Origin of the sequence: Geobacillus sp. FSL W8-0026 (genome assembly GCF_037966255.1) — a bacterium.
GTDB classification, from domain to species: Bacteria; Bacillota; Bacilli; order Bacillales; family Anoxybacillaceae; genus Geobacillus; species Geobacillus icigianus.
In genome coordinates, this window is sequence record NZ_CP150194.1 from 1971374 (window position 1) to 2086716 (window position 115343).

At 53.9% G+C, this 115343-nt stretch carries 107 protein-coding genes, 1 other RNA gene, 9 pseudogenes and 1 riboswitch (1 of these 118 cut by a window edge); of the genes and pseudogenes, 26 read left to right on the forward strand and 91 right to left on the reverse strand.

The features are described from left to right. Nucleotides 1–407, forward strand: a pseudogene (locus tag NST29_RS09925) (IS701 family transposase) (it extends 779 nt beyond the left edge of the window). Nucleotides 408–567: 160 nt separating this feature from the next. On the opposite strand, the pseudogene NST29_RS09930 reads toward NST29_RS09925, so the two are convergent. After that, nucleotides 568–1929 (reverse strand): annotated as a pseudogene (locus NST29_RS09930) (IS4 family transposase). A 108-nt stretch (nucleotides 1930–2037) separates the two neighbouring features. Continuing rightward, nucleotides 2038–3477, reverse strand: a complete 1440-nt coding sequence (locus NST29_RS09935) for an NAD(P)/FAD-dependent oxidoreductase (protein ID WP_339232101.1) — start codon at nucleotides 3475–3477, stop codon at nucleotides 2038–2040. Between the two features lie 174 nt (nucleotides 3478–3651). On the opposite strand from NST29_RS09935, the gene NST29_RS09940 reads away from it, so the two are divergent. After that, complete coding sequence (locus NST29_RS09940; protein WP_033843952.1) at nucleotides 3652–4245, forward strand: DUF502 domain-containing protein; 594 nt, start codon at nucleotides 3652–3654, stop codon at nucleotides 4243–4245. Between the two features lie 175 nt (nucleotides 4246–4420). On the opposite strand, the gene NST29_RS09945 is transcribed toward NST29_RS09940, so the two are convergent. Then, entirely contained in the window at nucleotides 4421–5359 is a 939-nt protein-coding gene (locus NST29_RS09945; protein WP_033021416.1) for a magnesium transporter CorA family protein, read from the reverse strand. A gap of 358 nt (nucleotides 5360–5717) precedes the next feature. Beyond that, nucleotides 5718–5864 (reverse strand): hypothetical protein, encoded by a 147-nt coding sequence (locus NST29_RS09950; protein ID WP_165570942.1) that lies wholly within the window; start codon nucleotides 5862–5864, stop codon nucleotides 5718–5720. Nucleotides 5865–6036: 172 nt separating this feature from the next. Between NST29_RS09950 and NST29_RS09955 the strand changes: the two genes are divergently transcribed. Beyond that, complete coding sequence (locus NST29_RS09955) at nucleotides 6037–6327, forward strand: HesB/YadR/YfhF family protein (protein ID WP_033021414.1); 291 nt, start codon at nucleotides 6037–6039, stop codon at nucleotides 6325–6327. Nucleotides 6328–6351: 24 nt separating this feature from the next. Here the strand turns inward: NST29_RS09955 and NST29_RS09960 are convergent, their stop codons facing one another. From NST29_RS09960 to NST29_RS10040, 17 genes are all read right to left on the reverse strand, one after another. Further along, the gene (locus tag NST29_RS09960; protein WP_339232103.1) at nucleotides 6352–6759 is read right to left on the reverse strand and encodes a hotdog fold thioesterase; all 408 of its coding nucleotides are present in this window, start codon (nucleotides 6757–6759) and stop codon (nucleotides 6352–6354) included. After that, complete coding sequence (locus tag NST29_RS09965; protein WP_033021411.1) at nucleotides 6756–7070, reverse strand: hypothetical protein; 315 nt, start codon at nucleotides 7068–7070, stop codon at nucleotides 6756–6758. Before NST29_RS09965 ends, NST29_RS09960 begins: the two co-directional genes overlap by 4 nt. Before the next feature lie 14 nt (nucleotides 7071–7084). After that, entirely contained in the window at nucleotides 7085–7501 is a 417-nt protein-coding gene (locus tag NST29_RS09970) for a thioesterase family protein (protein ID WP_033021409.1), read from the reverse strand. A 119-nt stretch (nucleotides 7502–7620) separates the two neighbouring features. After that, nucleotides 7621–7848, reverse strand: a complete 228-nt coding sequence (gene tlp / locus NST29_RS09975) for a small acid-soluble spore protein Tlp (RefSeq protein WP_033021407.1) — start codon at nucleotides 7846–7848, stop codon at nucleotides 7621–7623. Between the two features lie 29 nt (nucleotides 7849–7877). Continuing rightward, nucleotides 7878–8021 carry an acid-soluble spore protein N gene (locus NST29_RS09980; protein WP_011231056.1) on the reverse strand — a complete coding sequence of 48 codons (144 nt, stop codon included), beginning with the start codon at nucleotides 8019–8021 and terminating at the stop codon, nucleotides 7878–7880. 55 nt (nucleotides 8022–8076) lie between these two features. Beyond that, entirely contained in the window at nucleotides 8077–8208 is a 132-nt protein-coding gene (locus tag NST29_RS09985) for an FbpB family small basic protein (protein ID WP_081897221.1), read from the reverse strand. Nucleotides 8209–8330: 122 nt separating this feature from the next. Next, the gene (locus NST29_RS09990; protein WP_339232111.1) at nucleotides 8331–8852 is read right to left on the reverse strand and encodes a TlpA disulfide reductase family protein; all 522 of its coding nucleotides are present in this window, start codon (nucleotides 8850–8852) and stop codon (nucleotides 8331–8333) included. A gap of 112 nt (nucleotides 8853–8964) precedes the next feature. Next, on the reverse strand, nucleotides 8965–9114 hold the full coding sequence (locus NST29_RS09995; protein ID WP_165570941.1) for a hypothetical protein: 150 nt from the start codon (nucleotides 9112–9114) through the stop codon (nucleotides 8965–8967). 218 nt (nucleotides 9115–9332) lie between these two features. After that, complete coding sequence (locus tag NST29_RS10000; RefSeq protein WP_033021403.1) at nucleotides 9333–10181, reverse strand: sulfurtransferase; 849 nt, start codon at nucleotides 10179–10181, stop codon at nucleotides 9333–9335. Nucleotides 10182–10655: 474 nt separating this feature from the next. Then, entirely contained in the window at nucleotides 10656–10961 is a 306-nt protein-coding gene (locus tag NST29_RS10005) for a YpbS family protein (RefSeq protein WP_051985097.1), read from the reverse strand. Next, nucleotides 10961–11146 (reverse strand): hypothetical protein, encoded by a 186-nt coding sequence (locus NST29_RS10010; RefSeq protein ID WP_033021401.1) that lies wholly within the window; start codon nucleotides 11144–11146, stop codon nucleotides 10961–10963. Before NST29_RS10010 ends, NST29_RS10005 begins: the two co-directional genes overlap by 1 nt. Then, nucleotides 11143–14898, reverse strand: coding sequence for a dynamin family protein (locus tag NST29_RS10015; RefSeq protein ID WP_033021400.1), 3756 nt, complete (start codon nucleotides 14896–14898; stop codon nucleotides 11143–11145). Before NST29_RS10015 ends, NST29_RS10010 begins: the two co-directional genes overlap by 4 nt. Nucleotides 14899–15198: 300 nt before the next feature. Next, the gene (locus NST29_RS10020; protein WP_033021427.1) at nucleotides 15199–15777 is read right to left on the reverse strand and encodes an isoprenylcysteine carboxylmethyltransferase family protein; all 579 of its coding nucleotides are present in this window, start codon (nucleotides 15775–15777) and stop codon (nucleotides 15199–15201) included. Further along, nucleotides 15774–16841: a 3-oxoacyl-[acyl-carrier-protein] synthase III C-terminal domain-containing protein gene (locus NST29_RS10025; protein WP_033021399.1), complete on the reverse strand. Its 1068-nt coding sequence runs from the start codon at nucleotides 16839–16841 to the stop codon at nucleotides 15774–15776. Before NST29_RS10025 ends, NST29_RS10020 begins: the two co-directional genes overlap by 4 nt. A 209-nt stretch (nucleotides 16842–17050) precedes the next feature. Continuing rightward, the gene (locus NST29_RS10030) at nucleotides 17051–17749 is read right to left on the reverse strand and encodes a hypothetical protein (protein ID WP_033021397.1); all 699 of its coding nucleotides are present in this window, start codon (nucleotides 17747–17749) and stop codon (nucleotides 17051–17053) included. Between the two features lie 155 nt (nucleotides 17750–17904). Next, a complete protein-coding gene (locus NST29_RS10035) occupies nucleotides 17905–19212 on the reverse strand; it encodes a nucleobase:cation symporter-2 family protein (protein ID WP_033021395.1) in 1308 nt (435 codons plus the stop codon). Next, nucleotides 19209–19796 (reverse strand): xanthine phosphoribosyltransferase, encoded by a 588-nt coding sequence (locus NST29_RS10040; RefSeq protein WP_033021393.1) that lies wholly within the window; start codon nucleotides 19794–19796, stop codon nucleotides 19209–19211. The genes NST29_RS10035 and NST29_RS10040 overlap by 4 nt, the downstream gene beginning before the upstream one ends. A 119-nt stretch (nucleotides 19797–19915) precedes the next feature. Further along, nucleotides 19916–20017: riboswitch (purine riboswitch) on the reverse strand. Between the two features lie 383 nt (nucleotides 20018–20400). On the opposite strand from NST29_RS10040, the gene NST29_RS10045 reads away from it, so the two are divergent. Genes NST29_RS10045 through NST29_RS10055 form a run of 3 tightly spaced genes read left to right on the forward strand, consistent with a single transcriptional unit; the run spans nucleotide 20401 to nucleotide 22699 of the window. Continuing rightward, a complete protein-coding gene (locus NST29_RS10045) occupies nucleotides 20401–20556 on the forward strand; it encodes a cytochrome c oxidase subunit 2A (protein ID WP_033021390.1) in 156 nt (51 codons plus the stop codon). A gap of 21 nt (nucleotides 20557–20577) precedes the next feature. Next, nucleotides 20578–21048: a cytochrome c oxidase subunit II gene (locus tag NST29_RS10050; protein ID WP_033021388.1), complete on the forward strand. Its 471-nt coding sequence runs from the start codon at nucleotides 20578–20580 to the stop codon at nucleotides 21046–21048. Between the two features lies 1 nt (nucleotide 21049). Further along, entirely contained in the window at nucleotides 21050–22699 is a 1650-nt protein-coding gene (locus NST29_RS10055; protein ID WP_033021386.1) for a b(o/a)3-type cytochrome-c oxidase subunit 1, read from the forward strand. A gap of 274 nt (nucleotides 22700–22973) precedes the next feature. Here the strand turns inward: NST29_RS10055 and NST29_RS10060 are convergent, their stop codons facing one another. The 3 genes from NST29_RS10060 to NST29_RS10070 all read right to left on the reverse strand — a co-directional run bounded on the left by NST29_RS10060 (nucleotide 22974) and on the right by NST29_RS10070 (nucleotide 27463). Next, nucleotides 22974–24476: a carboxypeptidase M32 gene (locus tag NST29_RS10060; RefSeq protein ID WP_033021384.1), complete on the reverse strand. Its 1503-nt coding sequence runs from the start codon at nucleotides 24474–24476 to the stop codon at nucleotides 22974–22976. A 117-nt stretch (nucleotides 24477–24593) separates the two neighbouring features. Continuing rightward, the gene (locus NST29_RS10065; RefSeq protein WP_033021382.1) at nucleotides 24594–26531 is read right to left on the reverse strand and encodes an ATP-dependent DNA helicase; all 1938 of its coding nucleotides are present in this window, start codon (nucleotides 26529–26531) and stop codon (nucleotides 24594–24596) included. Nucleotides 26532–27034: 503 nt separating this feature from the next. After that, nucleotides 27035–27463 carry a carboxymuconolactone decarboxylase family protein gene (locus tag NST29_RS10070; RefSeq protein WP_033021380.1) on the reverse strand — a complete coding sequence of 143 codons (429 nt, stop codon included), beginning with the start codon at nucleotides 27461–27463 and terminating at the stop codon, nucleotides 27035–27037. Nucleotides 27464–27586: 123 nt separating this feature from the next. On the opposite strand from NST29_RS10070, the gene NST29_RS10075 reads away from it, so the two are divergent. After that, entirely contained in the window at nucleotides 27587–28042 is a 456-nt protein-coding gene (locus tag NST29_RS10075; protein ID WP_033021378.1) for an Lrp/AsnC family transcriptional regulator, read from the forward strand. Between the two features lie 220 nt (nucleotides 28043–28262). On the opposite strand, the pseudogene NST29_RS10080 reads toward NST29_RS10075, so the two are convergent. Beyond that, nucleotides 28263–29406: pseudogene (locus tag NST29_RS10080) on the reverse strand (IS701 family transposase). A 264-nt stretch (nucleotides 29407–29670) separates the two neighbouring features. On the opposite strand from NST29_RS10080, the gene NST29_RS10085 reads away from it, so the two are divergent. The 6 genes and pseudogenes from NST29_RS10085 to NST29_RS10110 all read left to right on the forward strand — a co-directional run bounded on the left by NST29_RS10085 (nucleotide 29671) and on the right by NST29_RS10110 (nucleotide 33803). After that, nucleotides 29671–30111, forward strand: coding sequence for a DUF4879 domain-containing protein (locus NST29_RS10085; protein WP_324697596.1), 441 nt, complete (start codon nucleotides 29671–29673; stop codon nucleotides 30109–30111). Nucleotides 30112–30244: 133 nt separating this feature from the next. Then, on the forward strand, nucleotides 30245–31123 hold the full coding sequence (locus NST29_RS10090; protein ID WP_011232378.1) for an IS982-like element ISGsp1 family transposase: 879 nt from the start codon (nucleotides 30245–30247) through the stop codon (nucleotides 31121–31123). Between the two features lie 22 nt (nucleotides 31124–31145). After that, the gene (locus NST29_RS10095; protein WP_033843973.1) at nucleotides 31146–31490 is read left to right on the forward strand and encodes a hypothetical protein; all 345 of its coding nucleotides are present in this window, start codon (nucleotides 31146–31148) and stop codon (nucleotides 31488–31490) included. Nucleotides 31491–31639: 149 nt separating this feature from the next. After that, nucleotides 31640–32190 (forward strand): annotated as a pseudogene (locus tag NST29_RS10100) (DUF6431 domain-containing protein). A 91-nt stretch (nucleotides 32191–32281) separates the two neighbouring features. Then, nucleotides 32282–33011 (forward strand): annotated as a pseudogene (locus NST29_RS10105) (integrase core domain-containing protein); the annotation flags it as partial. Then, nucleotides 33004–33803: pseudogene (locus tag NST29_RS10110) on the forward strand (AAA family ATPase). The pseudogenes NST29_RS10105 and NST29_RS10110, both read left to right, overlap by 8 nt. Before the next feature lie 378 nt (nucleotides 33804–34181). On the opposite strand, the gene NST29_RS10115 reads toward NST29_RS10110, so the two are convergent. From NST29_RS10115 to NST29_RS10195, 17 genes and pseudogenes are all read right to left on the reverse strand, one after another. After that, nucleotides 34182–35318 carry a class I SAM-dependent RNA methyltransferase gene (locus NST29_RS10115; RefSeq protein ID WP_144974211.1) on the reverse strand — a complete coding sequence of 379 codons (1137 nt, stop codon included), beginning with the start codon at nucleotides 35316–35318 and terminating at the stop codon, nucleotides 34182–34184. 151 nt (nucleotides 35319–35469) lie between these two features. Continuing rightward, nucleotides 35470–35867, reverse strand: an RNA gene (rnpB, locus tag NST29_RS10120) — RNase P RNA component class B. 95 nt (nucleotides 35868–35962) lie between these two features. Continuing rightward, a complete protein-coding gene (gpsB, locus tag NST29_RS10125) occupies nucleotides 35963–36259 on the reverse strand; it encodes a cell division regulator GpsB (RefSeq protein WP_033017746.1) in 297 nt (98 codons plus the stop codon). A 588-nt stretch (nucleotides 36260–36847) separates the two neighbouring features. Continuing rightward, the gene (locus tag NST29_RS10130; RefSeq protein ID WP_081897222.1) at nucleotides 36848–37099 is read right to left on the reverse strand and encodes a CotD family spore coat protein; all 252 of its coding nucleotides are present in this window, start codon (nucleotides 37097–37099) and stop codon (nucleotides 36848–36850) included. Nucleotides 37100–37255: 156 nt separating this feature from the next. After that, complete coding sequence (locus tag NST29_RS10135) at nucleotides 37256–37390, reverse strand: hypothetical protein (protein WP_255358705.1); 135 nt, start codon at nucleotides 37388–37390, stop codon at nucleotides 37256–37258. A gap of 57 nt (nucleotides 37391–37447) precedes the next feature. Further along, on the reverse strand, nucleotides 37448–38743 hold the full coding sequence (locus NST29_RS10140; protein WP_051962701.1) for a ribonuclease H-like domain-containing protein: 1296 nt from the start codon (nucleotides 38741–38743) through the stop codon (nucleotides 37448–37450). 378 nt (nucleotides 38744–39121) lie between these two features. Continuing rightward, nucleotides 39122–41398 carry a DEAD/DEAH box helicase gene (locus tag NST29_RS10145; RefSeq protein WP_033843977.1) on the reverse strand — a complete coding sequence of 759 codons (2277 nt, stop codon included), beginning with the start codon at nucleotides 41396–41398 and terminating at the stop codon, nucleotides 39122–39124. Nucleotides 41399–41619: 221 nt separating this feature from the next. Next, the gene (locus NST29_RS10150) at nucleotides 41620–43188 is read right to left on the reverse strand and encodes an IS1182 family transposase (RefSeq protein ID WP_033018017.1); all 1569 of its coding nucleotides are present in this window, start codon (nucleotides 43186–43188) and stop codon (nucleotides 41620–41622) included. A gap of 110 nt (nucleotides 43189–43298) precedes the next feature. Continuing rightward, nucleotides 43299–44099 carry an IclR family transcriptional regulator gene (locus NST29_RS10155; RefSeq protein ID WP_339232990.1) on the reverse strand — a complete coding sequence of 267 codons (801 nt, stop codon included), beginning with the start codon at nucleotides 44097–44099 and terminating at the stop codon, nucleotides 43299–43301. Between the two features lie 117 nt (nucleotides 44100–44216). Then, nucleotides 44217–45434 (reverse strand): annotated as a pseudogene (locus tag NST29_RS10160) (malic enzyme-like NAD(P)-binding protein). Between the two features lie 172 nt (nucleotides 45435–45606). Next, complete coding sequence (locus NST29_RS10165) at nucleotides 45607–47790, reverse strand: malate synthase G (protein ID WP_033017743.1); 2184 nt, start codon at nucleotides 47788–47790, stop codon at nucleotides 45607–45609. Nucleotides 47791–47898: 108 nt separating this feature from the next. Continuing rightward, nucleotides 47899–49347, reverse strand: a complete 1449-nt coding sequence (locus tag NST29_RS10170) for an FAD-linked oxidase C-terminal domain-containing protein (protein WP_033017741.1) — start codon at nucleotides 49345–49347, stop codon at nucleotides 47899–47901. Further along, on the reverse strand, nucleotides 49344–50705 hold the full coding sequence (locus tag NST29_RS10175) for a (Fe-S)-binding protein (protein ID WP_108209726.1): 1362 nt from the start codon (nucleotides 50703–50705) through the stop codon (nucleotides 49344–49346). Before NST29_RS10175 ends, NST29_RS10170 begins: the two co-directional genes overlap by 4 nt. Then, the gene (locus NST29_RS10180; protein ID WP_033017738.1) at nucleotides 50705–52027 is read right to left on the reverse strand and encodes an FAD-binding oxidoreductase; all 1323 of its coding nucleotides are present in this window, start codon (nucleotides 52025–52027) and stop codon (nucleotides 50705–50707) included. Before NST29_RS10180 ends, NST29_RS10175 begins: the two co-directional genes overlap by 1 nt. Nucleotides 52028–52268: 241 nt before the next feature. Then, a complete protein-coding gene (locus tag NST29_RS10185) occupies nucleotides 52269–53165 on the reverse strand; it encodes an NAD(P)-dependent oxidoreductase (protein WP_033017736.1) in 897 nt (298 codons plus the stop codon). Continuing rightward, the gene (locus NST29_RS10190) at nucleotides 53162–53956 is read right to left on the reverse strand and encodes a hydroxypyruvate isomerase family protein (protein ID WP_033017735.1); all 795 of its coding nucleotides are present in this window, start codon (nucleotides 53954–53956) and stop codon (nucleotides 53162–53164) included. Before NST29_RS10190 ends, NST29_RS10185 begins: the two co-directional genes overlap by 4 nt. A gap of 63 nt (nucleotides 53957–54019) precedes the next feature. Then, on the reverse strand, nucleotides 54020–54193 hold the full coding sequence (locus NST29_RS10195) for a hypothetical protein (protein WP_200878260.1): 174 nt from the start codon (nucleotides 54191–54193) through the stop codon (nucleotides 54020–54022). 16 nt (nucleotides 54194–54209) lie between these two features. Here NST29_RS10195 and NST29_RS10200 point away from each other — a divergent pair, with 16 nt between their 5' ends. Continuing rightward, nucleotides 54210–54404 (forward strand): hypothetical protein, encoded by a 195-nt coding sequence (locus NST29_RS10200; RefSeq protein ID WP_033017734.1) that lies wholly within the window; start codon nucleotides 54210–54212, stop codon nucleotides 54402–54404. A 57-nt stretch (nucleotides 54405–54461) separates the two neighbouring features. Here NST29_RS10200 and NST29_RS10205 read toward each other — a convergent pair whose 3' ends face one another. From NST29_RS10205 to cysK, 3 genes are all read right to left on the reverse strand, one after another. Continuing rightward, entirely contained in the window at nucleotides 54462–55100 is a 639-nt protein-coding gene (locus NST29_RS10205) for a Bax inhibitor-1/YccA family protein (protein WP_031409863.1), read from the reverse strand. Nucleotides 55101–55148: 48 nt separating this feature from the next. Beyond that, nucleotides 55149–56309: an AbrB family transcriptional regulator gene (locus NST29_RS10210; RefSeq protein WP_033017752.1), complete on the reverse strand. Its 1161-nt coding sequence runs from the start codon at nucleotides 56307–56309 to the stop codon at nucleotides 55149–55151. A 209-nt stretch (nucleotides 56310–56518) separates the two neighbouring features. After that, a complete protein-coding gene (cysK, locus tag NST29_RS10215) occupies nucleotides 56519–57442 on the reverse strand; it encodes a cysteine synthase A (RefSeq protein WP_033017751.1) in 924 nt (307 codons plus the stop codon). Between the two features lie 363 nt (nucleotides 57443–57805). Between cysK and NST29_RS10220 the strand changes: the two genes are divergently transcribed. After that, nucleotides 57806–58954 carry a histidine kinase N-terminal domain-containing protein gene (locus tag NST29_RS10220; RefSeq protein ID WP_051985032.1) on the forward strand — a complete coding sequence of 383 codons (1149 nt, stop codon included), beginning with the start codon at nucleotides 57806–57808 and terminating at the stop codon, nucleotides 58952–58954. Between the two features lie 206 nt (nucleotides 58955–59160). Next, nucleotides 59161–60534 carry a S8 family peptidase gene (locus NST29_RS10225; RefSeq protein WP_033017749.1) on the forward strand — a complete coding sequence of 458 codons (1374 nt, stop codon included), beginning with the start codon at nucleotides 59161–59163 and terminating at the stop codon, nucleotides 60532–60534. Nucleotides 60535–60726: 192 nt separating this feature from the next. On the opposite strand, the gene NST29_RS10230 is transcribed toward NST29_RS10225, so the two are convergent. The 3 genes from NST29_RS10230 to NST29_RS10240 all read right to left on the reverse strand — a co-directional run bounded on the left by NST29_RS10230 (nucleotide 60727) and on the right by NST29_RS10240 (nucleotide 61848). Continuing rightward, nucleotides 60727–61302: a YitT family protein gene (locus tag NST29_RS10230; protein ID WP_033017748.1), complete on the reverse strand. Its 576-nt coding sequence runs from the start codon at nucleotides 61300–61302 to the stop codon at nucleotides 60727–60729. Between the two features lie 187 nt (nucleotides 61303–61489). Then, nucleotides 61490–61660, reverse strand: coding sequence for a twin-arginine translocase TatA/TatE family subunit (locus NST29_RS10235; RefSeq protein WP_033017733.1), 171 nt, complete (start codon nucleotides 61658–61660; stop codon nucleotides 61490–61492). A gap of 38 nt (nucleotides 61661–61698) precedes the next feature. Continuing rightward, nucleotides 61699–61848 (reverse strand): hypothetical protein, encoded by a 150-nt coding sequence (locus tag NST29_RS10240; protein ID WP_156102726.1) that lies wholly within the window; start codon nucleotides 61846–61848, stop codon nucleotides 61699–61701. Between the two features lie 69 nt (nucleotides 61849–61917). Here NST29_RS10240 and NST29_RS10245 point away from each other — a divergent pair, with 69 nt between their 5' ends. Further along, nucleotides 61918–62913, forward strand: a complete 996-nt coding sequence (locus tag NST29_RS10245; RefSeq protein ID WP_033017732.1) for an acyltransferase family protein — start codon at nucleotides 61918–61920, stop codon at nucleotides 62911–62913. Between the two features lie 210 nt (nucleotides 62914–63123). On the opposite strand, the gene thiE is transcribed toward NST29_RS10245, so the two are convergent. From thiE to NST29_RS10365, 24 genes and pseudogenes are all read right to left on the reverse strand, one after another. Then, nucleotides 63124–63789 (reverse strand): thiamine phosphate synthase, encoded by a 666-nt coding sequence (thiE, locus tag NST29_RS10250; RefSeq protein ID WP_033017730.1) that lies wholly within the window; start codon nucleotides 63787–63789, stop codon nucleotides 63124–63126. Nucleotides 63790–63794: 5 nt separating this feature from the next. After that, complete coding sequence (gene thiD, locus NST29_RS10255; protein WP_033017729.1) at nucleotides 63795–64598, reverse strand: bifunctional hydroxymethylpyrimidine kinase/phosphomethylpyrimidine kinase; 804 nt, start codon at nucleotides 64596–64598, stop codon at nucleotides 63795–63797. A gap of 21 nt (nucleotides 64599–64619) precedes the next feature. Beyond that, nucleotides 64620–65429, reverse strand: a complete 810-nt coding sequence (gene thiM, locus NST29_RS10260) for a hydroxyethylthiazole kinase (protein ID WP_339232991.1) — start codon at nucleotides 65427–65429, stop codon at nucleotides 64620–64622. Nucleotides 65430–65609: 180 nt separating this feature from the next. Next, nucleotides 65610–66638, reverse strand: coding sequence for a glycosyltransferase family 2 protein (locus tag NST29_RS10265; protein ID WP_172418538.1), 1029 nt, complete (start codon nucleotides 66636–66638; stop codon nucleotides 65610–65612). 1 nt (nucleotide 66639) lies between these two features. Further along, nucleotides 66640–68319, reverse strand: a complete 1680-nt coding sequence (locus NST29_RS10270; protein ID WP_172418537.1) for a DUF6044 family protein — start codon at nucleotides 68317–68319, stop codon at nucleotides 66640–66642. Nucleotides 68320–68718: 399 nt separating this feature from the next. Further along, nucleotides 68719–69699 carry a phosphotriesterase-related protein gene (locus NST29_RS10275; protein WP_172418536.1) on the reverse strand — a complete coding sequence of 327 codons (981 nt, stop codon included), beginning with the start codon at nucleotides 69697–69699 and terminating at the stop codon, nucleotides 68719–68721. Next, on the reverse strand, nucleotides 69699–71381 hold the full coding sequence (locus NST29_RS10280; RefSeq protein ID WP_033018152.1) for a long-chain fatty acid--CoA ligase: 1683 nt from the start codon (nucleotides 71379–71381) through the stop codon (nucleotides 69699–69701). Before NST29_RS10280 ends, NST29_RS10275 begins: the two co-directional genes overlap by 1 nt. Nucleotides 71382–71836: 455 nt before the next feature. Continuing rightward, nucleotides 71837–72808 carry a DUF523 and DUF1722 domain-containing protein gene (locus NST29_RS10285; protein WP_082799272.1) on the reverse strand — a complete coding sequence of 324 codons (972 nt, stop codon included), beginning with the start codon at nucleotides 72806–72808 and terminating at the stop codon, nucleotides 71837–71839. A 100-nt stretch (nucleotides 72809–72908) separates the two neighbouring features. After that, on the reverse strand, nucleotides 72909–73691 hold the full coding sequence (locus NST29_RS10290; protein ID WP_061912052.1) for a 5-oxoprolinase subunit PxpA: 783 nt from the start codon (nucleotides 73689–73691) through the stop codon (nucleotides 72909–72911). Beyond that, nucleotides 73688–74659 carry a biotin-dependent carboxyltransferase family protein gene (locus tag NST29_RS10295; RefSeq protein ID WP_339232125.1) on the reverse strand — a complete coding sequence of 324 codons (972 nt, stop codon included), beginning with the start codon at nucleotides 74657–74659 and terminating at the stop codon, nucleotides 73688–73690. The genes NST29_RS10290 and NST29_RS10295 overlap by 4 nt, the downstream gene beginning before the upstream one ends. Next, entirely contained in the window at nucleotides 74656–75348 is a 693-nt protein-coding gene (gene pxpB / locus NST29_RS10300) for a 5-oxoprolinase subunit PxpB (protein WP_172418534.1), read from the reverse strand. The genes NST29_RS10295 and pxpB overlap by 4 nt, the downstream gene beginning before the upstream one ends. Then, nucleotides 75345–76094 carry an IclR family transcriptional regulator gene (locus NST29_RS10305; RefSeq protein WP_033843992.1) on the reverse strand — a complete coding sequence of 250 codons (750 nt, stop codon included), beginning with the start codon at nucleotides 76092–76094 and terminating at the stop codon, nucleotides 75345–75347. The genes pxpB and NST29_RS10305 overlap by 4 nt, the downstream gene beginning before the upstream one ends. A gap of 759 nt (nucleotides 76095–76853) precedes the next feature. Then, a complete protein-coding gene (locus NST29_RS10310) occupies nucleotides 76854–77291 on the reverse strand; it encodes a GNAT family N-acetyltransferase (protein ID WP_033022856.1) in 438 nt (145 codons plus the stop codon). A gap of 102 nt (nucleotides 77292–77393) precedes the next feature. Further along, nucleotides 77394–78950 carry a bifunctional ADP-dependent NAD(P)H-hydrate dehydratase/NAD(P)H-hydrate epimerase gene (locus NST29_RS10315; RefSeq protein ID WP_051962706.1) on the reverse strand — a complete coding sequence of 519 codons (1557 nt, stop codon included), beginning with the start codon at nucleotides 78948–78950 and terminating at the stop codon, nucleotides 77394–77396. A 605-nt stretch (nucleotides 78951–79555) separates the two neighbouring features. After that, on the reverse strand, nucleotides 79556–79951 hold the full coding sequence (locus tag NST29_RS10320) for a hypothetical protein (protein ID WP_033844933.1): 396 nt from the start codon (nucleotides 79949–79951) through the stop codon (nucleotides 79556–79558). 58 nt (nucleotides 79952–80009) lie between these two features. Continuing rightward, complete coding sequence (locus NST29_RS10325; protein WP_339232129.1) at nucleotides 80010–80414, reverse strand: DCC1-like thiol-disulfide oxidoreductase family protein; 405 nt, start codon at nucleotides 80412–80414, stop codon at nucleotides 80010–80012. A 15-nt stretch (nucleotides 80415–80429) separates the two neighbouring features. Next, nucleotides 80430–81098, reverse strand: a complete 669-nt coding sequence (locus NST29_RS10330) for an SOS response-associated peptidase (RefSeq protein ID WP_033022851.1) — start codon at nucleotides 81096–81098, stop codon at nucleotides 80430–80432. Beyond that, nucleotides 81070–82128, reverse strand: coding sequence for an alpha/beta fold hydrolase (locus NST29_RS10335; protein ID WP_244319359.1), 1059 nt, complete (start codon nucleotides 82126–82128; stop codon nucleotides 81070–81072). Before NST29_RS10335 ends, NST29_RS10330 begins: the two co-directional genes overlap by 29 nt. 110 nt (nucleotides 82129–82238) lie before the next feature. After that, nucleotides 82239–83921 (reverse strand): acyl-CoA dehydrogenase family protein, encoded by a 1683-nt coding sequence (locus tag NST29_RS10340; protein ID WP_172418533.1) that lies wholly within the window; start codon nucleotides 83919–83921, stop codon nucleotides 82239–82241. Nucleotides 83922–83948: 27 nt separating this feature from the next. Beyond that, nucleotides 83949–84514 (reverse strand): annotated as a pseudogene (locus NST29_RS10345) (AMP-binding protein). Continuing rightward, entirely contained in the window at nucleotides 84511–84900 is a 390-nt protein-coding gene (locus NST29_RS10350) for a MerR family DNA-binding transcriptional regulator (protein ID WP_033022843.1), read from the reverse strand. The pseudogene NST29_RS10345 and the gene NST29_RS10350 overlap by 4 nt, the downstream one beginning before the upstream one ends. Before the next feature lie 145 nt (nucleotides 84901–85045). Further along, nucleotides 85046–85834, reverse strand: a complete 789-nt coding sequence (locus tag NST29_RS10355) for an ABC-2 family transporter protein (protein WP_172418803.1) — start codon at nucleotides 85832–85834, stop codon at nucleotides 85046–85048. Between the two features lie 2 nt (nucleotides 85835–85836). Next, complete coding sequence (locus NST29_RS10360) at nucleotides 85837–86610, reverse strand: ABC-2 family transporter protein (RefSeq protein ID WP_172418532.1); 774 nt, start codon at nucleotides 86608–86610, stop codon at nucleotides 85837–85839. After that, on the reverse strand, nucleotides 86607–87578 hold the full coding sequence (locus tag NST29_RS10365; protein ID WP_172418804.1) for an ABC transporter ATP-binding protein: 972 nt from the start codon (nucleotides 87576–87578) through the stop codon (nucleotides 86607–86609). Before NST29_RS10365 ends, NST29_RS10360 begins: the two co-directional genes overlap by 4 nt. 163 nt (nucleotides 87579–87741) lie before the next feature. On the opposite strand from NST29_RS10365, the gene NST29_RS10370 reads away from it, so the two are divergent. Then, nucleotides 87742–88170, forward strand: a complete 429-nt coding sequence (locus NST29_RS10370; protein WP_172418531.1) for a DUF5798 family protein — start codon at nucleotides 87742–87744, stop codon at nucleotides 88168–88170. Between the two features lie 132 nt (nucleotides 88171–88302). On the opposite strand, the gene NST29_RS10375 is transcribed toward NST29_RS10370, so the two are convergent. Further along, entirely contained in the window at nucleotides 88303–90303 is a 2001-nt protein-coding gene (locus tag NST29_RS10375; protein ID WP_172418802.1) for an acetoacetate--CoA ligase, read from the reverse strand. 233 nt (nucleotides 90304–90536) lie between these two features. Between NST29_RS10375 and NST29_RS10380 the strand changes: the two genes are divergently transcribed. The 3 genes from NST29_RS10380 to NST29_RS10390 are packed head-to-tail and all read left to right on the forward strand — an operon-like array spanning nucleotide 90537 to nucleotide 92881. After that, nucleotides 90537–90791, forward strand: a complete 255-nt coding sequence (locus tag NST29_RS10380; protein WP_339232133.1) for a FeoA family protein — start codon at nucleotides 90537–90539, stop codon at nucleotides 90789–90791. Continuing rightward, complete coding sequence (locus NST29_RS10385) at nucleotides 90784–91518, forward strand: FeoB small GTPase domain-containing protein (protein WP_172418530.1); 735 nt, start codon at nucleotides 90784–90786, stop codon at nucleotides 91516–91518. Before NST29_RS10380 ends, NST29_RS10385 begins: the two co-directional genes overlap by 8 nt. Then, nucleotides 91481–92881 carry a ferrous iron transporter B gene (locus NST29_RS10390; protein WP_172418529.1) on the forward strand — a complete coding sequence of 467 codons (1401 nt, stop codon included), beginning with the start codon at nucleotides 91481–91483 and terminating at the stop codon, nucleotides 92879–92881. The genes NST29_RS10385 and NST29_RS10390 overlap by 38 nt, the downstream gene beginning before the upstream one ends. A gap of 640 nt (nucleotides 92882–93521) precedes the next feature. Here NST29_RS10390 and NST29_RS10395 read toward each other — a convergent pair. The 5 genes and pseudogenes from NST29_RS10395 to NST29_RS10415 all read right to left on the reverse strand — a co-directional run. Beyond that, nucleotides 93522–94148 (reverse strand): histidine phosphatase family protein, encoded by a 627-nt coding sequence (locus NST29_RS10395; RefSeq protein WP_061912048.1) that lies wholly within the window; start codon nucleotides 94146–94148, stop codon nucleotides 93522–93524. 21 nt (nucleotides 94149–94169) lie between these two features. After that, nucleotides 94170–96134, reverse strand: a complete 1965-nt coding sequence (locus NST29_RS10400; protein WP_339232135.1) for an EAL domain-containing protein — start codon at nucleotides 96132–96134, stop codon at nucleotides 94170–94172. A 135-nt stretch (nucleotides 96135–96269) separates the two neighbouring features. Next, nucleotides 96270–97007 carry an IucA/IucC family C-terminal-domain containing protein gene (locus tag NST29_RS10405; protein ID WP_033844935.1) on the reverse strand — a complete coding sequence of 246 codons (738 nt, stop codon included), beginning with the start codon at nucleotides 97005–97007 and terminating at the stop codon, nucleotides 96270–96272. Next, a complete protein-coding gene (locus tag NST29_RS10410; RefSeq protein WP_033844000.1) occupies nucleotides 97007–97819 on the reverse strand; it encodes an ABC transporter ATP-binding protein in 813 nt (270 codons plus the stop codon). Before NST29_RS10410 ends, NST29_RS10405 begins: the two co-directional genes overlap by 1 nt. A 14-nt stretch (nucleotides 97820–97833) precedes the next feature. Then, nucleotides 97834–98556, reverse strand: a pseudogene (locus tag NST29_RS10415) (iron ABC transporter permease); the annotation flags it as partial. 381 nt (nucleotides 98557–98937) lie between these two features. On the opposite strand from NST29_RS10415, the gene NST29_RS10420 reads away from it, so the two are divergent. After that, nucleotides 98938–99900 (forward strand): iron-siderophore ABC transporter substrate-binding protein, encoded by a 963-nt coding sequence (locus NST29_RS10420; RefSeq protein WP_033022863.1) that lies wholly within the window; start codon nucleotides 98938–98940, stop codon nucleotides 99898–99900. Nucleotides 99901–100145: 245 nt separating this feature from the next. Beyond that, nucleotides 100146–100634 carry a PCYCGC motif-containing (lipo)protein gene (locus NST29_RS10425; RefSeq protein ID WP_033022826.1) on the forward strand — a complete coding sequence of 163 codons (489 nt, stop codon included), beginning with the start codon at nucleotides 100146–100148 and terminating at the stop codon, nucleotides 100632–100634. Nucleotides 100635–101302: 668 nt separating this feature from the next. Here the strand turns inward: NST29_RS10425 and NST29_RS10430 are convergent. From NST29_RS10430 to NST29_RS10450, 5 genes are all read right to left on the reverse strand, one after another. After that, nucleotides 101303–102031 (reverse strand): 3'-5' exonuclease, encoded by a 729-nt coding sequence (locus NST29_RS10430; protein WP_033022824.1) that lies wholly within the window; start codon nucleotides 102029–102031, stop codon nucleotides 101303–101305. Beyond that, nucleotides 102024–103076, reverse strand: coding sequence for a DUF294 nucleotidyltransferase-like domain-containing protein (locus tag NST29_RS10435; RefSeq protein ID WP_033022820.1), 1053 nt, complete (start codon nucleotides 103074–103076; stop codon nucleotides 102024–102026). The genes NST29_RS10430 and NST29_RS10435 overlap by 8 nt, the downstream gene beginning before the upstream one ends. Nucleotides 103077–103094: 18 nt before the next feature. After that, on the reverse strand, nucleotides 103095–104396 hold the full coding sequence (locus NST29_RS10440; RefSeq protein ID WP_061912046.1) for an ammonium transporter: 1302 nt from the start codon (nucleotides 104394–104396) through the stop codon (nucleotides 103095–103097). 174 nt (nucleotides 104397–104570) lie between these two features. Further along, on the reverse strand, nucleotides 104571–104978 hold the full coding sequence (locus tag NST29_RS10445; RefSeq protein WP_033022695.1) for a VWA-like domain-containing protein: 408 nt from the start codon (nucleotides 104976–104978) through the stop codon (nucleotides 104571–104573). Between the two features lie 155 nt (nucleotides 104979–105133). Beyond that, a complete protein-coding gene (locus tag NST29_RS10450; RefSeq protein WP_033022637.1) occupies nucleotides 105134–105322 on the reverse strand; it encodes a YozQ family protein in 189 nt (62 codons plus the stop codon). Between the two features lie 150 nt (nucleotides 105323–105472). Between NST29_RS10450 and NST29_RS10455 the strand changes: the two genes are divergently transcribed. Together NST29_RS10455 and NST29_RS10460 are read left to right on the forward strand one after the other, a co-directional pair. After that, nucleotides 105473–105598: a hypothetical protein gene (locus NST29_RS10455; RefSeq protein ID WP_268746101.1), complete on the forward strand. Its 126-nt coding sequence runs from the start codon at nucleotides 105473–105475 to the stop codon at nucleotides 105596–105598. Between the two features lie 15 nt (nucleotides 105599–105613). Next, a complete protein-coding gene (locus tag NST29_RS10460; protein ID WP_033022640.1) occupies nucleotides 105614–106129 on the forward strand; it encodes a YndM family protein in 516 nt (171 codons plus the stop codon). A 229-nt stretch (nucleotides 106130–106358) separates the two neighbouring features. On the opposite strand, the gene NST29_RS10465 is transcribed toward NST29_RS10460, so the two are convergent. Next, on the reverse strand, nucleotides 106359–107549 hold the full coding sequence (locus NST29_RS10465) for a toxic anion resistance protein (protein WP_051985113.1): 1191 nt from the start codon (nucleotides 107547–107549) through the stop codon (nucleotides 106359–106361). Nucleotides 107550–107650: 101 nt separating this feature from the next. Further along, on the reverse strand, nucleotides 107651–108304 hold the full coding sequence (locus tag NST29_RS10470; RefSeq protein WP_033022697.1) for a 5-bromo-4-chloroindolyl phosphate hydrolysis family protein: 654 nt from the start codon (nucleotides 108302–108304) through the stop codon (nucleotides 107651–107653). 33 nt (nucleotides 108305–108337) lie between these two features. Between NST29_RS10470 and NST29_RS10475 the strand changes: the two genes are divergently transcribed. Further along, entirely contained in the window at nucleotides 108338–108790 is a 453-nt protein-coding gene (locus NST29_RS10475) for an SIMPL domain-containing protein (RefSeq protein ID WP_268746102.1), read from the forward strand. On the opposite strand, the gene NST29_RS10480 is transcribed toward NST29_RS10475, so the two are convergent. The 6 genes from NST29_RS10480 to NST29_RS10505 all read right to left on the reverse strand — a co-directional run bounded on the left by NST29_RS10480 (nucleotide 108780) and on the right by NST29_RS10505 (nucleotide 115223). Next, nucleotides 108780–109514: a hypothetical protein gene (locus NST29_RS10480; protein WP_033022645.1), complete on the reverse strand. Its 735-nt coding sequence runs from the start codon at nucleotides 109512–109514 to the stop codon at nucleotides 108780–108782. The two genes, NST29_RS10475 and NST29_RS10480, sit on opposite strands and share 11 nt — an antisense overlap. A gap of 147 nt (nucleotides 109515–109661) precedes the next feature. Further along, entirely contained in the window at nucleotides 109662–110915 is a 1254-nt protein-coding gene (locus NST29_RS10485) for an MFS transporter (protein ID WP_033022646.1), read from the reverse strand. Between the two features lie 197 nt (nucleotides 110916–111112). Then, complete coding sequence (locus tag NST29_RS10490) at nucleotides 111113–111868, reverse strand: CAP domain-containing protein (RefSeq protein WP_339232137.1); 756 nt, start codon at nucleotides 111866–111868, stop codon at nucleotides 111113–111115. 451 nt (nucleotides 111869–112319) lie between these two features. Beyond that, nucleotides 112320–112670, reverse strand: coding sequence for a hypothetical protein (locus NST29_RS10495; RefSeq protein WP_339232992.1), 351 nt, complete (start codon nucleotides 112668–112670; stop codon nucleotides 112320–112322). Between the two features lie 336 nt (nucleotides 112671–113006). Continuing rightward, nucleotides 113007–114443 (reverse strand): NAD-dependent malic enzyme, encoded by a 1437-nt coding sequence (locus NST29_RS10500; protein ID WP_033022649.1) that lies wholly within the window; start codon nucleotides 114441–114443, stop codon nucleotides 113007–113009. 228 nt (nucleotides 114444–114671) lie between these two features. Continuing rightward, nucleotides 114672–115223, reverse strand: a complete 552-nt coding sequence (locus NST29_RS10505; protein ID WP_033022650.1) for a DJ-1/PfpI family protein — start codon at nucleotides 115221–115223, stop codon at nucleotides 114672–114674. Nucleotides 115224–115343 lie beyond the last annotated feature (120 nt).

The window sequence follows — 115343 nt, forward strand, 5'->3', positions numbered from 1 at the left end:
AGCGATCCATGGCCTCGATGACGCGGTGGTGCTGCTGGCTTGGAAGGCGGATGAACCGATGACGCCAGATCATCTCCATGTCGTCTTGAGCACCGACCGGGAGCTAGGCGATGAAGAGATCTTGCGTTATTATGCCCAGCGCTGGACGATCGAATGCTTTTTCCGGCAGGCCAAAGACCAGCTGAAGTCAGGTGGACCGTGTTCGTCACATTCGGGCGGTGAAACGGTATTGGGCCGTGGTGCTGTTCGCCTGCGTATACAGCATCGCCGAATCTCAGCAAGACCTCTCTTCCGGCCTGGAGCTTCTTCGGTCTCGGAAAGGGCACAGCGTCGTCGAGTTCATCTACGATGCCGCGAAGCAAGATATTCCCATTGATGTGATCAAAAAACAGCTCCATGTCGCCTAAGGGGTCCCCTGCATAGCCATCAAGTGAAGCCTTGGAGCGAGTAGCTCCAAGGCTTCACTCTATATCTTTGGAGGCTGTGACCGTGGGAATATGGAAAGATAGGCATGCCAAATACCCCTTCCCTATAGAAGGTTTTTTTATGGTATAAGATGGGAATTTCTTACGGCAACGGCATGATGACCAAACTCTCGATCATGTCTAAAGCGCTCTTTTTTGTATAACGCCTTGATTTTTTTCCGTGTTGAGCGATTATGTTACAGAGTTTAGAAAGGAGCTGGGCAGCTAGCGCCTCAGAACACCATAAGGCTTGAAATCAATCCATCCCCCACTCCTTGATCATACTCATCGCCTTCTATTCGCTCAATTCCTTTTTCTGTTTTCGATAGAGCCATTCCCGCATGGCAAACATGACCGTAGAGATGATCAATAAGGCAATCAACGTTCCATACAAGTGGCACTGAAAGCCAGTCCCTTTCATCCGTTTGAATCGATGAATGTGAAACAGGGATTTCCATGTTTTAACTATCACCTCAATTTGCCAGCGAAGAGAATACAGCGTATGAATGTCATGCAAGGAGGTATCAATCGCTGGAATATTGGTGATATATACATATATTGGGTGGGGACGTCGCGTCACGTACGCGGCCCCTTTTTGTTTGGCCTTCTGTTTCCATTGTCCTTCCTTCTGTTGTTCCTGTTTTTCGGTCAGTCGATACACAATGAGTCGCGGTTGATGAACGTTCTTTCCACTGACATACACATCTTCCAGTTCTATGGTTTCTCCGGGTTGCAGCATCGCAAGGAAATCCTCTGGTTCCCATTTTCGAAATGGATCCCCTTCTTTTTGGTAAATCCCTACATTGTGTTTGAGCCGCGAAATGTAAAAGGCTCCGGCATCATGAATCGCTTGCAATCCCTCAAGAGAAAAATAGCCCAAGTCTTTCAAACAAAGGTCTCCTTCTTGAATGGTCGATCGAAGGGACGCTCCGTAGGCGGCGTCATGATGACGAGCATCCCCAACGTCCACATGGAGAAACTTCCCTTCTAGCCATTCATATTCTAACTGAATTTTCACCCCAGCCCCCGCACATCCCTCGTAAATCCCTTGGATCTCAGGAGGCAGTTGAAACGACGTGGAATCGAGAATGCGAATCCGGCGAAACAGCGAATGTCTTTGACACACGTGACGGGCCTCCTGCGTCTGATGAATCAGCAGTTTTTCGAACACCGCTTTGAGGAAACTCACTGCTTTTTCGTTAAACCGTTGATTGAGCCCTTCCGCACTCAGAGAGGTGTTTTGCTTAAGAGCTAGAGCACTGCAGAGCTGCACCAATGATTTTTGACCACCTTCTTCCTGGAGAAATGTGCAAAGTGCCACGAAGTCATGGGCGCGCAACTTCCCCTTTCGTTGAATAAATCGATGATCTCGGGCCATCTGTTCCAGCTCTTCGCACGATAACACGCTTCGTAATCCCTCTAAAAAACAATGCCATTCCTCTTGGAGAGATAAGGACGTCTTCAAAAAAAACCACCCTTTCTAAGACATGATGAAGTCTTCAAAAGGATGGTCAAATGAGGCATAGATTTATTCCTGTTTTCTTAACTTGATGGCTATGGGGTCAGCCCCTTTTCATTCCCCTAATTTTTCCACGATGTCACGGGCGATCCAGACGCCGCAGGCGCTCGCCTGTGCCAAACCGCGCGTAATCCCCGCGCCGTCGCCGCCGACATACAGCCCGGCGATCTCGGTTTCAAAACGGTCGTTCAGCTTCGGGCGCGCCGAGTAAAATTTCGCTTCGACTCCATAGAATAACGTATGCTCTGAGGCAAGCCCCGGAGTGACGTGGTTGAGCGCCTCCGTCATTTCGATCAAGCTTTTCATCGTGTTGTACGGCAAAACGAGGCCTAAATCGCCCGGCACCGCTTCTTTGAGCGTCGGTTCGATAAACCCTTCTTTGATGCGCTTTTCCGTCGAGCGCCTTCCTTTGAGGATGTCGCCGTATTTTTGCACGATGATGCCGCCGTTGGACAAAGCGTTCGCCAGCCGAGAAATTTCATGGGCGTACTCGTTCGGCTTGTCAAACGGGTCGGAAAATTTGTGCGACACGAGCAGCGCAAAGTTCGTATTGTTGCTGCCGAGCTTCGGGTCTTTGTAGGCGTGGCCGTTGGCGAGCATAATGCCGGAGTGATTTTCCACCACGACGTGTCCGGACGGGTTGCTGCAAAACGTGCGCACTTGCGTTCCGACCGATGTGTTGAAAATGAACTTTCCTTCATACAGATGTTCGTTAATTTCTTGCATGACGATGTTCGATGTTTCCACGCGCACGCCGATGTCCACCTGATTGTTGATCATCCGCAAACGGCGCTTGCGCAAGATTTTGCTCAACCAAACCGAACCGTCGCGCCCCGGAGCGATGACGACCTTTTCCGCCGTCAGCGTTTCCCCGTTTTTCAACATGACTCCCTTGACCCGGTGGCCGCTCTCTGTCCGCTCGGTCACGATATCGTCCACTTCCGTTTGAAAGCGCATCGCGATCCGCTCGCGCAAATATTCAAAAATGCTTTTTAAAATTTCCAAGTTTTGTTCGGTGCCTAAATGACGGACATAGGCGCGCAATAGCTTCAATCCGGCCGCGTAGGCGCGCCGCTCGATCTCTTTCACTTTGTCCGTCATCGGGTCGGTGATCGATGTCGTCGCTCCGTGCTTCAAGTTGATCTCATCGACATAGCGGATGAGCTCAAGTACAGTCGAAGCTGGCAAATAGTCGGTCATCCAGCCGCCGAATTCGCTCGTGATGTTGAACTTGCCGTCCGAATACGCCCCCGCTCCGCCGAAGCCGTTCGTGATCGAACAGGCCGGCACACAGCCGGCGTAATCTTTTTTTCCGGCCGGCGGCGGGCATTTCTCAATTTTTTTCTGTAAAATCGGACAGTTGCGCTTATAGATATCATGCCCTTTATCAATCAAGAGCACGTTCGCTCTAGGCAGTTTGCGCGTCAGTTCGTAGCAAGTGAAAATGCCGGCCGGCCCGGCGCCGACCACGATGACATCATAATGATTGTTCATGATCCATCCCCCATTTTTCAAGTTCCATTCGAAAGTATACGGAACATTTGGGGATTCGTCAATAAAAAAACGAACTTTTTTTATTTAAATGAAATTAATGTTCGTCTTTTGTTGGTTGTGCAACTTTAAAAAAACTGGTATGGTGAGAGAAAGAAAGGGAAAGGGAGGAGAACGATGCGTTTTTTCATGAAAAATTTTGTAAACGGCATGCTGACGATCGTGCCGATTTTGTTGGCCGTCTATGTATGCTACAAAGTGTTTGCGATGTTGGACGGGCTGCTCGGCCAGTATGTGCGGCCGTATTTGGACGGCCGTTATATCCCCGGACTCGGCCTGCTCGCCACGGTGGCGCTCATCACGGTGTGCGGCTGGCTGTCGACGCAATATGTAAGCGGCCGCCTCATCCGATTGGCCGGCCGCCTGCTCGAAAGCATCCCTTTGATGAAAACCGTTTATTCGGTCGCCAAAGATACGATCGCTTCGTTCGTCGGGGAAAAACGATCGTTTTCGCAAGTCGTGCTTATTACCGTGCCCGAAAGCGGCTGGAAATGCCTTGGCTTTATTACGATGGACGATGTCGGCGCCTGGCACGACCCGCTTGCCGATTATGTGGCGGTCTATATTCCACAGACATTTCAAGTCGCCGGGCTTACCCTTCTCGTTCCGAAAGAGCAGGTCGAAGTCATCGACATCGCACCGGAAGAGGCGATGAAATTTATCCTCTCTGGCGGCGTCGCGGCCCGCAAACAAAAACGGCTGCCCGAATGACAGGGCAGCCGTTTTTGCTTCCATAGCGGCCAATGCTTGGCCATGCCGCTCGACCGTTTTGTTTCGTTGAAAAATTTGTCTGAAAAGCGGCTTCTCGCTTTATGTTTCCCGATGTCGGTAAAAGGCTCGCGCCGCTTTTTCGCCCTCTCTGCACCAACGAAAAGCCGCTCGTTCGTCAAAAATACCGCTTTTTCCAAAAGACGTACGCCGTTGCTGCCGACAGCGAACCAGCGAGCGCCATCGCGATCAAAAAGGCGTACGGAGAGTGTTGATACGGAATCGGCACGTTCATGCCGTAAAAACTCGCCACCATCGTCGGCAACGAAATGACGATCGTAATGGCAGTCAAAAACTTCATCACGATGTTTAAGTTGTTCGAGATGACGGAGGCGAACGCATCCATCATGCCGCTTAAAATGCTGCTGTACACTTCCGCCATTTCGATCGCCTGCTTGTTTTCGATAATGACATCTTGCAGCAAATCTTGATCATCTTCGTACATGCGCAAATAGTTGAGGCGCAAAAGCCGCTCCATGACGATGTTGTTTGCTTTGAGCGATGTCATGAAATACACCAAGCTTTTTTCCATGCTGAGAAGCGAAAACAGCTCTTTGTTTTTCATCGATTGGTGCAGCTCTTTTTCGATTTCGCTCGTGCGCCGGTTGATTTGCTTCAAATAGCGCAAATAATACGTCGAAATCATGTAGAGCATTTGCAAGGCGAACCGCGTTTTCATAAACGTGTAAAAGTTTTTGATTTTGTTTTTTGAAAACTCTTCGAAAATTGGATTCTCCTGCAAACAAACGGTGATAAAGCACGTATTGGTAATAATCATACCGATTGGAATCGTTTCATACATCGGGCCGTCGACTTCATCGTGAGCAACAATCGGGATGTCAACGATAATCAATACATGGTTATCCTCTTTTTCGATGCGCGACCGCTCTTCATCGTCCAACGCGTCTTTGATCGAATCGATCGGAATGTCCAAATGGTGGGCGATGTAACGAATTTCTTCCTCCGTCGGGGCGACGAGATTGATCCAGCAGCCGTTTTCAATCCGGTCGATTTCCCGCATTTTGCCGCTGGCATCGGATAAATACATTTTCATCATCTGGCATCCTTCCTCCTTTTCCCGCGAGGAAGGCGGCGCCTCTTCCTTTCCGTCCGGAGCTCGTTTTCGTATGATGAGCAGCGGGCGGGAAAAGGAACAGGCCGCGTTCCCCGCTATATTCCGGTTCTGGTTCGTTCAGACTCGAACTACTCATATACGAAAACGTCACTCCTTTCAAAACATGTTCCTCAAATAATGATAACGCGGACCGGCCTATTTGTATAGTAGCTGCCATGAAAAAAAGCAGCCTACTGGCTACTTTATTCATCAAAAACGAAACTGTGAAACCAATCGATTCCGACAAAGCTAAGCCTACTAGCTACTTTATTCATCAAAAACAGCGGTTGTTCCCGCTTCGTTATTCGCTCGATGGCGTTGTGTTGAAAAAATCGGGCGCTTGTTTGCCGGTTGGTTGTCGTTCCGAGCGGTGCGGATGTGTTTTGCTGTTTTTCCCCATCACCCCGTCGGATTCGTAGCTTGGCGCAAATGGTCGTTTTTTATTCATCCCGCTCACCTCCCTCGCTTTTACTGTTTGCCTTCATCGCCCTTTTTACTCGCGCGCCTGAGGGCAAAAGGCCGCCACTTTGTGGAAAGGGGCCGCTGACATTGTCAGCCAATGTTCATCGTTTTACCGGCTGGTGTTTATTCGCTTATAATAAACGTGAGGAGGGGAAGCTATGAACATTGTGATCACGAAAAAGGCGTTTGACTGGTACAAGCGGGAGCTCGGATTGAAGCCGGGCGATGCGATTCGCTTTTTCGCCCGCTACGGAGGATGCGGCACCGTGCAAAAAGGCTTTTCGCTCGGCATGGCGAAAGATGAGCCAGCCGGAGAGCCAGCCGCACAGACGACGATTGATGGCGTGACCTTTTTTGTCGATGACAGCGACCAATGGTATTTTGACGGGCGCGATTTGACGGTCGATTTGGACGAAACAGGCGATGAGCCGGTATTTCTGCTCCAATAAACGAGGAAAAAGCTAGCCTTGGCGCTAGCTTTTTCGAATGATGGCGATCGTGCAGCGGGAGACGCAGACGAGCTGCCCTTGTTCGTCGGTGATGCGTATATCCCACATCATCGTCGTCCGGCCGCGGTGCAGCACTGTTCCCGTCGCCGTCACCGTTCCGCTGCGGACGGCGCGAACGTGGTTGGCATTAATTTCCAACCCAACGACGTTTTCTGTTTGCGGATCGACAAGCGCATACGCACCGATGCTCGCCACCGTTTCAGCGAGCGCGACCGAGGCGCCGCCATGCAACAGCCCGGCCGGCTGGTGCGTGCGCTGGTCGACCGGCATCGTCGCAACGACGCGGCCTTCGCCAAGCTCGACCAGTTCGATGCCGAGCGTATCGATCAACGTATGTTTCGCCATTTCCTTCACAGCGGTCAAATCGATCATCTCTTTTTCCCCCGTTTCGTGAATCGTTCGAGTTCAAACAGCCGTCCTTCTTGCCGCAACACGCGCCTTTGCGTCTCGCCGAGCAAGTCGAAATGCGGAAACTCGCCGCGCCGGTCGATCCACTCTTCTTTCAGCCCGTATTGCCGCCCCCAAGCGGTCAGCTGAGCGATATCGGCGCAGCCGACTTTCGTCACCGTCGTACAATCGGGAAACCGCTCGTCATACCAATAATGGGTCAAAAAGGCGATCTCGCCGCGCTTCACTTTCTCTTTCCACGCCTCAAGCTCATGACGGCGGATGCCAAACGCCATCGCACCGCACCCCTTTACCGCTTCGCCCGCTCGTACGCTTCGTGCCAAGCGGGAAAATATTTGCGGATCACAATCGGTCGAAACGTCTCGCGCTTGACGCAAACGTGTTGCGACTTGCCGGTGACGGCCACTTCGCCGTCCGGAGCGAGAATTTCGTAGCCGTACGTGACGCGGATGCCGTCATAAGCGTCGATCCACGTGCGGACGGTCGCCGTCTCCCCGTAGTGAAGCGGTTTTTTGTACGACACTTGCAAATCGATGACCGGCGAAATAATTCCTTCTTTCTCCATCTCCGCGTAATGGAAGCCAAGCTGTTTGATCAGTTCTGTGCGCCCGACTTCCATCCAAACTAAGTAGTTCGCATGGTAAACGACGCCCATTTGATCCGTTTCCGCATAGCGCACTTCGATTTGTTTTTCTACCACCTTCACGTTTGTTCTCCCTCCATTTTTTGCCGGGCTCTTCTTTCATGTTACCACTCATCCGTTCGTTGGCTCAAGCCGGCAAATGAAAAAACAAAGCCGCCCAAATCAAGGCGGCTTCATTTCGTTTATTGGTAGCCGTGTTCCCGCGCAGCAGCTTCGTCCTTAATTTCCGCGCGCATCGCCGCGATCGCTTCCTCGCGGCGGCGGTTTTTCTCCGCAATCTTCTTCCGTTCCTCCGGCGAAGCAAACTGCATCGTTTCCTCGGCTTTTTCCATATTCTCGATCGTATGTTGCACCATTTCTTGCAGCTTTTCCACATTATCGCTGCGGTCATCCGGTTTCGGACGTGGCATGGACGCTTCCTCCTTCACGCGAGTTTGCCCTATTCACCCTTCGTCTGAATCACTTGGGCGTGCTGGCCGGATTGGTCCTGCATTTGTTTGCCTTTGTTTCCCCCAGCGGCGCGAGGCTGTGTGCCGATATGGTTCGGCACGAAATGTTTTCGGCTTCCTTTCGGATTGCTCATCTTGTTCGCCTCCTCGCCATCTAGTCTGTCCGCCCGGAGAACCGCTATGCATGGGTTATTCTGCTTTTTTGAGCATCCGCTCTTCCAGCCTTTTCTCGATTTTTTCGAGCGCTTCCCGATCGTTCAATAACTGCCGTTTGTTCTCGCTGATCAATTCTTGGAGAGTCATTTTGCGGGATCGTCTCATCGCTTCAACCTCCCCTCACTTTTATTGTAATCTTATTCATGCCCAAAAAAGATAAAAATTATGACAACTTTTTGAAAAATAGTTACGCATGAAAAAAAGCGCTGTCCGTCGCCGTTGATTGGTCAACGAAAGAGCGCTGTCGCCTTCTCGAGCCGAGCTGCCGTCACCGGGCCGACGATTTTTTTCCGGATGATGCCGTTCGGGTCGATGATATACGTTGTCGGAATGGTCTGGACTCGATAGTGATAAAACGCCTCGCCGCGGACATCCAAGGCGACTGGCAACGTCAAGTTCCTGCTTTTCGCAAATCGCTCGGCGTTATCGAGCGTATCTCGCGTAGTCAAATGGACCGCCAGCACCGCGACTTCGTGGCCATGCTGTTTGTAAAACTTTTCGAGTTCCGGCATTTCTTCTTTGCATGGCGGACACCATGACGTCCAAAAGTTAAGAACGACCGCTTTGCCGCGCCAAGCGGAAAGTTTGACCGGCTCGCCGCCAAGCGTCGGCAGCGCCAAGTCGGGGGCCGGGTGGCCTACCCTCGGGCCGGCAGCAACCGCTTCGTTCGTTTTGCCGGCGGCCATCGCGTTCCAAAGGCCGTAGCCGGCAACCGCCAAAAATAGCAATAGGACGAACCACTTTCGCACGCTTTTCCCTCCCGGCCGGCGTCTTCGCCATTCTGGCCTTCATTATAGCACATACGTTTGTCTTTGCCAACGTTGCTGCCTACGACAAAAAACGAGGGGTGCGCCCTCGTCGTTACCGGATGTTTTGATGATCATTTTTCATTTTTTCCGCTTCCACTTCGGCGTAGGAAGCGAATTCGCTCGTCCATTCATTAAAGCCGTTTTTCTTTTTCGCGTTGTTATTCCGTTGGGCATTCGCATTGCCAAGCTTTGTCCGGCCCATGCGCTCTCCTCCTCTTGTTCCGTCGGTTCACACATAGTATCGCCCGCCGGAGAAAAACGATGCACGAGACCACGGCGCCCCTAGCTCGACGCTTGAAAAACACGTATTGATTCCGATCCTTCGCCTTCAAGATGTCCTGCCCGTTTCAACGGCTCTTTGACGACGACCTATTGACCATACTTTTCCTTCAAGACCATTGGCATCCGCTTGAAAAACGTCTATGCTGAAAAGGAAGGATCACCCGTTTCGACCGGGTGGTCCGGATAGGAAATCCAATCGCTGAAACTGCCGACATACAGCCGGACGTTGCGGTAACCGGCTTCCTTTAAAGCGAGCACGTTCGGACAGGCGGTGACACCAGAACCGCAGTAGACGATCAGCGGTGTCTCGCGGTCAAGATCAGCGAATCGCGCCGCTTGCTCATCTGGGCGTTTCCAGTAGCCGCCTTCTGCCACCCCATCTTTCCAAAACCGATGCACCGCCCTAGGAATGCGGCCAGCCACCCGGTCGATCGGCTCTTCCAAACCGATGTACCGCTTCCACTCGCGCGAATCGATCAGCACAGCCGAGCGATCGCGCACAGCGGCGCGCACATCCTCAACCGTCGCCAGCCATGACCGGTCAGGCCGCGGTTGAAACCGCCGCGGCGCTACGACAGGAATGCGGTCCGTCACCGGATGGCCTTTCTTTTTCCACTCGCTGTAATTGCCGTCCAACACGTAAACGCGCTCATGGCCGAAATAGCGAAGCAGCCACCAACAGCGCGCGGCCATCGCTCCATCTTGGTCATCGTAGGCAACGACCGTCATCGTTTCATCGATGCCGGCGCGGCCAAACACAGCCGCCGCTTGCTCGGCCGATGGCAGCGGATGGCGGCCGCCGTGCTCCGCCACCGGACCGGACAAATCGCGCTCCAAATCGATATACACTGCACCGGGAATATGATCGTCCCGGTAAGCCGAGGCGCCTTTGGACGGGGCGCCGAGCCAAAATCGACAATCAAGAATCCGAATGGTTTCTTCGGACAAATGGGCATGCAGCCATTCGTGGGAAACGAGCGACGCCATTGTTCTTCTCCCCCTTTTCGTTTTGCCTGCCGATCCACTTGCTTACGCGCTTTGGGCGCGTCAGTCGGTCGCTGATGGAAGGGAACGGGTAGCTTCCCATTCTCGTTTTTCAAATCGAACCATTTGGCGGCATCGATCCTTTGTTTCGCCCGTTCCCTCACCGATGAGAGGGAAACGGCCGTTGTTCAACGACTTTCTAGAAGGCTGGTGATTTAGTGCAAAATACTACTGATTCCATCCGTTTCTCAATTAGAGAAGCCTTGCAAAATCAAGTTTCTTTTCTGAATGAAAATGCCGCCGATTCGTGTGTGACAGCGATTTTTCACCGGCCTTCTAGGAGGCCGGTGATTGAAGGGAGCAAGCCGCTTATCGAGCTCATTTCTCAAATCGAAAAGCCTTGTCGCATCAGGGGCGCCTTTCAAACGATCCCCCATTGCTCAAAAGAAGCAACCGTTTTTCACCGATCTTCTAGGCTCAAGCGTGCTGGCCGTCTTCTCTGTTCCCTTGTGGCGGCCGTTTCCCTTCCAGCCGGCTCACATAGTCGCGCACCATTTCCGGCGTCACGTACCGGCGCGCCGGCACGAGGCCGCCTTTAGCCAGCTCGTTCATTTGTTTCGTCACTTCGTTGATCAGCTCGACCGTAAACGGCTCGCCGCGGCGGCAGCGCTCGACCGCTTCTTCGATATGCCGCTCGCGCTCCGCATCGAGCATGGCAAACTTTTTCAAGACGGCATGCTGTTTTTGTACGTGGGCGGTAATCGCCTGATGCACTTCGCTCACTAGCTCTCGTCCTTTCCTGCTTCTTTTTCCATCAACCGCTTGACGTTCGGTTTCGGTGTCCAACAGTTGAACCGATAGTTCGGTTTCGTCGCATAGCCAAGCCGGCGGCAATACGTGTAGAGCCCGTCGGCCCGTTTTTCGATGCCATAGTGGATGCATGTCGCACAAGCGTGAAACCGGTTCATGGCTGCGCCTCCTCGCCTTGAACGGGAAGAAGGCGGCGAAGCGCCGCTTCGATGCGGCGGAGCGTCTCACCGTCCCCCCTGTTGGCGAGCGCCGCCATCAAACCGTCCATATAGCTATCAACTTGGTCGGCGAGCGCGGCGGCCAACGCGGCGACGGCCGTCTCGTATTGCTCACCATAAGCGGAGACGATCCGCTCTTTTTGCTCGGCCAAATACTGATCGACCGGCTCCATGAGCGCGGTTTCGATTTCCTCTTTCATCCGCCGCTTTTCATCGCGTTCAAAAAACGATTTGGCGTTTTTATAGAGCGAAAGCGCCTTGGCAAACCGCGCCCGATCCACATCGCTAAGGGCGGTGGCGAACTCCGGCGCCGCAAAAACAGCCGTTTCCGGCGGCGTAAGAGCCACTGACGGATCGAGGCTTCGAAGCTCACGGCCAAGACGGGCAAACTGCTCATCCAGCCGCTTGCGCAAAAAGGCCTCTACCCGCAAGCTGGTCGCCCTCATCTCCTGCGCCAAATCAAAGCCGACCGCCGCAAGCAGCTCGTCAAGACAGCGCGCAAGCACTTGGCGCATCGGCCCTTGGCCGTCGCGGAGCACCGATGGATGGAACGCTTCCTTAAACAGATCGTTCAAGCGCAGGAACACGCGCTGTTTCACGTAATAGAGCAGCTCCTCCACCTCTTGGCGGAGCGCTTGCCGGCCGTGGGCGTCATCGGCGCTGGCGAGCAGCGCCTGCATCTCTTCGCGAAGGCGCCCGAGCATTTGTTGTTTGGCCGCTTTTTCCGCCTCGCTCTGCCCCGCAGCCCGAGCGTACTCTGCGGCTGCCTGATGCGCCCGCGCAAGCTCAGCGCAGGCGCTCTCGACCGCCACTTCGGCCAGCTCTTCGGTCAAGAAGCGGAAAAAATCGGCCTCAAAAGCGGGCAGCCCTGAATCCGCCAAAACATCGTGCGACACGGGCCCCGCCCCGGTTTTCTCCGCCAGCGCCATGCGGCTCGAGAGCGCATAAAGGCGCGGAAAACGGATGCCGAAGCGGGCGAGTTCGCTGTTCATATAGGAGACGACCGCATCGAGCTCCTCCCGCGACTGAGCCAAATCAGCGGCGTTGATGACAAAAAACATTTTGTCAAGGGAAAACGCATCCTTAACGCGCCCGAGCTGAAGCAAAAATTCGCGATCCGCTTTCGAAAAGGCGTGGTTGTAGTACGTCACAAACAGCAGCGCATCGGCATTCTTCATATAATGGAACGCCACTCCGGTATGCCGGGCGTTGAGCGAATCGACCCCCGGCGTATCGACAAGCGTCACCCCTTGGCGGGTGAGCGGGCAATCGGCATACAGGACGACCTCGTCTAAGAAACACGACACCGCCTCATCCGCGACATACCGCTCTAATTCGTCAAAGCCGACCGACAGCGCCGCGCCGAGCTGGCCGCCCATCCGCTCATAACCGGCCGCAACGGCCGCCAAAAAGGCGAGGTGCGGCTTTTGCGCTGGATGCATGGCTCCGGATTCGGCGAGGCGGGCACACAGGCGAAGCGCCTCCTCCCATGTATCGGCCTTTAGTCCAAACTGGCGGAGCGAGGCTTGAACATCGTCCCACATTTGCCGCTCGCTTTTGACGTTGACCACCGCCATTCCGTGCGGATGCTCTTGGTCAGGCGGCGCGATTTTGCTGATGGCAGCGGTGGTCGGATTGGGCGATGACGGCAAGAGCGGCGCGCCGAGCAAGGCGTTGGCGAGCGATGACTTGCCGGCGCTGAAAGCACCAAACAAAGCGACCGTAAACGCACGCTCACGGAGCCGCCGCGCTTTGACGCGCAGCGGGCCGGCAAAACGAGCAAGCAGTTCGGACTGCTCGAGCCAAGCGGCCGCCGCCTCCAGCCGCTCGGCCGCTTCTTCGCTTCGCAGTTTTTGTCCGCTAGGCCGCGCCCGCGAGAAATCGTCCCGTTCTCCCGCCGCCCGGCTGCCGGCCGCTCTTTTCTGACTGAGCGCTTGCTCTTCGGAAACACGATTCATGGTCTCCCGCGGCTCATGCGACCGCACCGCCGCCTCGGCATGGCGCGCCCTCTGGAATGAAGGAGCGGCGGTCAACACAGCCAGCTGTTTTTCATCGAGCGTTTGGCCATCGTTCGGGGTGGGGGCGGCGAGCAGCTGTTCGAGCATGCGCCGCCGCTCTTCCCGCTCCGCTTCAAGGCGGGCCAAATGGGCGGCGAGCTCCGCTTTTTCGCGCGCTGCCGACAGCTTGACGCGCAATGCCGCGATTTGCTCGGCCGCCCGGTTGGCCGCTTGTTCCCCAAGCTCCGCCACCAAAGCGAGCGCTGAGTCGCGATACCGTGTTTTGAGCGCCGCCGCGACATCATCGGTATAATTCAACAGCGCCGCACCGCGCGAATCCGTTCCGTGTTTGACGAGGCCTGCAAGCAGCGATTCATCCCACTCCACCGTCCACTGTTGACACTTGCCAAGCCAGGCGGCATCGGCATCCCACTCATGTCCAAACCGCAGCAGTAGTTGGCGGACATGCCATTCGATCTGCGCGGTCGCCTGTGCTTTCACGCTCTCATAAAACGCCGCCAACCGCTGTTTGCGCTCCTCTTCCGTTTTCGTCTTGGAAAACAGCCACCCGACCTTAAAGCCAGGCTGCATGGCTTCCAAGTACGCCCCGGCCCGCTCTCTCGTTTCAAACGGCATTAAATAAGCATTGTGCAGCACGCGCTCCAGCTCCGTGCGAACCGACTCTTCCAGCCGCGCCGCCGCCGTTTGCGTCTCGGCAAGTTCGGCTTCCAAGCGATGGAGCTCTTCGGCGGCCGCCTCACCCGCAATGCCGCCAAGCGCGGCAAGCCGCTCCTGCATCTCTTGCGCCAACTTCTCATGCTGAGCACACAACTGCTCAAGATGGCGGGCGGCGATCCATTTCAACGATGATTCAGCGCCGCGAACGAGCCATTCATCCTTGTCGGCAAACAGCCGGCGCAAGCAACTTGACAACGCCTGCCACTCGCTGTGCGGATGGGACGGCGCTTTCAACGAGAGGAAAAACAGTCCGGCCGCCTCGATCCCCCAACGTTGGAACGCCTCGACCACCGAAGCGCGAAACGTCGCGAATGGCAGCTCCTCTTCGCGATGTTTATCAATTTGATTGATGACCAAATACACCGTTTTTCCTTCATCGGTCAACTGTTTCGTAAATTGAACGTTTAATTCCGCCTGGACATGGTTATAATCCATCACATAAAAGATGACATCCGCAAGATGGAGGGCCGACTCCGTCGCCAGCCGATGGGCGTCGTCCGTCGAGTCGATGCCCGGCGTGTCCAAGATGGCGACGCCTAGCGGAATGGCACCCGTTTCACGGCTGATTTCAATCCACTCGATCGTCTCCCCGTCCCGGCATTGCGCGCGGATGAGGTCCGGATCATACGGCGGTTCGTACTCGACCGGCGCTTCACGGCGATAAAAGACGCGCACAGAATCCCGGCCGGCCTTCACTTTCACAAGATTGGCGCTCGTCGGAATCGGGCTCGACGGCAATAGCGGCTCACCGAGCAGCGCATTAATCAAGCTCGATTTGCCGGCGGAAAAATGGCCGCAAAAGGCGACAACGAGCTCCCCGGCCGCCGTTTTTTCAATAAGCTGCTTCACTTTACTGGCATTATCTGAATCCCCCGTTTGATGGAGCAGCTCATGCATCTTTATCATTTTCGCCAGCCACGGCCGCAATGACGGCGGTCTAACAGCAACATTCCCCATGATTCAAACCCCTTTGTTTCCGTCAATGTCATTTACATTCATTTTACTGCATTTTGTTCCGTTTCCCAATAGGAAAAACGAAAAATCCCGCCCATCAACAAGGCGGGAGCGCATGGAAATATCGATCAACAGGGACATGAGGGCTTTTCTCCATCTTTTTTAGAAGGTTGGTGATTTCGTGCAAAATACTGCGGATTCCATCCGTTTCTCAACGAGAGAAACCTTGCAAAATCTGCTTTCTTTTCTGAATGAAAATGCCGCCGATTCGTGTGTGTGTGACAGCGATTTTTCACCGGCCTTTTAGAAAGGCGTCAACCTTCGGGAGATGCTTAGCCAAAAGCGTGGCCGGGCGCGAAACGCTTCCTGATAGTCTGTCAACGCCGCCAACGCCCGCTCCTCTGTTTTGATGCGAACGAACAGCAGCAACGCATTAAGAAATGAAAAGACAACGGCCGTCAATCGCGCCTGAAACAAAAGCGGCAGCAACACGATCTCCAAAACGACGACCGCATAGTTCGGATGACGAATCCACCGGTATGGCCCTTTTTTCACGACCGGACGGTTGGGCACAATCAAAATTTTCGTATTCCAAAAGCGGCCGAGCGACAAAATCGTCCATACGCGCAGCCCTTCGACGGCGAGAAAGAGTGGAAACAAAAGCGGCCAGCGCCGCGACGGGCGGGCGCCTTTTCGAAGCGCCTCGATAGCCAGCGACAAAAGAAAAAGCACATGCATTAACACGATCCACGGATAATGGCGGGCGCCCACCTCTTTCGCTCCGAGCGCTTTCACATACCGTTCGTTCCGTTTTGCAAGCCAAAGCTCAACCAAACGCATCCCGACCACCGTAAAAAACACGAAGGCAAACCGCATCATCATTCCTCCCATTTGAGCAGCACCATCTCGGCGCTAAAGCCGGGACCGAGGGCAACGAGCAGCCCATACCCGGGCGCAAGCGGCTGCCGCATCACTTCCTCGAGCACAAAATAAACGGTAGCTGACGACATATTGCCATATCGGGCCAACACCTCTCTGGAAGTCTTTGTCTGTTCCATGCCGAATCCGAACGCTTCCTCATACGCCTCCATCACCTTTTTTCCGCCCGGGTGGGCGATAAAATAGCGAAGGTCGCGAAGCCCTAGTCCGTTCTCCTGCAAAAACGACTCCACTTGCGGGCGCAGCCATGCGCGGACGATCGACGGAATGTCTTTTGAAAAGATGACAAACAGCCCTTCATCGCGAATCTCCCACCCCATCACATCTTCCGAGCGAGGCATCAGCGCCGATCGGGCAGCGATGATGCGCGGCGCGCCGCCATTTGGCGCTGCTTCATCGCCGGCGACAAGCACGCAGGCCACGCCGTCGGAAAAAAGCGATGTGCCGATCACATTGCTTTTAGATACGTCATCCGCCTGAAATGTCAAACTGCAAAACTCAGCGGCAATCACAAGCGCCTTCGCCTTCGGAAACGCCCGGCAATAATCGGCCGCCCGCGCAAGGCCCGCTGCTCCTCCCGCACAGCCGAGCCCCCAAACCGGCACCCGCACGGCGGAAGGAGAAAACGGCAGCACGTTCATCAGCCGCGCCTCGATGCTCGGCGTAGACAGTCCGGTCGTTGAGATGTAAAACAGCGCATCGACCGCCTCATGGGGAATCGGGCCGTCAGGGGTGTTCTGCAAGCAGTTGTTGGCTGCCTCGCCGCTGTAGCGGACAGCGCAATCCATATACACGGCATTTTTCTCGCCGAAACCGCGCGGTGTGCTGTACCAGGCAAGCGGCTGCACAAACGCGCGCGTCCGAATGCCGCCGTTGTCAAAGGCCCGAAGCAGCCGCTCGGCGCGCGCGAGGCGTCCGGCAAACAGACCGGCGACATGCTGCTTCACTTCTTCTTGGGAAACGATATATGGCATCGTTGCCGTGCCGATCGATAAAAGGGTCGGCATACCAACACCTCGGTTTGTTCCTCTTTTCGTTTAGGATGCGCAAACAAGCAAACTGTATGCAGACGAACAGGCATCCCGTGCGTCTTATCATTTGGAAACCGTTGATCATCCAAAAGAAGGACACATGAAGAAACAGGCGCGGACAAAGCCGGCCTGTTTTTGGGAAGGAAAACCGTCTCAAGTGAGGATATGAACTGAGATGCTTAGCGTTATTTCGCTTTCAAAGCGCGGATTTCACTCTCATGCTCAAGCAGATGCAACGCGAGGGATTGAAGAACGAGCTCTTGCCTAGCTTGTCCGGTGATGATTTCATCGATTTTCTGCTGCATTTGGGCAACGGTTTGCTTGATCGTTGAAACGTCTCGCAGCGTCTCCAATGTCTCCATAACAGCTTGCCGAATAAACGGCAATTCGGCGACATCTTCCTTTGTCGCCATCGTCTGCTCGACGCGCTCAACGCGTTCTTCCATGCGTCCCATGCGGACATCCATGTGCTCGAAGCGCTCTTCCATGCGTCCCATACGGGCATCCATATGCTCGACGCGCTCTTCCACACGCCCGACGCGCGCATCCATGTGCTCGAAGCGCTCTTCCATGCGTCCCATACGGGCATCCATGCGCTCGACGCGCTCTTCCATGCGTCCCATACGGGCATCCATATGCTCGACGCGCTCTTCCACACGCCCGACGCGCGCATCCAACGCCGCCACATCCTCCCGCATGGCCACCACCGTTTGTTCCAACTGCCCGAGGCGTTCGTTCGTCTGCGCCACGTCTTCTTTCACCGCGGTCATCGTCTGTTCAAGCCGCTCGATGCGCTCATTCGCTTGGGCGATGTCGGCCTTCGTTGCCATCTCCGCCCGCATTTGCCGCAGCTCGTCAAACAGGCGCACCACCCATTCGTCCACGGTTTCACCTCCTTTCCCTTTCCATTATATCACCGCACTTCCACCGTCTTCTACTCTTTTCTTTAAAAATCGACACGCAACAAAAAAGCCTTTTTTGCTTCCCAAGCTGATCGCGGGAAGCAAAGAAGGCGATGAAACCGATGACCTTGACACGTTTACGAGATTTTTTGTTCCTGCAGCGGCAGAGCGGCTGATTTTCTCGCCCTGCCGAGATGGAAAACGGCGTTTAAGAGAATGGCGGTCATGCTGCCGGCGACGATGCCGCTGTCGGTCAAAATGCGGAGGCCGGCCGGGAGCTCGGCAAACAAGTTCGGCACCGCCGTCACCCCGAGCCCGACGCCGATCGAGCAGGCGATAATGAGCAAGTTTTCTTGCACCGCCAAGTCAACGTGGCTTAGCATTTTCACGCCGTAGGCGATGACCATGCCAAACATGGCGAGCATCGCTCCGCCGAGCACTGGGGCTGGAATGATCGTCGCGACAGCCGCGATTTTCGGCACAAATCCAAGCAAGATGAGAAACAGAGCGGCGGCGTAAATGACGTTTCGCGTTTTCACGCCCGACAACTGCACAAGGCCGACGTTTTGCGAGTATGTCGTATACGGGAACGCATTGAGCAGCCCACCGATCATGATCGCCAGCCCTTCGGCGCGGTAACCGCCCGCCAAATCCTCTTCCGTCAGCCGGCGGCGGCAAATGTCAGACAAAGCGAAGTAGACGCCAGTCGATTCAACGAGGCTGACAATGGCGACCAACACCATCGTCAACACGGCCGGGCCATGGAATGATGGAACGCCGAAATAAAACGGCTTCGGCAGGTGAACCCACGACGCTGCGGCGACGGCCGTCCAGTCCACTTTTCCCATCGCGGCCGCGACAGCAGTGCCGACGGCCATCCCAAGCAAAATAGCAATCGAACGGACAAAGCCTTTGAAGCAGCGATAGAGCACAACAATAAGCGCGAGCACGCCAAACGATAACGCCAAGTTGGCCGGGTCGCCGAAATCTTTCGCCCCTTGCCCGCCCGCCATATTGTTCACGGCTGCCGGGATGAGCGTCAAGCCGATCACCGTGACGACGGAACCGGTGACAACCGGCGGAAACAGCGCCCGCAGCTTGCCGAAATACGGGCTGATCAACACGACGACAAGCCCGGCACAAAGAATCGACCCATACACGGCCGGCATTCCGTATTGTCCGCCGATGGCGATCATCGGCCCGACCGCCGTAAACGTACAGCCAAGCATGACCGGCAAACCGATGCCAACCCATCGATTTTTCCATACTTGCAGCAATGTCGCGATGCCGCATGTCAATAGGTCAACGGCCACTAAATACGTCAGCTGCTCCCCCGACAGCCGAAGCGCACCGCCGACGACAAGGGGGACGACGATCGCCCCGGCGTACATCGCCAACACGTGCTGGATGCCTAATGACCCGATTTGCCACCATTTCATGTTCATCCGTTCATCACCTCTTCGTGAAATCGAATGACGCCATCCGCAAGCGAAGCGATGCGGGCGAGCGAAACGACACGAAATCCGCGCGAACGAAGCAGCCGGCCGCCGTCTTGAAACGCTTTTTCAATGACAATGCCGATGCCAACGACAGCCGCTCCCGCTTGACGAACGACCTCCACCATCCCAAGCGCCGCCTGGCCGTTGGCTAAAAAGTCATCGATAATGAGCACCCGGTCAAAGCCATCAAGCAGTGAACGGGAAACGACGATCTCGTTGGCCTCCTGCTTCGTAAACGAATACACTTCCGCGCGATACACCTCACCGGTCATCGTCAGCGGCCGCCGCTTGCGGGCAACGACAAGCGGAACACCGAGCTCATAGGCCGTCATAAGCGCCGGGCTGATGCCTGACGACTCGAGCGTCAACACTTTTGTCGGCCGCTCGCCGCGAAACTGATCGGCGAACTCCTCACCGATCCGCTTCATCAAATGCGGGTCGACTTGGTGGTTTAAGAAGCGGTCGACTTTGAGCACCCCGCCGGCGACAACCTCCCCTTCAGCGGCAATTTTCTCGAGCAATGCGCGCATACCGATTCCCTCCCAATAAAAAAAGCTTAAAAAACACCGGCCTCACTCAATTCCATGAGTCAGGCAATGTCTTTTAAGCCAACAGCAAACCGAAGGCACAAAGCGGCCATGGCCGCCTTCCTTCCGACATTGCCACTCATAGTCAGCCGATTTACGGTCGGCTGGTAGAGACTCGCAAGCCGTATTCTTGCGATTATATGAGTGAGTCAGCGTGATTCAGTTATCAGCAGTATACCATGACCAGCGGCGGTTGAGAAGCGTTTTTTGCTAAAAAAGACGAACGTTAAAGGACAAAAAATACAGATTATTCGCTCTTATCCCTTTGTTGGCACGAAGCTACGCTTCGGTTTTTGATTTCAAACTGTTTCGAGTTGCGCCCGACCGAAGGACCATCATCGGTGGTGGCTTTTCTGTCCATCGGTTTCATACATTGTTCACAATCGTCACCATTTGTTCAAACTTCCCGCATCGTTTTTGTGAGAAAAGTCACTGTTGCCTTTGTTTTCTACAGTTATGATAGTGTCAAAGCAGGGAAATCCGCGGTTGACGCGCCTGCCTCACCGATGTGATGGAGGATGAATTCAAAAAAGAGGAGGGATGCAACATGAAACTAGAATCGACCAAACCGACGACAATCCGGCAACCAAAAAACGAGAAAGAGCCAGCGCTCGGCGGTACGTTGGCGTCTGTGTTTTTGCTCGGCTTTTTCATCATTTTCGCTTGGGTCAGCGTCTACTTTTTATTTTTGCACCGCCTGTAAGCGGCAAAGGAGGGACTGGAGATGCACATTCACAAGTACGAAAAAATTTGGCTGACGTTTGGCATCGGCTGTCTCGTTGTTTTCTTAACCGTCGTCGGCGTGAGCGCTTTCGCCTCCGGACAGCAGCCGCCAAGCTGTCTGACGACAATCGATCCAGAGAAAGTGGACACGACCCCGCCATTCAATCAGCCGGGGCTTGTCAAAAAAGGGAACAACGAGTACGAACTGAACATCGTCGTCGCGGCGTTTTCCTTTACGCCAAATGCCATCGAAATTCCGAAAGGAGCGAAAGTGACGATCAACGTCACCTCGAAGGATGTGATCCACGGGTTTGAAATCCCGGGAACCAACATCAACATGATGGTTGAACCCGGCTATATCAACAGCTTGACGACGACGTTTGATCAGCCCGGCGAATATACGATTCTTTGCAATGAATATTGCGGCGCCGGCCACCATATGATGACGGCGCGCATGAAGGTGGTGGAGTAACATGGTACAACCGTTGGAAAAAGTTGATCGACGCGACGCCAAACTAGCCTTAGCACATATGGTTGTTGCTTTTACCGCCCTTGCGCTCGGAGGACTGGCCGGTTTATTGCAGACACTTGTCCGTTCCGGCAAGTTTGAACTGCCAGCCGGCATCAGCTATTATACGATTTTAACGACGCACGGCGTCTTGCTCGGGCTTGTGCTGACAACGTTTTTCATTATCGGCTTTCAGTTTGCCGCCGTCAGCCGCACGACCGGAGCGCTTTCGAGCGGTTCGCGCCGGTTTGCCTGGATCGGCTTTTGGATGATGACAATCGGCACAGGCATGAGCGCCTTCTTCATCTTGACGGGAAAAGCGTCCGTCTTATATACCTTTTACGCGCCGCTGCAAGCGCATGCCGGCTTTTATATCGGTTTGGCGCTTGTCGTTGTCGGCAGCTGGGTGAGCGGATTTGCGATGTTTGCCCATTATGCGCGCTGGCGGAAAGCGCACCGCGGCGAGGCGAGCCCGTTGCTGGCGTTTATGTCGGTGACGAACATGGTGCTATGGCTCGTCTGCACGCTCGGCGTCGCTGCGACCGTCGTCTTTCAGCTTATTCCGTGGTCGCTCGGGCTCACCGACCGGGTGAACGTGCTGTTAAGCCGGACGCTGTTTTGGTATTTCGGGCATCCGCTCGTTTACTTCTGGCTGCTGCCGGCGTATATGGTTTGGTACGCCGTCATTCCGAAAGTGATCGGCGGCAAAATTTTCTCTGATTCGCTCGCGCGGCTGGCGTTTATCTTGTTTTTGCTGTTTTCGATTCCGGTCGGCTTCCACCATCAGTTGCTCGAGCCGGGGATCTCGCCGTTTTGGAAATACGTGCAAGTCGTCTTGACGTTTATGGTCGTCATTCCGTCGCTCATGACCGCCTTTGCCATGTTTGCGACGTTTGAATCATACGGCCGTTCGCAAGGAGCCAAAGGCTTGTTTGGCTGGCTGCGGAAATTGCCGTGGGGCGATGCGCGCTTTTTCGCACCGTTTGTCGGGATGCTGTTTTTCATTCCGGCTGGCACCGGCGGGATCATCAATGCTTCGCATCAGCTGAACCAAGTCGTTCATAACACGATTTGGGTGACTGGCCATTTTCATTTAACGATTGCAACAACAGTCGTCTTAACGTTTTTTGGTGCGTCGTACTGGCTCATCCCGCATTTGACCGGCCGGGTGATGACGAAAGCGATGAACCGGCTCGCCATCATACAAACGGTCGTTTGGGCCGTTGGAATGACGTTTATGTCCGGTTCGATGCATTTGGCCGGCTTGCTTGGAGCACCGAGACGTTCCGCCTTCTCAACGTACGGCAATTCGCCGCAGGCGCTCGAATGGATTCCGTATCAAATCGCACAAGCGGTTGGTGGAACGATCTTATTCATCGGCATCATTCTCATTCTCGTCATCGTCATCAACTTGGCGTTTTTCGCCCCGAAAGGCGAAACGGAATTTCCCGTCGCCGAAGCGGCCGCCCCACAGGAACGAGCCGCGCTGGCGCTTGAAAACTGGAAACTTTGGCTCGGCCTTGTCGTTGCATTGATTTTGATCGCCTATACGGTGCCGTTGATCGACATTATTCAAAACGCCCCGCCGGGGTCGAAAGGATACAAACTATGGTAAAAAAAGAGGGCGTCTCCCAGTGGCAGCGGGACGCCCTCTTTGATCGTTGCGCCGATCTGCACTTCGTTCATCAGTCCGACCTTTCGTTCTTCACCCAAATGGGGACTGACCCAAAAGGTCGCCTTCTTTCAAGATAAGCACAACATATAGTGCGGCGGAAACAGTCAGTACGTATATATAGCGACGAAAGAGGGCGTCCCGATCCTTTTGGGACACCCTCGATGCGCTCAAGGCCCTCGTGTGAAGAGCCGGCCGTTTGCCGCCGCGCTCCACTTTATAACCGATACAGCGCTTGATATTTTTCTTCTAAATATTGAATCAAGCCATCGGCTTTGAGCGGTTCGCCCGTCGCGTCGCGCACAAGGTCGAGCGGCTTCTTCGTTTTGCCGAATCGGTGGATGCGGTCCGTCAGCCATTCACGAATCGGCGCAATCGTCCCTTCCTCAAGCAGCTGCGCGAAATCGAGCTCCTTCTCCATCGCCCGCTTCAACTGCGCTGCATACATATAGCCGAGCGCATAGGACGGGAAATAGCCGAAGCTGCCGCCCGACCAATGAACATCCTGCAGCACGCCGACCGCATCATTGTGCGGACGGATGCCAAGATACTGTTCGTACTTCGTATTCCAGACATCCGGCAAGTCCGCCGCTTCCAGCTCACCCGCAAACAGCTGTTTTTCGATTTCATAGCGAATGATGATATGAAGCGGATACGTCAATTCGTCGGCTTCAATGCGGATGAGCGACGGCTTCGCTTCATTGATCGCCCGGTAAAACGCGTCCAAAGACACGCCGGCAAACTGGGCGGGCGCGTATTGCTGAAGACGCGGATAATTGCGCTTCCAAAACGCGTAGTGGCGCCCGATCATATTTTCAAAAAAGAGCGACTGCGATTCATGAATGCCCATCGACGCCCCGCTCGCCAGCGGCGTGCCGGTGAGCGCCTCGGAAATGTGCTGCTCATACAGCGCATGGCCACACTCATGGATCGTGCCAAAAATCGCGGTGCGGAAGTCGCGCTCGTCGTAACGCGTCGTAATCCGAACATCGTTCGGATTCAGCCCGATCGCAAACGGGTGGACCGTCTCATCAAGCCGCCCTTTGCCAAAATCGTAACCGAGCTCCACAAGCAGCTCCAGCAAAAAGGCGCGCTGTTTTTCTTTCGGAAACGGAGCGAACAAAAACGACGTGTCCGGCTTGTCCGGCGCTGAGGAAACCGCCTGCACAAGCGGAACGATGCGTTCGCGCAACTGGCCAAACAATCCGTCAAGCAGCTCGACCGTCATGCCCGGCTCATACTGATCGAGCAGCGTGTTGTATGGATGCCCTTCATATCCCAAATAGCTGATAAAGCGGCGCTGAAACTCGACGATGCGCTCCAAATACGGCCGAAACAGCGCGAAGTCAGCGGTTGCCTTCGCCTCCTCCCAAACGCTTTCCGCTTTGGAACAAAGAATGACGTATTCCTTATACTCATCGGCCGGGATTTTTTTATTGCGCTCATATTTCTTTTTGCACTCATCGAGAGTGCGCTGCGTCACTTCATCAAGCTGTTCGTAAACGCCCTGCGGCGACAGCTTGGCGATAAACGCCGCCATTTCTTCCGATGTCGACATGCGAAACACTTCTTCCGAAAGCATGCCGATCACTTCGGACCGCTGCTCCACCCCTTTTTTCGGAGCGCCCGTCCGCAAATCCCAGTACATGAGGCCAATCGCTTCGCGGTAGCTCATCATTTTTTTCACATATCGCAAAAACTGCTCTTCGATTTGCTTCATGTCGTTCAAGTCCCCCTGTTGATTTGATGGCCAGCTATTTACTTCCATAAGACAAGTCGTTTTTCCTGCCGCAAGCGAAAAAATCTTTCGCTAAACGAAAAAGAAAAAGGAGGAACTTCATTCCTCCCTCACCGTTGTCGGCAACACGTCTTTGATCGATGCAACAACCCGTCCATCTTCCCGATCGGTGATGAAAATGGAAACGAGGCCGCGGTCGTCGCGCGTGCGGATGAGCCGTCCGACCCCTTGGCGAAGTCGAAGCAACATATACGGCACATCGACGTCCCAAAATGGATTGTGATACGCTTTTCGCTTCGCCTGAAACACCGGATCGTTCGGCGGATACGGCAGCGACCAAATGATGACGTTTGAAAGCGACGGTCCCGGGATGTCCAGCCCTTCCCATAAATGTTCCGAACAAAGCACCGTCTCTTCGTTGCGCTGAAACTCAGCGACCAAATCGCTAATTTCGCGGTCGCCTTCAAACAAAAACGAAAACGGTTCGCCGGCAGCCGCTTCTTTGAACTCGAGCAGCTCCTCGCGCGTCGGGAACAAAAGGAGCGCCCGCCCCCCGGTTTCGCGCAGCTTGTTGAGCGCATACTCGCACTTTTTGGCAAACAGCGTCTCGTCTGCGCGGAACGTCGGCATATAAATCGCCATCTGTTCGTCATAATCAAACGGCGACGGCACGCTGAACGACAAGTAGTCGTCGATGCCTAAACTTTGCGCGATATATTCGAACGATTTTCCGTTTGATAGGGTTGCCGATGAAAAAACAAACGGCATGCGTTTGCTGAACACTTTTTCGCGCAACACTTCCTGAACCGTGCGCGGCATGACGACAAACGTCGCCTCGTGACGCGACGATTCAAGCCACGTGATGGCATCGGCGTTCGTTAAAAACAGATCAAGCGAGTACTGAATTTGATCCAAATATTCATCAACGATGTTGAGCTGGTAATGGTCGATCGTATACGTTTCGCTCTCAAACACGAGCTCGTTGCCGATTTCCACAATTTCACTACGCAACTTCTTCGCCCATTGCTGAAGCTTAGGCGACGAGACAATTTCCTTTCGATTCGAACCGGGGACATCCTTCGCGCACGCCTTCAACTCAGCAAAAAAGCGGCTGCTCGTCGCGAGCGCTTCTTCAATGGCATAAGCGAGCTCTTCGCGGATGTCGTTTTCAAGAAGCCGTGTGAGCAGCGTCTCAAGCGTCGTCTCTTTCATTCGATAAGTCAACGCCTTTTGCGCGGCAAATTCAAGCAAGTGACCCTCGTCAAACACCACACAGCTCGCTTCCGGCAAGAGCGGCAGCTGGCCTTCCCGCCGACGCGCCTCATACGTCCACACGTGTTCCATATAAAAATCGTGCGAGCAGACGATCAAATCGGCCGCTTTTCGGTAATAGTCGCGCCAAAGCGTCTGGCCGCAGCGATGCCGCTTCTCGCACGTGAAACAGTCTTGAAACGGATCCCAGGCGATTTTTTTCCACTGCTCGTCGGTAAGGTGGGCGTATTCCTTTCGGTCGCCATAGCGATAAAACGACTGCATCGGTTGGTAGTCATGGACGAACGCGGGAAGCTCGTCATAAATTTGCTCATACAGTTCGATGTCCTCATCGAGGTACGTCGTGACTTCTTCCAGTTTATTTAAACATAAATATTGATCCGGCGACTTGGCAAGCCGAACGTCAATGTCCAACCCGAGCACCTCGGACAGCTTAGCAATATCGCCTTCTTTTTTGACGAGCTGCTCAATCAACGTTTCGTCGGCGCAAGCAATGATGGCTGGTTTACCGGCATAACGGGCGTAGCAAATCGCATACAGCAAATAAACGATCGTCTTTCCCGTCCCGACCCCCGCTTCGGCAAAAATCACCTTTTTCTCGCGAAACACCCGCTCGAGTTGAAACGCCATATAAATTTGCTCATCGCGCAGCTCAAAGCCGGCCTCAGGCAAAATATCATAAAAGACGTCGCCGATCCATTGGCTGAGCTTATCAAAAAAATTCTCGTTTTTTTCCAACGCAAACGGATAACGCTGATGGCTCATCGCCGTACCCCTCCAATTGGCATAAACTCCCGCGTCATCATGCATAAGCGCGCAACACTTTTGTTGCGCGCCTCATTTCCGGTAACAAAACAATATTATGATGGATTGCCGTCAAGAAGTCAACGAAAGCGCATGAGCTTGCATGAAATCTAGCCAAGCAAAGGGTAGTTTCGGTGCAGGCAGAAAATGACCATCGAAACGCTCGCACTCTATTGGAGCTGGTAGCTCTTTATCAACAGGTATAGCCCATACTATTCCATGACCATTGCCTCCATCACTATATTGATACGCCCTTAATTTATAACCATTCTTGATGCAAAGATGTAAAAAGCCCGCTACAATTGATTCTAGTAGCGCTCAACTAGCACCACGGGTATTTTATCATTTTTTATTTCTGACTATTAGCTTCCATGCGTTCCTCACATTCGCATTTTATTTTCCACACCATGACTCATTCACCTCCGGTATATATACTTGATTACCCCCTCCCAAATTTACGAAGCTTACACACCTTCACTTTTTTCATTTGGCTGTAAATTCATCATAGCTCCAAAATATTGAGATGCTGTCGTAAAACAAATGAATGCACACAATTCACTTATTTCCTGATCACTAAATTCCTCTTTTAATATAGAAAAAGTGGATTCGTCAATAGCATCTCTTTGCTTTAAAAATACTTCCGCAAACCCTACGGCCAGCGAAGTTTTCTTGTCAAACAAATGAGGTTCAGGTTTTCCTTTTGCCTGACAATATTCACAACCGTTCTTTTGCGCCAATGTCCTTCTCACTTGTTCTTTCAGTTCGGCAGATAATGTTCCATCTGCCCCAAGCAGATCCCCTAACTGATTCCACAATTCCATAATCTGTCTATTATGCCCCAGCAACCGTTGAAATGGTGTTTCTCCATGTAAAGAGAATGAGATTCTAGCCATCGATTCCACCCTCCCTTGTTTCCTTCATTTTAAAAAAACTTGAGGCGTATTGGTATTGTATATAAAATGAATTTGTTGAAAATACCGTTCATATGAAACAAAAAATGAAAGGATGGTTTACAAATGAAAATAGATGAGATTGATTTAAAAATTATTGCAGAGTTAAAGAGAGACTCCCGTTTATCAATGAGAGAATTAGGAAGGAAAGTTAACCTGTCACCTCCCTCTGTAACCGAAAGAGTAAAAAGATTAGAGGATAGTGGAGTGATTGAAGGATACACAATTCAGGTGAATCGAAAAAAACTAGGATTTACAATAGATTGTATTATTGAAGTGACAATTAAAAACGGAGAACATAAACGGTTTAAAGAGTTTATTGAACAATATCCAACAGCGCTATCTTGTTACCGTATTGCTGGACAAGCATGCTATATGGTGATGCTGACAGTTAGTCGATTAGAGGAAATTGAAGAATTTATTAATGGCGTTTCTGCTTTTGCAACAACCCTTACACATATCATATTCTCGGAAGTGAAAATAAAAAATAATTTAGAAGCACATACTCCTTTACTGCGATGAGAAATAAATAGTGGATAATTATTTCACTTATGTGGGTAAAATTTTATCACTCTACAATGCACATTGTACATTTATAGGGTGAAAAAATCTTGTGATTATAGATTTGCGTTATATCTAAATTGAACGAATATGGAGACATACAGAATAAATTTTAGTATCTGTAGATGAGCATTTTTTATTACAGTCATTTCCATTCCCTAAGAGACAAACAGGGGACCCCTTAGGCGACATGGAGCTGTTTTTTGATCACATCAATGGGAATCTCTTGCTTCGCGGCATCGTAGATGAACTCGACGACGCTGTGCCCTTTCCGAGACCGAAGAAGCTCCAGGCCGGAAGAGAGGTCTTGCTGAGATTCGGCGATGCTGTATACGCAGGCGAACAGCACCACGGCCCAATACCGTTTCACCGCCCGAATGTGACGAACACGGTCCACCTGACTTCAGCTGGTCTTTGGCCTGCCGGAAAAAGCATTCGATCGTCCAGCGCTGGGCATAGTAACGCAAGATCTCTTCATCGCCTAGCTCCCGGTCGGTGCTCAAGACGACATGGAGATGATCTGGCGTCATCGGTTCATCCGCCTTCCAAGCCAGCCGCACCACCGCGTCATCGAGGCCATGGATCGCTCCCTCGTAGCGATACACACGGTAACGCTCCTTCCCCACCGTGACGAGGTGGGTGTCGTTGGGCTCGATATAGCGGGCGAACTTCTTCGCTTGGATGGCGATACCTTTCGGATAGAGAATCCGGTTCGTCTTGAGCATGGCGATGACATGGAATCCTTGTTTCAGGCAGGCTTCGATGAGCGCTTGGGACGGATACCACGAATCCATGAGCACATACACCGGCTGAGCCCGCTTCCCCTTGAGCGAGGAAAGCATCTCGATCGCTAGGTCGATCTTGCTTCTTCCCGCCGTCTTGTCATACAGACGAAAGGCGAACGGGAACGCTTGCGAGAAAGTATGCACCATCAGCCAAACGAGCGAATGCCCCCAAACGGATTGATGATCTTTGTGCGAGTAGTGCCAATCACACCCTTGAATGGCGCGGGCAGCCCGTGACGAAGGCTTCGTTTTTTGGCAAATCGTATCATCAATCGAAACAAAAAGGGGTTGATTCTCCTGTTTGGCGATTCGCTGGATGCGATGAAGGATCCATTGCTGGAGTTTGCGAAGCAACGTCTCTTCATCCCAAGGGCTTTTCGTGAAAAAATGGCTGAGCGTGGTTCGATGATTGGGATGAAAACTCCAGTGATGGACATCGGTCAATGTTCCCGAAAATCCCTTGGTAGTCAAGGCATCCACAATATGAACGAGATGCTTGATGACCGGTTTCGAGAAATAAAGCGCCAATCCCAGCGTCATGAAAAACTTGTGGATTCCTTGATGATGTGCTCATCGATTCATGAGACATGAACCTCCTTGTGGGTAGTTTGAGCACATCTATTTTACTCAAGGAGCTGGGTTCATGTCTCCTTTTTTGTTTAGCTGTCAATTTATGTTAGCAAATTTGCTCATCTACAGTAAATTTAAAAAAACTGATTAATTTTTTCGAATCGTTTCCGATATAACTATTGAAATTAAATTAAATTCTAAAAGGAGGATGTATAATGAAAAGTATTTGGATTTTTGTTTGCTATAGCTTTTGTGTTTACTCTTAATCATAATGAAGCAAAGGCTGCTCCTGCACCTCCTTTAACCGATCTACAAATTATTGGTGTTACTTCGGATGGTGCAAATTATGAGTGGGAATACATTTCATTTGATCAAACAAGTGCATCCTATCCTATGTCAGGGGAAACCGGATATATAGCAGTTTATGTAGAAGGTACTGAATTATATGGTTGGTTTAGAATATATAATAAGGGACAAGACATAACAAATATTGCAAAAGAAATTATTGATATGAGAGAACCAGTAACAGATTCAAGCGGAATGGTTATTGGATGGATTAAATATTATGAAATACCACTAGATAAAGTAGAAAGTGGGCAATTCACTGTATCTGCAAGGGACTATTATCCACCTAACAATACTTTTTATGATAATCTTTATATAAATGTAGAGTAAAAGCAGAGGAGGAGAATTATGAATATCAACCCGTGGTGCTAGATAAAACTCAGACAAGCATAAAAATAGCCCTTGCTGGCGGATCTCCAGTAGAATGAAAGTGTCACCCAACATTCGAAAGGAGAGATCCCCCATGCAAGAGCACTTTCATTTTACTACAGATCCAGCCAAACTTCAAAAACAATATGCCGCTATTTTCTGTTTTGTTTCTGCCCAACTGTCGTTGATTCAAATGTATCTTCATCGCCGCAACCGTCACTTGGTCAAGCAAGAAGACGAAGTGGTCATGGCGGTTCACCTTTTGGGGAAGCTGCTGGGCTTTTCTTCCGAACGAGCCTGGCATCGTTTTGTCACGGGAAATTTGTTCACAAACGGCTCGTTTCTTGAACGCTCCCGATACAACCGCCGCTGCCGAGCGCTTGGTTTCGCCATCAAATGGATCCGTCATGAGCTGGCGAAACGTGGCCAACACCATGCTTATGCGGTCGTCGACAGCTTGCCTCTTCCGTTGTGCCATCCCGTGAGAATGCAGCGCGTCAAGCGATTTCGAGGGATCGCGGATATGGGGTATTGTGCTTCCAAAAAGCAATGGTACTACGGTTTCAAGCTGCATCTTCAAGTGACCAATCAAGGGCTGGCCATGGGCTATGTCGTGACGGAAGCGTCCTGCCACGACGTCAAAGCCGCTGAAACGGTGATGACTCAAATCCCTCATCCCTACAACTTTGGGGACAAAGGGTACATCAGCCACGCTCTTCGAGAAAAGCTGTACGAAGAACACCAAGCCGCGTTCTGGACACCGTCTCGACACAATCAAAAGCACGGCCCATCCAAGGCATGGGAAGAATGGATCAGGAAAAAACGCAAAGTCATCGAGACGGTGTTTTCGATTCTCGTAGACCAATACCGGATCACCGACATTCGAGCGAATTCCATTGCCGGGTTTGAAGTGGCACTCGATGGCATCTTGTTGGCTTATTCCTTGGTCACACTAGGGCTGGTTGAGCGCTGACGCTCAACTAGCACCACGGGTTATGAATATCAATAAAGCTGCATTTGCCGCTTATACACAATTAACTTTAGGAGCTAAGTTTAGAAATCATATTCGAAACGGTGAGCCCTTTGGAGGAAGAGAAGGCCAAAATAAATCTATGGATTTCATAGAGTTTCAAAAAGCGCTTGAAGAGGATAAAGTTGTTAACAAAAATTTATCTAGAGAAACTTCAAAATACCATAAACAAATACTTGAAGACAAATTAAAGTACAGTACAAATGTCTTTTTCTCAACAGAGGTAGCTGAAATTGTCAATAAAGCGTTTAAGCTAGGACTAGTTGGAAACGATGAATATCTAATTTCAAAATATGAAGAAAGGGTGTAATGTAAATTATCACTTTATTTTGGAATAAAAGAGGCATTTTTTTGCACATTTCTTCAGAAAGCCCTCTCCCCTTTTCTGAAGGAATGTGCTAATTTTTTTGTGAATTGTTTCGGACGAAGATTGCCATTCGTTTCAAGGGGGGAGGAAGTGTGATCCAGTTTCACGACTTTGGCATTGACATTCAAACGTATACGGATCGTGGGAAAGAGAACGATTTTCCTGATGTAAACCAATGTCCCCACTGTCTATCCCGCCGCCCCTTGCACCGTCACGGGTATTACCAACGCTATGCGTTGACGGCAGAGGGGGAGTATCGCCTTTGGATCGCGCGGTACGCTCGCGAGAATGCCGCAAAACCGTGAGTGTGCTGCCTTCATTCCTCCTCCCGTATGTTCAATATACCCTATCCGTCATCTGGCAAGCGGTCAAAGCATGGCTCGAAACGCCAAGACGAGGAGCGAAGACCAAACAGGTTGGTTTTCCCACCAAGGGGGTCATTTTGTTTTCTGTCCGACGATTTTTCCGGAATCTCCCCCGCTTGCATCACGTGGCGGCGAGGAGATGGGGGATCATCGGCCCTGTGGGGAACGCAAGAACCGAACGGGCGGTCTGGTGGATGCAGCTCTTGGAGGGACGGGGGGTGGGCTCGATCATCCAAGACCTGTGGGCCAACGAGAGATGGCATCTGTTTGCAGATTAAACCGTTTCCTGATTTTGCGTTAAAAACCAAAAAAGGGGACTGTTGATGTTTCCACAAACCCTTCCTCTCGACGAATCTCGAGCCGTTTCCCCAGAAAACGTTTCTGATCGCTTATATCGATGACTGCTCGCGGTTGGTGCCGTACGTATAGTTTCCCTTCGGAGAAGTTTGACGGGCTGCGGGTCGTCACAAAGGAAGCGGTGCTTCGTTGCGGGAAGCCGAAACGCATTTACTCGGACAACGGGAAAATTTACCGGTCCGAGGTGCTGCAGTATGCGTGCGCCGAGATGGGGATTACGCTCATCCACACCCAGCCGTATGACCCGCAAAGCAAAGGGAAAATCGAACGGTTCTTCCGCACCGTACAGACGCGGTTTTATCCGCTGTTGGAGCTGAATCCGCCAAAGTCGCTGGACGAGTTGAACGAGCGGTTTGGGAAGTGGCTTGAAGAAGAGGATCACCGAAAACCACACGCCTCACTGGACGGAAAAACGCCGCATGAGGTGTTTCAGTCCCAAGTGGAACGAGTGGTGTGGGTCGAAGACATCGACTGGCTGGATGCGATTTTTCTGAAACGGGAGCACCGCAAGGTGAAAGCCGATGGCACCATCACCTTAAACAAGCAGCTGTATGAAGTGCCGCCCCGGTTTATTGGACAGTCGATTGAACTCCGCTATGATGAACGAGGCGTCTATGTGTACGAAGACGGCAAACGGGTGGCGGAAGCCATTCGGGTGCGTTTGGAGGATCACGCCCATGTAAAGCGTCACCGGTCGCCGTTTGCGGCAGTTCCAGCGAAGGAGGGAGAACACGGTGTATAAATCGTTCTACTCTCTTTCACGGGAGCCGTTTGCGAAAGAAACCGCCCCATCCGAAGCGTATCAAGGGGCAGCGTTTCAAGAAGCGCTGCGGGCGCTGGAGTACGTGAAACGAACCCGGGGAATCGGGCTGTTGACCGGAGAACCGGGGGCGGGCAAGACATTCGCCCTTCGGGCGTGGAAAGAATCGTTGTCCCCTTCTTTGTATCACGTAGTCTACTTCCCGTTATCGACCGGAGGCGTGATGGATGTTTACCGCGGGCTGGCCCTTGGGTTGGGGGAAGAACCGAAATACCGCAAGGTGGATCTCTTCCGCCAAATCCAGCAGGCCATTGAGCGGTTGTATCATGAACGGCGGATCACACCGGTGTTGATATTGGATGAGATGCATTTCGCGAAGGATGCTTTTTACAGGACATCGCGATCTTGTTCAACTTTGAGATGGATTCCACCAACCTCTTTGTCTTGATGTTAGCTGGGCTGCCCCATTTACAGGGGAAGCTGCGGCTCAATCAGCACCGCCCTCTCGATCAGCGGATCATCATGCGATGCCGGATGGGGCCGCTCGAGAAGGAGGAGGTGGCGGGCTACATCGATCATCGGATGAAACAGGCCGGGGCGAAGCATTCGATCTTCACTCCATCGGCGTTAGAGGCGATTGCCCTGCAGTCGCGGGGATGGCCTCGGGTGATCAACACGTTGGCTACGACATGCCTGCTATACGGGCATCAGCTGAAAAAGGACGTCATTGACGAAGAAGTGGTACGCATGGCCACAGAGGAAATGGGATATTAGCACGAAAGGGGCCGATTCGGCCCCTTTTGTGCTTTCTCTTTTCCATCGGTCCACCAGGCGCGCTGGAAATCTTCATCTGAAAGAGCGTGCAAACGTTCCGAAAGAATGTGCAAAATCCGGAACAATCCGCAAAAATTTTGCACATTATTTCGGAATCCGCCTGAAATAATTTGAAAAAGGGATTCTGAAATAATGTGCTAATTTACAGTAATGAACCAAAAGATTTTTGAATAGCCATTTTCCAATAAATTCTTTAATATCTTTCAACAAAAAAGCCACACCTCCTTTTCAATTTCAGAAAAGAAAGTGTGATCTTTGTAAAAGCCAAATTATTTTTTGCAAGCCACTTTACGAAAAATCGCTCAATCCCTTCGTAAATCAGCATTTCCTCGGCGGCCTTGGCCCCCAGTACTGATAGTAATGCGTCTCAATGAAACCGTTAAACAGCTTGCGCCGCTTCGTCGCTGGCTTGCCGTAATGCGTTTCAAAGCCGCGGTGGGCGGTCAAGATGTACACCGACCACGTATCCAAGGCGGAAAAGGCACGGCCGATGGCACGGTAAAGGGCTTCGACTTCCCGACGTTCGCCGAGCCGTTCCCCATATGGCGGGTTGCTGACGATCACTCCGTACGATTTGTCTGTCCGAAACTGCTCCGCCCGTCCGGTTTGGAACGAAATAAGATCAGCCAACCCGGCTTCGGCCGCGTTCGCCCGGGCCATGTCAACCATGCGCGGGTCAAGGTCGATCCCGCAAATATCGAGCGGCTCATCGTAGCGCGCCATATCTTCCACTTCTTGACGCGCCCTCTCCCATGCGCGCTCCCCGATCCACGGCCACTGCTCGGACACGAAATCGCGATTAAATCCCGGGGCGATGTTTTGCCCGATCAACGCCGCTTCAATCGCAATCGTTCCCGATCCGCAAAACGGATCGACAAACGGGCGATCCGGCGTCCAATTCGTCAGCAGCACTAAGGCGGCGGCGAGCGTTTCCCGAAGCGGTGCTTCCCCTTGACGGACACGGTAGCCGCGTTTATGCAGTCCCGCTCCGCTCGCATCGATCGTCAATGTGGCAATGTCTTTATGAAGCGCCACTTCAATGCGGTAAAGCGGTCCGGTTTCCGGGAACCATGATAGACGGTAGCGCTCTTTTAAACTTTCAACGATCGCTTTTTTGACGATGGCTTGGCAGTCGGAAACGCTGAACAGCGTCGACTTCACCGATTTCCCGATAACCGGAAATTCCGCGTCTTTCGGCAAATAATCGGCCCACGGCAGCGCCTTCGTTTGTTCAAACAGTTCCTCAAACGTCGTCGCCCGAAACTCACCGACTTTCAGCTTTACACGGTCGGCGGCACGCAGCCAAAGATTGGCGCGGCAAATGGCGAGCGCATCGCCTTCAAACGTCACTTTGCCGTTCTCGACTTGGCAATCGTAGCCAAGCCGGCGCACTTCGTCGGCGACGACCGATTCGAGCCCCATCGCGGCCGTGGCAATCAACGAAAACGAAGTCATTATGTTCCCCCTATCTAACAGACGTATGTACAAGCTCCGTTTCTCTACTCCTCATTATAGCCATGACAGCGAAAAAACAGCAAAAAGAAATGGAAAAGCCCTCCTTCCTGCAGGAGGGCTTTTCACGATTCCATCCACCGCGTTCATCATGTTCTGTAAGCCATGTTCTGTACCATCGTACTGCAAGCGGCTTGCGCCTCGTACTCCGGCGGTAATCATCTATCTACAGGCAGCGAGCGCCGCCTGTCCTTCCCTCCGTTCATTTCCTTCGGGAAGGTGCCCCTACCATCATTTGGGTTTCTCGCTCGTGGGGTTTACCGCGTTCCACCTCTAAGGTTTCCCTTAGAGCTCCGTCACTGTGGCACTTTCAGGGTAATCGAACCATATCCGCATAGCGGACGTAGGTTCTTTCCCCGCCGTCAGCCCAGCCGAAGCCAGACTGCCCTAGCTTATGGATTCGCTAGGCACGAACACTACGGGCATCTCAGCACCGTGCGAGCATGGACTTTCCTCTACGGCCAACACCGGCCGCAGCGATTACCCGAACATGATGAACGCTGCGAGCATCTTCTAGTATAATTCATTTTCCTCAAGCAAGCAAGAGGAAAAAACCGGAATCTTTTTCGCTGACGCGGCTCTGCCGACTATTCATACAATTTGCGACCAAACACATGCTTCTCTAAGTTGGAAAGACGCTGCAAAATATCATAATTCGTCGTTCCCGCCGATACAGCCGGCCGTTTTTGCAACTCCTCAACTTGCCGCTTCAGCCGAGCGTTTTCTTGACGAAGCTCATCGATTTCTTGCTGAAACGCCTCGTAATCTTTGATGATGAGATCCAAAAACTGATCGACCTCGTCTTGATTGTACCCCCGCATACTGACTCGAAACTCTTTTTCTAATATGTCCTTTGGCGTCAGTTTCACCCTTTGGGCTGACATGATTTTTCACCTCAATCCGCATTCAACGATCATCTTTCCTTTATTTTTTCAGAAATTGCGCTGATTGTCAATGAACCGAGCGGAAGAAATGAAGCGACGCCTCCACTTCGATGCTATGTCCGGATCGCCCGTCTGTCAAACCGTTTTCAGCGTTTTCGAGACCAAGAACAGGACGGACAAAAAAGCGCCATGGCCCATCGGTTCCCCTCCGCCCAAGGATGAAGCGCATGGCTCGCTGCGCGGATGTTCAGCAAAAAAGCCGATCGCGGCGTCTTCCCGGCAAGCATGGACATTCATTGCCGCTGCGGGATGTTCATAGAAACGCCATGGACAACGCTTTGCCCTCCGGCCAAGGATGAAAATCAACGTTTGGTAAAGGGGTTTTTACAGAAAAGATCCATGGGCAACGTCTTGCCCTCCATCCAAGGATAGAAATCAGCTCCATTTAGAGATTTTTATGAAAAAGTTCCATGGGCAATGGTCTGCCCTCGACCCGTTGAAAATCTGGCGCCAGTCTTGCATTGTCACGCAAAAGAAGGGGTCCCCGTGTTGACGGGAACACCCTTTTTGGCCTCGAGCCACTCCTTTTTAGCGCATAGGTGGCGCAGGGAATGGCCCCCATCCCGGCATCGGAGCAGGGCAGTACACATGGCGGTTGGCCGCTTGTGCCACTGCCGATTCCGTATGCGGGAAATAATGCTGATGTTCATACAGGTGATGATACACGTGCGTCGTGTGCGATGGATGGATATGCGGCACAATCGTTGCTTGGAAATGGTGTTGGACGCAACATTGAGGCGGATGAACGATCGGCGCCGTTACATGTGGTGGGCAATGCATGGCATCCTTCTCCTTTCATCATCTAGGCTGATTGTTGACAATACTAGCCTATGATGAACAGAGCCGTCTTGTACTAGTATAGATACCCATTTTCTTCTTTTGGCAGGCGCCTTGCTCGATCCTTCCCGTCAACGAAAAACGTTGGGCAAGCTCTTGTTAGTACACATACCGAAACACGACAAACGTCAAGCCGACGACAATAAAAAAGAGATACAAAATTTTTTTGTACATGCTTCGCATCGTCTTCGTCTCCCTGCCATCGTTTTCATTCGTTCCGATGCCATTGTACATGTTTTTCTTTTTTTCTACAAGATTCGCAACAAAAAAGCCGCTATTTTTGCATTTTTGTCACATTTTGCGCTTGCCGGGGAAATGAGCGAACGACGACTTGGCTTTCTTGCGTTCCAACCGCGCTAACCGCTTGCGCCACTCCATTTCCTCTTTCTCGCTGCGTTCCCGGCTTGCCCGGGCGAGCGGCCGCCACGCTTCGTACGCCATCACCGCATAGCGGTGCGCCTCTTTGGCATCGCGGAAATGGTGTTCATACGCTTTCGCCAGCTCCAACGCGGCTTTCACTTTCCAGTGCGCGTTCCCGCCGGCCAATAAGTCGCGCCAAATGGCCGCGGCCTCTTCATATCGCTTTTCTCTTCGATACAAAAGCGACAGCTGCCATTTTGCCGCTTCGGCCTCTTTTGTTTCTTTACCGCTTGCTTGTTCGTAGACGTTCCGGGCGGCGGCTGTTTCCCCCACCGCTTCCAACCATCGCGCAGCGGCCAGCTGCTCCCTAGGATCGGCCAGCTGTGCCGCTTCAAGCAGTTGGATGGATAAATGGATGTAAAGGGAGATGAGCGACAGCACATCGTTTTCATTATGGCGCAATATCGGCATCATTCGGTCGGGATGCGGCGTGTGCAAAAACTCTTTGTACATCATCGGCGCCAAAAAGCCCGGCACATCCTCGCCCCGTTCGATCGACAGCAGGCTCCGTTCGACTTCCTCAAGGCGAAGGGAGTCGAGCGCATCTTTCCATAAGCGGCGAGCGGCGTGATATAAGTCGAAATGGCCGAACGACGGCAGGCGGGGGACGACGTCGCGGACGAGCGCGTGGCGGGTTTTTAGGCGCGGCCAGTCGAACGCTTTCCCGTTGTAGGTGACTAGCGTTGTGTAATCGACATCCGACAAGAAGCTTTGGTAAAGCGCCGCTTCCGCCCCGGGATAAGGCAGCACGTGCTGACGAACGACAACGCGATCGCCGAGCACGCGGGCATGGCCGAGCAAAAACATGACGTTTCCGACCCCGCTCGACAACCCCATCGTCTCGGTATCAAAAAAGAATAAATCGCTAACGGCCAAACCGCGGCACGAAAGGGGATGGGAAAAGGGCGCCTCCTGCCATCTTCGGTGCACGTCATGCAAATCACCAAGCCGATAGCGGCCGTGTGGCCAAGCGAGCGGATACGACGTTTCCCGAACAAGGCAATAATCGCCCTCATACCAATACGGCTTTACGCCGTATTCCTGCCAGAGATCGACATACGGCACGTCCGACCGCTGCTTGGCCGCTTCCTCGTTTTCGTCCGCCGGCCGTTTTGACTGATGACGAGCGGCAAGCAACTCTTTCCATTGCGATAACTTCGGCTTCATCCGTCCACCTCCCTTTGGCCCTCCGCATGCCCCACGATGTTCAATGGAATGGTTTGTGTGGAGTTTTCATAGAACTTTTGACGCTACCGGCTCTAGAAGGCTGGTGAAAAACCGCTGTCACACACCAATCGGCGGCATGTTCATTCAAAAAAAGAAAGTTGATTCTGCAAGGTTTCTCTAATTGAGAAACAGGTCGAACGTAACGGTGTTTTGCACGAAATCACCGGCCTCCTAGTCGTACTTGGTTCACTTGCCCCTCGGGCTGAAGCTGGCGCTTTGGTATGCGGAAATGGAACGGCTCCTAGCCGTACTTGGTTCACTTGCCCCCTCGTGACCGGCCCCTTTTCGCCATTCGAACGAACTGTTGATCGTTGGCTGTTAAACCGATGACGGCAGCCAAGCGGCCATCTGCTCGCGTAAAAATGCAACGAGCTGACGCTTCACTGACGGCAAAGCGGCGCTTGAAACGCCGATGCACGACGGACACCCGTCCGCACATGGGCAATGCTCCACCCATTGCCGCACCCGCTCTACGATTTCTGTCCATCGCTCAAACACCGCCTCAGACAGACCGACACCACCGGGGTAATGATCGTAAAGAAAGATCGTCGGCCGCCCGGAATGCGGAGCTTTTAATTGCGGCACGACATGGATGTCAGAACGGTCGCACATGACAAATACCGGCACGAGGTGGCCAAGCACATTGGCCATGCTGACAAGAAGCTGTTCAAACTGCGCCGGTGAAAACTGCGGCGGCACCGTCTCCCACTCCACCCATGCCGCTGACGTATGGATCGTTTCCTCCGGAAGCCGGATTGGCCCGGAGCCGATCGTTTCAAACGTCGACAACTTGATCTTTTTAAAAATGGTGGCCATCGCCCGAACCGATACATCTCCATAGCGCACGACCATCGACCCGTTCGTTTGGCGGCGGTCTTCCGACAGCACATCGAGCCGCACGGCCAAATTGGCGTCTGTAAAATAGTCGACATCCACTTGGCGGACGTACGCCTTTTTCTCCTCCCAGTCCAGCTTTTCAACTTGGTATTGAGTCCCCTCGTGCAAATAAATCGCTTCCTCATGGAGCAGCGTCATGGCGCTGAACCGATCCATCTCGCCGATGACGCGAGGGCGGGCCGTCTCGGAACGATCGATGATGACCACATTTTCCTGAGCCGCAGAACGCAAGCTGACATCATGCGCCGGAAACGCGTCACTCATCCAATGCCAGCGGCCGGCGCGTTCGTTTAGCACCCCTTGCTCAGTCAAAAAATCGAGCACCTCTTCGACCTCCACACCGCCGAACGTCTCGCCGCGCCGGAACGGCAGCTCGTAGGCCGCGCATTTGAGATGGTCGACCAAAATGAGCAAATTGTCCGGATTGATGCGCGCCGTTTCTGGGGAGCGGGCGAAAAGATATTCCGGGTGGGAGATCATGTATTGATCGAGCGGATTGGAGCTGGCCACCAGCACTACGAGCGAATCGCCGTGGCGCCGGCCGGCGCGTCCCGCCTGTTGCCATGTACTGGCAATCGTTCCTGGATACCCGGCCATGACGCACGCTTGCAGCTGTCCGATGTCAACGCCGAGTTCAAGGGCGTTTGTGCTGACGACGCCGAGCACCTCCCCACTGCGCAATCCTTTTTCAATCGCGCGCCGCTCGTTCGGCAAATAGCCGCCACGATAGCCGCGAACCGCCGTTTCTCCGCCCCGGCTGCGCAGCGCTGCCTGCAAATGGCTTAAAATAAGTTCAACGCGGACGCGGCTGCGGGCGAATACGATCGTCGGAATCCGGTTGAAAAGCAGCTGGCGGGCCAATTCGACCGCCGTTTTGGCCGCGCTTTGCCGGACGTTCATCGTTCGCTCGACGATCGGCGGATTGTAAAGCACAAACCATTTCCGCCCTTGCGGCGCCCCGTTTTGATCGATGAGCGTCATCGGTTCCCCTGTCAACCGCTCAGCCAGCTGCTGCGGATTGGCGATCGTCGCTGAAGCGCAAATAAATGTCGGGGAACTCCCATAAAAAGCGCATATTCGCTTTAAGCGACGAATCACGTTCGCGACATGGCTGCCGAACACGCCGCGGTATGTATGCAATTCGTCAATAATGACATAACGCAGCTGCTCAAACAAAGAAATCCATTTCGTATGATGGGGCAAAATCGCCGTGTGCAACATGTCCGGATTCGTAATGACAATATGGCCGGCTTGACGGATTTTTTGCCGCAACACCGGGGGCGTGTCGCCATCATACGTATACGTGTAAATCGGCGCTTCCATCTCGGCGATGATCTCATGGAGTTCATGCATTTGATCTTGGGCGAGCGCTTTTGTCGGAAACAAATAAAGCGCACGGCTTTCCGGCGCTTTCGCGATGGCGTCCAGCACCGGCAAATTATAGCAAAGCGTTTTTCCGGAAGCGGTCGGCGTGACGGCCACGACGTTCCGCCCGCCCCGCGCCGCCTCGTACGCGGCCGCCTGATGCGTATACAGCGAAGCGATGCCGCGCGCCTCGAGCGCCAAGCGCACCCGCGCGTCAAGTTCAGCGGGAAACGGAACGGTGTCCGCTTCTTTCGGTTCGATTTCATGCCAATAGACGACATGCGGATCTTGACGGAGCTGTTCCATCCATTCCGAAAGCGTTTGTTTTTTCACGTCGCAAATCACCTCGCTTCTATTTTACATGCATGGCTTGCTGATTTGCACGAAAAACATCGATGAGGAAGCGTCTCTTCCTTGGCATGACAAGCGCCTTTTTCCTAAAAAAAGCGAGGCTGTCCCAAAAGGTCGGTAAAACGACCTTTTGAGGACAGCCTCCTGCTTTTGTTTTTACATTATTTGTCTATTTTTTACTTTCTCAAAGGATCTGCTTCTTCTTATCCCCGTATGTTCTCCCTTTTTCTTTTTATTGGGTGGACAGTGGCCGCCCACTTTCTCAAATTGTGGGCAGCACAAATAAGCCCCCATTCCACGGTAATTTTTGGGAGCCCCCTTAACAAAAAGCGCTGGAATTGCTGGTTATGCTTGATTTGCCCAAACACCGGCTCGTTTTCGATTTGCCGTCTTCGATATGTCGCCGCCCCTTCTTCCGTGGACAGCCGTTCCCGAATCTCCTGCCGTTGTTGTTGATTCTTCAAAGAAACGCGGATGGTTTTCGTGTCTTTGCCTTTGGCGCATGCCGTTTGAAACGGGCATCCGGCACATGCCGTACAACGATACGTCCGTTTGACGGTAACGTACCCATTGTCGGTCGTTTCCTTCCGTTCATACACAAACACCAACCGTTCCCCTTTGGCGCAAATCCACTCATCCAGCTCCTCATCATACGTCATGTTCTCGATTCGGCCGGTCTCTTTCGCCCACGCTTTCGTTTGTTCCCGGTCCAGCGTGTTGTACTTGATCAGGGCGACGATCTTCTTTTTCTCGCAGTACGTGTAGTTCTCCTCACTCCCATAGGCGGAATCCGCAATGGCCCGTTTGGGCATTGGGCGTCCATAGGCGGCCAATTGCTCCAAATGCGGAATGAAACATCCGGCATCCCCCGCCCGTTGATGCACGCTAAATCCAGTGATGAATTGGTTCTCTGTCCCAATCTGCACATTATATCCCGGTTTGAGCTGGCCGTTTTTCATATGGTCGTCTTTCATTCGCATGAATGTCGCATCCGGATCCGTTTTCGAAAAGCTGTTCCGTTCGCCCAACACTTCTTTGTATTCTTCATACTTCTTCTTACGGGGGAGAAGATCTTGCTCCAATTGCCGTTTTGCTTTCTTTAACGTGCGATTCTTCGGCTCTTTCTTTAGGCGTTCTTCCACTTGTTCGATGACGGCTTCGATCTTTTCGGACGTAATCGGTGAAGCTTCCAGTTTTTCTTGAAAATCCCCTTCTTGTTCCGCCTCTTCATCTTCTTTCGCCACCTGTTCGATCGAGGCAACGATTTGCCGGAATTTCTCCTCCAGCTTCTGATCGTACTTTTCCGTTGATTTGCGCCAAACGAACGTGTATTTGTTGGCATTGGCCTCGATTTTCGTTCCATCCAGAAAGTAATCCTCTAGTTTGACGAGCCCTTCTTGACGCAGAAGATCAACAATGGAGAAAAACGTTTCGTAAATGACGTCCTTCATCCGTTCCGAGCGAAATCGGTTGATCGTGCGGAAATCCGGTGTTTGATGGCCGGAGAGCCACATAAAGTAAATGTTTTCTTTCAACTGCTTGGCGATTTGGCGAGAGGAGTAGATCCGATTGGCGTAGGCATACAGGATGACTTTCAACATCATTTTCGGATGATAGGCTGGGCGGCCTCCACCAGGATAGAGGGAAACGAGCAGAGCCGGATCCATTTTTTCCACTGCCAGATCCACGATCCGGCAAAGATGATGTTCCGGAATGAAAATTTCAAGATCCATTGGCAAAATGAGTTGATCTCGGTTATAATAAATGTACATAAGAAAACCGTCCTTTCTTGGTAGGGTTATGGTGACTTTATTATACCAAAAGAGGAACGGTTTTCTTATTTTTTTTTGCGAAAAAAAGGAGGGTGTCCGAAAAGCGAACGCTATGCGAACACTTTTGGGACACCCTCGGAGTGAGGCTGCCGGCACCCAAGCCGAGCTGACAGCTCGCTGCCGAGCTGGCGCATGCGCACGGCCAAATCGCTGATCCGGTCGTCGGTCATGCGAATCGTTGGGCCGGAGACGCTGATCGCCGCTACGACACTGCCGGTATAGTCAAAAATGGGCACCGCCACACAGCGGATGCCATACTCGTTTTCTTCCAAATCGAGCGCATATCCGTTTTGCCGAACGGTCTCAAGCTCACGGAAAAATGCCTCGCGGTTGGTGATCGTTCGATCGGTATGCTTCGGCAGCCCTTTTCGCTCAATGATCTCGGCGGCCACCGCCGGCGGCAAATGCGCCAAAATTGCCTTTCCGACCGCCGTGCAGTGCATCGGCGCGCGCTTGCCGACTTTCGAATGCATGCGCAGCGTCTCTGTTCCTTCCAATTTTTCAATATAAATGACTTCCCCTTGGTCATAGACGACGAGGTGGATCACCTCATTCGTTTCCTTTTCGAGCTGGCGCAAATACGGCTTTGCCTCTTGGCGCAAATCGATCGAATCAAGCAGCTTCGAGCTGAGTTCCAAAAATTTGTAACCGAGCTTATACCGCTCCGTTTCCGGATGCTGTTCGATATAGCCGTATTGGGCGAGCGTCGTTAAAATACGATAGACCGAACTTTTGTTGATGTCCATTTGCTTGGCGATTTCCGTCACACCCAGCCCATCCTTTTTCGCGCTGACAATCTCGATAATTTGCAGCGCCCGGCGCACGGACTTGACCGTATGTTCTTTTTCCATTTCATTCACCTCGATTTGTTCTCTCTGCTCGTCATTATACACGAACAGCCGGGCGTTTGCAGGCAAAAAGAGGGCCACCGGCGCGCATGGCGCCGTCAGCGAGAAAACGGACAAATCCTACCCCTCTCTGACACGAATTCGTTCCGCAGTTTTTTCCGTGACTCGCGCCACCCCGGTCTCCACGGCGACGCGGGCGACGGCGGAAGCGACCGCTTCGACAACGCGCCGGTCAAACGGGTTCGGGATGACATAGTCTTCCGCCAGCTCTTTTGGCTGGATCAGCCCAGCGATGGCTTCGGCCGCAGCGATTTTCATCGCCTCATTAATCTCTGTCGCCCGCACGTCAAGCGCGCCGCGGAATACCCCCGGAAACGCTAACACGTTGTTCACTTGATTCGGCAAATCGGAGCGGCCGGTCGCGACAACAGCAGCTCCAGCGGCTTTCGCCTCATCCGGCATGATCTCCGGCACCGGATTGGCCAAAGCGAAGACAATGGCGTTGCGGTTCATCGTCTGCACCATCCTTGGCGTCAACGCGCCGGCAACGGAAACGCCGATAAACACATCCGCGCCTTGAATGACGTCCGCCAGTGTCCCGGAGATACGGCGGTGGTTCGTGTGCCGGGCAATCTCTTCCTTAATGACGTTCATCCCATGCGGGCGCCCTGCATAAATCGCTCCTTTTGTGTCGCAAACGATCAGGTCACCGACCCCCATCGACAGCAGCAATTTGGCGATCGCCACCCCGGCGGCGCCGGCGCCGTTGATGACCACCCGGCAATCGGCGAGCGATTTGCCGACCACTTTTAAGGCGTTCGCTAGCCCAGCGGCGACGACAATCGCCGTGCCATGCTGATCGTCATGAAACACCGGAATCCCCATTTCCTAGCGGAGCCGCTCTTCAATGACAAAGCAGGCCGGAGCGGCAATGTCCTCCAAGTTGATGCCGCCAAACGTCGGCTCAAGCAGTTTGACCGTTTGGATGATCTGCTCCGGGTCTTCCGTGTCCAAACAAAGCGGCACGGCATCGATGCCGGCAAACGCTTTAAACAAAGCGGCTTTCCCTTCCATGACCGGAAGCGCCGCCCGCGCGCCAATGTTGCCAAGCCCAAGCACCGCTGTGCCGTTGGAAACTACCGCAACGAAATTGCCTTTCACGGTATAGTTGTAAATTTCCTCTCCATCGGCACGAATTTGTTTGCACGGCTCGGCCACTCCCGGCGAATAAATGACGCTTAAATCGTTCGCATCCGTGACCGGCACTTTCAATTCCACGGTTAATTTCCCTTTCGCCTGCCGATGGACAAGCAACGCACGTTCCCGCAAATTCTCCATCGCTCATTCCCGGCTACCAACCTCGCTACATCGTTTGCGCCGTTTTGTTGTCCGTTTCGTTCTGAAACCGGCCAGTAGCAACGAGGAACTGCCCCCTTTCTATTTACAAAATTTTCAGAACAAATTCGATAAGGAAGGAACAAGGGCGCGCAGCCCTTGTTCAAGTGGTTGTTTATTGTTCCACTGCCGCAAATTTCGCTTTCGCTTCTTGACGGCGGCGGTGCAAAATCGGTTCCGTATAGCCGTTTGGCTGTTCGTAGCCGAGGAAAATGAGATCGCATGCCGCTTGGAACGCCACCGAATCGTCGTAGTTCGGCGCCATCGGACGGTAGTTCGGATCGCCGGCGTTTTGTTCGTCGACGACTTTCGCCATGCGCTTCAGCGTCTTGAGCACTTGCTCTTTCGTGCAAATGCCGTGATGGAGCCAGTTGGCGAGAATTTGGCTCGAGATGCGAAGCGTCGCCCGGTCTTCCATCAGCCCGATGTTGTGGATATCCGGCACTTTCGAGCAGCCGATCCCTTGGTCGATCCAACGGACGACATAGCCTAAAATGCTTTGGCAGTTGTTGTCAAGCTCCTCTTGAATGTCTTCCGCCGTCCATTGCGGGTTGTCGACGACCGGAATTTGCAAAATGTCGTCGCGGTAATCGCGCCGTTCGTTTGCCAGCTCGCTTTGCACAGCGGCGACGTTCACTTGATGGTAATGAAGCGCATGAAGCGTGGCCGCTGTCGGCGACGGCACCCATGCTGTATTGGCGCCGGCTTTTAATTGCGCTCCTTTTTGCTTCAGCATTTCCGCCATCAAATCCGGCATCGCCCACATTCCTTTGCCGATTTGCGCCCGGCCGCGGAAGCCGGCGGCAAGCCCAACGGCGACGTTCGATTTTTCGTACGCCTGCAGCCAAGTCGATGATTTCATCTCGTTTTTCCTGCGCATCGGCCCCGCTTCCATCGACGTGTGAATTTCATCGCCTGTCCGGTCAAGGAAGCCCGTGTTGATGAACACGATGCGGTCGCGCACTTGGTAGATGCAGTTTTTCAAGTTGAGCGACGTGCGGCGCTCTTCATCCATCACGCCGATTTTGATCGTATTCCGCTCAAGGCCGAGCAAATCTTCGACGCGGTCAAACAGCTCGTTGGCAAACGCCACTTCCGCCGACCCGTGCATTTTCGGCTTGACGATGTAAATCGAGCTTTTGCGCGAGTTCAAGTAGCGGGTGTTGCCGATCAGCGAATGTTTCATGATCAAGCTGGTAATCACCGCGTCGATAATCCCTTCGTGCACTTCTTCACCGTTGGCATCCAAAATGGCGTTGTTTGTCATTAAGTGCCCGACGTTGCGCACGAACATGAGCGAGCGGCCCGGCAGCACAAGCTCCCCGCCATCCGGCGTTTTGTAGACGCGGTCCGGATTCAAGGTGCGCGTCAACAGTTTTCCGTTTTTCTCAAACGTCGCGGTCAAATCACCTTTTATCAAACCAAACAAGTTGCGATACACGACCACTTTATCGTCGGCATCGACAGCTGCGACCGAATCTTCGCCGTCCATGATCGTCGTCACCGCCGCTTCTAAGACGATGTCTTTCACGCCGGCTTGATCTGTTTTGCCGACCGGATGTTCGCGGTCGATTTGAATTTCAATATGAAGGCCGTTGTTTTTGAGCAATACCGCCGTCGGGCGTTGCGGCTCGCCTTGGAAGCCGATGAATGTTTCCGGCTCTTTCAGCCCCGTCGTCGCCCCTCCTTCGATGGTCACGACGAGCTGCCCATCCACAATGGCGTACTGGACAGCGTCTTTATGGGAATATTGCGCCAGCGGCACCGCTTCATCCAAAAACTGCCGCCCGTAGGCGATCACTTTCGCCCCGCGCACCGGGTTGTATGACGAACCGCGCTCAGCACCGTCTTCTTCACTAATGGCGTCCGTCCCGTAAAGCGCATCATACAAGCTGCCCCAGCGGGCATTGGCGGCGTTTAACGCATAGCGGGCGTTCGTCAGCGGCACGACGAGCTGCGGCCCGGCTTGCACGGCGATTTCGTCGTCCACGTTGTCCGTTGTAATCTCGAAATCTTCCACTTCCGGCTCCAAATAGCCGATGTCTGTCAAAAACGATTTGTATTCATTGAAATCAAAGCGGCCGCGACGCGCTTTATGCCACTCATTCAATTGGGTTTGAATTTCGTCGCGGCGGGCGAGCAATGCTTTGTTGCGCGGCGTCAAATCGGCAATGAGCGCGCCGAAATCGCGCCAAAACTTGTCTTGATCCACTCCGCTGTTCGGCAGAAGCTCCTCGTTGACAAAGTCGTACAGCACTTTTGCGACTTGAATGTTGCCTTTTTGTACGTATTCGCCCATCGTTCTCCTCCCCCTCTTTTGTTTCTTATTAAGAAACACTGTTTCTTAATTGACTTAAAAAGATGATACCATGAAAGCAAACAACGGGCAATCGTTTTTGCAACATTTTCATTTGACTGGCAATGGCGCTTGTTTCGTCTCGACGCACCGCCCCGGGGTCGGAAACAGCTTGCCGGGGTTGAGCAAGTTTTTTGGATTGAACACGTCGCGGAGCGCCGTTTGCGCCAAAATTTCCTCGTCCGTGAAAATGAAGCGCATCTCTTCTTTTTTCTCAATGCCAACGCCATGTTCCCCGGTAATCGATCCGCCGACCGCCGCGCACGCCTTGAGGCATTCGCTTCCGGCGGCAAGCGCCCGCTCCGTCTCCCCAGGCTTGCTCGCGTCAAACAGCACAAGCGGGTGCAAATTGCCGTCGCCGGCGTGGAAAATGTTGGCGATTCTCAACCCATACCTGCGGCTGATCGCGGCGATTTCCCGCAGCACTTCCGGCAGCCGGCTGCGCGGAATGACGCCATCCTGCACTAAATAGTCAGGCGAGATCGCCCCCATGGCGCCAAAGCCAGTTTTCCGATTCGCCCACCAGCGGGCTCGTTCTTCCTCTGACTGAGCGACTTTCACTTCGCGCACACGATGGCGGCGGCAAATCGTTAAAATATCGTTGATTTGTTCGTCGATTCCAGCGGAAATGCCATCCACTTCAATGAGCAACAGCGCGGCGATGTCTTTCGGATGCCCGACCGGAAACGCGGCCGCTTCGACCGCCTCGATGGCGGTTTGATCCATCATCTCGAGCGCCGCCGGCACGATCCCGGCGGAGATGATGTCGGAAACGGTTTGGCTCGCGTCTTCGACTTCATTAAAATAAGCGAGCACCGTCTGTTTCGCCTCAGGATTTTTCAACAGGCGGACGGTAATTTTCGTCACGATGCCAAGCGTCCCTTCCGACCCGGTCAGCAGCCCGAGCAAATCGTAGCCGGGCGGATCGGGGACGCCGTTTCCGCCGATTTCAATCACCTCGCCGGTTGGCAAGACGACTTCAAGCCCTAAAATATGGTTCGTCGTCACCCCATATTTCAAGCAATGGGCGCCGCCGGCGTTTTCGGCGACGTTGCCGCCGATCGTGCAGCAATATTGGCTTGACGGGTCGGGCGCGTAGTAATAGCCGCGGTGGGCGACCGAGTTCGTCAGCTTCAAATTGACAAACCCCGGTTCGACAACGGCGCGGCGATTTTCCAAGTCCACATGCAACAGCCGCTTCATCCGCGTTAAGCTGATGACGACTTCGCCGTTTAACGGAATCGCTCCGCCGCTTAGCCCCGTGCCGGCGCCGCGGGCGAGAAACGGAAGGTCATGCTTATGGCAATAGTTGACGATTGCCGCCACTTCCTCAGTGCTGTTTGGAAAGACAACGGCCTTTGGCAAATGGCGGTGGACGGTGAACCCGTCGCAGTCATAGGCAATCAAGTCTTCCTTGCGGTACAAAATCGCCGTTTCGCCGACGATGCCGGCGAGCGCCTGAATGTGCGGATCGTTCGTTGCAATCGGCCGCTTTCTCATATGCGCACGTCCTTCCCTTCTTCTTTTTGATACACCCAATCGAGCAGCTGCACCGTATGGACGATTTTTTGGGTTCGGCCATGTTTCATGACGCCAAGCGCCATTTGCAGCATGCAGCCCGGGTTGCCCATCGAGATGAGTTCCACCTCTTGCGGCACCTGTTGCATTTTGCTCTCCAGCACCGCTTGCGCCATCTCCGGATGGGTGATGTTGTAAATGCCCGCACTGCCGCAGCAGCGGTCGGTGTTCGGCATGGAAACCATTTCCACCCCCGGAATGCTTTCAAGCAAGGCGCGCGGCTCTTGGCGGATGCCTTGGCCGTGGGCAAGGTGGCACGCATCATGGTACGTGAGGCGCACGTTCAGTTCGGCTCGCGGCCGCTCAAAACCGGTATCATGCAGAAACTTTGACACATCCTCGACTTTGGCGGCAAATTGCTCTGCTTTTTCATGCCATTCCGGATCGTCGCGGAACAGTTCCGGATATTCTTTCAACATGCAGCCGCAGCCGGCGGCGTTGACAATGACATGGTCGACATGCTGAAACGCCTCGATGTTTTGCTTGGCGAGCTTCCGGCCCGTTTCGCGGTCGCCGGCATGCACATGAAGCGCCCCGCAGCACGTCTGGTTCGGCACGATGACGACGTCGTTGCCGTTTCGCGCCAATACGTGGATCGTCGCCTCGTTAATGTCGCTAAACATCACGTCCATCACGCAACCGGTCAAGATCGCGACCGTCCGCTTTGTTTCCCCCTTCGCCTTGATGAGCGGCGCGCGCTTATACTTTTTCCGCACCGGCGTGCCGACCTCGGGCAAAACGGCCTCCATCTCCGCCAAATGGTCCGGCATCACCCGCAGCAATCCGGTTTTGCGCGCCACTGTCTGCAGCCCGCTTTTTTGGTACAGCTTCAACAAGCGGCCCAGCCAATCAAGGCGCGACGGGTGCGGGAACACCCCTTTTAAGAAAAAGTCGCTGACAAACGCCTTCCAGCCTGTAAGCGGCACCGCCTGGCGAAGCTGGCCGCGCACTTGTTCAATCAGACCGCCAACGTCGACATCGGCCGGGCAAGCCGTCGTACAGGCGCGGCAATCCAAGCACGTAAAAATCGGGTCAAGCAAATCCGGCGTTAAATCAAGCTTTCCTTCCCCGACCGACTTCATCAAATGGACGCGGCCGCGCGGGGAGTGCTGCTCTTGGCCGGTTTGTTCGTACGTCGGGCACGACTCTAAACACATGCCGCAATGGACGCAATCGGCCCACTTGCTTGGGTCGGGCAAATCGGCGAACCGGTAGTTGCCAAGGCTCGCGGTCGCACACGCCGGACTGCCCGTCCGCTCACTTGTCATGGCGTTCATCATTAAATCCCCCCAATAAAGCGCTGATCGTTGACCGTTTTGTTTGGATCGACTTTCCGTTTGATGCCCTCAAGCAAGAAAACGTACGATGGCTTGGCGCCCCAGACATCGATGCGCTGGCGCAGCGAAAACGGCAAATGTTTCACCACCGCGTAGCCGCCGAGGCGAACTGCCGTTTGACGCAGCTCCTCGATCGCCGTCAACACGTCCTTTTCGCCGCCGCGCACGTACGCCTGACAAAGCCCATGGCTCAAACCGCCGTGCGCTTCGAGGCGGACATGGCAGCGGTCCGCAATTAAAGCGCTTTCTCGCAAGACAGAGAGCACATCCAAGTTGACAACCCCGATTTTCACTGCCGCTTCCACACCGTTTTCTGCCGGCGCCAGACGCCCGTTTGGCGCCACGGTATAAAACGTCCGCCAAAAGGCGGAAGCCTCCGTGCCGGCGAAAACGGCCATTTCCGCTGTTTGCGGCCGCAGGCGTTCGACCCACTGCTCTTGATAATGAACGGCGCTTTCCACATCTTCAAACCCGATCACAAGCGTATAAACCGGTCGTCCTGTCAGCCGCTCGGCAAGCGCCGGGTTGAGCAGTTCAAAACAAACCGGCTCCATCATCGTATCAAGGAACGAAACGGCGAACGAGCGAATGTCATGAAGATCGCCGCTTGGAAACGACAACAGCACAACGCTTTCATATTTCGCCAACGGCCGGAGCTTGAACGTAATCTCGCTCAGCACGCCGAGCGTCCCCATCGCCCCGATAAACAGTTTGTTCATGTCATAACCGGCGACGTTTTTCACCACTTTGCCGCCGGAACGGATGACCGTGCCGTCCGGATAGACGACGCGCAGCCCGATGACCGAATCGCGCGCTGACCCATAGCCGAGCCGCTTCGGACCGCTGTCGTTCGCGGCAATGACCCCGCCGATCGTCGCTTCCTCCGGCCAAAACGGGTCCAAGGCGACCTTTTGCCGATACGGAGCGAGCGCGCGCTGCAACTCGCCAAACACCGTTCCTGCTTTGACCGTGACCGTCATATCGGCGGCCGCGTGTTCGACAATGCCGGCATAGCGTTCCAACGACAGCAAGATGTCCGCCTGCGCCCGCTGCCCGCCAAAGCCCCGTTTTGTGCCGCGTCCGGCGATGGCGACTTTTTTGCCATGGCGGTCGGCATAGCGGAGCACCGCAGCGATTTCTTCCTCTGTTTGTGGATAGACCGTCACCGCCCCATCATTGCCAAGGGGATGGAACGTTTCATTCCGTTTGATTTGTTCCGGATGCAAAAACGCCTGCAGCTCCTCAATCCATGCCAATGAAAGCATGAGCGCCCTCCTTTGTTTCGTAATAGGAAACACCGTTTCTTTTTATCTGTAAAAAAAAAAGCGAACCGCTTTCTTCATCAGGAAGAGCGTCCCGAGAGGATCGGACACCTTTTCTGATCCCCGTCATATCGACAGGCGGTTTCGCCCCAAACAACCTTTTGGGGCCAGCCCCCTCTACTTCTATTAAATCATCGCGCCTCCATTTTTTCAATGAATTTTTTGAATTTGACGATCATTTTGTTCATTCTGTCTCTTTCACCATCACGCCAACTCGCTGCTCGAGCAGCTGGATGACGGCTGACATATCCAAATCGGCCAGTCCGGCGGCGATGGCTTCGGCAAACGCTTTTTCTGCTGGAATGCCGAGCCGGCGGCCGAGGCCGATTTCATCCATCAACTCGTTCGCCAAGCGCACGTCTTTATGTACGTATTTCACCGCCCCGCCGGGAGTGAATCGACGCGGCAGCACAAACTGCTCCATATGGCGGCGCAGCATCCGGCTGTCTCCGTAGCTTTCTTTTAATAGCCGATACAGCTTCCCGGCGTCGAGCCCGTAAGCGACGCCGGCGACCATCGCTTCCGCCGCGGCGACCGAATGGACGGCGACCAAGTACTGGTTGATCGCTTTGGCTGCGCTGCCGGCGCCGCTTTCTCCTAAATATTCGACCGTTTTTCCCAACGCGCCAAGCAGCGGGCGCACCTGCTCCCACGCCGCTTGATCGCCGCCGACCATCATCGTGAGCGTTCCTTGTTCCGCCCCTTCCGGCCCGCCGCTGACCGGCGCATCCAAATAGGCGACGCCGCGCTGACGGGCCTGTTCGGCCACAAGCCGGCTCGTCTTGGGGCCTACGGTTGTAAAATCGAGGCAAACCGTTCCCGGACGGGCCGCCTCGAGAATGCCGCCTTCCCCTGTGTACATATTGATGACATCATCCGGCATCGACAAGCATGTGCAAATGACATCCGCCCCGCCGGCCAGTTCTGCCACTGTCGCCGCCTGTCGGGCACCAAGGTTGACAAGCGGAACCGCTTTTTCTGGCGTACGGTTGTACACCGTGACATTGAATCCCGCTTCCAGCAGGCGTCTGGCCATGCGCGAGCCCATCACGCCCAAGCCGATAAAGCCGACGCGTATCATCGTCCTCCTCCTTCCTGACGACGATATTCCTCATACCAGCCCAAACTTTCGCTGCTTTCCCGCGATGGAATGTACTCAAGGCCAATCGCTCCATTGTAGCCGCGCTTTTGCAAAAAGGCGAACATCTCGCGATACGGCAGCGCCCCCGTCCCCGGCTCGTGCCGCCCGGGGGCATCGGCGAATTGGACATGGGCAATGAGCGGCTCGTAAGCAGCAAACGTGGCCGCCACATCGAAGCCAAGCCGCGCCATATGATAGATGTCATACTGCAGCTTGATGTTCGGCCGGCCGAGATCGCGGATGATCGCCGCTGCTTCGGCAATGTCCGTTAAAAAGTAGCCGGGCATATCGAACGGATTGATCGGTTCAATCATCAGCGTCAACCCATGAACCGCAAGCGCTGCTGCCGCTTCGTCGATGCGGCGCATATACGTTTCCTTCGCCTGCTCGCGCGCCATCTCCTTCGGCACAACTCCAGCCATGCAATGAAGATGCGGCACGCCAAGCTCAACCGCATAGCGCAGCCCCTCTTCCAGCGCCCGCTGAAACGCTTCATGACGATCGGGAAAAATCGCGAGTCCGCGCTCCCCCTTTTCCCAATCGCCCGCTGGCAAATTGATCAACAGAAGCGACAGTTCGTGTGCTGCCAACTCACAAGCAATCGCCTCCGGCGCCGCCGCATACGGAAACTGGCACTCTACCAATGAAAATCCGTGCTGCCTTGCCTTGGCAAACCGGGCGAGAAACGGCGTCTCCGTAAACACGGTCGATACATTGACGGCAAACTTCATCCTGTGACTCCTTCCCCCTTTGTTCTTTTTTGTTATTCTCCTCACTCCCCGCCGATTCCTGCTTCACCGCGTCTCCCCTTTCACACCGTAAAAAAAGAGCCGCACCATGTCTTCGACCAATCGCTCGTTATACAAGGAAGGGGGAATTTTTTCCGACAGCTCCCGCCATCCGTTCAAGTAAAGCAACAGCGCCTCGAATGACGAAAAACGAGCGCTGTCGTTATCCGGCGGAGCCACCGTTCTGTTTTACAGCTTGGATCTCATCGGCAAGCTGGCCGAGAAAGCCGAATGGCTCCGATATGGATCGATCTTTGCCGCCTTCGAGCCTGGAAACATCGCCCAAGGCCAAGCGGAATGGCTCCCTGTCTCCCTGTTGTTATTCGCGCTCGGCACCCTCGGCTATACGGCAGGGATTGGCCTGTTTGCCAAGCGCGACTTGCCGCTTTGATCCGTGCCCTCGTCATAGAAAAAAAGGGCTGCTCCTTTTGGCAGCCCTTTTCGATGCTCAATCGTCATCGCTGGCGAAAAAACGCAAAATGTAGACAAACAAGTTGATGAAATCAAGGTAAATATTGACGACAATCATCGGAATGTCCGCTTCCGTAAAGCCATAGCGGGCCAAACGGTTGATGTCGTAAATCGTAAAGCCAAGGAAAATCAAAATCCCTAACGCCGCCACTCCCATTTGCCCGACGCTCGAGAACGGGATGAACCATTGAATGATCAACAAGCCAAGGAGCGCAAACGCGCCAAGCATCAAAAATCCGCCGAGGAACGAAAAATCTTCTTTCGTTCGCGCCGCGTAAATGGCAACGCCCGTAAACGAGACCACCGCTAGGGCAAACGCTTTGAACACCGCCGCCGCGCCGATGATGGAAATGTAATAGCCGATGAGCGGATAAAGCGTCGCCCCCGAGACAAACATAAAGGCAAACATGAGCGGATAGCCGACCGCTTTTTTGCTGCGGGCGAAGATCATCACCAAAAGCAAAATGAGTTCAAGCGCATAAAGCGGCAAATAAAGGCCGGCCGGCACCCATTGCCCGGCGTACAGCCCTGCGGTCGCGACGGCCAACGCCGCGAGAAATGAAACCGCCAACTTCGCCACCGGGCTGTGCGGACGATAAACGGTCGAATGATTCATGGCAACCCCCTCCTTTTTCTTTCTAGTTTAACATATGTTTGTTTCTTGTCACAGTCCCCTCTTTTTTCCGCCGCCATAGCCATCGCGCCATCCTTCTCCGCCGCCCCGCATTGGCCAACGTTCGATCCGTTGAAACCAGCGGGTCGCGAACAGTTTTTTCAGCACTGGCGGGACGACGAACAGGATGAAGAAAATGCGGAACATTTGGTAGCTCGTCACGATCGCAAGGCTCGCGCGCGCTTCCTGCGCCAAAATCCCCATCTGATCCATGCCGCCTGGCGCCAAAGCGATGAAGGCGGTCAAATAAGGGACACCGTGCCAGCTTGTCAGCACAAACGCGGAAGCCATAGAAAACAAAATAAGGAAAAAACCGGTGGAAGCCGCCGCAAGCATCATGTTCCGTTTCTCCTTCATACCAGCCGGCTTAAGCGTGAAACCGAGATACGCCCCCATCGTCATTTGCGCGATGTCCAATATCGGCGCCGGCAAGTCCGGCGCCGGCACCCCAGCGATCACCAGCGCCGCCGTCCCGATGATCGGGCCAAGCAAATACGCGGTCGGCAGTTTTAGGCGCTTGCCAACGAGTGCGCCGGCAACGGTAACGATGAAATACAATAAAGCAAGGCCCACCGTCCAATCCGGCCCTTGCTCGGTTCCAGCATCCGCAGCCGCTCCGGAGCTGCCGGAAAACATCGGGCCTAAAGCGATAAGCGGAACAAGAAAGACAACGCCCATAAGGCGCGTCACTTGAAAGAGCGTCACGACCGTTATGTCGACTCCTTTTAGCTCTTCGCCGAGAACGAGCATTTGCGACAACCCGCCAGGGATGCTGCCGGTGACGATCGAGCGGAGCGGAATGCCGGTTATGCGCGCCGCCGCACAAGAGAGCAGAAAGCTAAACAATAAAATCAACACTGTCGCCAACAACATTGACGGCAGCTGTCGGCCCATCTCAGCGAGCGTCGCCGCCGTCATCGATGTGCCGAGCGTATAGCCGATCGGGATGAGCCCGGCGTTGCGAATCGCCATCGGCCAATACAGCTTGCCTTTCAAAAAATGCTCCGCTATCAGCAACACCGCCGCCGGACCAAGCACCCAGTGAAGCGGGACGCGCAAAAGTGCAAATCCGATGCCGCCTGACGCTGCGATCACAAACGTCAAGGCGATGCGCATCAGGTTGTTCTTCCCTTGTTGTCCTCCCGAAGCCAAATGGAACACTTCCCTCCGCCTTTAGTGAGCGACCGTTACCGAACGATTTGAGGGCGGCGCTTGGGCAAAAAGGGACAGCAACAGCCGCTTTACGATTGATAAACGAAGAAACGGCAAACAAAAACATTCCTCTCCTGTTTGGCGGAGAGGAATTCTTCGCTTGCCCACGAACGGCAAGGAAACGTGCCGTCATCTTTTGCGCCCTTCGCTTAATCGGCAAATAAATCAGATGACAAATACCGCTCGCCGGAGTCCGGCGCCATGCAAAGGACGCGGGCGCCTTTCGGGAGCTGCTCGGCCACTTTGATGGCGTAATAGGCGCTCGCCGCGGCCGAAGCGCCGACCAACACGCCTTCCTTCGCCGCCAGTTTGCGCGCCATCTGCTGGGCATCCTCATCTTTGATCAAAAAAATGTCATCATAAATCGAGCGGTTTAAAATTTTCGGGATAAACCCCGGACCCGTGCCGGGAATTTTGTGCGGCCCCGGCTTGCCGCCCGACAAGACGGGCGAGCCGTACGGTTCAACGACATAAATGCGCAAATTCGGGATCCGCTTTTTCAATTCTTCTCCTGTTCCCGTCACCGTTCCCCCGGTGCCGGCGGTGAGCACGAACGCATCGAGCCGCCCAGCGAACGCTTCGTAAATTTCCACCGCCGTCGTATGCCGATGCGCGTCCGGATTGGCCGGATTTTCAAACTGCATCGGGATGAAGCTGTCCGGAATTTCGCGGGCGAGCCGGTTCGCCTCATCGATCGCTCCTTGCATCCGTTTCTCCGCCGGCGTCAAATAGACTTCGGCCCCGTACGCCTTTAAAATTTTCACCCGCTCGACCGTCGCGTTCTCCGGCATCGTGATGATGCAGCGATACCCGCGGGCGGCGCACACCATCGCCAAGCCGATGCCGGTGTTGCCAGATGTCGGTTCAATGATCGTGCTTTTTCCCGGCGCAATTTTCCCTTCCGCCTCGGCGCGGCGGATCATTTCCCAAGCCGGCCGATCTTTGACACTGCCACCTGGGTTAAACGATTCAAGCTTTATGTATACATCCGCCCCGTTCGGGTCCGGAAGGCGGCGCAGCCTGACCATCGGCGTGCCGCCGATCAAATCCAAAATGGACTCATACAGTTTCACAGCATTCCCCAACCTTTTGAAAGAGATTTCTGACTGTTTCATTATACATGATGCGTCCTTGTTTATTCAAACCATCGGCGCTGTTTCATGGCAGCGGACATAGACATTCCCCTATGGCTCGTGAAAAACGGATGTTTCTTTTAAACGATGGGGGAAGGTGTGAAAGGCCATTCTGATGCGACAGGGTTTTTCGATTTGAGAAACGAGGTTGGTAAGCGGCCTGCTTCCTTATATCACCACCTTCCCCCTGCTTTGTCGCCAAAGTGCCGTGCGCAGCGCACAGACGATTTTCCCCCTGTTCTCGGCCGATGTTCCCTCTTATAATGAAAGTAACAGCACGTGATCGAAAGTGAGGTGGCCTTTTTGGCAACGATCGCACAGCAGCTCGTCACCCATTTGGAAGCCCAGTTGCCCTGCTTTCTGGTCGAATGGCGGCAACAGATGAAAATTGCCAAAGATGATAAATATATCGATCTTGCCGAGCAAAACGGACTAGCCGTATTTGAACTTGTCAAAGAGGCGCTGCTCCGTTCGCCGTCCAGCGAGGCAGTGGAGTGCCTAGCCAACAAAATCGCCAAGGAACGGGCAGAAATGAACGCCGGCATCGGCGCGCTCGTCTACAATGTCAATCTAGGTCGGCGGCTCGTCATCCATCATGCGTTGACCGCGCCGCTATCCATCAGCGCGCTCGCACCGCTCATCGGCCATTTAAACGAACTGTTTGACCAATTTTTGTTTCATGCCGTCACGAAATACAGCGAACTAAAAGAGAAGGAGCTGCGCGAAAAAAACATGCTCATTGCCCGGTCGCATCAAGACCGACTGACCTTGCTCGGGCAAATGTCATCGAGCTTTGTCCATGAATTTCGCAACCCATTGACCGCTGTTATCGGGTTCATTCAGCTGCTAAAGTTTGAACATCCCGATCTTCCCTACTTAGACATTATCGACCATGAATTGCAGCAGCTGAAATTTCGCATTTCACAGTTTCTGCATGCCTCACGCAAAGAAATTGTCGAAAGTGAAAAGGAAACGTTTTCACTGCGCCGACTGTTAGAGGAAATCATCGACTTTTTATACGCGACGATCGTCGACTGCGATGTAAACATTTCGTTGGCGATCGATGAATCGATACATATTTTCGCCTATAAAGATCAGATTCGCCAAGTCGTAGTCAACATTTTGCTCAATTCGATCGAAGCGGTAAAAGAAAAGGAAAAACCGCGCCGTATCGAAATTGTCGCCCGCCGTCAAGATGCGGATATCATCATTGACATCGCCAACAACGGCCCGGCCATCCCCGCCGATATCGTCGAGACTATTTTTGAGCCGTTTTTTACGACCAAAAAATTAGGAACGGGCATCGGCCTTTACATTTGCAAAAACATCATCGCGGACCATGGCGGGGATATTTGCTGCTTTTCCAACGCCAATAGGACAACGTTTTCGATTCGTCTTCCTGCATCATCCCCCTTCCGATTGGGCATGATGGATGAAAAAAGGGGATGCTGATGAAATCGCAATGGAAGCGCTGGTTGGAACAGGCAGCAGGCGCCGTTCGCGAATGGGTTGGTCAGGAAACCCATTCATTCGCCGAGCTGGCTGAGCTGATCCGCCATCATCCTGATACCGTTCAGTCTGAACGGACATGGCTCGGCTTGACGTACCGATTTTACTCGCTGGCGCTCAAGATGGAAACAAACGAGGAGGTGAACACCATGCATCGCCGATGGAAGAGAGAGGCAGTCTTGAGTGCAGCCGCAGCTTTGGTCGTCATCGCCGCCATTAGTTTCCACCGGCCGGCGACCGAACAGAACGCCCCGGCCCCACCGCGGCTTGAGCCGTTTGACACCAAAGACAGGCGCACTCACCCGACCGTCGTCACCTTGGACAGTCTCAGCGCAGGCGAACAGCTGAAACAGCGATTGAACGGGCACCCGCGCATTCGGGAAATCCGCCACAACCGCCGCGGCGACCGAAGCCACTATTTTGCAAACGACATCATCGTCCGTTTCCGGACGATGCCGACCGATCGCGAGCTTGCGCAAATCGAGGCCGCCGTTGCCGGACGGCTTGTTCAACAGTTTGATCACGTGTTTGTCTTCCGTTCGCGCGAGCGGACATATGAAGAGATGCGCCGCTATTTCCGCACGATTCCAGCGGTCGACTATTGCGAACCGAACTACATTTACATGCAAAATGACCTTCGAGAAGCAGTGGAAAGGCCAAACGATTCGTTTTACGCCCGCTATCAATGGAATTTGCCCGCCATTGCTACGGAAGCGGGTTGGACGTTGTCGCGCGGCAGACGAACCGTACCTGTCGCCGTGATTGACAGCGGCGTCGATTTGACTCATCCCGATTTGGCCCGCCGCCTCGGTCCCGGGTACAACGTGTTGGCCAACGATCGTTTGCCGGCAGACGAAAACGGTCATGGCACCCATGTTGCTGGCATCATCGCCTCACAGCCAAACAACGGCGAGGGGATTGCTGGCATGACTTGGCTGAACCCGATTCTGCCCGTTAAGGCATTGAACGCCGATGGCTATGGAACAAGCATTGACGTGGCGAAAGGAATCCGTTGGGCGGTCGATCACGGCGCCAAAGTCATTAATTTGAGCCTTGGCAATTACCAACCTTCTTCGGTGCTGGAGGAAGCGATTCGTTACGCCGATCAACACGATGTCGTCCTTGTGGCCGCTTCCGGCAATGACAGCACGTCCCAGCCGAGCTTTCCGGCCGCTTACCCGGAAGTGATCAGCGTCGGGGCGGTAGACCCGGATCTTTCGTACGCGTTGTACTCCAACTATGGCGATTATGTCGATGTCGTCGCGCCCGGGACGAACATTGCCAGCACGTTTGCCGGACACCGGTACGCCGCCCTTTCCGGCACGTCGATGGCCGCGCCACACGTCGCCGCGCTCGCCGCTTTGATCCGCTCTATCAACCCGCGCCTCACCAACGACGAGGTGCGCCGCGTGATCATTCAGAGCGCCGTCGATTTAGGCGACCGCGGAAAAGACCCGTATTATGGTTATGGGTTGATTAACGTTTACCGTGCGCTTCAGCTGGCAAAAGCCTCCGCTTCCTAAGAAGCTGGAAAACGGGTGTTTGTCTTGAGCAAGGGGGAGCGTGTGAAAGACGATCCTGATGCGGCAGAGCTTTTCTATTTGAGAAACGGGGTTGAAAAGCAGCGTGCTCCGTTAAATCACCAGCCTTCTAAGCACCGCCATCCTGCGCTGTGCGGCCAACCATTGAATGGCGCAAAAAACGATGGGGCGTTGTTACCTCCCCATCGTTTTTTGATGTGTCAATATCGTCGTGACAATGCCGACAACGGTGACAACGACAAGCGAGTGAACAAATGGCACAGCATCGATGAGCAAGCTTCCGACCGAAATAATGCAAGCATCAATAACAAAGATAATGACTCCCACATTCCAGTTCGTCAATCTGGAAATAAACTGGGCAAGCAAGTCGGTGCCGCCCGTGCTCGTCTCTTCGCGCAGCATCACACCGATGCCCATACCGACGAACGTCCCGCCGATGACTGCGGCTAAGAGCGGGTCTACGGTCACAATGCCGCGCAACCCCGACAATACATCGATCATCCACGAGGAGAAAAGAAGGCCGTGCAAACTGTTGTAAAAAAACGGACGGTAATAAAACCAAGCCGCCAAATAAAGAGGAACGCTTAAGACGATCATCGTCAAGCCCGCTTGAACGTGCCAGACGTATTTGACGATCAGCCCAAGGCCGATCATCCCCCCGTCAAGCAAATGATGGGGAACGAAAAAAACGTTGATCCCGATGCCGAGCAGCACGCTTCCCCCAACGATTGCCGCCAGTTTTCGCATCACCATGGTCGATCCCTCCGCCCCATTGGCCATTCGGCCAGCCCAAAACGAACAACGTGTCCCAGTAGTATGTATATGGCTTTTGCCGGCCACGTTTGTCTCTTTTTTGCTGCGCCGGCGCGAAGAAACGGCGGATCGTTTAGCGGCTTGCGAACGAAAAATAAGAGGCTAGGCGTCAAGGCCTAGCCTCTTATTTTTGCGCTTTTGTCTCCTCGTCGTCATCGATGATGCCTTTGGTTGCGTTTTTAAATTCACGCAACGTCTTCCCGGCTGCCCGACCTAATTCCGGCAGCTTTTGCGGACCAAACATCAACAAAGCGAAAAAGACGATGAGCGCAATTTCTCCAAAGCCGATACTCATATTGGTCACTCCAATGTCCAACATCGTTTCTCAAGATATTATAGCATACCAAGGTCAGGCATGTCATCGTCTTTCCCTTTGGCGTTAATGATTTGTAACAGCTGCGTCATACCCTCGGTTTCATGCCGACCGTTTTTCACCCAATCATCACCTTTCTGTGGCAAACTCATGTCATGGACAGTGGCCATGTCGTTGACTCCCCTCAAAAAAAAGAGGATCATTCGAATTCGTGTAATACAGAAAGGAGGAGAAACACTATGAAGGAGCGGGATTACTATTTTGACAACGCCAAATGCGCGTTAATGCTCCTCGTCGTGTTTGGCCACTTTCTGCGCCCGTACATTGACGGCGTCTTATGGGTGCACAGCTTGTATACGTGGATCTTCTTCTTCCATATGCCGGCATTCATCTTCATTTCCGGCTACTTTGCTAAGCGATTCTATGAGCAAGGCTACTTGCCGAAAATCATGAAAAAGCTGCTGTTTCCGTACTTGTTGTTCCAGTTTCTTTACTCTATCTACTATTTCTTCCTGTACGATCAATCGTCGCTCGAACTCGACGTATTGACTCCGCATTGGAGCTTATGGTTTTTGCTTAGCCTGTTCAGTTGGAACGTTTTGTTGCTCTGGTTCGGACGGCTGCCAAAATGGGCGGCGCTGCCAGCCGCGCTTTTGCTTGGGCTTGCCGGCGGCATGATGGAAGCGGAAAAATGGTTAAGCTTGTCGCGAACGCTCACGTTTTTTCCGTTCTTTCTGCTCGGGTTTTTCACGCAAAAGTCGTTGATCGAGCGCTTGTTCGCTGTTCCTGTGCGTCTCGTCTCCCTTGCGGTGCTGGTCGGAATGTTCCTTCTGATTCACTTCGGCTTTCCGGACCTCCCGCAAGATTGGCTGTATGGTTCGAAATCGTACGATACGCTCGGCGTTTCCGAACCGACGGGCATCATGAACCGCCTCGTCATTTATGCGGCCAGCTTGGTAATGATGTTCAGCTTTCTGGCGCTCATCCCGAGCCGGCGCTTCTCCTTTTCCGTGCTCGGGGCGCGCACGTTTTACATCTATATCTTGCACGGGTTTATTTTAAAATATTTGCACGAAACGCCGTTCCCGGATTTTATTATGGATGTGCACGGCTATCCGCTACTGCTCGGCTTGTCGATCGCCGTGATGCTCATCCTCGGCAGCCAGCCGGTCATCCGGCTCGTGCGGCCGCTGTTGGAATGGCGGCTGCCGAAGTGGCGGCAGACCGCGTCATAGCGTGCAAAAAGGGTGTCCCGCAACAGATCGGGACACCCTTTTCCATGCCTTCTTGGCGAACATGTTGGTCGAGGAACTGAAAGCGCCCCCAACGGATCGAGACGCTCTTTTTTCCATGCCATCTATACGTGCTGACTCCTTCGAACGAGTCGCTCGTGAAGGCGGACGATTTTTCAGCTCGCCCTCGCTTGTAACAGTCTCGCCGCCGGTTTAGCGCGAGCGGGCGGCTTGCACCGCCGCGGCCAGCGCGGCCGCCACCGCTTTTGGCTCCGAAGCGGAAGCGATGGCGCTAATGACGGACACACCGTCCGCTCCGGCTTCAATGACCGCTTGCGCATTGTCAACCGTGATGCCGCCGATGGCGACAATCGGAATCGCGATTCCTTGTTCGCGCAAGGATCGGAGAATCTCCGGTCCTTGCGCCTCGTTCGCATCTTCTTTCGAGCGGGTCGGATAAATCGGACCGACGCCGATGTAGTCGGCGCCCGCCTCAATGGCCGCTCTCGCCTCCTCGACATTATGAGCGGAAACGCCAAGAATTTTGTCGCCGATCTTCTCCCGCACGCGCCGGGCGTCTTCATCGTCTTGGCCGACATGAACGCCGTCGGCATCAATGGCGATGGCCAGCTCGACATCATCGTTGACGATCAGCGGCACGCCATGCGCGCGGCAAAGCCGCTGCAGCTGCCGAGCCAGCGCTTCCTTTTCTGCCCCCTGTAAAGCTCCCGCTCCCTTTTCGCGAAATTGAAACAGCGTCACGCCGCCGTCAAGCGCTTCTTTCAACACGTCGACAGCCGGCCGCTCGCTGTTTTGGCTTCCCATAATGAAGTAAACGGCCAGCCGCTTTTTCATCTCCTCCCTCGCGATGCGCGCCATCGACCTCACTCCCCGTATTGCCGGTAAGCCCAATGATTCGTCGGCCCGTGTCCATGGCCGATGCCGAGCGGATGGGCGATCGCTGATTGCACAAACGCTTTCGCCGTCCCGACGGCATCGACCGGGTGTCTTCCTTTTGCCAGCTCAGCCGCCACCGCTGCGGCGAACGTGCAGCCGGTTCCGTGCGTATGACGCGTATCAATCCGCTTACTTTTAAAATACGAAAATTCGCTGCCGTTATACAAAAGGTCAACCGTCTCCTCGCCCTCATCGTCATGGCCGCCTTTCACGACGACATAGCGGGCGCCCATGCGGTGGAGAAGGCGCGCGGCTTCGCGACGGTCATCCATCGTCCGGATCGCAACACCCGTTAGCGCTTCCGCTTCCGGAATGTTCGGCGTAATGACAAGCGCCAACGGCAACAGCGCCTCTTTCAGCGCCGCCACCGCCTCTTCCTGCAACAGCGGCGCACCGCCTTTGGCGATCATCACCGGGTCGACGACCACCCGCTCCCATTGATGCTTTTTCACTTGTTCGGCAACGGTGCGGATGATCTCAGCGCTAAAGAGCATACCCGTTTTGACCGCATCTGCCCCTAAATCCGTCGCCACCGATTCGATTTGGGCGGCAACGGCTTCCGCCGAGAGCGGATAAACTCCTTGAACGCCGAGCGTATTTTGCGCGGTCACCGCCGTAATCGCCGACATGCCGAAGACACCGAGCTCTTGGAACGTTTTCAAGTCGGCCTGAATGCCGGCGCCACCACCGCTGTCCGACCCAGCAATCGTCAACGCTTTATAGACGGTCATCGTTCTTCCTCTCCTTTTCCCTTACCGTTGTTCGACCCGGCCGGTACGCTTCACATCATCGGCTGTCGTATGCGCGAGCGCATCCAAAAACGCTGCTTGGAAGCTGCCCGGGCCGCGCTCTCCCGCCTCCGCAGCCGCCCGTTCCGCCGCAACGCCATAATACGTAAGCGCCGCCACCGCCGCCTTGACCGCATCGCGCTCAACGGCCGCAAACGCTCCGATGACCGACGTCGCCAAACAGCCGGTGCCTGTCACTTTCGTCAGCAGCGGGTGCCCATTGCCGACCACATAGACGGCTTGCCCATCGGTGACGACATCTTCTTTTCCCGTAATCGCCACGACGGTGCCAAGCTCGGCGGCCGCCCGTTTGGCCAAAGCGACCACATCTCCGCTTCCTTGACCGGCATCAACCCCTTTAATCATCCACGGTTCACCGATCATATTGGCGATCTCCGCCGCATTGCCGCGTACAACCGCGAGTTTGATCTGTTCGGCGATACAGCGCGCCGTCTCCGTTCGGTAGTTGGTCGCTCCGACACCGACCGGATCGAAAATGACGGGTACGCCAGCCTCGTTGGCCGCCCGCCCGGCCATAAGCATCGCCTCGACTTCGGCCGCGTTCAACGTTCCGATATTCAACACGAGCGCCCCGGCGAGCTTCGCCATCTCGGCCACTTCCTCTTTCGCATACGCCATCACCGGCGAAGCGCCGAGCGCTAAGAGTCCGTTCGCCGTAAAGTTCGTCACGACGACATTCGTGATATTGTGGACGAGCGGATTCGCTTTTCGCACGCGCTCAAGCAGCTCCGCCCCTTCATACCCATGGCTCATTCCCGAATCCATCCCCCTTTTCACTCGACCTTTTTACCGCTGTCTCCGGCTTAGCAGCGCCAACATCACAGCAATCTTCCTGCTAACGAAGCCAGCCATTCGTCCCATCCATCAGTCTACTCTTTCTTTTTTTCAATTGCAAGAAAAGAAAAAAAGCGGCTGTCAACACCGCCTGATTTACTACTTCTTCAACGGCCCTCCCGCCGGTTTCACCGCTTCGAGCTCATCGGCCGCCGATGATAGCCGCTGCGGGAGCGGCCAGTTCCACAGATCGAGATCAACGATATAGCGCGGCCGCCGTTTTGTTTCTTTATACATTTTCCCAATATATTCACCGATCAGCCCGAGCGCCATCAGCTGCAAGCCGCCTAACAGCCAAATGGAGGTAATGAGCGATGTCCACCCTGTCGCCGTATGCCCGGCCCATTTAAGAAAAAGGAAGTAGGCTCCAAAGGCGAGGCTGATGACAAAAGAGAACAACCCAATGAGCGAAATAAAGCGAATCGGGGTGACGCTAAACGAGGTCACTCCATCAAGAGCAAACGAAATCATCTTTTTCAACGGATATTTCGTTTGCCCGGCCAGCCGCTCCTTCCGATTGTAATAAACGGCCGTTGACCGGAAGCCAAGGAGCGGGACGATGCCGCGCAAAAACAAGTTCACTTCCCCAAACTGTTCCAGCGCGTCAACCGCCCGGCGGCTCATGAGGCGGTAGTCGGCATGATTGTAAACGAGGTCGACGCCAAACATCTTCATTAACCGATAAAATCCTTGGGCGGTATGGCGTTTAAACCACGTATCTGTGTCGCGCCGCCAGCGCACGCCGTAAACGATATCATAGCCTTGGCGAAACTTTTGTACAAACTCGCGAATGGCCGACACATCGTCTTGCAAGTCAGCGTCGATCGAAACGAGGCAATCGGCGTGCGCTTTCGCCGCAAACAGTCCGGCCAACAGCGCGTTTTGGTGGCCGGCGTTGCGCGCCAATTTCAGCCCCTTCACTTCCGGGTAGCGCAAGCTCGCCTTGTAAATGAGTTTCCACGTGCTGTCGCGGCTGCCGTCATCGACGAACAGGAGCGCACTTTTTGGCGAAATGAGCCGCTCTTCGATCAGCTCTTCGCGCAACGCCCGCAAGCGGCCGATCGTCTCCGGCAGCACTTCCTCCTCATTGTAGCACGGCACCACAATAGCCAAGATCGGGTCAGACATGTCATCTTCCTCCTTCCCGCACCACTTTGTATAAGTAGATCGTCCAAGCCGATTCATCAGAGCGGAACACCCGTTCAAGCCGAAGGGCGTTTTCCGCTGCGTTTTCCATCGGCAGCGCCGACAATATGTAGCGCCCGCCCATCTCGTAAAACGCCTCCGTGTTCAATTCAAGATGGCGGATCGTCCGTTTCGAGTTTTTCGTAAACATATAGCGCTTGCCGAGCTCATCGACGAACAAGTAGCAGCGCCCGCCCCACTCATCGAAATACTCGCGTAGTTTTTTGTTTTTTTCGAGTTCTTTGGCAATGATGCGGCGGAAGCGGTATTTATATTCCAACGGATAGAAATTGTTGTACGTATCAAGTGTGTAAAAGCCGTTGTATTGCGCGATCGCCGGATGGATGCCAATGCTGGCGACGCGGTATGTATGCACAGGGCGGCCGATATACTCGCGGATGGCCGCAAACTGCTTTTCGGCGTAAAATTCGCGAAACGACGGTTGATTTCGGTAGACGATTTGCTCGTTGTACGAGATGAGCACCACCAGCTGCAAACCGATGGCCGCCGCACCGACCGCCCGCCACTTTCGTCCTTCCTGCCAAACAATTTTCAGCGCCATCGCAAACAAGACATAAATGACCATCGGGCGCAAGAAATGATAGCGGGCAAAATTGAACTTATCGAGCAAATCAAATCGTTCGGTGAGCGGCAGCCATCCTTTGTAAAACCAAAACGCGTACCACGTAGACAAGGCAACGTTCAGCACGTGCAGCACGATAAACGTCGTTTCCTGCCGCCAACGCTTCCGTTTCCAAACGAAATACAAGGCAATCAACGTCACCGGCAAGATGACAAGCCCATGCACGGTCATCACATGCGTGTGCCCGAGCACGTAGTTTTTGAACGTCAAGCGGATGACGCGCCAAAGCGGCAAACGGGCGTGGAAATACTCGTCACGGCTCGTCGGTTCATCAGAAAACAACAACGAATGAACGAGCCGGTAATCGACCGCCAAATAGAGCGTTGTCATATAGGCGATCGCCGCCAAAAACCGCCAGTTCCAGCCTTTGCCGCGGATGACGTCCACAAGCCACCAAACACCGAGCGCGCTTAAGAAAAAGAAAAAGCCGAGAACAAAACTGGAATACAGCGGCAAGAACGTCAACACCGCCCAGTTCACCCATGAGCGCTCGCCGTTGCGGATGTTGAAAAACGCCCAAAGCGCAAGCGGCATGCCGAGCGTGCTTAACATGCCCGACGGCCAAAACGGAGTCAGCGCAAACGTCAACGCAGCACCGATGCGAATCCATAGCCAACGCCGGTCTGGCAAGACATGCGTTTTCAACAACAAATCCATGCCGATGAACGCAAAAACGCGAGTGATCGCTTGGCTCATTCCGTAGGCATACACGGACGGAAACAACGCATGGAGCCAAACGATGCCGCTGAATTCCGTGCCGAACGCGTTGCGCGGCAGCCCGTTCATGATTTGCGGAATGATCCCATCGACCGGCCCGAACAATTCGCCGCTGCGGGCGAGCACTTTATACCAAGCGATGTTCGAGTCCAAATTGTCGTGAACGCGCAGATGGGCATCTTCACCGAGGACAAAATACGGCGACACGTACAAGGCGATGGCAAGCAGTGAGAAGAACAGGAGTCGCTTTTCAATCGCCGGCACCTTTTCTCCTCCTTTCGCCCGGCTCATGTCTTTCCTTATTTTTCAACACATCAGGAAAATTATTCATGATGGTGGAAAAAAACGGGTGTCAAATAAAACCCCGCTGGCGGCTCGGCTAAGCCAAGCGGCAGCGGGGGCGTCTTCATCTTCTCAACGTGGTACAAACGAATTTGGCGCGGGCTCTGTTCCCCATTTGTGCGCGGAACGACCGCGGAGATGGCATCCCTCTCGTCAACTGCACGGCCTGTGCCCTAGGAGTGGGTGGGGCTGGCCCCAAAAGCATTCGAAATCCGTCTCATTAAATGCCACGGCCGATGTCCTAAAAGGAGCGGGGCGCCGTCCCCAGCCCCGGCTCAAGGAACGGGACGGCCCGGATAGGCGCCTTTCCATTCACCCGCGTCAAGCGGAGAACAAGGCGGCCGGATTGCGGATAAATATTTGCTCCAGCTCCTTGTCGCCAATCCCTTCGTTTTTCAACGCCGGGAGGATGTTTACAAACAAATGCTCGACATGCCAATTTTTCATCATTTCCGCAAACGGCTCCGGCAGCGTGAACGGGCGGCCGAGCCAAAGGTTGACCGTATCATGGGAAAGCATGATCCGATCGGCATATCCGTCGCGGAGAAGGGCGAGCAACGTCTGCACCCGCTCCTCGTCCGTCGGTGCGCCGACCATCCCTTGAATGCCGAAACGGTCAAAAGCGATGTAAACGCCATAAGCAAGCGTCTTTCGATGGTAGTCCGGGTCAGTGTTGCCGCACATATGGCCGATGACGATTTTTTTCGGATCGGCGCCGTGCTCAAGCAAATAGGCGGCTTGCTCCGGCCCCATCGTTCCTTCTTGCGTGTGAGTGATGATGACCGCGCCCGTTTCTTTTTGCGCGCGGGCGGCAGCGCGGAAAAACAGCTTCTCATACTCGGTGATGCGCCCTTTGCTCGAGGCGAGCTTAATGACGCCGGCTTTGATCCCCGTGCCGGCGATGCCTTCGGTCAATTCGGCCATAAACATATCATAAATATCGTCCTCAGCGGTACCGAGCAGCTGACGGAACTTGAAATACGGCGGCGCCCCTTCCCCTTCATAGTAATAGCCGGTGGCGCAAATGATGTTCAGTCCGGTTTCTTCAGCGACGCGCCGCAAAAACGCCGGATTGCGCCCGCAGTCGTTCGGCGTCGGGTCCACGACCGTTTGGACGCCGTGCCGTTTCATTTTCTCGGCCGCTTCGATCGCCACGCGCAGCGCTTCGTCTTCGCGGAATGGGCCGCGCGTCACATCGCCTTGAAACCCCGGATAACCGAAGAGGAAATGCTCATGGATGAGCGTTTTGCCGAGCTGATCCGCCGGCACCGGACCAAGAACCGTCTCGACCGTCTTCGCCATCAGGCGTTCGCCCCTTTCCCCGCTTTTTCATATTCCTCTTCCTGCAATTTTCGCCAAAGCAGCTTGCCGCTTGACGTCATCGGCAGCGACCGACGGAACTCAACGAGGCGCGGATATTTGTACGCCGCCATTTGCGTTTTCGCCCACTCGATGATCTCCTCTTCCGTCACGTTGCCCACATACTCGTCGTGAAGGACGATAAACGCTTTGACCGTTTCGCCGCGGCGCGGATCCGGCACACCGACGACGCACGCCTGCTGGACGGCCGGATGTTTGTAAAGGAGCGATTCAACCTCAGTCGGCCACACTTTATACCCGGAAGCGTTGATCATCCGCTTGACGCGGTCAACGATGAAAAAGTAACCTTCCTCATCCATCCGCCCGATGTCGCCGGTGCGGAAAAACCGCTTGCCATCCAATTCGATGAACGCCTCTTCCGTTTCCTTCTCACGCCGGTAATAACCGCGGAACACTTGCGGGCCATGGACAACGATTTCCCCGATCTCGCCAACGCCGAGCTCTCGGCCGGTCGCCGGGTCGATGATGCGCGCGTCGACATCGAAAGCCGGCACGCCAAGGCATTGCAATTTCGGGCGATCCGGCGGATTGAAATGCGTCTGCGAAATGGTTTCCGTCAACCCGTAACCTTCAAAATAGCGAACGCCGGTAAGTTCGAACAATTTTTCCCCGACCGCTTCCGGAAGCGCCGCCCCGCCGCCGGAAATGCTGGAAAGCGAGGAAATGTCATACCGGTCAAGCGCTGGATTGGCCAAAAAGTCGATCAGCATCGTGCTGATGTTCACCCAATGCGTGCAACGGTACAGCTCGATCAACCGAGCGGCCGCATCCCGATCCCAGCGCGTCATGAGAACGATCGCTGCGCCGGCGAAAATCGGCGTATGCATGCTGTGAACCATGCCGGTAACGTGGAAAAACGGCAGCGTCGCCAGCGCGACCGAGTCGCTCGTCACATCGCCCCAATGGTAAGCGCCGACGATGTTCGCGTTCACCGTCCGGTGCGGGTGGATGCAGCCTTTTGGCACCCCGGTCGTCCCGGACGTGTACGGCAAAACGGCGATGTCATCGACATGGCCGTGGTATGGAAGCGGCGGCAATTGGGCGGCAAGGCAGTCTGTCCACAAACGAATTCGCTCATCGCGCCAACCTCGACGCGGCGCCGCCACTTCCGCCGGCAAGGCGACCGGTGATTCAGCGGACGCATAATTGGAGTACGCCGCGGCGATAACGTGCTCAAGCGGCGTCCGGCCGAAAAGCGGAACGACGTTATCAAGCAGCTCCTGTCCAACAAGACCGACTTTCGTGTCACAATCGTTGACGTAAAAGGACAGCTCTTCTGAGGTGTTCATCGGGTTGATCGGCACGACAATGGCTTCGGCGCGCAAAATGGCGTAGTAGGAGATGATAAATTGCGGAGAATTTTGCATGTACAACAGGACGCGGTCGCCCGGTTTGACGGACAGCGTTTGCTGCAAGTAGCCGGCAAGCGCGTTGACGTCATCAAGCAGCTGTTTGTACGAATACGCAGCGCCGTAATAGTAAAGGGCCGGTCTGTTTGGGTAGCGTTTCACCGTTGTTTCCAGATGGTCCACAAGCGTCGTCTCGGGCACAGCCAGCGTTTTCGACAACCGTTTTGGCCAGTACGGATAATGACGAGTATTCATCTCATCCCTCCTTATTTTTGGCGCGATCGCCGCCAGAACCGCTCTTAGGCCAAAGACAACGATGGTCAACGATGAGGTCCAAACCCATTCTGACCAGTTGGTATGCGGGCGGCTGTTTTTATTGTACACGCTTTCATTTTTATTTTCAATAATATTCAGAATATAAAATAACAAGATCTTCTCTGCGCTTACACGTCCATGCAGAGCCCCCCGCGCAAACGCGGGCGGGCCAGCGACATGCTCTTGATGGATCCAACCTATATGCCGACAGGGGATAGGTGACGCAGGCGACAGCAAACGAGATGCTCTTGGTTGATGAGGCATTCACTGTGACGCGGCCGACGGGGGGAAAGAGGGAGATGGATCGCCGGCGGGCCTTCCTTTTGCTGCTCGCCTGTTGCCTAACGCCAAAGGGCGGGATCACCCCTTGGCGTTTTGGCCGATTCATTTTCCCCTTACACCGCATCTCTTCCTTTGCCCGAGTCGCGAACGTCCATCAACGCCGGCGGATACGGAGCAAAATAGCGCTGCTGCAACAAATACTCGTTCTCTTCACGAATGGCCCACGACTTTAACACGCTCGTCACGCTGCTGAGCGGAAGTTGGTGCGCCCGATACTGGGCGAGGAGTTCAAGCACGTATTGCTTTTCTTTTGCCGACATTTCTTTTTTGAAATATCCCATCAGATGTTGACAAACGTTCACATGCGAGCGCCGCTGCGGCGCGCGGGCAAACAGCGCGTGCAATCCTTGCTCGTACGCGTTTAGCACCTCCTCAATCGGGAGACGTTCACGGTTGGCCACCAAACGACCAAGCTGCTTTAAGCCGGTCTGGCTGTACGCCATAAACAAGTATTTATGTTCGGAATGAAAGCGCACGAGCGCACGCATTGATCGTTCCGCTTTCACTTCCCGAAACAAGGCGAGCGAGAACAATTTGGTCAAAAAATGTTCGCGAATCGCCGCATTCATCAAACGTCCTTCTTCTTCAATAACCGCATAGGGAAAGTGGCGAACAGCCTGTTCCGCGAACATTCCCATCCCTTTTTCGACCGGCATGGCCCGGTCTCCTTCGTGATAAATTTTCACTTCTTTTATGCCGCAAGTTGGTGAGCGGCCTTTGAAAATGAATCCGTCCACTTCACCGATCATCTCAAGAAACTCGCGAGCAAACGTCTTCATTTCCTCCGTCCAATCGCGATTGGACGCGGGCTGCACCAACCGTTTTTCCTCGCCGCGCTTGACCAACCGCACCGTCTCCCGCGGAACACCGAGTCCGATGGCTACCTCTGGACATACCGGAATGAAGCGGGCGACATCGGCTAAACGAGCGACCAACGAATGATGAATGATATCCCCGTTATAGCGACAAGCGGAAAAACCTAGACACTCGCTCACCACCACAACAGGAGTGGCATAATACATCAGCACCCCTCCTTTCTCCCGCCATTCTCCCTTTATTGTACCCGAAAAAGCGATCGACTGTCATGAAGGAAGGGAAAATCGCCGCGCCGCCGCTCTCAGCCGCTTACGTTCCTCCCGCTGCTTTGTCTATCGGTGATATGGGGCGAACGGCAATCCCTTCGTTTTGCAATGCCGCATGCAACCGTCGGGCAAACCGGACCGCCTGTTCGTTGTCGCCGTGCACGCAAATGGTGTCAGCGTCGATCGCCACTTCTGTTCCTTGCACGGAACGAACGCGCCGCTCGCGAACGATCATGAGCACTTGCCTGATGGCCTCCTCTTCATCAACAATGACGGCTTCGCGGCAGTTTCGCGGCGTGAGCGCGCCATCGGCCTGATACGTGCGGTCGGCGAACGCCTCGCTTGCCGTCCGCAGCCCATGCGCTTGACCAGCGCGGATGAGCTCGCTGCCTGCCAGGCCGTACAAGACAAGCCCCGGATCGACATCCCGCACGGCCTTGGCGACCGCTTTGGCTAAGGCGGCATCGGTTGCCGCCATATTGTACAGCGCCCCGTGCGGCTTGACGTGCGTCATCACGCCGCCTTCCGCCTTGACGAACGCTGATAGCGCGCCAATTTGGTAGACGACGTACGCATACACTTCCTCCGGCGAAACGGCCATCATTCGCCGGCCGAAACCGAGCAAATCGGGGAATCCCGGATGGGCGCCGATGGCGACGCCGTGCCGGATGGCGAGCTGCACCGTTTCCCTCATGACGAGCGGATCACCGGCGTGAAACCCGCAAGCAATGTTGACGGACGTGACATACGACAAAATCTCCTCCTGTCCAAGCCGATACACGCCAAAACGTTCACCGAAATCGCAGTTCAAATCAATCGTTTTCACTGTTCTCTCCTCCATTGGCAGCGAATGGCGGCGATCCATCGGCCGAGCCGCCGCTGTTGTTCGCTATAAAGTCGCAACGCTTCTTCGCGCGCAATCAGCGCAAATTGAATATGATCACCAGGGCGCGCCTGCGCCAATACGGGCAAATCGGCTGCCACCACTTGGGCGATGCGCGGATAGCCGCCCGTTGTCTGGCTGTCGGCCATCAACACGATCGGCTGACCGGAGGACGGAACTTGCACCGTGCCGAACACAACCGCTTCCGACACCATCTCCCGCTCCCGCTCAAGCGCCAACGCTGGACCGGCAAGCCGGTAGCCAATCCGATCGGACCGCGCCGTCACCTCGTAGCAAGCGGCAAAGAACTGGCGGCGGCTTTCCGGCGTAAACTCGCCATACTCCGGGCCGGGGACGGCGCGCACCGTTTTTCTTTTTCCCGCGATATAGCGGCTGGCCGCTTGAGCCAGTCCCCAACGCAGCCGGCCGACAGCATCGTTCCGCCGACCGGAGCCAACTGGCAGCACATCCCCCGGCTGGAGCGGGCGGCCTGATAAGCCGCCGAGCCGTGCGGGGACGTATGTCGAGCGGCTGCCCATGACAGGCGGCACAGCGATGCCGCCTGACACCGCGATATATGCGCGCCACCCCGCCCGGCACACGCCGATCTTTAGGACGTCCCCCGGCCGAACGATCGCCGGTTTCCAAAGCGGAAGCGGCCGTCCATTGAGCATGCACGGGAAATCACCGCCACATACAGCGATGACCGTCTCAACGTGAAAGCGGAGCGTGGGACCGACCATCGTCGCTTCGAGCACCGCCTCATCGCCGGCGTTGCCGACAAGCGCATTGGCGAGACGGTACGCCCAGACGTCCATCACCCCGCCGGGCGGCACGCCGACGTGCCGGTAGCCGCTGCGCCCCCGATCTTGAACAGTCGTAAAAAATCCGCCTTCCAGCACATCAATCATCGTTCTCTCTCCCAACGTGCAAATTCCTCGCGGCCAATCGGCCGAAACTGGACGATGTCACCGGCTGAAAGCAAGCTTGGCTTTTCGCCGTGCGGGTCGAACAGTTTGACCGGTGTCCGGCCGATCAACTGCCAGCCCCCTGGCGTTGCCAGCGGATAGACGCCGGTCTGCGCCCCGGCGATGCCGACCGAACCGGCGGGCACCATGATGCGCGGCACTCGTCGCCTCGGCGTCGCCAAGCGCGGCGATAATCCTCCCAAATAAGCGAACCCTGGAGAAAAGCCGATCATATAGACGCGGTAACGTCCCCCAGCATGAAGCGCCACCACTTCGTCCTCCGTCATTCCATGAAAGCGGGCGACCTCCGCCAAATCCGGACCCAACTCGCCGCCGTAACAAACCGGGATGACGACCGTCCGCGCCGGAGGGCGAACGACCGGTTCCGATGACTTGAGATGCTCGCGCAACCAAGCGCATACATCGGCAGCAGAGCCGACGACGAACGGATCGTAGTAAACGGTGAGCGACGAAAACGCCGGGACCATTTCTATAATCCCTTCTTTGCGCGCGCCTTCGAGCCGCGCCGCCACCTCATGAACGACATCGTTGACCCGTTCGTCAATACGGTCGGCAAACCGAATCGTCACCGCGTATTCACATAATGGAACCAACGTATACTCCATCGTCATCCCTGCCCCCGAAACCCAAGCTCGCGCGAAATGGCCATCGCCGCCTGTTTCAACCGCGGAACGATGCGCGCTATATCGTCCGGCGAAAACCGCTGTTCCGGGCCGGCAACGCTCAGCCCGGCGACCGCCGCTCCTTCATGGTTGAAAATCGGCACGGCAACGGCGGCCGAATAGTTTTCTAGCTCGGAATAGCTGACCGTATAGCCGCGGTTTCGGCCTTCCTCCAGCAATCGGCGCAACACTTGCTTGTCCGTCACTGTACATTTCGCCATTTTCACTAACTCAACTTGTTCGACATATCGTTCCCGATCGGCCTCATTCATAAACGCCAGCAAGATGCGCGGGCACGCCCCGGCGTACAGCGGCGCGCGTCGCCCAACCTTCGTGTACACGCGCACCGGTTCAGACGTCTCGACTTTTTCGATATACAGCGCCTCATCACCATCCCGGATGACGAGATTGACCGCTTCTTTCGTTTCTTCTTTCAGCCGCTCCATGACCGGCAATGCCACCCGGCGAAGATCAAGCCGCTCGGCGACGAGCGTTCCAAACGTTAGCAATGACAACCCAAGCTCATAGTCATCGCCTTGTTTTTGCAGAAAACCAAGCGCGACAAGCGACTGCGCCATGCGATACACCGAAGTTTTCGGCATTTGAAGCCGCGCGACCATCTCTGGCAGCGTCAACCGTTCACTCTCAAGAAACAAATCGAGCAGTTCTTTCGTTTTTAAGACCGTTTTATTCATCGTCGCCCCTCTTGTTCCGAATTTCAGAATATGAATTCCAAAATAAGAATTATCTATTTCTTATTATAATGAAAAATAAAACAATTTTCTAGAAGGCCGGTGAAAAACCGCTGTCACACACCAATTGGAGGCATTTTCATTCAGAAAAGAAAGCTGATGCTGCGAGGTTTCTCTCATTGAGAAATGGGTGGAGTTCAGCAGTATTTTGCACGAAATGAGGGTGTCCCAAAAGGACCGGGACGCCCTCTTTCGTCTCTATATATACGTACTGACTGCTTCTGTCGCACTATATGTTGTGCCTATCTTGAAAGAAGGCGACCTTTTGGGTCAGCCCCAAAAACGGTTGTTTCTCTTGAACATGGGGGAGCGTGTGAAAGGCGATCCGGATGCGACAGGGCTTTTCTATTTGAGAAACGAGGCTGGTAAGCGGCCTGTTTCCTTAAATCACCGGCCTCCTAGAAGGCGGATGAAAAAACGTGGTTTCCTTGATCGATCGAACACAGGGGCGGATGCAACAAGGTTTTCCTACTTGAGAAACGATGTGGAGAAGCGGTTACGCAAGTCAATCACCAGCCTCCTAAGGAAGCGGTTGTGTTAGCCAATCACCGGGCTCCTAGCACAAAATGAAAAGAGGATGTCCCACAGCGAGCGGGACATCCTCTTTCACCGCTATCGGCAGGCGCTTACCGCTTATGCCGATCTATATCTATTTGGCCCATCTTGAAGGGCGGCGACCTTATCGATCAGCGCCGGCCGGCTTCAAACCGAGAGGCGTTTCAAAAACACATAACTCACCTTTTGGTATTCCATTTTTTCCTCATAAAACCGATGAGCATCAACCCGCTGCAATCCCGATGACAGCGAAACAATTCCGTAGCCGTTCGCCTTCGCCCATTCATGCACGTACGACAGCAACGCCTTTCCGTACCCTTTCGACCGCTCGCTTGCAGCAGTGACCAAGTCGCATACCCAAACAAAACGGCCGTTGTAAAGCGTAATCATCGGCATGAACCCGATGACGGCCACCATTTTGCCTTGATCATCATTCAATGCCACCAGCTTATACCCTTCTTTTTCTTGAGCTTCGCGCACAAGCGAAACATACGTTTCTTCATCCAAGTGCGTGCGCAGTTCGCGCATGATGGGAAAAGCGCTTCGTACTTCCTCTTCGGTTTCAAGCCAAACAAACGATGGCATGGTTTTCCTCTCCTTTTTGCTACTGAATTGTAGACGATGTCATTTCCACTTGTCGAGAAAAATCGAAATGCAAGGGACATGGCGCTTTACCGTTTGGCTTCGCTAATGGGGGAACCTTTTCGGGATTGACTTCTCGTTATACGTCAACGAAGCCAGCACAGCCGGCAACGCATCAATCACGTCCGATGCCAGTACATCCCATGGAGAATGGCCGTGTTGGACAAGCCAATCAGCGGCCTTTCCATGCACGAACACCGCATTGCTCACCGCCGGCTGCACCTCCTTATGCTGCAGCAAAAACGCCGCCATGATGCCCGTCAGCACATCGCCGCTGCCGCCCTTTGCCAACGCCGGGTTGCCGGTCGCGTTCACATACTGCGCCCCGTCCGGCGTCGCAACAATCGTATACGGCCCTTTTAAGACGACATAGACTCCGTATTCGATCGCCAATCGCTTCGATACGCCAAAGCGGTCATGCTCCACGTCGCGAACGGAACGATGGACGATGCGCGCCATCTCCCCGGGATGCGGAGTAATGACCGTCGGCGCGCTCCGTCCGCGCACTTGTTCGGCGTAGTCATCCCAAAAAAACAGAGCGTCTGCGTCAAGAACGAGCGGCACTGGCTGGCGCACTAGTTCGCTTACTAAGCGGCGCACGCCGTCTGTCCGACCCATTCCCGGACCGATCGCCATCGCATCGATGTCAAGCCCGTCCCAATCGGCGGCGCCGGCAAATGCGCCATCTTCCGCCGGCCATAGCCGGCACATCGCCTCCGGCACACGGCTCGCCACCACCTCGTACACCGTTTCCGGAACCGCCATCGTCACAAGACCAGCCCCGCCGCGAAGCGCTGCTCTCGCCGCCATCGTCACCGCCCCGCTCATCGCCTTGGATCCGCCGACAATAAGCAGCTTGCCGTGCGTTCCTTTATGTGCGGACCGCGTTCGCTTTGGCATCGTCCGCGCGACATCGCCCTCTTCCCACAAAAACCGGGCAGCCGCCTTCGCCTGCACCGCTGCGGGCGGAATACCGATATCGACAACAGCGAGCTCTCCGTAATAATCCGCGGCTGGAAACGTATACGCCCCAAGCTTCGGGCATTGGATCGTGAGCGTGACATCGGCGCAAACGGCGGTGCTGACGTCGCCGCCGTCCGCCGGCACTCCGCTCGGCACATCGATCGCATATATTGTCGCCGGTGCGCGATTCACTTGTTCAATGATTTCTTTGTACGGCGAGCGCACCTTCCCTTTGACGCCAATGCCAAGAAGCGCGTCAACGATGGCGTCATAATGCGGCAGGCGCGCCGCAAACGCCTGTTCATTGCCCTCATAAGGCAGCCACGAATAGCCGGACCGCTCGTACACCTCAAGCGCTAGGAGCGCCGCCCCTTTCACCTTTTCCCGCGGCGGAATGAGCCAGACATCGGTTTCATAGCCATAACTTTTCAACATGCGCGCGATGACAAACCCATCGCCGCCGTTATTGCCCGTCCCGGCGAGCACCGCGACCCGAGCGGCGCGCGAGATCCGCTCTTTCAACGCCCGAAACAGCGCCTGTCCAGCGTTTTCCATCAACGAATCGCTGCGAATGCCAATTTTCTCCTCTACTTCTTGGTCAATGGCGTACATTTCACCAGTCGTCACGATCGGAATCATTGTCCATTCCCCTTTCCATCCGATTGTAACTCCTCCTAAAAGTACGAACGTTCAAGGTGTAGACCTTTCTATTCACCAAGTTACATCCGAATTTTGTAAGCGAAACAGGAAGAGAACGTTTCCCTTTATCGGCGGCACTCAATAACGAGCGCCTGAATCGATGAACGTTCGCGCGTCCATTAGCGCTGGGGCCGCTCGGTTGTATGGTTTAGGAGGCTGTTGATTGACTCGTGGATACGGCTTTACCATGTCATTTCTCAATGAGAGAACCCTTGTTGCATCGGTTCTGTTTTTCACTCATCCTCCGATTGATGAAAGGAAGCCGCGGTTTTGCACCAACCTTTTCGAAAGATGGTGAATGAACGAACGGAACGGCTCGTTGTATCGTTCAATGAGGGAAGCCTTGTCAAATCTGCTCTCCTTGCCCATCCAGTCGGTGCGAGCAAAACTCTCATTTTCACCAGCCTCCACCGGAGCGGCCGCAACCGCGGCTCGGCTCACCTTCCACAAAGCGGCGTCATCGCCCGTGTCGTGTATTGGCATGGCCCGCTATCCGGTCCGCAGAAAAACGGCGGCCATCGCATGGAAGATGACCGCCACTTCGCTTACGGTTGCTTCGCCATGACTTCGAGCCCAAATTGCAGGCAGTCTTCACAAATTGCGGCCAGCGGTCCATTGACAAGCCGCGGCTTCTCTTTCAGGCAAAACGAACAACGGCCGTTGCAGGCTTCCTGCGCTTCGAGCGCCAAAGCCTCTTCCAGCTTGTCAAGCGGGAAAGCGGTGAGCGCTTCATACACGTTATGAAGCAAATGGTTGTCAATATAAGCGCATTTTCCTTCCCAGCGCAGCGCGATGAGTTTCGCCGCCACCGCCATTCCTTCATAAAACCGGCGGCGGGCTTCATCCCCGCTCTGCTCAGCCATCGCCCCCACCTCATCCGCAAACCGTTCCAACGCCGCGACCGTGCATTCATCAAGCCACCTTGTTGTTCCGCTTGTCATCGTTTCCCCCCTTGTTTCTTTCCCTTTCCAATACGACAAACGGATCGATTTTCCTTCTTCACCGCGGCAATTCGTCTAGAAAACGGGCGCGCAGTTCAGGGGGCGGCAGCGGACAGCGATCGTGCTGGCGAATGAGCCGGTGGCGGCGAACAGCAATTTGGTCATAGACAAAGTTGCGAAGCGGCCGCGGAACGAGAAACCCAGCCGCCGCTAGCATGTTCCACGGCCAGGCCAAACGCCGACCGATGCGCAACACGGCATCCGACTTGACATAATAGCAGCCGTCTTCAATGAGCACGACCGTGCCCCCGGCTAGCCCGTTTTCCCGTTCCAACAACGCCCGGCCGACGGCGCTTTGCTGCGAGGCAAAGCGGAACACCGCCTTCCGGTCGCGAGCGGCCACCCACTGGACACTCGCATGGCAAAACAAGCAATCGCCATCAAACAAAATGATCGGTTGCATCCCACTTTCCCCCCGCTATCGGCTGTTAACCGGCTCAATGCAGGCGCTGACATCGTTTTTTGGCGAATTGACCAGCGGCGCCACCTCGTACATTCGCATTTGTTCGCTCGGATACGGCCGCAGGAACGTTTTCAAATACTCGCTGTCATCGAAGTTTGGATCGAGCCAGTCATCGTGCCGCTCAGAAGGCAGGATGACCGGCATCCGGTCGTGAATGGGAGCGATCAGCTCGTTCGCCCTCGTCGTCATGATCGTGCACGTCTCCAGCGGCCCGCTCGCTCCCTCCCAGCGCTCCCACAGGCCAGCGAACGCAAACGGCGCGCCCGTTGCGAGCGTAAACCGGTACGGCACTTTTGTCTTCCCCTCTTTTTTCCACTCGTAAAATCCATCGGCTAAAATCAAACAGCGCCGCCGCTTGAACGCCTGGCGGAAGCTCGCCTTCTCATCAACCGTCTCCGCCCTAGCGTTGATCATTTTGGTGCCGATGCGAACGTCTTTCGCCCAAAACGGCACTAGCCCCCAGCGCATCATTTTCCCGACTCGCTCTCCTTTTTCCGCCACAACCGTTAGCACTTCCTGGCTCGGAGCGATGTTAAACCGCGGGGCGAGCGGGCCTTCATACCGAAACCGAAACAACGCTTGCAGCGTTTCCAACTCAGCTGTCAACGTAAACCGACCGCACATGGCATTCACTCCTTGATTCGTTCATTGACGCGAGCGCCATCTTCATTTTTTCCATTATAATCAAAAAAGTGGCCGAATACGAATGGCGGCCACCTGAAAACGATGTTTTTTCCAATGAGCGCAAAAATGTCAACACTCGTTCGATATACTCATCGCCGTAGAGAGAAAAACTTTTCACATGATCCGCTTTTTCCGTCAGCCATAGCTGAAACGCATCCGGATGGGTGTTGTACAACTTCACACTTTCTTTGTATGGAATCGAACGGTCGTCCTTGCTGTGGATGAACAAAATCGGCCTCGGCGCGACACGATCGACCGCATGGATGGGCGAAGACACACCCAAATCCAAATCCGCAAGCGCCGGGACGATCGCTAAAATCAAGTACGTAAACGGCACGTTCGGCAAGTGCGTCCATACCGGCATGTTGGCGCGCAAATACGATTCGAGGTCGCTAAACGGGCTGTCCGCAATCACCCCGCGAACATCACTGTCTTCTGCCGCCGCCAAGATCGACGTCGCCGCCCCCATCGAAACTCCGTACAGCGCGATCGGTTCACGGAAGTGTTTCTTTGCGTAATCGATCACGCCAAGCAAATCATCCTTCTCTTTGACGCCGATCGTAATCATATCGCCTTCCGATTCACCGCTGGCGCGGAAATCAAACAAGATGACGCGATACCCTTCGGCAGCGAGCCGCTTGGCGATCGGCAAAAACGGTACATTTTCTTGGACGCGGTTGTTGCCGTATCCGTGGGCAAAAATGACCGTCATCTTCGCCGCCCCGTTAGGCGGAATGATCCAGCCTTTGAGCGCCGTTTTCCCATCTTTGCTTGTAAATGTCGCGCTTTCATATGCCATGCCGTAGTCTTTCGGCGTCACGGTAATCGGCGCGCGCGGTTTATGCGTCAACTGCCAGCCGACGTAAACGGATAAACCGACGCAAACGAGCAATCCGAAAATGACAACGCCAATGGCCGCCGAAATCCAAATGCGCCGTTTCGCTCGGCGCGGGGTGCGCACCACTTCCATATCGGTTTTCCCCCTTCCTTTCTTTCATCCTACTTGTTGAATGGCTCATTTGGCAATCAAAAAAAGAGATGTCCGCCAAAAACGAACATCCTGTTATCCATGCCGCCAACTTACGAATGAGCAAGCGGCGCAGACGCTCCTTTCCATCTGACGATCAAGTCAAACTCACGCACCGATGTCATCCGCTCGTCGACAAGCCCGCGCTCCCACACATGGCGCAAAAACAGCTCGGCGATCCGCTTGTTCCGCTCGTTTTCTTGCCCGCGTTCGAGGGCGATGACGCTCAAATACACATCGCACATCCGATTGGCCACCGTTTTCGCATGAAACGTCTGCACCTCGTCCGTTTGGCCGCCAAGATGCGCGAGCGCCGCCATCCATTCCTTCAACCCTTCTTCAACCGGGCGGGCAAGCGGCTTCATCTCGTCCGCCACCCCCTCAAGCCGCGCCTTCATCTCGGCGGCAAACCGTTCGTGAATGCGGTATTTGCGCATGAGCCGCAGCACTTCAAGCGCCAAAATGTTGGCCGTCCCTTCCCAAACGGTCAGCACTTGGGCGTCGCGGAGCAGGCGCGGGGTGACAAAATCTTCAATGTATCCGTTGCCGCCGTGCAGTTCAATCGCCTCATGGCTGAACGCGATCGCCTCTTCGGCCGTACGCATCTTAAGGAGCGCAATCAGAAGGCGGAGCCAGGCTTTCTCTCCCTCATCTGCCTCATGCGGCGCGGTCATGACGCGGTCAAACAAGGCGACCATGTCAAAACAGGCGCTCGTTTCCACCTCTTGCCGCGCCGTCAAGTCGGCAAGCGTCGCGCGCACCATCGGGTAATCGGTCAATCGGCGGCCAAACGCCGTGCGCTGCTCAGCGTATTGTTTCGCTTCCTCGAGCGCCCGCTTCATGATGCCGACCGAGGCGATCGCATTGCAGACGCGCGAGAGATTAAGCGCTTCCATCATATAATAGAAGCCTTTGCGCGGATCGCCGACGACATACGCCTTGGCGCCATCAAACACAACTTCACCGGACGGCACGGCGCGCACCCCTAATTTATCTTTTAAGCGGCGGATGGTGATGCCGTTTACTGTTCCATCCTCGTTGCGCCATGGGACGAGAAACAAGCTCAGCCCCTTCGTCCCCGGACCGCTCCCGTCAATGCGCGCCAACACGAGCGCTACGCCGCAGCGTCCGGCGTTGCTGGCAAAATATTTTTCCCCGTATAACTGATAATGATCGCCGCACGGCACCGCGCGCACGGCGTTGGCGCCAACATCCGACCCGCCTTGCCGCTCCGTTAAAAACGTCGCCCCTTCATACAGCTCGACCTCGCCGGTGGAAATGACATGGGGCAAGTACCGTGCTTTTAACTCGTCGTCGGCGAAATGTTCAAGCACATAGGCGGTTGCCATCGTCAGCGTCACCGGACAATAAAACCCCGGCTCGGCTTGGGATAAAATGTACCCTTGGGCGTACGAATACATGTAGTTTCCTTTTCTCCCAAGCTCGGGAATCGGTTTGTGCACATACCCGACGATTCCCGTTTCGTACGTTTGTTTCGCCGTCTGCTCGTACCCTTCGTTCACCCACACTTCGGAAATGTCGTTTCCAAAGCGGTCATATTTGATCAGGCGCGGCTGCCCTTCACGATCGGTATGCACGGCGCGGCGGTCGACGTCCGTCAAACAAAACTCGTAAAACGATGAGAGTTTTTCCTCTGCATATTGGTACAACTCATCATCCAAATACCGTTTCAAATTCGCCAGCAAATTCGGATCGGCTTCACGAAGTGGTTTCATCGTCCCTCCCCTTTCCTCCCATCTTATTCACGCCTGTGTCTTCTGTGTTGCCGCCTCCCGCGCCCGCAGCGCTTGTTTCAACACTTTTCCCGTCGCATTGCGCGGCAATTCAGCGATTGCCTCATACAAGCGGGGGATTTTATAGTCAGCCAGTTTGCCAGACAGGAAACGCTTATACTCGTCAGCAAGCGGTTCAAGCGGCGCACTCAGCACAACGAACGCTTTCGCTGTTTCCCCCCACTCCGGATGCGGCACGCCGATCACGGCGACATCGGCGATCGCTGGATGCGTCCGCAGCACATCTTCCACTTCCTTTGGGTAAATATTGACGCCGCCGTAAGACGAGCGTTGATCGGCACGACAACCGCGCCAAGGCGCAAAACAGCAAAGTACGAAACGGCAAACTCCTTCGTATTCGGCATATACAGCGCGACTTTATCACCGCGGCCGACGCCAAGTCGAGCCAATGACGAAGCCAAGCGGTTGACCATGCGATCGACTTCGGCATACGAAAGCTCCGTTTCCCCATCAATGACCGCCGTTTTCGCCGGAAATTTCCTCGCTTGACGGGCAAGCAACTCCGAAATGTTCATCCGCCCGATTCCTCCCATTCTCGCAATCGCTTTTCAAAATCGGAAAGCAGGGATTCCATCTCCGCCTTCAGTTGCAATAAATCCTCGATCCGTTCGTTCACCTCCTTCAGTTTTCGCCGCCCGTATTCGACCGTTTTTTCGAGTTGTTTCTTTCCTGTGCGATCCTCATCAAACAGCGCAATCATCTCATGAATTTCGTCAAGTGAGAAGCCGAACCGTTTGCCGCGCAAAATGAGCTTGAGCTTCGCCCGCTCCTTTTTCGTATACAGCCGCTGCCCAGATTCCGTGCGAATCGGGGCAAGCAGCCCGCGCTCTTCGTAATAGCGGATCGTCCGCGTGCTCACATCAAACTCGTGCGCCAAATCGGAAATGGTGAAATAGTGCATGGCCATCCCTTTTCAGTATTAATATTCTGAATTTTATTTTAGTTTACGTTGACGTAAAAGTCAATCAACATCTTGCTTGAGGAACAAAGAAAAAAGGATGTCTCAGCAAAAACGAGACACCCTTTTCCTGAAGATAGATGAAGCCTCACCCGCCCGCTCCTGTGTAAAAGCGCAAGGCAAAGCGCCAAAAGCGGCGGGCAATCCATAAAAAGAGGAGGGACACAACCAAAGCGGCAAGCGCTGCCCAAGCCCTCCATTTGCCAAGCAGCGCCAGCGCGGGCGTGTTCGTGATTAATACGGCCGGCAATATGTAGGTGATCACCATCCGAACCGCGCCGCGGTACATGCTGCCGGGGAAGCGGGCTGTTTCAAAAAACGAGTCGAAAATAAACGACAAGTCGTCGATGCGCACCACCCAAAACGACGTCGTCATGAGCATCATCCATAGAGAATAAATAAGTAAGAACGAAGCGGTCATGACGACAAGAAACACCAATACGTCCGCCACCGATGGCACGTAGCGTTCGACATACAAGCCGTAGCCGATGACGCCAAAGCCGAGCACGACATCGATGAGCCGCCAAAAAACAAGGTGACGGAAGCTGACGTAAAACATGCTGTCGACCGGCTTCGTCAACACGTAATCGAGCGTGCCGCGCCGGACGTGTTCAAGCAGTCTTGGCATGTTGGGGCGGAGCGCAAAATCGATACATCCACGCAACGTATTGAAGACACCAAGCAACACAAGCACTTCCCCATACGTCCAGCCGCCTAAGCGATCCGTCTGGTAAAAAAAGATCTGGATGGTGAGCAGCGCCATGCCAATGCCGAAAAAGCTGGAGATGACATTGCCGAAAAACTCGCTCCGATATTCCATTTCCTCGACCAAACAAGCGCGGAAAAATTCGCGGAACACCCGTCCATACCGCCGCACGTTCATCCACCTACCGCCTGATTTTTTCGCATTCCCGCTCTCCACAACCATTGCAAAGCGGCCGTCAACACCACCATCCACCCGCCGGCAATCGCAAAACCGCGCGCCAACTCCCCGCCATCCGCCGCTCCAGTGGCGATTTCAATCGGAAAGCTGATCATATAGCGGAACGGCAGCCACTCGCTCCATTCCCGAAGCCGCGGCGGAAGCAGCTCAAGCGGCGCGATTCTTCCCGACAAAAACAGCGAAATGACATCGATGACGCCGTACACGGCCGCCACTTTGGTCACCCAAAACGCCAGCAGTCCGCACGAGTAACTCAACAAGAAACGAAGCGCCGCGCCCAACACGACCGCCAGCAAAAACCACCCGATTTGGCTTCCGGTCATCTGTGGGCGAAGCGCCGGCCAACACGCCGCCCCCACCGCCCAAACCGGCACTAAAATGACGAGAAACAGCCATTTATAGACGATATTTTCCGCAATCGCCCAATGGATCGGATGAAGCGGCCGCAACAACAAGTTCGAAAACGTCCCTTCGCGGATTTCACGGTCGAGCTCCCATACATCCCACGCGCTCGTCATCCGCTCGACAAAAATGACCGCCATAAAATAAAAGACAAACGACTCGCTCTCTTCCGGATGAATGTTCATCCAAACGAACATCGTGATGAGCGGCTGCGTAACCGCGCCCGTCATCCAGACGAACGTCGCGAGCCGATACGCGAGCATTTCAATGTATTTCATCCGCAGCAGGGCGATATATTTGCGAATCATACGTGCTCCTCCTGAAACGCGCGCGCGATCACTTCCTCCAGCGGCGGATCTTCGATATTGATGTCACGGACTTCAAACTGCTGAAGCAGCCGCGCCGCCGTTTCCGCCGCCGTCTCGCGCGCCACTCTAAGCACGACCGCCCCCTCTTCGACTTCCGTCACTTCGCCATACTCGCTCCAATTCACATTCGGCAGCCGCGAAAACCGAACCTCCAGACGCTTATACGGCGCCAGTTTCTCCGTCAGCACCGAAAGCTCGCCGTCGTAAACGAGCCGTCCGTAGTTAATGATCATCACCCGGTCGCAAAGCGCGGCGACATCACCCATGTAATGCGACGTCAACAAAACGGTCGTCTCGTGCTCTCGATTGTAGTCAACGATAAAACGGCGCACGTTTTCTTGCGTATGAACGTCAAGCCCGATCGTCGGCTCATCCAAAAACAACACGTGCGGCCGATGCAACAGCGCCGCCGCCAGCTCGCAGCGCATCCGCTGGCCGAGCGACAAGCTGCGCGTCGGTTTGTCCAACAGGGGCGCCAAATCAAGCAGCTCGGTCAGCTCCTCGAGCGTCTGGCGGAACGCCCGATCGTCAATGTCATAAATGGCTTTATTGACCAAAAACGTCTCCATCGGAGGAATGTCCCAAATAAGCTGGCTTTTTTGCCCCATCACTAAGCTCATCATCTTTTTAAACTCCGGCTTTTGTTCAAACGGCACAAAACCGCCGACCGTGATTTCCCCCGACGTCGGGTGCAACAGGCCGGCCAGCATTTTCATCGTCGTCGTCTTCCCCGCCCCGTTCGGGCCTAAAAAACCGACAATCTCCCCTTTTTCAATCGTGAACGAAACGTCTTTCACCGCCTCGACGATCCGGTAGTCACGGCGCCATAAATGGCGCACCGCCTCAAACCATCCGGCTTCGCGGCGATGGACGCGGAAGGATTTATGCAAATGGCTGACACGGATCACGACATTCATCCCCCAATAGGCGCAATACTGTTGACATTCTTTTGTTATATCACATTCGGAGGGAGCGCGGCAAAGAAAAACATTTCGTCATCTTTTCCCTATCGTTCCCTTCTTTCGTCATGTATAATAGAGAAAAGAATCGAACGAGAAAGGGGATTGTCGAATGGGAGAGATCACTAATGAAATGATTTGGCAAGCCATCAAAGAGCTCGCCGATCAGCTTCAACAAACAAACGGACAAGTCGAGCGACTCGCCAAACAAGTGCAACAAACGAACGAGCAAGTCGAGCAGCTCACCAAACAAGTGCAACAAACGAACGAGCAAGTCGAACAGCTCACCAAACAAGTGCAACAAACGAACGAGCAAGTCGAACAGCTCACCAAACAAGTGCAACAAACGAACGAACAAGTCGAGCAGCTCACCAAACAAGTGCAGCAAACAAACGAACAAGTGCACCGGTTAAGCGAACAAGTGTCCGACATGGACCAGCGGCTCACCGACGTCGCCAACGGCCAAAAAATTTTAGTGGAAGAGCTGTTCGAAAACAAAAAGGAGATCAAGCGCATCAAAACGGCGCTCAACCTGTATTAAGGCTGATCCTTTCGCCCGTTTTACCATTTCGCTGCTTTCCTCTCGATTTGTTTCTCTACCAACTCCCCTTTTCTTCATAAGCATAAAGGTTGTTATTAAGCATCCTTGCTCAATAACAACCTTTCTCGCGCTTTACGAAAAATGCCCACTCATGTTCCATTTCTCCGCCAATTGTTTCGCCAGCTCGAGGAAAACGTCGAGCGCCTCTGGATTGGCCATCGAGCCCGGGTTGACCGCTTTTTCAAGCGGGAAGCCTAAGAGCAGCTTGCGGACCGGAATTTCCATCTTCTTTCCATTTAGCGTTTTTGGAATTTGCTTCACTTCGTAAATTTCGTCTGGAACAAAGCGCGGCGAGACGTGTTGCCGAATCGACTGGCGGATGCGGTCTTTCAGCTCATCATCGAGCGCCACGCCTGGCTTCAGGACGACAAACAGCGGCATAAACGACTGCTTGCCCATCATTTCTAAATCGACTACCAAGCTTTCGAGCACCCCGTCGACCGCTTCGACGGCGCGATAAATTTCGCTCGTGCCCATGCGGACGCCGGCGCGGTTGATCGTTGAGTCGGAGCGGCCGTAAATGACGCAGCCGCCTTGTTCATCAATCTTAATCCAATCGCCGTGCTTCCAGACGCCTGGATACGTGTCAAAATAGCTGTTCCGGTACCGCTCGCCGTCCGGGTCGTTCCAGAAAAAGAGCGGCATCGACGGCATTGGTTTTGTAATCACAAGTTCACCGACTTCATTTACAAGCGGCTGGCCGTTTTCGTCAAACGCCTGCACATCGGCGCCCAACGCGCGGCACGAGAGGACGCCGGCACGCACCGGCAAAATCGGCGAACCGACGACAAACGCGGTGCACACATCTGTTCCGCCGCTGCATGATGCTAGGCAAATGTCATCCTTGACGTTTTCATACACCCAGGCGAACCCTTCGACCGTCAGCGGCGAGCCGGTCGAAAGCACAGCCTCAAGCTTCGATAAGTCATAGTGCTCTTTCGGTTTGAGGCCGAGCTTCATGCAGACGTTAATAAACGCCGCGCTTGTGCCGAAATGGGTGATGCCTGCCTTCTCGGCGAGCTCCCATAAAACGTTGCCGTCCGGATACGTCGGGCTGCCGTCATAGAGCACAATGGTCGATCCGGCCAGCAGGCCGCCGACGAGAAAGTTCCACATCATCCATCCGGTCGTCGTAAACCAGAAAAACGTACTGTCTTTCGTCAAGTTCTCGGAAATGGTCAACGCTTTCAAATGTTCAAGCAAAATGCCGCCATGCCCTTGAACGATCGGCTTCGGCAAACCCGTCGTTCCCGAAGAGTACAAAATCCAAAGCGGATGGTCAAATGGAACGTCTTCAAAGGCGAGCTCTCCCTTATCCGCCACGATATCATCCCACAGCACGACACCCTCATCCAGGGCCTCCATCTGCCCGCGCCAATACGGAAGCAGCACCGTCTTTTTCAATGACGGCAGCTTGGCGCGCAGTTCGGACACGACTGGCATTTTGTCAAACTCTTTGCCGTTGTATTGGCAGCCGTCGACGGCAAACAAGACCGTCGGCTCGATTTGCGCAAACCGGTCGATGACGCTGCCGGCGCCAAAGTCCGGCGAGCAGCTTGACCAAATGGCGCCGAGCGACGCGCACGCCAAAAACGCCATCACCGTCTCGGGGATATTCGGCATATACGCCACCACGCGATCGCCGCGCTTTACCCCCATCGCTCGCAATGCTTTGGCGATCGCCGCCGTTGTTTCGCTCAGCTCCTGCCATGACACTTCCCGATACGGCACGCGCTCCGAGCGGAAAATGATGGCCGGACGGTCGGCGCGCGCATGCCGGAACATATGCTTCGCATAGTTGAGCGTCGCGCCCGGAAACCACTCCGCCCCCGGCATCTTCCGCTCGCGCAGCACGCATTCATACGGCGTCGCCGCTTGCACACCGCCATACTCCCAAACCGTTTCCCAAAATTCTTCAAGACGCTCAACTGACCATGTCCATAGCTCGCGATACGAGTTACATGACACTCCCTTTTTCTCTTTCAGCCAGTCCATATACCGCCGAATATTTGACCGTTGGATTTGTTCTTCTGTCGGTTTCCAAAGGATCGTTCCTTCCGTAATCGCTTTCATTGAATGGCGCGTCAATGGACGCCGTCACCGCCTTTCTGATAGTGGATTCAGACTATTTATATGATACCATTCTTTCAAACTATTTTGAATAGACGTTTCTCCGCCCATTTTGTCGGAAAAGAGCGGAACAAACGGATTGACAAAAAAGCCAAACTGGAATATGATAAACACAAAAGTTGGTCTAGGTAAAAAAAATGTCCTTTACCTAAAATATTAATAGGAGGGAAACTTTTATGTCCGAACGAAACGATTGTCCCCTTTCCCGCATGAAGCAGGGAGATCGGTTTCGCATTGCGAACATCGCCATTCCTGACCCTGTGCTGAGAAGAAGATTGCTTGACTTAGGCTTTGTGCCCGGTGGGGAAATAGAAGTCGGCCAAAAAAGTCCGCTCGGCGATCCGACTGCTTACCGCGTACGAGGAACAACGATTGCATTAAGAAAAGAAGAAAGCAATTATATTTACGGGGAGAGAATCAACAATGACTAGAACGAACTATACAATTGCCTTAATGGGAAATCCGAATACGGGAAAAAGCACGTTGTTCAATGTTTTGACAGGCCTGCGCCAACATACTGGAAACTGGCCGGGAAAAACCGTCATTCGTGCAGAAGGAGAATTTGAATACCGCAGTGCCACATACCGAATTGTTGACCTGCCAGGGACATACTCGCTTTATTCCAACTCCGCTGATGAAGAAGTGGCGCGCGACTTTCTATTGTTTGAACAGCCGGATCTTACCATCGTCGTCGTTGATGCAACGGCATTGGAGCGCAATTTGAATTTGGCATTGCAAGTATTGGAAATCACCGGCCGCGTCATCGTCGCTGTCAATTTGATGGACGAAGCGAAAAAGAAAGGCATTCTCATTAACAGCAAAAAATTGGAAAACAAACTCGGCGTACCGGTTGTACCGATATCCGCCCGCAATAAAGAAGGAATTGACAAGTTGATGAACGCTGTTGATGCAATGGTACGCGGCCGCATCAAGACGAACCCGCTTTCCATCCAGTACAGCCCCGAAATTGAACAAGCCATTTCCAAGCTTATGCCAAATATTCGCGAAACGGTCGGCGATGCGTATCCGGCGCGCTGGATTGCGCTTCGGCTGCTTGACAGGGATACATCGCTCTTGGCTGCGTTAAAACAGCCGCCGCAACGGGACACAAAGGAGGAGGGTGCTTATGCTTGCTGCGGATCGGTCGAATCGATTTGATCGTTTGCTAGAAGAAGCCCAAACGCTGGCGCCAGCTGACACGCGTGAACAGATCGTCACCGCCATCTTCCAAACATCGGCTGCGCTTTGCCGAGAATGTGTCACTCATAGACATAGCGTGAAACGGGATCGAACGGAACAAATTGACCGGATCGTCACATCGAAACGGTGGGGATTTCCGATTATGCTGGCGTTGCTCGCCGCTGTCCTGTACATGACCATTGCCGGCGCCAACGTATTTTCCGATTCGCTCGCCCGTTTGTTCGGGACGGTCGAAACGTATCTGACCATGGCTTTTCAAGCGATTCATGCCCCCGACTGGCTGCACGGGCTTATTGTACTTGGCCTATACCGCGGCACCGCCGCGGTCGTCAGCGTGATGCTGCCACCGATGGCCATTTTCTTTCCGCTGTTTGCACTTCTTGAAAACTATGGCTATTTGCCACGCGTCGCCTTTAACATGGATCGATTGTTTAAAAAAACAGGCGCGCACGGCAAACAATCGCTGACGATGGCCATGGGGTTCGGCTGCAACGCCGCCGCCATTATGTCGACGCGTATTATCGAATCGCCGCGCGAGCGGATGTTGGCCATCTTGACCAACAACTTCGTCCCGTGCAACGGGCGTTGGCCGACGCTGATTTTGCTTTCTTCGCTATTTATGGCAGCTGGTTATACAGGGGGTTGGAACACGCTCGTCACTGCCGCAGTGGTTGTCGCCATGGTGCTGTTTGGCATCATCGTCACGCTGGCGGTTTCATGGATTTTGTCTAAGACAGCTTTGCGCGGGATTCCGACCCATTACACGTTGGAGCTGCCGCCATACCGACGCCCGAAAATCATGGAAACGATCATCCGGGCCACCCTTGACAAATCGCTTTACGTGCTAAAGCGAGCAGTGACGGTGGCAGCGCCAGCCGCCATTCTTACGTGGGTGCTCGGCAACGTTCACGTGGGAGATACGACCGTGCTGGCGTATTTGGCCGACGGGCTTGACCCATTTGCCAAAGCGTTGGGATTGGATGGCTACATTTTGCTGGCGTTCATTTTAGGCTTGCCAGCCAATGAAATCGTCTTTCCTATTTTATTGATGGGGTATTTATCCGCGGGAGCGCTCACCGAAGTCGACGGGCTATCGTCATTGAAACAAATTTTGCTCGACCACGGCTGGACGTGGCTCACCGCCCTCAATATGATGCTGTTTTCCCTGCTTCACTACCCGTGCGGCACGACGCTCGTCAACATTTACAAAGAAACGAAAAGCGTGAAATGGACGTTCGTCGCCTTTGCCTTGCCGACAGCGATTGCCATTATGGTCACCTTTACGACCGCGCAGTTGGCAAGATGGCTCGGGCTCGTTTAACACTCGAGGCTGTCTCGACAGGTCGGTTTAACAACCTGTCAAGACAGCCTCTTTTTATATGTACACAGCAACTTCTTGTTCCTATATGTTGTGTCTGTATTGCAGACCGACGACCTTTTAGAAGATCGGTGAAAAACCGTGAATTCCCTTCATCAATGGGGGGAGCGCGTGAAAAGGAGGACCGATGTAACAAGGTTTTGAGATGGCAATGCCGGATCCATGAATCAATCACCGGACTCTTAGAAGGTTGGTGAAAAAACGGCTGTTTGCCTGATCGATGATGGAACGCGTGAACATCGAGGCTGATGCAGCAAGTTTTTTTCTACTTGAGAACCGATTCCGAGAAGGCTCTTCACCAACAGTTGTACTTGATTTTTCCAGCACACATCTTACTTATGCATCCACGAAAGAACAGGAAACCAATCATGTTTTGCTTACACCTGTTCAGAGAAGTGCACCATCTGTCAAGTACACGTTGTGGTGATGAACCTCCAAGAAGCGGTTGATGTTAATCACCAGCTTCTTGGGCCCCTCTCTTTCGCATACGCACCGGCTTCTTATGTCACGCGACCCGTTGTCCCTATCTTGAGAACAGACCTTGTACGTCAGCCTCCGTTTATTAGCCGAAATCAACTTCCGTCTATACTTCTTTTACATTCTCCACATGAGAGGCATCTCCCTCTACGATTACGCGAAACCCGTCTTCACTCGCTTCGACGATCGTCACGCTTGTCCCGTACATATACGGCGGCGCCCAAAGCTGGTCAAGCGGCGCGCCTTTAAATGCCGCTATGAGGGTTTTCAGTACGACGCCGTGGGTGACGATCAAGACGGTCTCCCCCTCGTGCCGCCCGACGATGCGCCGCACCGCTTCCAGCGCCCGCTGTTGCACATCGAAAAACCGCTCCCCGCGCTGTGGCGCGTACAGATGCGGTGCGTTCCAAAAATGGTCGAACGCAACCGGATCCATTTGCTGGATTTCATCATGCGTCTTTCCTTCCCAATCGCCAAGATGAATCTCGCACAGCTGCTCGTCTTGATAAATCGGAATAAGCCGCGCGCCGCGAACCAGCTCGGCCGTCTCAAGCGCCCGACCGCTCGTGCTTGTATAAATGGCGGCCAACTCGACCGCTTCGAGCCGTTTTCCAAGCCGCATGGCGTCTTGCCGCCCCTTTTCCGTGAGCGGCGAGTCTTGCCTTCCTTGCATCCGCTTTTCGACATTCCACTTCGTTTCCCCATGTCTTGTCAAATACAAGGTTGTCCTCATGTTTCCTCTCCCTTTCGATGGCTAAAAAGCGGCGGAACGGTTGTATTTCTCAAGCCATTGCTGCAGCTTTTCCGCTTCAAGCGAACGGCTGAAATAAAACCCTTGGGCGTAATCGCAATCCATTTGTGAAAGAAGGACCACCTGCGATTCGGTCTCCACCCCTTCGGCCAACACTTCAATATCCAAGCTTTTCGCCAAGTGGATGATGGTATCAACGATCGTAGCGTCCTTCGAATTTTCGGCAATTCCTTGAATGAAGCTGCGGTCAATTTTGAGCAGCGACACCGGCAAATTGCGAATATACGCGAGCGAGGAAAAGCCGGTGCCAAAATCGTCGATCGCCGCCTGCACGCCAAGCTGCTGCAATTCGGTTAAAATGTGCCTTCCTGTCTCAATGTTTTCCATCAGCCCGCTTTCGGTCACTTCTAAAATCAAGCGGTCGGGCACCAGTTCCGTCTCCCGCAAAATGCGCTTCACATGTTCGACAAGTTCGGGACGGTTGAGCAAAAACGGCGACAAATTCACCGCTAACTTCAGCCCGGGAAATTTCCTTTCCCATTCTTTCACTTGGCGGCACGCCCGTTCTAACACCCAAAGCGTAATTTCAAAAATAAATCCGCTCTCTTCAGCCAACGGAATAAAATCGAGCGGCGGAATCTCACCGAGCGTCGGATGGCGCCAGCGCAACAGCGCCTCAATTCCCATCGCTCGCCCCTGGGTCAACCGCACTTTCGGCTGATAGCACAAATAAAACTGCCCACGCATAATGGCAAACGGCAAATCCTGCTCGATCACGATGCGCCGATGCTCGACCGGGCGATAAAACGCATAACCGTTCCGTCCCCGCTCCTTCACCTCATACAACGCCTGATCGGCGTATTTCATCACCTGCTCGATCCGGTCGCTGTCTTTTGGAAAAAAGGCGATGCCGATCGATAACGTCGATTGAATGAGCTGTTTTTCATAATAAAACGGCTCATGGAACGAGCTGACCAACCGTTCCGCCAAAGCGGTCATTTCCGCTTTCGTTACATTCGGCAGCAGCAACACGAACTCATCTCCACCGATGCGGGCGAAAAAGTCATCATGGCGCAGCTCCCGGCTGACGCGTTTCACCGCTTCGCGCAAAAAATAGTCGCCAGCTTGGTGAGAAAAATGATCGTTGATCCATTTAAATTTATCAAAATCTAAATAACAGAGGGCAAATGGCGTGCCGCTCGCTATCAGCTCACCGATCTGCCGTTCGAAATAGATGCGGTTGGCGATGCCGGTGAGCGAATCAAAGTAAGCAAGTTGGCGCAGCTTTTCTTCATACTGCTTCCGCTCACTGATGTTTTTTACCGTGACGATGACGCAATCGAGCTTTCCGGCCTCATCAATGATCGCCTTCCCGCTAGCTTCCATCCAAATCCATTCGCCATGTTCGTCCCGCTTGCGAAATTCCGCTGTTTGCGTCTCATATGTATCATACAAATTCGCCAATTTTTGCGTGATCACCGGCGCGTCGTCAGGGTGGACAAACGCCAACATATCATCATACGACGCTGGCTGCCAGTTCATTTTTCCCTTCCATGATGGCGGAATGTACGACAGCTGACGGTCACGTGAAAAAATGAAGACATAATCGTTTGAATGTTCGACGATCAGCTGCAAACGCCGCTCCGCCTCAGCGAGCCGCGCCCGCAGCTCCTCCGCTTGGGCTTGACGACGCAACACACACAATATAGCGGCCGCTTGGCCGCGCTCATCAATGATCGGCGACAACCCGGCAACGAAGACGCCGCCGGACAGTTCCACTTGAAAAGCGGCTAGCTGTTCTTTCATCCGCTTGGCTAACCCCCGCCCCGCAGCCATCAGCGCCTTTTCCGCTTCTTCGCTCAGCGCTAACCCAGCAAAGGCAGGGTTTCGATAAATCACGATACCTTGCCCATTCAAGATGGCAACTGCTTCATTGAAGTGATGGAAAAAGGCTGTATACTTGTCCATGCAATGGTTACCTCGCCATTGATCGAAATATACCGGTATCCTCACTTCCATTTTCACGAAAACATCGACAAAAATCAACAAATTTCGCAAAAAACCAGCGCCAAAATAAGAAACCGCCCACCGACGGCTGACCGATCACCCAATTTGCCGCTGGCGGGCGCGAAGCGGGCACGTTTGACAACACGTTCCCCCCGTTGTATGCACGTATAAGCAGCATGTCGTTCGCTGCATGCCGCTCGCCCCTTTAAAAAAGCGGCGGAGCGGGTTGTCTTTTTGGCCAAACAAACGGCCATCAGCTTCATGAACGAGAAAACGAAAATCGTTCCGCAGCCGATCGGCGACGAGCGCAAGCGATTCATCCTCCAGCCAACGTTCATATACCCAATACACGTAAATGGCGACATTTTCCCACAAGACGAGCGGGGAGATGCGCGTCAGACGGCGCAACTGAGCAATGAGCGGCGCGAACAGCTCGGCGAACACGTCGCGAACAGCTTGCTCGCGCCAGCGGCTGCGCTCAATGCCGCACATCTCCGCTTCCACCGGCTCAAGGCGAAAACGCGGCATCCACGTCTCTCCTTCACCGTCCGTATCAAGCCAAATGCGCTCAGGCTCAAGCAAAAGCCGCTTGTTCCATGCCGACATGGCGTATAACGCCATCGGCGCTAAAAAGCTGAGGCGCTTGACCAGCATCGACGCCGCCACAGCGTCATTCGCCGCCCCCATCTCATCACGCACGTGGGCGACATAGCTCGCAAGCTGTTCGGCGTCTTCCAGCAGCCGGGAAAACCGCATCGACGCCGAAGCATCGGGCTGCTTGCTTGAAAAACGATACGTTTCTAACGCTCTCATTTCGTCTTCGCACAGTCTCATCATGATACGCCTTCTTTCTGTAAAATGCATCGCCCTTTTCCGTACGGAATGCAAAGCGGCGTGCCAAAGAGCGGATCGTACGTAATTTGGCAATCCAACTGAAACACATCGTTTATGAGCTGGCGGGAAATGACGTCTTCTGGCTTCCCTTCGGCGTACACTGCCTTGTCGCGAATGGCGACGAGATGATGTGCATAACGGCAGGCCAAATTTACATCATGAAGCACCATCACGATCGTCCGCCGTTCCTTTTCATTCAGCTCAAACAATAAATCTAAAATGTCAATTTGATGGGCCAAATCAAGATAGGTCGTCGGTTCATCAAGCAAGATGATGTCCGTCTCTTGCGCCAGTGTCATGGCAATCCATGCGCGCTGGCGCTGTCCGCCGGAAAGCGAATCAACCGGCCGCTCAGCGAGCTCTGTCAGCCCGGTCGCCGCCAAAGCGCGCGCAACAGCACGCTCATCTTCCTCACTCCATTGTTTGAACCACGTTTGGTATGGGTACCGCCCTTGCTTGACGAGCTGCAGCACGGTCAACCCTTCTGGAGCGACAGGCGACTGCGGCAAAATGGCCAAGCGACGGGCGATTTCCTTAGTTGGCTGTTTGGCGATCTCCTTTCCATCGAGCAAAACGGCGCCGCCTGCCGGCTTTAACAGCCGGGCCAAGGCGCGCAGCAACGTCGACTTGCCGCAGCCGTTCGCCCCAATAAACACGGTCATTTTCCCCTTCGGAATCGTCAAATGTAAGCGGTCGATCACGAGCGCGTCCCCGTAAGATAACGTTAACTCCTTCGCCTGCAGCACGTGCATGCTTTCCCCCTCCTTCATTGATGCTTTCCGACTCTGTACAATAAATAAATGAAATACGGCGCGCCAAGGGCGGCAGTAAACACGCCCGCTGGAATTTCCGTCGGCGCCAACAGCATTCGTCCGGCGAGATCCGCTCCCATGACGAGCACACCGCCGAACAGCGCCGCCGCTGGAAGCAGCGCACCAAACGCTGAACCGACAAGGCGACGCGCCATATGCGGCGCCATCAGCCCAACAAAGCCGATACCGCCGGCGAAGGCGACCGCGCCCCCAGTGAGCGCGGTGCTCAGCAACACCAGCCCGAGCCGTTGCCGTTCAACCGCGCCGCCAAGCCCAATCGCCAGCTCGTCGCCTAATTCTTGCACGTTGACGTGTCGAGTGGCGAGCATAGCAATAAGAAGCAACCCGATGACCGATGGAGCCATGAACGAGACGTGCTGCCAAGAAGCACCATACACGCTGCCCGTAATCCACACGTTCGCCTGGCTCGCCCGGTAAATCGGCCCGACGATCATCAGCAGCGTTGTCAACGCCTGCATCAGCGCAGAAATGCCAATGCCGACAAGCACGAGCCGAAGCGGGGCGAGACCGTTTTTCCACGCCAGCGTATACACGAGCCAAGCGGCGGCTGCAGCGCCGAGAAAAGCCGCGAGCGGCAGCCAGTGGATGCTGACGGTAAGGGAGTTGTTTTCATCGCTAAACAGCGCCAAAAAACCGACGACCGCGGCGGCCGCCCCGTCGCCACCACTAAACGGGCGTTTGAACCGTTGTTGTCGATCAAGGCGGCCATCGCCTCCCGCCAGTTCGTATCGGTATACCCGTACACCACGCTCATCCACATGGCGGTAAGAAGCAAGATCGCCAGCCCAATGAGGCCCTGCGTTTTTTGACGATTCGTTGCGAACATGGTGTGAAATCTCCCTTAGTATAACATCTACCGTTAAGTCTATTTGATAATGACTCTCATCGTCAATATTTTTTACCCTCTTTTTATTATGATTTTCTCATGATTTTTTTATTTTTTCTGACAATGATTATCACTATTATTTATGATAGTGGCATGAATGAAACTCATTATCAATTCCGTGAAATGGAAAAGGGGGATTTGCACCGTGAATATGAAACAAACCCATCTTCTTTTCACCTTCCTCCTTTCTCTCCTTCTTCTCGCCGGCTGCGGTGGGAAACAGGAAGAAACGGCCAAACCGAAGGGCAACAATCAATCGAAAGAAGCAAGCTACACCGTCGAACACGCCATGGACACGACCGAAATCAAAGGTACGCCCAAACGGGTCGTTGTATTGACAAACGAAGGAACAGAAGCCCTGCTGGCGCTAGGTGTGAAACCGGTCGGCGCCGTCCAATCGTGGACGGGCGATCCGTGGTATGACCACATTAAAGACAAAATGGACGGCGTCAAAGAGCTCGGATTGGAATCGGAGCCGAACGTTGAAGCGATCGCCGCTTTAAAGCCGGACTTGATCATCGGCAACAAAATGCGCCATGAAAAAATTTATGAACAGTTGAAACAAATCGCTCCAACCGTATTCTCTGAAACGCTGCGCGGCAACTGGAAAGACAACTTTATGCTCTATGCGAAAGCGGTGAATCAAGAAGAGAAAGGGAAACAAGTCATTGCCGACTACGACAAGCGCATTGAAGACGTAAAAGCGAAACTCGGCGACAAGCTGAAAATGAACGTGTCGGTCGTCCGCTTCATGGCTGGTGACGTCCGCATCTACCATAAAGACTCGTTCTCCGGCGTCATTTTGGACCAGCTCGGCTTCGCCCGTCCGGAATCGCAAAACGTGAACGACTTCGCGGAAACCGGTGTGACGAAAGAACGCATCCCGGCCATGGACGGCGACATCCTGTTCTACTTTACGTATGAAACAGGCGACGGCAAAGCAAGCGAAATCGAAAAAGAATGGATTAACGATCCGCTCTTTCAAAACTTAAACGTCGCGAAACAAGGCAAGGTGTACAAAGTGAGCGACACGATTTGGAACACAGCTGGCGGTGTGCTCGCTGCCCATCTGATGCTGGACGATATCGAGAAATATTTCTTGCAGGAACAATAATCTTACGTAAAGGCTGTGCGAAAGATGGCATACCGAATCTTCTGCACAGCCTTCCTCTTCCCTTTTCCTCCGCATTCCCTACTCTCCGTTCCCGCAAAGCATCCGGGCACAAAACCGATGATCTGGATGAATTGCTTAAACATTTCGATGCTAGGCAAGCGCCCCTGACAGCAACTCCATTGCCGTTTAACGCAAATTGTGATACATTCAAACTATGAAATGAACGAAAGAAAGGGAGAAGACGATTGAACCATCCAGCACGGATCGCAGCATGCCTGTTGTCGCTTAGCGTTCTATTGTCAGGCTGTGCTGATGACAGCAGCCAAAAACAAAGCCATTCGCATATGACGAAAACCGCCACTGGCGATATTCGCGAGACAACGAAATCGGTCGAGCATTTACCAAGCTTTTTAGGCGCGTTCGAAGAGGAAATGGCTGTGTTGTACCAACAGGCTGCGGAACACCGCGAACTGCTTGAAAACATCCCGTGCTATTGCGGCTGCGGACAATCGGCCGGCCATAAAAACAACTATGACTGCTTTGTCTATAAAAATAAAAAAGACGGATCGATTGTCTGGGATGATCATGCAACTAAATGCGGCGTCTGTCTCGACATCGCTGCCGAATCGATCGCTGCTTACAATCAAGGGAAATCGATCAACGACATCCGGCATATGATCGACGAAAAATACAAAGAAGGCTACGCCGAACCGACACCGACAAAACCGCTTTAATCCTAATGAAAAAAGCGCCGAACTGGGCGCTTTTTTCCGTCGTTTTTGTTCCGCTGAGCGCTCTCATCCATATGGCGCTAAGAAGCAAGAGAAACAGTCCAATGAGACCCAGCGCTTTTTGACGGTTCGTTCCGCCTGTTGGCCGAGAAGGCTCGTGAAAAACGGCTGATCCCCTCAATGGAAGAATAAGCGGAAAGCAGGACCGATAAAACAATGTTTTTAGAAATAAAATGGTAAGGATATATGCACAATTCAAGCACCAACCTCCAAGATCAGCTGATGAACCTCTCCCACCTACACTGTGCTTAGAAGGATCGTGAAAAACGGCGGAGTTCCTTCCTCCAATGGGAGAACACGTGAAACGCAGGATCGATACACCAAGGTTTTTCTAGTTGAGAAGTGACATTGCAAAGCTGGATCCAAGATTAAATCACCAGCCTCTTAGAAAGCTGGTGAAACACCGCTGTTACACACCAATCGGCGGCATTTTCACTCAAAAAAGAAAGCTGATTCTGCGAGGTTTCTCTAATTGAGAAATGGGTAAAACTCAGCGGTATTTTGCCCTAAATCACCGACCTTTTAGAGGGGGAGACTTCGCGGTCAATGTGTTAAAACTCGAGTTCCCCTGTCAAAGATACTCCCCCAATGGCCTGTCGGCGCGGGCAACATCAACACCGGCTGAGCGCGGCGTACAAATCATGCAATGTTTCGATGCCGCGTTTACGCAGTTCGTCGAGCAAGATGACCCATAACTTCGCCATCGCTTCCACATCGCCGTCCGCCGTATGACGGCGCGGGCAGCGGATGCCATAACAGGCTAATGCATCGTCAAACGTCGGGCATGAATGGCCGATCAGCGTCATCATCGGCTGCAAGTCAAGAAAGCGCCCGCTCCATTTTTGCCGGTAATGGCGCCAAAGGCCATGGCGTAAAAACGCCAAGTCATGGCCAATGTGATAACCGAGGAGTACACCGGCGGCAATAAACGGCACAAACGCGCGCAGCGCCTCGGCAAGCGGCGGAGCGAACATGACATCCTTCGCCTCAATGCCGGTCAAGGCGGATATAGGTTCTGGAATGGGCTTTTCCGGCTTGACGAGCGTCATGTACGCATCCGTCACGATCCCTCCGACCGTTTTCGCCGCCGCCATGGCCAAAATTTCATCGCCTTGCTCCGGGGAAAAGCCGGTCGTTTCCAGATCGATGATGACAAACGGGATATCGATCAAACGGTCATGCCAATCGATGACGTGCTGTTTTTCCTTTTGCAGCGAGCGAAGCCACGATTCTTGCTGCCATGAATGGTCCTGTCCAAATAAGGCGGATGATGCCTCGCGCGGAACGCCGAGCGACAACATGCGGAGCGCCCGCTGCCAAAACCGGTGCCGCTCATGCATGAATGTTAGCCACCCGCCGGGCGACAAAGCGCTGCAATCGTTTAGCGGTGCGCATCGCTTGTTTCAGCCGCTTTTGTTCCGGCCGCTCAAGCGCCCGCCATAACACGTATTCACGCCCGTCCCCCACCTCAGTGCTGTACTTCAGGCGAATCGAATAGTAAACAGAAAGCGCCTCGCAAACGGCGTCGGAAAACGGCGCCGTCAACACGCCATTCGCTTCAAGCGCCCGCCGCCGCTCGGCTGTGCCCGCCGCCGGGACGTGCGCAAAACACGCCAACCATTTCAAAGCGTTGGTGAGCTGCACGTAACCGCCCTGTTTCATATGAACGGCCCCGCTGTACGGCCCCCATCGCTCCGTTTGCACGTTGCCCAACCAGCCCAGCGGAACCGGAGGAAACTGAACGTGCTCGCCCATGCGCGCCAACAGCAGCGGCCGTTCGGCCACCGCCGCAAACAGCGCCTTTCTTGCCGTCTCAGCCAATTCCGCTTCCCCATAAAGAGGCCGCATATCCATCGCAATCAACAAAAAACGAATGTCGTTCGGCCACCCGCTGTCCAAGTAGGAAACAAGCTGTTGCTCCCAACCGCGGACTGACTGTGCCCACCGCTTGTTCGTCGCCATCACGTAACCGGAACAGTACGGATACCCAGCCTCATGCAGCATATCCACCCCGATCGTCGCCATATGGCGAATGAATTCATAACAAGCCGCTTCCTCGTTCTCAGGACAGTTGAATAAAATGCCGTGATCTTGATCCGTCCAAATCGTCGGCTCACACCGGCCGATGCTTCCCATCACATACCAGCACCACGCTGAGGGACGAACGCCGACCGACCGTTTCATCGTCTCCCGCTCGGCAAGGAAGAACGCGCGGCGAAGGATGGCTTCATGAACAGAAACGATGTCATTGGGGAGCTGACCCATTTGTTCACGTACTGCATAGCGCCGCAGTTCACGCGCCAGTTCATCGTGGCAAAAACGAAGTTCGGCGGCCGACTCGGCTCGGTTTAGCCGCTCGACCACCTTTGCCGCCAATAATTCCATCCTCTTTTCCCCTCCCGATTACTGCTGGGCGAGGGTTTTGGGCTGATACGCCGGATCGAGCTGTTCCGGATAGCCATACGAACCGTGCTCACTAATATCAAGACCGGAAATTTCTTGCTCGGCCGTAACACGCAGCCCGACCGTTTTCTTCATGGCATATAAGATAACAAACGAGACAGCCGCGACATACACTGCCGCACCGAGCACACCGACCGTTTGCACAATCAGCTGATCAAATCCGCCCCCGTAAAACAGCCCAGCCTTCCCGATGCCCGTGATCTCGACTAAACGCGGCGAGGCGAAAAACCCGGTGGAAATCGTGCCGATGATGCCGGCAATCCCGTGGACAGAAAACGCGTAAATCGGATCATCAATCCCTTTGCGCTCAAAATAGATCGATGTCCAGAATGTCAACGCCCCGGCCACCGCGCCGATCACCACCGCCGCCCACGGTTCGACGAACGCGCATGCGGCGGTAATGGCGACTAAAGCGGCGAGCACACCGTTCACCATCGCCGGAATGTCCGCTTTGCCAACCAAAATTTTCGCCGTCAAGATCGCGGCAACCGCCCCTGCCGCAGCAGCCAAATTCGTCGTCAGCGCCACATAGCCGAAAAATCCGTCACCAACGGCCATCGTGCTGCCGGCGTTAAAACCAAACCAGCCGATCCATAAAATCAACCCACCGATGACCGTATATACTTGGTTATGCCCGGGGATCACGTTTGGCGTCCCATCTTTATTGAACTTGCCGATGCGCGGCCCAAGCAAAACCGTCGCCACAAGCGCCGCAATCGCTCCTTGCAGATGGACGACTGTTGAACCGGCAAAATCTTGCATTCCCATTTTTCCAAGCCAGCCGCCGCCCCACACCCAATGGCCGATCACGGGGTAAATGGCGATCGTAAACATCGTCCCGAAGAGAAAATAAACAGACAGTTTCGCCCGCTCGGCAAAGCCGCCCCAAGCGATCGCCAGCGACACGCCGGCAAAGCCGAGTTGGAATAAAAATTTGAGCTCGAGCGGCACATTCGCCCACGATAACGAATCAAACGTTCCTTTTCCTTCTTTTAAAAACCATCCTTCCGTCCCGATGAAGCCATTCCCAGCCCCAAATGTAATCGCAAAGCCGAACGCCCAAAACGCCAATGATGCGAGGGCAAAACTTAAAATTTGTTTGCCGGCCACATGCCCGGAGTTTTTCATGCGCGTGGATCCGGCCTCAAGCAAAGCAAACCCTGCCTGCATGCCGATCACGAGCACCGCCGAGAGCATGACCCAAAGGGCATCGAGCCCGAGCGTCAACGTTTTTTCATCCATCGTGCACATCCCCCTCTGTCATTTTTTATAACTTATATATGTAATAATATATAACATAATTCAACCGATAACAACGATCATTTTTTCTTGAAACCGGTTTCTGATAGAAAAAGTTTGTTAATTTTTTTAACAATAAAAGAATGCCCCTCATCACGAAGGGCATTCCTCACCATGTTACGCCACACGAATCGGCTTGCCAAACGGCACGCGCGGCATATAATCGTCCGGCACAAGCCAAAACACTTCATAGTCGACTTCAAGTTCTTCATAAAAATAGCCGGTTACATCGGTAATGTAAAACAACGTATCGATTTTTTGCCTAGCGGCCCATTCCAGCACTTCGGTGTACGACGATTTCCCGTGCTTGAAATATTTAATCGTCGCCACGCCAACCGGAGAGACATCGCGAATTTTAAAATCCGCTTGGACGAGCAATGTGTCCGGACGCAGTTTTTCAAACAGGTTGACGATGTTTTGAATCAGCACCGGCCGCGCCGGACGGTTCGATGTATCAATCGCCAAGGCAATCGAATGGTCCTTGCGCTCCTTAAGCAACGATAACAATGCTCGCTGCCATCTCACGAGGATCATCCCCCTTATATCGGTGAATCGCCGTGCGCATTACTAGTATAGACCGCCTTGGCGAAACGTACGAACTGTTTTTCTTTCCTGTTTTCCTTCCTTTTCTCAACCAAGCCGGGGCGGGGATGGGCCCGTCGCAGTCAACCTCCGCCGCTTTACTCGGGCCGGGAGAAAGGAGTGTTCGCCTTTTTTCGGTCCGCCGCCTCGATCGTTCCTTCCATGTACACATCGCTGACTTGTTCATGCGTTTCCGCCAACGCAGCGTTAAGAAGTGAAGCGGATGGCTCAGCGGATGGGTCAGCGTGGCGCCCGGCGACGTCGAGCGATCGTCTGTTTTCTGTCATCGTTGCTCCCTCCTTTCCGTTCATCACCTTCATTTTATTTATGTGGAACAAAGGGAAAAAGAAAAGAAGGAAGTTTATGGATGATGCATGCATACATGGCGGCTCGCGCGACAAACTAATGATAAACGTTCACAGAGAGGATGATGACCAATGAAGCAGCCGAAACGAAACGACAGCTTAGAACAACAAAAAAAGCAGCAACCCGACAAAGAACTGGAAAAGCAACCGGGCTACGGCGATAAAAAACTAGAGGGCCCGAACTACCCGGCGGAATAAAGGCGGCAGGGCAAGATGAGACATTTGCTTGCGTTGACGCTCAAATATTTGCTTACCGCGACGGTCATGTTCGCTATTTTGCCGCTGTTTTTGCGCATCTCATCAGCGGAAATATTGTCGTTCAGCCTCTGGCTAACGCTTGCCGCCTATGCGCTCGGCGACTTGTACCTTTTGCCGCGCCTTGGCAACGTTTCGGCGACGATCGCCGATTTTGGCTTCGTCTTCGTTGCCGTCTGGATTGGTGTTGGCGCGTTTTACGACACCGGTGGCGGGGCGGTCGTAAACGCAGCGTTTTTCGCCGCGCTGCTTGCCGCGTTTGGCGAGCTGCTGTTGCACGCCTATGTTCTCCGGTTTGTCGTCGGCCAACACGGAGAGGAAGACGCACCGCTTGCCGGCGGCCCGCGTTGGCAAACGGAAGCGGCGAAAGAGTTTGACGTCCGCGCCGCCCGCCCCGGCGATCAAGAAGGCGCACAGGTGAAACAAAAAGGAGACCGGCAGGAACAAGAACCGCCCCATCCTCCTATTTTGTAAGCAGCGAACAGACGCCAAATAACCAATGCTCATTAGCGATGGCCGAACGGCGACCGGTCTGTTCGTTTCTCCACCAAGCGGAACACTACAACAGCAAAAAACGGGTGTCTTCTCGCTCGCGAGACACCCGTTTTACATATGATGATACTCACCCTAATCGCTTGTTTCCGCACTCAACGGGCCGCCCTCTGCCCGTTCGGCCAATGGCCAAAGAGCAACGGCGCCTTTTTTATTGTTCCGGCCGTTTCAGCGCCAGCAGCGTCTGCTTTAGTTCCGCTTCCATCGCTGCGAGTTCGCGTTCAGCCTGCTGCCGTTTCAACCGACCTTCGGCTTGAATTTTTAACGTTTCTTCGAGCGTGGCGATCAAGTTTTCTTGCGTTCGCTTCAATGTCTCGATGTCGAGAAGGCCGCGCTCGTTTTCCTTGGCGATTTCGATGCTGTTTGTTTTCAACATTTCCGAATTGCGCAGCAACAGTTCGTTCGTCGTTTCGGCAACCCGCTTTTGCGCCTCGGCCGCTTTTTGTTGCCGGAAAAGGGTCAAGGCGATGACAATCTGATTTTTCCAAAGCGGGATCGCGTTTAAAATCGACGATTGGATGCGCTCGATCAATGTCTCATTCATATGTTGAATCATGCGGATTTGCGGCGCCGTTTGGATCGTCACTTGCCGGCTGAGCTTCAGGTCGTGCACCCGCTTCTCCAGCCGATCAGCGAACTGCCGCAAGTCCTGAACGTCCTGCCATGCCATTTGGTCGCCGGAGCGCTCAGCGGCCGCCTGCTTTTCGGGAATCGTTTTCGTCCGCAGCTCTGCAAGCTTATATTCGGCCGCCGCAATATAAATATTGAGCGCCTCAAAATAGTCTTTATTTTTCTCATAAAGCGTCTCGAGCATCATCACATCGCGGAGCAATCCATGTCGATGTTTCTCAAGCTGGTCGGCGATTTTATCAATTTCGACGCCGATTTTTTGATATTTGGCAACCATGCCTTGCAGCGGTTTGGCCACCGTGCCAAACAGGCGCGACAACCATCCTTTTTTCGCCGGCATGAGGTCATCCGGGTTAACCTCTTTAATTTTCGCCATCAGCTCGCTGATCACTTCGCCGATCGGGCCGGCATCTTTCGTCTGCACATGATGCAATATCGTATGGGAAAACTTCGACAATTCGGCTTGGGCTGCCACGCCATACTGTAAAATAGCCTGATGATTGGCTGGATCGATCTGTTTGGCAAGCGCCAGCGCTTTTTCTCTATGTTCCGGCTTTAACGTCTCAAGCACATTGGCCGGCTTTTCCGCCTCTTCGGCGAACGGCGCCGCCGGAGAAGAAAACGGTCGAGCCAACAGTTCATCGAGCACGCTTGTCCGTTCCTGTTCATGAGATAAGTCGATCCTGTCACGATTCCGTTCATCTAAGTCGATCCTGTCACGATTCCGTTCATCTAAGTCGATCCTGTCACGATTCCGTTCGTCCATCGTCATTCCCCTTTCGTTCGCGACAGCCGGTCAGCTCCCTTGTTTTGCTAACGCTTGAATTGCGGTTCTCCTTGCAGATAGCGGAGATGAAGCCGATCCGACTGCTGGAGCGATTGCTCAAGCACTTTCGCTTCCGTCTGCAGCGACCAAACGTCGCCTGACAACACATCAAGCAGCTGCCGCTCGGCCGCTTCGGTCAGCTCGCTGAGCAACCGTTCCGTCTTCCGCAGCGCTTCCGTCATGTCGGCGCTTTGCACCGGTTGCCGCGACAAATATACGTATTTTTCGACCATCTCCACTGCCGTTGGCCATTCGTTTAAGAAAAACGGCTGAACAAGGCGGAGCTGATGCGGCTTTTGTTCGATGATGCGGATGAGCTGATCAACGACCGCCCCTAACCGCGAGACAGTTTGCCACATCGCTACCGAGCGCAGCCGGTACCGAGCGCGGCGCAGCCGCTTCCATAACGCCCGCGCCTCGTGAAGCTGACTGCGGACGTAAGCCTGCTCCTCAACCGGCACACCGGCCGCCAAGCGATGCCGCCTCTTCATGACGGCCGACACTCCCCACATCGCCGCCATTCCCGATACGAACGACGGCCAAAAGCGAAAATCAGCGGCGAAAAAAACGACAACAGCCGTCACAGCCCCAACGTTCCACGAAACAAACCAACGCCATATCGTGCGAAACAATGGCTTCACGTTTCCATCCCTTTCTTCATCTTTTCTTCCATTATAGCATGTCCACATTTTGATACGCACAAGCTTTCCGGGAAGTTTCATCAAGCAAAACCCCCGGCCTTGTCCGGCTATGAGGTTGAACATTGGCTGCGCATCACCGTCCGCGACCCAAAAAAAGCCAGCTCCATTTACGAAACAGGTGTCACTCACGGGGCAAATCTGGCCCGCGGCTTGGAATTTCGGCTGGCAAACGAGCCGGTGTACTATCAACAGGCGCTCGCACGAGCCGTCCACAATGCCAAAGAAAAAGCGCTGGCCATTGCCCGCGCTCTTGGCTTGCCGCTTTACGATCTACCCGTTGAGCTGAAAGAGAAGCCCGCCTCGCCGCCGGCACCATACTCGCAAACGGCTGTTGCTGCTTTTTCCAAAGCGCCGCCCATCCAGACACAAGATGTGGCCATCTGTGCCGCCGTTAAAGCGATATTCGCCTATTCATTCATTTCGTGAGGTCGATTTCGCGAACGCGGGCCCCGCCGAACAACTCGACGCGGACCGTTTTCTTTTTCCCGTTTCGATCAACAACCGTGATCTCGTACAAACCCGGCAAGCACGGGCCGATTTTTTGAACAAACGGGTCTTTCGTTGCTTCCCCCTTCATTGTCACTCCATTGACAACAAGCGTTACCTCGGGGTCATCGACGCGGACATGGAGAAAATAGAAAGCAGGCTCAAAAACGTACCGATCCCTAAAGGCATGGATCGCAAACACAGGGGGACGGGATGTCAGCCCTTTGATGTATACATGCTCGCCCTTGCGCTGGCGGTCAAACTCTTTATCCAATTCATCATACGCTTCAGAATGCCGATCAAAGTAAGCGAATAACGGCGCCAGCGTTTTTTCATTGATCGGCACCTCTTCATTCGTCACCCGCAGCATCCCCCGCAAGGCAGCTACATCATGATCGTCAATGGCATTTTTTAGCTGGCGAATGGCCATTTCACGGCTGGCCGCTGTTTTTAACGCGCCGTACCCGTTCCAAATCAACGTTCCTGCTCCCCAAGCGACAGCCAAAGCGAAAAACAGCCAGCTGAAGAAACGAACGGTTTTTTTTCTCTTTTCCCGGGACAACACATGCGCTTGCTGGCGTCTCGCATAACGCGCCAACGCCGCCGCGCCGTCTTTCCCGCTTCCCCCCTCAATTCTGTCCGGCTCAGACGTATACGGCTTCATGTTGCCTTCCCCTCTCCTTCTCTCTATCTAATTCCACTTTATGTAAGAGACAGGGAATCTATGTTACATGAACACCGATACGTTTTTTATTATAATGATCAATAAAAAAAACGGGTAGCCGTTTGCACAGTCCCGGCCACCCGGACATTAAGACAGCGAGACACTGGATCGCCGCGCGGCTTGTCGAAACATCCAAGCATACAACCCCGCGCTGGCCAAAGCAAGCAAACCGAGATACGCAAACGTCCACGTATAACCGATCCAAGTCACCGCCGCCAGCGACACCGGCGCCAGCATCCGACCGATCGTAAAACGAAGGCTCGCCGCGGCAAAATATTGGCCGCGCATATCCCTAGGAGCTAGCTTCGACACAAACGCCTGCTGTAAGCCGGCCGTCATCAGCTCGGCGAACGTAAACAGCGCCATCACCGCCATCAGCTCGATGATCGATGTGGCATGGCTAAACAACCACATCGTGACGCCGTATACCATTGACGAACCAATAAAGACCCATCGTTCATTGTAGCGGCCCATCCACCGCGTCACGACCACCGTGCCCAGGGCGACAAGCAACCCGTTTTCCGCAATCAGCAACCCAAACGCCTGGGCCCCGTCCACCGTAAAACGGCCCCATACGGTTTCCTCTTTCATTATTTCTTTTGTATACACAGGAATCAATAAATCAAGTTGCATGAACGTTTGCGCCACCAATACCCCAGCGGCGATAAACAAGAAAAAAGTCCGGTCGCGGACGATCACAACGTACTGCCGGATTTGTTCACGCCAAAACTGCGTCCATGACCCCGCTTTCTGGCTGGGCGCTGCCAATGGCGCGGTTTCGCGCAACTGTTTCGCCAATAGCGTCGCCATCGCGAAACATGAGCCAGCAGCAGCCATTAGCAACGCAAACTGATGGTCCGCATAAAAGAGCCCCCCGATGGTGGGGCCGATCACTACCGAAATGTTGACCGAGGTATAAAATACGGCAAACACATGACTCCGCTCTTGTTCCGGCACAACATCCGCCACCATCGCTTGGCTGGCCGGCCAATAAAACGCCCCGCAAATGCCGGCAAACGTAAAACAAAGAAACCCGACAAACGGCGACGACCACCATGGCGTGCTAGCCAAAGCAAAGAACAAAAACGCTGCCCCTTGCCCGTAGGCGGACAGCACCATCATCCGCTTGCGCCCGAACACATCGGCACAATAACCGCCGCACAAATTCGCCACAACAGAAAATAGCTGTGACACGATCAACAACACGCTCGCCGTTTCTTTGCCGAACGAATCGGCAAAGTAAATAGCCATAAACGGAAAAAACATCCAAAATGTCGTATTCATCAGCGCCTCGCCAAACAGGCGCACTTTCAAGTTGCGATCCCACTCACGTATTCGCATCCGCTGTCCCCCTAATCTTTCGTCTCTCAAACTTCTTTGGAAATTATATCATATTTTTATTGGAACGGTAGAAATAGTTTTCAAATAAAAGAATGACCCAAACGTTGTTTTCCTGAAACGAAACGCAACATACGGTTTTTGACCATAAGAAAAAGGTGCCCCATCCTTTTGGGACACCTTCGACTGACATGTATATCTTACTTGCGGATGAATTGCTGCGTCCAAATATAGCCGTTTTCTTCAAAACCAACGCCGATATGCGTAAAGTTTTTGTTCAAAATGTTTGCCCGATGGCCTTCGCTGTTCATCCACGCATTGACGACTTCTTGCGGGGTGCGTTGGCCTTTGGCAATGTTTTCCCCAGCGGCTGTGTACGAGATGCCGAATTTTTTCATCATCTCAAACGGGGAGCCATACGTCGGGCTGTTGTGCGAGAAGTAGTTGTTGACCGCCATATCGCGCGATTTCTCGCGAGCGACTTTGCTGAGGGCCAAGTCAACTTGAAGCGGCGGCAAGCCGTATTTCGCCCGTTCTTTGTTCGTCAGCTCAACAACTTGCTGCTCATAGGCGTTTAAGCCGGTTGTTTTTTGTGTGCCGGTCTTTGGTGCCGTAGCTGGCGTTTTCGCCGGCGCTTGCGTATTGGCTTGCGGTTTGGCCGCCGTCTGTTTGACCGTTGCTGGCGCTTGTGGTTTTGCCGTTGGCTGTTTCGCCACCGCCGTTGGCTGTTTTGCCGCCGGTTGTTTTGTTACCGGCTTTACCGGTTGGAACGACACGAACGGGAAGTATTGTTGCAACCATTTCTCCACATCTTGAACGTTTGTGCTGACATATTTTACTTGATACGCATTCGCTGTCGGACATGTTGTCCCAGCTGCTTCCGTTTTCGTTGCCGCGAACGAAGCGCCGATGAGTGCGACCGAAGCGGCGATGGTTGCTACCATTTTTTTCTTCATGAGAATTCCTCCTTGTATCCTCTATTTAAAAGTCTCATAGATCTTGCGTCCATCTGACTACACAACGAGATTCGAAGGGAAACGATTTTCTTGTTCCCTTGCCTCGTCCCCATTATAGCACGGAGTTTTTGTAATATTTTTGGTCCAAAATGGAAAAATTAGCGCATTGGCAGCCTTCGGTAAAAAAGACGCTTGTTTTCATTGCCAAATCAACTCTAATTGTTGATGGTTGCAACAGTTGGAAGTAACATCCTTTCACTAACAGTCATCCCTCTTTTTCCTGTATCCCCTCAACCATCTATATTTTTCTTGCAAAAAAGGAGTTGACAGCCTCTCATTTCGGCCGTTTCGTTTAACAATTGTTACAGCTGTGTGACAAAACAGAAGAGAACCTCAATGTTTTGTTATAAAAAAAGAAGCTGCGGCGTTTCGCCCCAGCTTTGATGGTTATTCATGCTGTTGATCGACAATGAGTGCGGTTTGCACTTCGTTCGGCTTCGTCGATGAGCTGCTCATCGATCAACTTTTTTGTTTTTTCGATGACCGTTTTTCCGTCCGCCTTGATCGCCGTCTCATCCCGCTGTTCGAGCGCCAACGCCGCCTTTAGTTCTGCAAACCCTTTATATCCTAATTTTTTGGCGAACCGGACGATCGTGTTCGGCACTGTATAAAGCGCTTCCGCCATTTTTTGAATCGGAATGTCGGCGATCTCCTCACGGTGTTTGATAATGTAATCGACAATTTGGTCATCCGTATCGTTCAGCTTATCGGCATACAGCCGCACCCGTTCGTCAAACCGCATCGGTCTCCCATCCCCCACCATCTTCTCGTTTGCTACTATTTTAGCAAGAACCGATGGCGGTTGGCTACAACGCTTGTTTCCGACTTTTTGAATGGCTTCACTTACTATATAAGCAGCTTTTTTAGATTGCCTTTCTCATGTTTTAAAACGAGTTCCAAACGTTCGTTCACTTTTTGGAAATATTGATCGATCATCGTCCATTCACCTCTTAAGCGCTTGATTTTCTATCTCTAAACTAGATTTGGCCCCCAACAGCCGCGGCTGAAACACTCCTGCAGCCAAAAAAACGGCTTCCTATCAAAGGAAACCGTCCATCAGCTCGTTGTATTTGTTTCTTTATTGCCCTGTATACCCACCAACCGGGATGTTGTCTTTCCGGGCAACGCCGGTGCGGTAAGCCGCTTCAATCACCGCCTGGCGGACGCGTTCCACGACTTTGCTGTTGAAGACGCTCGGGATGATGTATGTTTCGTTCAATTCATCCTCCGTCACGACAGAGGCAATCGCCTTCGCGGCAGCGAGCTTCATTTCTTCGTTAATCTCTTTCGCCCGGCAGTCCAATGCACCGCGGAAAATGCCGGGGAAGCAAAGAACGTTGTTGATTTGGTTCGGATAGTCGGAACGTCCGGTCGCCATTACGCGCACGTGCGGCTCGGCCAGCTCCGGGTCGATTTCGGGAATCGGGTTGGCCATCGCGAACACGATTGGGTCGCGCGCCATTTTTTTCACGTCTTCGACTTTCAAAATGCCGGGGGCGGAAACGCCGATAAACACATCCGCGCCGGCGATCACATCCGACAAGCTTCCTTTCAGATTATCTGGATTCGTCATTTGCGCATACTCTTGCCAATACGGATTGTCGTACGTTTCGTCGCGGTGGATGGCGCCGTGGCGGTCCACCCCGATAATGTTGCGCACGCCAGCGGCAAGCAAAATTTTCGTGCAAGCAATGCCGGCCGCGCCAATGCCGGTTAAGACGACCTTAATGTCTTCCAGCTTTTTATCAACAATTTTCAAGGCATTGAGCAATCCGGCGAGCAGCACGACCGCCGTGCCATGTTGATCATCATGGAACACCGGAATGTCCAACTCTTCTTTCAATCGCTTTTCAATTTCAAAACAACGAGGAGCGGAAATGTCTTCGAGGTTAATGCCGCCAAACGCCGGAGCGATCGCTTTCACAATTTGAATAATCTCTTCCGTGTCTTTCGTGTCCAAGCAAATCGGAAACGCATCGACGCCGGCAAACTCCTTAAACAGCATCGCCTTCCCTTCCATGACCGGCATCGCCGCATACGGGCCGATGTCGCCAAGCCCGAGCACCGCTGTGCCATCCGAGACGACGGCGACCGTATTCCGTTTAATCGTCAGCGAATACGCTTTGCGCGGATCTTCAGCGATGGCCGTGCAAACGCGCGCCACGCCCGGCGTATACACCCGCGACAAATCATCGCGCGTTTTCACCGGAATTTTCGAGCTGGTTTCAATTTTCCCCCCGATATGCATCAAAAACGTGCGGTCGGAAACGTTCACAATTTTGACGCCCTGAATCCGTTTCAGCGCTTCGATGATCAAGTCGCACTGTTTCGTATCAAGCGCACTGACGGTGATGTCGCGCACCGTATGGACTTTGCTTGATGAGATGACGTCAATCCCGACGATGTCTCCGCCCGCCTTGCCGATCGCCGCGGCGATATCGCTAAAAGAGACGCGGTCTTTTTCAAACTGAAGACGAATCGTAATGTTCATCGCTGCCCCGCCTGGTAATGCCATACCCATCGTCCTTCCTTTTCTCTATATTTTGTAAATGGTCTACGGTACAAATGTTATCTTATGAGCGCCAAAAAGACAACCCTTATTGTTCGAACAAGCCAAACGGATGCTGGCGTGACAGGCAAAGCGGCCAGCGCAGAAACAAGCCCACTTTGGCTGCATCAGTCGGTAGGAGTTTCACGAAAAAAAAGCGGCCTTCCCGGATGCAGGAAGACCGCTGCCTTTCCGCTATTGAAGCAGGCGGAGAAACTCGCGCATAAACGCCGGCAAATCCGGCCACGCATGGGCGGAAACAAGGTTGCCGTCGACATGCACCGTACGGTCGGACACATACGTTGCTCCGAGCGCTTCAACCCCCGGTTTGCAGGCGATATACGCCGTCAAGCTCCGCCCTTTCAGCACCTCCGGCATCGTCTCAAAAATGAGCGAAGCATGGCAAATCGCCGCGATCGGCTTATTCGCCTCAAAGAAATGACGGACGATGCGCTGCACATTTTCATCAAGGCGAATGTATTCCGGCGCCCGCCCGCCCGGAATGACTAACGCATCGTATTCGGTCGGGTCGATCTCGGTAAACGAGGCATGGGCGTCGATCAAATAGGCTTGTTTTTCCACGTACGTATCCCAGTCGGCAAAATCATGGACAACGGTGTGCAGTTTCTTTTTCTTCGGCGCGGCAATCGTTACGTCATGCCCTTCCTCCAACAAACGATAATACGGATAATACACCTCCAGCGCCTCAACAGCGTCGCCGGTGATGATCAACACTTTTTTGCTCATCGTTCTCGCCCCCCTTGTCCATTCTTTCCTTCTCTTTTATCATAATGGAAACGGACGGAAAGGAAAAGCAAAATGATTGTCGAATCGATAGAAAAAGGGGCGTGTGAAGCTTTAACGAGG

Bases quoted from the DNA above. Each gene is read 5' to 3' on its own strand.
- NST29_RS10360 (WP_172418532.1), bottom strand. From the start codon at position 86,610: ATGATTCGCAAATATATCGCCCTGCTGCGGATGAAATACATTGAAATG.
- NST29_RS10320 (WP_033844933.1), bottom strand. From the start codon at position 79,951: ATGACAAGCGGAACAACAAGGTGGCTTGATGAATGCACGGTCGCGGCG.
- NST29_RS10485 (WP_033022646.1), bottom strand. From the start codon at position 110,915: ATGCGAATACGTGAGTGGGATCGCAACTTGAAAGTGCGCCTGTTTGGC.
- NST29_RS10295 (WP_339232125.1), bottom strand. From the start codon at position 74,659: ATGATTGATGTGCTGGAAGGCGGATTTTTTACGACTGTTCAAGATCGG.
- NST29_RS10495 (WP_339232992.1), bottom strand. From the start codon at position 112,670: ATGCGGTTTGACGAACGGGTGCGGCTGTATGCCGATAAGCTGAACGAT.
- NST29_RS10135 (WP_255358705.1), bottom strand. From the start codon at position 37,390: ATGTACAATGGCATCGGAACGAATGAAAACGATGGCAGGGAGACGAAG.
- NST29_RS10065 (WP_033021382.1), bottom strand. From the start codon at position 26,531: ATGAGCCATCAGCGTTATCCGTTTGCGTTGGAAAAAAACGAGAATTTT.
- thiM (WP_339232991.1), bottom strand. From the start codon at position 65,429: ATGAGCCATGGGTATGAAGGGGCGGAGCTGCTTGAGCGCGTGCGAAAA.
- NST29_RS10055 (WP_033021386.1), top strand. From the start codon at position 21,050: ATGGTACAACCGTTGGAAAAAGTTGATCGACGCGACGCCAAACTAGCC.
- NST29_RS10140 (WP_051962701.1), bottom strand. From the start codon at position 38,743: ATGAAGCCGAAGTTATCGCAATGGAAAGAGTTGCTTGCCGCTCGTCAT.
- NST29_RS10375 (WP_172418802.1), bottom strand. From the start codon at position 90,303: ATGAAAGCGATTACGGAAGGAACGATCCTTTGGAAACCGACAGAAGAA.
- NST29_RS10245 (WP_033017732.1), top strand. From the start codon at position 61,918: ATGAAGGAGCGGGATTACTATTTTGACAACGCCAAATGCGCGTTAATG.
- NST29_RS10045 (WP_033021390.1), top strand. From the start codon at position 20,401: ATGAAACTAGAATCGACCAAACCGACGACAATCCGGCAACCAAAAAAC.
- NST29_RS10015 (WP_033021400.1), bottom strand. From the start codon at position 14,898: ATGGGGAATGTTGCTGTTAGACCGCCGTCATTGCGGCCGTGGCTGGCG.
- NST29_RS09945 (WP_033021416.1), bottom strand. From the start codon at position 5,359: ATGATGAAAATGTATTTATCCGATGCCAGCGGCAAAATGCGGGAAATC.
- NST29_RS10000 (WP_033021403.1), bottom strand. From the start codon at position 10,181: ATGGCGTCGCTCGTTTCCCACGAATGGCTGCATGCCCATTTGTCCGAA.
- NST29_RS10450 (WP_033022637.1), bottom strand. From the start codon at position 105,322: ATGACAGAAAACAGACGATCGCTCGACGTCGCCGGGCGCCACGCTGAC.
- NST29_RS10170 (WP_033017741.1), bottom strand. From the start codon at position 49,347: ATGAGAAAGCGGCCGATTGCAACGAACGATCCGCACATTCAGGCGCTC.
- NST29_RS10455 (WP_268746101.1), top strand. From the start codon at position 105,473: ATGAAGCAGCCGAAACGAAACGACAGCTTAGAACAACAAAAAAAGCAG.
- NST29_RS10225 (WP_033017749.1), top strand. From the start codon at position 59,161: ATGCATCGCCGATGGAAGAGAGAGGCAGTCTTGAGTGCAGCCGCAGCT.
- NST29_RS10385 (WP_172418530.1), top strand. From the start codon at position 90,784: ATGACTAGAACGAACTATACAATTGCCTTAATGGGAAATCCGAATACG.
- NST29_RS10185 (WP_033017736.1), bottom strand. From the start codon at position 53,165: ATGATACGCGTCGGCTTTATCGGCTTGGGCGTGATGGGCTCGCGCATG.
- tlp (WP_033021407.1), bottom strand. From the start codon at position 7,848: ATGCCACGTCCGAAACCGGATGACCGCAGCGATAATGTGGAAAAGCTG.
- NST29_RS10265 (WP_172418538.1), bottom strand. From the start codon at position 66,638: ATGTCTGACCCGATCTTGGCTATTGTGGTGCCGTGCTACAATGAGGAG.
- NST29_RS10155 (WP_339232990.1), bottom strand. From the start codon at position 44,099: ATGGAAAAAGAACATACGGTCAAGTCCGTGCGCCGGGCGCTGCAAATT.
- NST29_RS10505 (WP_033022650.1), bottom strand. From the start codon at position 115,223: ATGAGCAAAAAAGTGTTGATCATCACCGGCGACGCTGTTGAGGCGCTG.
- NST29_RS10400 (WP_339232135.1), bottom strand. From the start codon at position 96,134: ATGGACAAGTATACAGCCTTTTTCCATCACTTCAATGAAGCAGTTGCC.
- NST29_RS10310 (WP_033022856.1), bottom strand. From the start codon at position 77,291: ATGCCATCGTTTGTTTGGCTTGAAACCGAAGAGGAAGTACGAAGCGCT.
- NST29_RS10395 (WP_061912048.1), bottom strand. From the start codon at position 94,148: ATGAGGACAACCTTGTATTTGACAAGACATGGGGAAACGAAGTGGAAT.
- NST29_RS10180 (WP_033017738.1), bottom strand. From the start codon at position 52,027: ATGCTTTCATTGGCATGGATTGAGGAGCTGCAGGCGTTTTTGCATCCG.
- NST29_RS10130 (WP_081897222.1), bottom strand. From the start codon at position 37,099: ATGCATTGCCCACCACATGTAACGGCGCCGATCGTTCATCCGCCTCAA.
- NST29_RS10435 (WP_033022820.1), bottom strand. From the start codon at position 103,076: ATGGAATTATTGGCGGCAAAGGTGGTCGAGCGGCTAAACCGAGCCGAG.
- NST29_RS10060 (WP_033021384.1), bottom strand. From the start codon at position 24,476: ATGAAGCAAATCGAAGAGCAGTTTTTGCGATATGTGAAAAAAATGATG.
- NST29_RS10405 (WP_033844935.1), bottom strand. From the start codon at position 97,007: ATGAGACTGTGCGAAGACGAAATGAGAGCGTTAGAAACGTATCGTTTT.
- NST29_RS09995 (WP_165570941.1), bottom strand. From the start codon at position 9,114: ATGGGCCGGACAAAGCTTGGCAATGCGAATGCCCAACGGAATAACAAC.
- NST29_RS10460 (WP_033022640.1), top strand. From the start codon at position 105,614: ATGAGACATTTGCTTGCGTTGACGCTCAAATATTTGCTTACCGCGACG.
- NST29_RS10025 (WP_033021399.1), bottom strand. From the start codon at position 16,841: ATGCCGACCCTTTTATCGATCGGCACGGCAACGATGCCATATATCGTT.
- NST29_RS10090 (WP_011232378.1), top strand. From the start codon at position 30,245: ATGCAAGAGCACTTTCATTTTACTACAGATCCAGCCAAACTTCAAAAA.
- NST29_RS10050 (WP_033021388.1), top strand. From the start codon at position 20,578: ATGCACATTCACAAGTACGAAAAAATTTGGCTGACGTTTGGCATCGGC.
- NST29_RS10070 (WP_033021380.1), bottom strand. From the start codon at position 27,463: ATGGCTAGAATCTCATTCTCTTTACATGGAGAAACACCATTTCAACGG.
- NST29_RS10335 (WP_244319359.1), bottom strand. From the start codon at position 82,128: ATGGAAGTGGTGCGCACCCCGCGCCGAGCGAAACGGCGCATTTGGATT.
- NST29_RS10205 (WP_031409863.1), bottom strand. From the start codon at position 55,100: ATGAATCATTCGACCGTTTATCGTCCGCACAGCCCGGTGGCGAAGTTG.
- NST29_RS10150 (WP_033018017.1), bottom strand. From the start codon at position 43,188: ATGTACATTTATTATAACCGAGATCAACTCATTTTGCCAATGGATCTT.
- NST29_RS09940 (WP_033843952.1), top strand. From the start codon at position 3,652: ATGCGTTTTTTCATGAAAAATTTTGTAAACGGCATGCTGACGATCGTG.
- NST29_RS10010 (WP_033021401.1), bottom strand. From the start codon at position 11,146: ATGAACCGGTTTCACGCTTGTGCGACATGCATCCACTATGGCATCGAA.
- NST29_RS10075 (WP_033021378.1), top strand. From the start codon at position 27,587: ATGAAAATAGATGAGATTGATTTAAAAATTATTGCAGAGTTAAAGAGA.
- NST29_RS10420 (WP_033022863.1), top strand. From the start codon at position 98,938: ATGAAACAAACCCATCTTCTTTTCACCTTCCTCCTTTCTCTCCTTCTT.
- NST29_RS10440 (WP_061912046.1), bottom strand. From the start codon at position 104,396: ATGGATGAAAAAACGTTGACGCTCGGGCTCGATGCCCTTTGGGTCATG.
- thiE (WP_033017730.1), bottom strand. From the start codon at position 63,789: ATGGCGCGCATCGCGAGGGAGGAGATGAAAAAGCGGCTGGCCGTTTAC.
- gpsB (WP_033017746.1), bottom strand. From the start codon at position 36,259: ATGTCAGCCCAAAGGGTGAAACTGACGCCAAAGGACATATTAGAAAAA.
- NST29_RS10115 (WP_144974211.1), bottom strand. From the start codon at position 35,318: ATGACTTCGTTTTCGTTGATTGCCACGGCCGCGATGGGGCTCGAATCG.
- NST29_RS09950 (WP_165570942.1), bottom strand. From the start codon at position 5,864: ATGAATAAAAAACGACCATTTGCGCCAAGCTACGAATCCGACGGGGTG.
- NST29_RS10240 (WP_156102726.1), bottom strand. From the start codon at position 61,848: ATGGCCACTGTCCATGACATGAGTTTGCCACAGAAAGGTGATGATTGG.
- NST29_RS10040 (WP_033021393.1), bottom strand. From the start codon at position 19,796: ATGCGCGCATTGCTCGAGAAAATTGCCGCTGAAGGGGAGGTTGTCGCC.
- NST29_RS10325 (WP_339232129.1), bottom strand. From the start codon at position 80,414: ATGCAACCGATCATTTTGTTTGATGGCGATTGCTTGTTTTGCCATGCG.
- NST29_RS10315 (WP_051962706.1), bottom strand. From the start codon at position 78,950: ATGATTCCGATCGTGACGACTGGTGAAATGTACGCCATTGACCAAGAA.
- pxpB (WP_172418534.1), bottom strand. From the start codon at position 75,348: ATGACGATGGAGTATACGTTGGTTCCATTATGTGAATACGCGGTGACG.
- NST29_RS10340 (WP_172418533.1), bottom strand. From the start codon at position 83,921: ATGAAACCACTTCGTGAAGCCGATCCGAATTTGCTGGCGAATTTGAAA.
- NST29_RS10175 (WP_108209726.1), bottom strand. From the start codon at position 50,705: ATGATGAACGCCATGACAAGTGAGCGGACGGGCAGTCCGGCGTGTGCG.
- NST29_RS10190 (WP_033017735.1), bottom strand. From the start codon at position 53,956: ATGAAGTTTGCCGTCAATGTATCGACCGTGTTTACGGAGACGCCGTTT.
- NST29_RS09935 (WP_339232101.1), bottom strand. From the start codon at position 3,477: ATGAACAATCATTATGATGTCATCGTGGTCGGCGCCGGGCCGGCCGGC.
- NST29_RS10430 (WP_033022824.1), bottom strand. From the start codon at position 102,031: ATGCATGAGCGGCACCGGTTTTGGCAGCGGGCGCTCCGCATGTTGTCG.
- NST29_RS10350 (WP_033022843.1), bottom strand. From the start codon at position 84,900: ATGCACTATTTCACCATTTCCGATTTGGCGCACGAGTTTGATGTGAGC.
- NST29_RS10480 (WP_033022645.1), bottom strand. From the start codon at position 109,514: ATGAAGCCGTATACGTCTGAGCCGGACAGAATTGAGGGGGGAAGCGGG.
- NST29_RS09955 (WP_033021414.1), top strand. From the start codon at position 6,037: ATGAACATTGTGATCACGAAAAAGGCGTTTGACTGGTACAAGCGGGAG.
- NST29_RS10490 (WP_339232137.1), bottom strand. From the start codon at position 111,868: ATGAAGAAAAAAATGGTAGCAACCATCGCCGCTTCGGTCGCACTCATC.
- NST29_RS10370 (WP_172418531.1), top strand. From the start codon at position 87,742: ATGGGAGAGATCACTAATGAAATGATTTGGCAAGCCATCAAAGAGCTC.
- NST29_RS10330 (WP_033022851.1), bottom strand. From the start codon at position 81,098: ATGTGCGGTCGGTTTACGTTGACAGCTGAGTTGGAAACGCTGCAAGCG.
- NST29_RS09960 (WP_339232103.1), bottom strand. From the start codon at position 6,759: ATGATCGATTTGACCGCTGTGAAGGAAATGGCGAAACATACGTTGATC.
- NST29_RS10275 (WP_172418536.1), bottom strand. From the start codon at position 69,699: ATGGCGAAGACGGTCGAGACGGTTCTTGGTCCGGTGCCGGCGGATCAG.
- NST29_RS10020 (WP_033021427.1), bottom strand. From the start codon at position 15,777: ATGATGATGCGGTTTGCCTTCGTGTTTTTTACGGTGGTCGGGATGCGT.
- NST29_RS10095 (WP_033843973.1), top strand. From the start codon at position 31,146: ATGAATATCAATAAAGCTGCATTTGCCGCTTATACACAATTAACTTTA.
- NST29_RS10235 (WP_033017733.1), bottom strand. From the start codon at position 61,660: ATGAGTATCGGCTTTGGAGAAATTGCGCTCATCGTCTTTTTCGCTTTG.
- NST29_RS10410 (WP_033844000.1), bottom strand. From the start codon at position 97,819: ATGCACGTGCTGCAGGCGAAGGAGTTAACGTTATCTTACGGGGACGCG.
- NST29_RS10500 (WP_033022649.1), bottom strand. From the start codon at position 114,443: ATGGCATTACCAGGCGGGGCAGCGATGAACATTACGATTCGTCTTCAG.
- NST29_RS10165 (WP_033017743.1), bottom strand. From the start codon at position 47,790: ATGGGCGAATACGTACAAAAAGGCAACATTCAAGTCGCAAAAGTGCTG.
- NST29_RS10305 (WP_033843992.1), bottom strand. From the start codon at position 76,094: ATGAATAAAACGGTCTTAAAAACGAAAGAACTGCTCGATTTGTTTCTT.
- NST29_RS09980 (WP_011231056.1), bottom strand. From the start codon at position 8,021: ATGAGCAATCCGAAAGGAAGCCGAAAACATTTCGTGCCGAACCATATC.
- NST29_RS10035 (WP_033021395.1), bottom strand. From the start codon at position 19,212: ATGAACATGAAATGGTGGCAAATCGGGTCATTAGGCATCCAGCACGTG.
- NST29_RS10380 (WP_339232133.1), top strand. From the start codon at position 90,537: ATGTCCGAACGAAACGATTGTCCCCTTTCCCGCATGAAGCAGGGAGAT.
- thiD (WP_033017729.1), bottom strand. From the start codon at position 64,598: ATGACCGTCTATAAAGCGTTGACGATTGCTGGGTCGGACAGCGGTGGT.
- NST29_RS09985 (WP_081897221.1), bottom strand. From the start codon at position 8,208: ATGAGACGATCCCGCAAAATGACTCTCCAAGAATTGATCAGCGAGAAC.
- NST29_RS10280 (WP_033018152.1), bottom strand. From the start codon at position 71,381: ATGAATACTCGTCATTATCCGTACTGGCCAAAACGGTTGTCGAAAACG.
- NST29_RS09965 (WP_033021411.1), bottom strand. From the start codon at position 7,070: ATGGCGTTTGGCATCCGCCGTCATGAGCTTGAGGCGTGGAAAGAGAAA.